69 protein-coding genes and 2 pseudogenes (1 of these 71 only partly in view) are annotated in these 115,343 nt (G+C 68.7%); 31 read left to right on the top strand and 40 right to left on the bottom strand.

All coding sequences use genetic code 11. From position 1 onward, the window contains the following. Window positions 1-1,284: 1,284 nt before the first annotated feature. The 9 genes and pseudogenes from FEK34_RS31400 to FEK34_RS22015 form a co-directional block, all read left to right on the top strand. Window positions 1,285-2,178, top strand: a pseudogene (locus FEK34_RS31400) (toxin glutamine deamidase domain-containing protein); the annotation flags it as partial. A 103-nt stretch (window positions 2,179-2,281) separates the two neighbouring features. Beyond that, window positions 2,282-2,800, top strand: a complete 519-nt coding sequence (locus FEK34_RS30945; protein WP_249359479.1) for a hypothetical protein — start codon at window positions 2,282-2,284, stop codon at window positions 2,798-2,800. After that, window positions 2,737-4,944 carry a toxin glutamine deamidase domain-containing protein gene (locus FEK34_RS30940; protein WP_249359477.1) on the top strand — a complete coding sequence of 736 codons (2,208 nt, stop codon included), beginning with the start codon at window positions 2,737-2,739 and terminating at the stop codon, window positions 4,942-4,944. The genes FEK34_RS30945 and FEK34_RS30940 overlap by 64 nt, the downstream gene beginning before the upstream one ends. Next, window positions 4,941-5,396 (top strand): hypothetical protein, encoded by a 456-nt coding sequence (locus FEK34_RS22035; protein WP_138450506.1) that lies wholly within the window; start codon window positions 4,941-4,943, stop codon window positions 5,394-5,396. Before FEK34_RS30940 ends, FEK34_RS22035 begins: the two co-directional genes overlap by 4 nt. Window positions 5,397-6,056: 660 nt before the next feature. Continuing rightward, the gene (locus tag FEK34_RS30110) at window positions 6,057-6,602 is read left to right on the top strand and encodes a hypothetical protein (RefSeq protein ID WP_171048332.1); all 546 of its coding nucleotides are present in this window, start codon (window positions 6,057-6,059) and stop codon (window positions 6,600-6,602) included. Window positions 6,603-6,703: 101 nt separating this feature from the next. Then, window positions 6,704-7,309, top strand: a complete 606-nt coding sequence (locus FEK34_RS30105; RefSeq protein ID WP_171048331.1) for a pentapeptide repeat-containing protein — start codon at window positions 6,704-6,706, stop codon at window positions 7,307-7,309. 4 nt (window positions 7,310-7,313) lie between these two features. Then, entirely contained in the window at window positions 7,314-7,715 is a 402-nt protein-coding gene (locus tag FEK34_RS22025) for a hypothetical protein (protein WP_138450502.1), read from the top strand. 14 nt (window positions 7,716-7,729) lie between these two features. Then, a complete protein-coding gene (locus FEK34_RS22020; RefSeq protein ID WP_138450500.1) occupies window positions 7,730-8,482 on the top strand; it encodes a TNT domain-containing protein in 753 nt (250 codons plus the stop codon). After that, the gene (locus FEK34_RS22015; protein WP_138450498.1) at window positions 8,479-8,763 is read left to right on the top strand and encodes a hypothetical protein; all 285 of its coding nucleotides are present in this window, start codon (window positions 8,479-8,481) and stop codon (window positions 8,761-8,763) included. Before FEK34_RS22020 ends, FEK34_RS22015 begins: the two co-directional genes overlap by 4 nt. A gap of 257 nt (window positions 8,764-9,020) precedes the next feature. Here the strand turns inward: FEK34_RS22015 and FEK34_RS22010 are convergent, their stop codons facing one another. Then, window positions 9,021-10,325: a helix-turn-helix transcriptional regulator gene (locus FEK34_RS22010; RefSeq protein WP_138450495.1), complete on the bottom strand. Its 1,305-nt coding sequence runs from the start codon at window positions 10,323-10,325 to the stop codon at window positions 9,021-9,023. Between the two features lie 415 nt (window positions 10,326-10,740). Here FEK34_RS22010 and FEK34_RS22005 point away from each other — a divergent pair, with 415 nt between their 5' ends. Further along, complete coding sequence (locus FEK34_RS22005) at window positions 10,741-11,103, top strand: hypothetical protein (protein WP_138450493.1); 363 nt, start codon at window positions 10,741-10,743, stop codon at window positions 11,101-11,103. A gap of 77 nt (window positions 11,104-11,180) precedes the next feature. On the opposite strand, the gene FEK34_RS22000 is transcribed toward FEK34_RS22005, so the two are convergent. From FEK34_RS22000 to FEK34_RS21975, 6 genes are all read right to left on the bottom strand, one after another. Beyond that, complete coding sequence (locus FEK34_RS22000; RefSeq protein WP_138450491.1) at window positions 11,181-11,954, bottom strand: ESX secretion-associated protein EspG; 774 nt, start codon at window positions 11,952-11,954, stop codon at window positions 11,181-11,183. Window positions 11,955-11,978: 24 nt separating this feature from the next. Next, window positions 11,979-13,343, bottom strand: coding sequence for a hypothetical protein (locus FEK34_RS21995; protein ID WP_138450489.1), 1,365 nt, complete (start codon window positions 13,341-13,343; stop codon window positions 11,979-11,981). Then, the gene (locus FEK34_RS21990; protein WP_138450488.1) at window positions 13,343-13,717 is read right to left on the bottom strand and encodes a hypothetical protein; all 375 of its coding nucleotides are present in this window, start codon (window positions 13,715-13,717) and stop codon (window positions 13,343-13,345) included. Before FEK34_RS21990 ends, FEK34_RS21995 begins: the two co-directional genes overlap by 1 nt. Before the next feature lie 17 nt (window positions 13,718-13,734). Beyond that, window positions 13,735-14,277 (bottom strand): DUF3558 domain-containing protein, encoded by a 543-nt coding sequence (locus tag FEK34_RS21985; protein WP_138450486.1) that lies wholly within the window; start codon window positions 14,275-14,277, stop codon window positions 13,735-13,737. 145 nt (window positions 14,278-14,422) lie between these two features. Then, a complete protein-coding gene (cobM, locus tag FEK34_RS21980) occupies window positions 14,423-15,196 on the bottom strand; it encodes a precorrin-4 C(11)-methyltransferase (protein WP_138450484.1) in 774 nt (257 codons plus the stop codon). A gap of 111 nt (window positions 15,197-15,307) precedes the next feature. After that, a complete protein-coding gene (locus FEK34_RS21975) occupies window positions 15,308-15,733 on the bottom strand; it encodes a PPOX class F420-dependent oxidoreductase (RefSeq protein ID WP_138450482.1) in 426 nt (141 codons plus the stop codon). A 255-nt stretch (window positions 15,734-15,988) separates the two neighbouring features. On the opposite strand from FEK34_RS21975, the gene FEK34_RS31195 reads away from it, so the two are divergent. From FEK34_RS31195 to FEK34_RS21970, 3 genes are all read left to right on the top strand, one after another. After that, the gene (locus tag FEK34_RS31195) at window positions 15,989-16,111 is read left to right on the top strand and encodes a hypothetical protein (protein ID WP_283206612.1); all 123 of its coding nucleotides are present in this window, start codon (window positions 15,989-15,991) and stop codon (window positions 16,109-16,111) included. A 198-nt stretch (window positions 16,112-16,309) separates the two neighbouring features. Then, on the top strand, window positions 16,310-16,468 hold the full coding sequence (locus FEK34_RS30100) for a hypothetical protein (RefSeq protein WP_171048330.1): 159 nt from the start codon (window positions 16,310-16,312) through the stop codon (window positions 16,466-16,468). After that, window positions 16,443-17,120, top strand: a complete 678-nt coding sequence (locus FEK34_RS21970; protein WP_171048329.1) for a hypothetical protein — start codon at window positions 16,443-16,445, stop codon at window positions 17,118-17,120. The genes FEK34_RS30100 and FEK34_RS21970 overlap by 26 nt, the downstream gene beginning before the upstream one ends. 7 nt (window positions 17,121-17,127) lie before the next feature. On the opposite strand, the gene FEK34_RS21965 is transcribed toward FEK34_RS21970, so the two are convergent. Then, window positions 17,128-18,048, bottom strand: a complete 921-nt coding sequence (locus FEK34_RS21965; RefSeq protein ID WP_138450478.1) for a LysR family transcriptional regulator — start codon at window positions 18,046-18,048, stop codon at window positions 17,128-17,130. A gap of 139 nt (window positions 18,049-18,187) precedes the next feature. Between FEK34_RS21965 and FEK34_RS21960 the strand changes: the two genes are divergently transcribed. Both FEK34_RS21960 and FEK34_RS21955 read left to right on the top strand, forming a co-directional pair. After that, window positions 18,188-19,600, top strand: coding sequence for an MFS transporter (locus FEK34_RS21960; protein WP_138450477.1), 1,413 nt, complete (start codon window positions 18,188-18,190; stop codon window positions 19,598-19,600). 301 nt (window positions 19,601-19,901) lie between these two features. Next, window positions 19,902-20,648: a 3-hydroxybutyrate dehydrogenase gene (locus FEK34_RS21955; RefSeq protein WP_138450475.1), complete on the top strand. Its 747-nt coding sequence runs from the start codon at window positions 19,902-19,904 to the stop codon at window positions 20,646-20,648. A gap of 292 nt (window positions 20,649-20,940) precedes the next feature. Here FEK34_RS21955 and FEK34_RS21950 read toward each other — a convergent pair whose 3' ends face one another. Further along, window positions 20,941-21,534 carry an SACE_7040 family transcriptional regulator gene (locus tag FEK34_RS21950; RefSeq protein ID WP_138450473.1) on the bottom strand — a complete coding sequence of 198 codons (594 nt, stop codon included), beginning with the start codon at window positions 21,532-21,534 and terminating at the stop codon, window positions 20,941-20,943. A 93-nt stretch (window positions 21,535-21,627) separates the two neighbouring features. Between FEK34_RS21950 and FEK34_RS21945 the strand changes: the two genes are divergently transcribed. The 8 genes from FEK34_RS21945 (at window position 21,628) to FEK34_RS21910 (ending at window position 32,460) form a co-directional block, all read left to right on the top strand. Then, complete coding sequence (locus FEK34_RS21945; RefSeq protein WP_171048328.1) at window positions 21,628-23,244, top strand: carboxyl transferase domain-containing protein; 1,617 nt, start codon at window positions 21,628-21,630, stop codon at window positions 23,242-23,244. A gap of 5 nt (window positions 23,245-23,249) precedes the next feature. Continuing rightward, window positions 23,250-25,289: an acetyl/propionyl/methylcrotonyl-CoA carboxylase subunit alpha gene (locus tag FEK34_RS21940; RefSeq protein WP_138450471.1), complete on the top strand. Its 2,040-nt coding sequence runs from the start codon at window positions 23,250-23,252 to the stop codon at window positions 25,287-25,289. Between the two features lie 9 nt (window positions 25,290-25,298). After that, window positions 25,299-26,459 (top strand): acyl-CoA dehydrogenase family protein, encoded by a 1,161-nt coding sequence (locus tag FEK34_RS21935; protein WP_138450469.1) that lies wholly within the window; start codon window positions 25,299-25,301, stop codon window positions 26,457-26,459. After that, on the top strand, window positions 26,456-26,941 hold the full coding sequence (locus FEK34_RS21930) for a MaoC family dehydratase (protein WP_138450467.1): 486 nt from the start codon (window positions 26,456-26,458) through the stop codon (window positions 26,939-26,941). The genes FEK34_RS21935 and FEK34_RS21930 overlap by 4 nt, the downstream gene beginning before the upstream one ends. Further along, entirely contained in the window at window positions 26,938-27,747 is an 810-nt protein-coding gene (locus FEK34_RS21925) for an HpcH/HpaI aldolase/citrate lyase family protein (RefSeq protein ID WP_138450465.1), read from the top strand. Before FEK34_RS21930 ends, FEK34_RS21925 begins: the two co-directional genes overlap by 4 nt. Window positions 27,748-27,770: 23 nt before the next feature. Further along, window positions 27,771-29,720 (top strand): acetoacetate--CoA ligase, encoded by a 1,950-nt coding sequence (locus tag FEK34_RS21920; RefSeq protein ID WP_138450463.1) that lies wholly within the window; start codon window positions 27,771-27,773, stop codon window positions 29,718-29,720. 61 nt (window positions 29,721-29,781) lie between these two features. Further along, entirely contained in the window at window positions 29,782-31,029 is a 1,248-nt protein-coding gene (locus FEK34_RS21915; protein ID WP_138450461.1) for a TetR/AcrR family transcriptional regulator, read from the top strand. Window positions 31,030-31,218: 189 nt separating this feature from the next. Then, window positions 31,219-32,460 carry a TetR/AcrR family transcriptional regulator gene (locus FEK34_RS21910; protein ID WP_138450460.1) on the top strand — a complete coding sequence of 414 codons (1,242 nt, stop codon included), beginning with the start codon at window positions 31,219-31,221 and terminating at the stop codon, window positions 32,458-32,460. Window positions 32,461-32,462: 2 nt separating this feature from the next. Here the strand turns inward: FEK34_RS21910 and FEK34_RS30460 are convergent, their stop codons facing one another. Genes FEK34_RS30460 through FEK34_RS21855 form a run of 11 tightly spaced genes read right to left on the bottom strand, consistent with a single transcriptional unit; the run spans window position 32,463 to window position 42,919 of the window. Beyond that, window positions 32,463-33,551 (bottom strand): hypothetical protein, encoded by a 1,089-nt coding sequence (locus tag FEK34_RS30460; protein WP_212748798.1) that lies wholly within the window; start codon window positions 33,549-33,551, stop codon window positions 32,463-32,465. A gap of 12 nt (window positions 33,552-33,563) precedes the next feature. After that, window positions 33,564-34,742: an MCE family protein gene (locus tag FEK34_RS21900; RefSeq protein WP_138450458.1), complete on the bottom strand. Its 1,179-nt coding sequence runs from the start codon at window positions 34,740-34,742 to the stop codon at window positions 33,564-33,566. Then, the gene (locus FEK34_RS21895) at window positions 34,739-35,896 is read right to left on the bottom strand and encodes an MlaD family protein (protein WP_249357919.1); all 1,158 of its coding nucleotides are present in this window, start codon (window positions 35,894-35,896) and stop codon (window positions 34,739-34,741) included. The genes FEK34_RS21900 and FEK34_RS21895 overlap by 4 nt, the downstream gene beginning before the upstream one ends. A 5-nt stretch (window positions 35,897-35,901) precedes the next feature. Continuing rightward, window positions 35,902-37,002 carry an MCE family protein gene (locus FEK34_RS21890; protein ID WP_138450456.1) on the bottom strand — a complete coding sequence of 367 codons (1,101 nt, stop codon included), beginning with the start codon at window positions 37,000-37,002 and terminating at the stop codon, window positions 35,902-35,904. After that, window positions 36,999-38,012 carry an MCE family protein gene (locus FEK34_RS21885; protein WP_138450454.1) on the bottom strand — a complete coding sequence of 338 codons (1,014 nt, stop codon included), beginning with the start codon at window positions 38,010-38,012 and terminating at the stop codon, window positions 36,999-37,001. The genes FEK34_RS21890 and FEK34_RS21885 overlap by 4 nt, the downstream gene beginning before the upstream one ends. Beyond that, window positions 38,012-39,034, bottom strand: coding sequence for an MCE family protein (locus FEK34_RS21880; protein WP_138450452.1), 1,023 nt, complete (start codon window positions 39,032-39,034; stop codon window positions 38,012-38,014). The genes FEK34_RS21885 and FEK34_RS21880 overlap by 1 nt, the downstream gene beginning before the upstream one ends. Next, the gene (locus tag FEK34_RS21875) at window positions 39,031-40,761 is read right to left on the bottom strand and encodes an MCE family protein (RefSeq protein ID WP_138450450.1); all 1,731 of its coding nucleotides are present in this window, start codon (window positions 40,759-40,761) and stop codon (window positions 39,031-39,033) included. The genes FEK34_RS21880 and FEK34_RS21875 overlap by 4 nt, the downstream gene beginning before the upstream one ends. A 6-nt stretch (window positions 40,762-40,767) precedes the next feature. Continuing rightward, on the bottom strand, window positions 40,768-41,631 hold the full coding sequence (locus tag FEK34_RS21870) for an ABC transporter permease (protein ID WP_138450448.1): 864 nt from the start codon (window positions 41,629-41,631) through the stop codon (window positions 40,768-40,770). After that, window positions 41,632-42,486, bottom strand: a complete 855-nt coding sequence (locus FEK34_RS21865) for an MlaE family ABC transporter permease (RefSeq protein WP_138450446.1) — start codon at window positions 42,484-42,486, stop codon at window positions 41,632-41,634. Then, a complete protein-coding gene (locus FEK34_RS21860) occupies window positions 42,483-42,695 on the bottom strand; it encodes a hypothetical protein (protein ID WP_138450444.1) in 213 nt (70 codons plus the stop codon). The genes FEK34_RS21865 and FEK34_RS21860 overlap by 4 nt, the downstream gene beginning before the upstream one ends. Beyond that, window positions 42,695-42,919 (bottom strand): hypothetical protein, encoded by a 225-nt coding sequence (locus FEK34_RS21855; RefSeq protein ID WP_138450442.1) that lies wholly within the window; start codon window positions 42,917-42,919, stop codon window positions 42,695-42,697. The genes FEK34_RS21860 and FEK34_RS21855 overlap by 1 nt, the downstream gene beginning before the upstream one ends. Window positions 42,920-43,270: 351 nt before the next feature. Between FEK34_RS21855 and FEK34_RS21850 the strand changes: the two genes are divergently transcribed. Next, entirely contained in the window at window positions 43,271-44,179 is a 909-nt protein-coding gene (locus tag FEK34_RS21850) for an oxygenase MpaB family protein (RefSeq protein WP_138450441.1), read from the top strand. Window positions 44,180-44,272: 93 nt separating this feature from the next. Here FEK34_RS21850 and FEK34_RS21845 read toward each other — a convergent pair whose 3' ends face one another. The 11 genes and pseudogenes from FEK34_RS21845 to mftA form a co-directional block, all read right to left on the bottom strand. After that, the gene (locus FEK34_RS21845; RefSeq protein ID WP_138450439.1) at window positions 44,273-44,932 is read right to left on the bottom strand and encodes a hypothetical protein; all 660 of its coding nucleotides are present in this window, start codon (window positions 44,930-44,932) and stop codon (window positions 44,273-44,275) included. A 278-nt stretch (window positions 44,933-45,210) separates the two neighbouring features. Then, entirely contained in the window at window positions 45,211-47,439 is a 2,229-nt protein-coding gene (locus tag FEK34_RS21840; protein ID WP_138450437.1) for a molybdopterin oxidoreductase family protein, read from the bottom strand. 53 nt (window positions 47,440-47,492) lie between these two features. After that, window positions 47,493-47,711, bottom strand: coding sequence for an MbtH family protein (locus FEK34_RS21835; RefSeq protein WP_138450435.1), 219 nt, complete (start codon window positions 47,709-47,711; stop codon window positions 47,493-47,495). Window positions 47,712-47,739: 28 nt separating this feature from the next. Then, window positions 47,740-74,502 carry a non-ribosomal peptide synthase/polyketide synthase gene (locus tag FEK34_RS30935; RefSeq protein ID WP_249359475.1) on the bottom strand — a complete coding sequence of 8,921 codons (26,763 nt, stop codon included), beginning with the start codon at window positions 74,500-74,502 and terminating at the stop codon, window positions 47,740-47,742. Further along, window positions 74,502-94,244: a non-ribosomal peptide synthase/polyketide synthase gene (locus FEK34_RS30930; protein WP_249359473.1), complete on the bottom strand. Its 19,743-nt coding sequence runs from the start codon at window positions 94,242-94,244 to the stop codon at window positions 74,502-74,504. Before FEK34_RS30930 ends, FEK34_RS30935 begins: the two co-directional genes overlap by 1 nt. A gap of 509 nt (window positions 94,245-94,753) precedes the next feature. Beyond that, a complete protein-coding gene (locus FEK34_RS21785; RefSeq protein ID WP_171048327.1) occupies window positions 94,754-96,115 on the bottom strand; it encodes a GAF domain-containing protein in 1,362 nt (453 codons plus the stop codon). Between the two features lie 132 nt (window positions 96,116-96,247). Continuing rightward, window positions 96,248-97,699 (bottom strand): mycofactocin dehydrogenase MftG, encoded by a 1,452-nt coding sequence (gene mftG / locus FEK34_RS21780; protein WP_138450434.1) that lies wholly within the window; start codon window positions 97,697-97,699, stop codon window positions 96,248-96,250. A 16-nt stretch (window positions 97,700-97,715) separates the two neighbouring features. Beyond that, complete coding sequence (gene mftF / locus FEK34_RS21775; RefSeq protein ID WP_138450432.1) at window positions 97,716-99,116, bottom strand: mycofactocin biosynthesis glycosyltransferase MftF; 1,401 nt, start codon at window positions 99,114-99,116, stop codon at window positions 97,716-97,718. 226 nt (window positions 99,117-99,342) lie between these two features. Beyond that, a complete protein-coding gene (gene mftC / locus FEK34_RS21770) occupies window positions 99,343-100,560 on the bottom strand; it encodes a mycofactocin radical SAM maturase (RefSeq protein ID WP_432760977.1) in 1,218 nt (405 codons plus the stop codon). Window positions 100,561-100,662: 102 nt separating this feature from the next. Continuing rightward, window positions 100,663-100,857: pseudogene (gene mftB / locus FEK34_RS31395) on the bottom strand (mycofactocin biosynthesis chaperone MftB); the annotation flags it as partial. A gap of 19 nt (window positions 100,858-100,876) precedes the next feature. Continuing rightward, window positions 100,877-100,975 carry a mycofactocin precursor MftA gene (gene mftA / locus FEK34_RS21765; RefSeq protein WP_212748804.1) on the bottom strand — a complete coding sequence of 33 codons (99 nt, stop codon included), beginning with the start codon at window positions 100,973-100,975 and terminating at the stop codon, window positions 100,877-100,879. Between the two features lie 250 nt (window positions 100,976-101,225). On the opposite strand from mftA, the gene mftR2 reads away from it, so the two are divergent. Next, window positions 101,226-101,864 (top strand): mycofactocin system transcriptional regulator MftR2, encoded by a 639-nt coding sequence (mftR2, locus tag FEK34_RS21760; RefSeq protein ID WP_138450426.1) that lies wholly within the window; start codon window positions 101,226-101,228, stop codon window positions 101,862-101,864. A 66-nt stretch (window positions 101,865-101,930) separates the two neighbouring features. Next, complete coding sequence (locus FEK34_RS21755; protein ID WP_138450424.1) at window positions 101,931-102,986, top strand: ferredoxin--NADP reductase; 1,056 nt, start codon at window positions 101,931-101,933, stop codon at window positions 102,984-102,986. 8 nt (window positions 102,987-102,994) lie between these two features. Here FEK34_RS21755 and FEK34_RS21750 read toward each other — a convergent pair whose 3' ends face one another. From FEK34_RS21750 to FEK34_RS21740, 3 genes are read right to left on the bottom strand one after another with little or no spacing between them, the layout of a single operon-like run. Next, on the bottom strand, window positions 102,995-103,735 hold the full coding sequence (locus FEK34_RS21750) for a DNA alkylation repair protein (RefSeq protein WP_138450423.1): 741 nt from the start codon (window positions 103,733-103,735) through the stop codon (window positions 102,995-102,997). A gap of 30 nt (window positions 103,736-103,765) precedes the next feature. Then, window positions 103,766-104,527 carry a glutamate racemase gene (locus FEK34_RS21745; protein ID WP_138450421.1) on the bottom strand — a complete coding sequence of 254 codons (762 nt, stop codon included), beginning with the start codon at window positions 104,525-104,527 and terminating at the stop codon, window positions 103,766-103,768. A gap of 13 nt (window positions 104,528-104,540) precedes the next feature. Continuing rightward, window positions 104,541-105,740, bottom strand: coding sequence for an NAD(P)/FAD-dependent oxidoreductase (locus FEK34_RS21740; protein WP_138450419.1), 1,200 nt, complete (start codon window positions 105,738-105,740; stop codon window positions 104,541-104,543). 226 nt (window positions 105,741-105,966) lie between these two features. On the opposite strand from FEK34_RS21740, the gene FEK34_RS21735 reads away from it, so the two are divergent. From FEK34_RS21735 to FEK34_RS21725, 3 genes are all read left to right on the top strand, one after another. Continuing rightward, window positions 105,967-106,323, top strand: a complete 357-nt coding sequence (locus FEK34_RS21735; RefSeq protein WP_138450417.1) for an SPW repeat domain-containing protein — start codon at window positions 105,967-105,969, stop codon at window positions 106,321-106,323. Between the two features lie 7 nt (window positions 106,324-106,330). Continuing rightward, window positions 106,331-106,954, top strand: a complete 624-nt coding sequence (locus tag FEK34_RS21730; protein ID WP_138450415.1) for a TetR/AcrR family transcriptional regulator — start codon at window positions 106,331-106,333, stop codon at window positions 106,952-106,954. 73 nt (window positions 106,955-107,027) lie between these two features. Further along, the gene (locus FEK34_RS21725) at window positions 107,028-108,236 is read left to right on the top strand and encodes a lipase family protein (RefSeq protein ID WP_138450413.1); all 1,209 of its coding nucleotides are present in this window, start codon (window positions 107,028-107,030) and stop codon (window positions 108,234-108,236) included. Window positions 108,237-108,252: 16 nt separating this feature from the next. On the opposite strand, the gene FEK34_RS21720 is transcribed toward FEK34_RS21725, so the two are convergent. Further along, entirely contained in the window at window positions 108,253-108,813 is a 561-nt protein-coding gene (locus FEK34_RS21720) for a TetR/AcrR family transcriptional regulator (protein WP_138450411.1), read from the bottom strand. A 92-nt stretch (window positions 108,814-108,905) separates the two neighbouring features. Here FEK34_RS21720 and FEK34_RS21715 point away from each other — a divergent pair, with 92 nt between their 5' ends. Both FEK34_RS21715 and FEK34_RS21710 read left to right on the top strand, forming a co-directional pair. Further along, the gene (locus FEK34_RS21715; protein WP_171048326.1) at window positions 108,906-109,706 is read left to right on the top strand and encodes an SDR family NAD(P)-dependent oxidoreductase; all 801 of its coding nucleotides are present in this window, start codon (window positions 108,906-108,908) and stop codon (window positions 109,704-109,706) included. A 26-nt stretch (window positions 109,707-109,732) separates the two neighbouring features. Next, window positions 109,733-110,458, top strand: a complete 726-nt coding sequence (locus FEK34_RS21710; RefSeq protein ID WP_138450407.1) for a hypothetical protein — start codon at window positions 109,733-109,735, stop codon at window positions 110,456-110,458. Between the two features lie 97 nt (window positions 110,459-110,555). Here the strand turns inward: FEK34_RS21710 and tuf are convergent, their stop codons facing one another. From tuf to FEK34_RS21685, 5 genes are all read right to left on the bottom strand, one after another. Beyond that, window positions 110,556-111,746 (bottom strand): elongation factor Tu, encoded by a 1,191-nt coding sequence (tuf, locus tag FEK34_RS21705; protein ID WP_014353061.1) that lies wholly within the window; start codon window positions 111,744-111,746, stop codon window positions 110,556-110,558. A gap of 134 nt (window positions 111,747-111,880) precedes the next feature. After that, window positions 111,881-113,983 (bottom strand): elongation factor G, encoded by a 2,103-nt coding sequence (gene fusA, locus FEK34_RS21700; RefSeq protein ID WP_138450406.1) that lies wholly within the window; start codon window positions 113,981-113,983, stop codon window positions 111,881-111,883. A 156-nt stretch (window positions 113,984-114,139) separates the two neighbouring features. After that, window positions 114,140-114,610, bottom strand: a complete 471-nt coding sequence (rpsG, locus tag FEK34_RS21695; protein WP_014353063.1) for a 30S ribosomal protein S7 — start codon at window positions 114,608-114,610, stop codon at window positions 114,140-114,142. A gap of 1 nt (window position 114,611) precedes the next feature. After that, window positions 114,612-114,986 (bottom strand): 30S ribosomal protein S12, encoded by a 375-nt coding sequence (gene rpsL / locus FEK34_RS21690; RefSeq protein WP_014353064.1) that lies wholly within the window; start codon window positions 114,984-114,986, stop codon window positions 114,612-114,614. A gap of 275 nt (window positions 114,987-115,261) precedes the next feature. Beyond that, a protein-coding gene (locus tag FEK34_RS21685) for a DUF3558 domain-containing protein (RefSeq protein WP_249357926.1) crosses the window boundary here: on the bottom strand, window positions 115,262-115,343 show its 3' portion. Its footprint extends 479 nt past the window's final position; the window shows 82 of its 561 coding nt (coding positions 480-561); its start codon lies off the right edge, out of view; the stop codon is at window positions 115,262-115,264.

Raw genomic sequence — 115,343 nt, 5'->3', positions numbered from 1 at the left:
CCCGGCACGCAGCCGAACTCACCCACCTCGACAGGTTCCGACGCACCCACCTCGACACCCCCGCCGTCGCCCCAGGACTCCACTCCCGCAACGTCACCCGCGCCCACTCCACGGCCCGGCGCCGGCGACCCCACGCCGCCCTCGAACGACAGCACCCGGCCGACCGCCCCGAGCCGCGACTCCGTCGCCACCGACCCGCCGTCGCCCCAGCCGACCGAAACCCACCTCACACCCCCACCCAACCGCCCCGGCTACGACCCCACCATCCACAAATACGTAGCCCACTTCAACGACGGCCGCCCCATCCCCCGCGACCCCTTCTTCGCCGGCGAATACAACCCCCACATCGGCCGCTACCAACCCACCGAAGCCGAATTCCAAGCCGAACGAGCCCAACTCGCCGCCAACCCACCTGCGCCCGATACGCCCCACAACACGCCCACCTCGGACCCCGGCAACCACCACCCGGGCGCCCCGAACCAGCAGTCCGTCGACCCCGCGCGCGACGAAACCCACGACTCCTCCCCAGCAACCAGGCCCTCTCCCCACGACACCACCCCCACGAGCACCACTCTCCCAGGCACAACCCCCGCCTCCACCGACCTCCACGATTTCACCAACCTCGAAGCCCACCGGGCGCGAACCCAACTCCCCAGCTGGTGGCCCAACCCTGCCCGCGACCAGGCCAACAACTCCCCGGCGCCGAGCCCCTCCACCACCAACCAGCACTACCCGTACCCGGCATTCCCGGACGCCCGCGCCCCAGAGTCCACCCCGCATGCCGGCCCAAACCGGGCCGAATCTCCGGCGCCCCTGGGAGGCCGCCCCCATTCGGCCACACTGGGCCACCCCGACCGGTCGACCCCACCGACCGCCAGACCGCAATCCACAGCCCCTCTGCGCACCGCCCATATCCCGGATCAGCATCGCGACCCCAGCACACCCACCCCTGCCCGCACCCACAACCCGATCCCGAACACCCCAGGCACTCACCCACACTCACCGGTCCCGAATCCGCGACAGAACACACCGCCGCGCACCCGCCAGCCACAACAGACGCCTACCGCCCAGGCACGTGTGGCCCGCGAGTTCTATCGCAATAGGCCACCGATTGATGGCCGAACAACCCCGGTCTCTACCTCCCGAAACCACAACTCTCGTCAGAGGCCGGGATACGATGTCCGCCGGTACGAACTTCCTTCCGGGCACCGCCTTTCGGTGATATCCATTCGGATCAACCTCGATGTTGCACGAAACGTCCCGCCGCATGATGTTCGGCAGTTCATGGAATCGGTTGAGCGGTCAGTCGACCGCGCATTCAATAACGAGCAACGTCTACTCAGCGGTGACGCCCTCCTGGTCGACGTCGTGTACACCACCGACCCGGCAGACGCCCATGTTCAACTGACTGTGGACAACAACCGCGAAAACCTCAGCGCCCTACCACCCCACAGCAACGCCGATGACGCTACCGGCCAGATTCGTCACCAACTCGGCCTCCCGACGGTGTCGACAACTGGCAACCCGGGGCTCACTCAGGATGATCTGCGGCAACTCAGTGACGACATCGCGGCCAGTAATACTCCGACACGGCTCGGAAATCCATCGGACCTCAGGAGGTTCGGTAGGACTGAACTTCAAGCGGTGGAACAGGTCGAATATCAAACTGCCGTACAAGACTCGCTTCGCGCAGGAAATGGCTTCCAGATAGGCGCGGACCCTCGTACGCACCCCTACGGTCGGCTCATCAACGATGGTGGCCCGACCGTAGCCGGCCGCGGCAACAATTGCCTCGACTGCTCGTTGTCGGCGCTGTCGTCGTTCTTCGGTAATCCTCAGGTGTCCGCACCGCGGTGGCCAGATCGGTCGGCGAACGGAACTCTTGACGAATCCACCGGTGAGTTCAGCGGACTGAGCCGAGCAGAGCGCTGGCTCGGGGGCGGGCTTCTGAGCTTTGATAACGGCGAAAGATCTGTACCTGAGCAGTTCGCATCTATGCATTCGTGGATTACTCAGCTGGGTCCTGGATCGGCAGCGCTGATAGTCAATGAGTGGCATGCGTGGAACCCCGAAACGCAGCAATTCGAATACAACGCGAACGGGACTCCTCGCTCCGGAGGCACACACGCAACAGTCATCGTCTACCCCCTCGGCGCCGATGGCCCGGTGTGGTGGGATCCTCAGTCCGGGGAAATGTCCGACCACCCACCTATCTATATGGCGAACGCATCGCTCGATGTGTGGTTCACGCCAATCCCTGCTGATCAAGGAGTTAACTACGATGCCGGCGCCGTACAGAACCAAGGAACAGGTCCAGCAGTACCTGGAGCAGATCTTCGGTCCCAGCCGGAGCTATCGGATCGGGGAGATCGAGCACGGCTGGCTATGCAGCCCGCAACCCGGGCCGGACACGACGTTCAGCCAGAGGGTCGGGATGACGAGTCTGGTAGTGAACGCGGAGACCGGAGTGGTGCACCGATACCCGAGCTGGCCGGGCCCGAAAATCGCGGAGGATTACACACGAGCGATGCGGACCGGACAACAACCGACCGCACGTCAGGTCTACCCACCGCAGAACCGCATCAGCCTTCGCCGCACCAACGAGACGATCGACCAGATCGAGTACCAGGTGACGGAACTCGCCGAGCGGAAACCTCCGAACACCTTCCACCTCGTGATCAACAAACGAACGCTGGAATACCAACCAACCGGGACCACATCAGCAGTGGTGACGTCATGGCTGGACTGGCGCAAGACCCAGGACGGGACGTGGCCGGAAGCGGGGACTACCGCGTACTAGCGGCGAATGACGATCGGTCTGGCGATAGTCGCGAGATTCATCCTCGGTCGACGTCAGACAATCACCAACAGAACCCCGGGCCCCTAGGCCACGGCCAGGAGCCAGATTCACGAACAACAGCACAGAACGCACATCCACCCAGCGCTTCGCAGGACGAGGTCAGAGGCGGAAGACCCCGCGCGTCTGATCACATTGCCGGCCAAGACCGCCCCCAGACGGCTGCCCCGGCCGGCCTCGCAGGTCCCACCCCCGCAGGGAGGCCCGGATCACCCGCGCCCGACCACTCATCAGCCGGTTCATCTCAACCGTCGGACACTCCCGCTCACCCAGATGAAGTGCCCCGTCGGACGCTCGATGAAGTTCGCCCGTTTGAACAGCCCGGTGGTCTGCGTCCCGTCGAACCCGAGTTTCAGCAAGCTGTCGAGAACGCGGTACCTCGGGACTCCAACGGTGAACCGTTGGTACACCCGCCCGTCAACCACTCGTGGGTAGACGAAGTCAATGACGGCGGACCGTGGGCTGACTCCGGCCGGGGCATCAACTGTGTCGACGCCACACGAGCGGGCTTGTCGACCTACTACGGGGACCCCCAAGCGGCGGCTGCAAGGATGCTCGAGACCGACGAATTCGGGCGACCGGATTGGGCGGGCGAAATAGACGGCATCTCGAACATGGAGGAATGGGCGGGCGCACGGTACTCGTACACCGGAACCGGTGACGATGGGCTCGATGAGGTCATGCAACGGGTGGCCGACGCAGGCCCTGGCGCAAGTGCTGCAGTTCTTGTCGAGTGGGCACCCACAGATCCACCAGAGATCGACCCTGGTACCGGGCTACCTTGCGATCCAGGCTCTCACCAACTCGCGTTGATCAACGACAACGGCAGAGTTCTGTGGGTCGACTTCCAAACGCGAACTATCACCGATTACTTCCCGTTTACGGAGGGCGTCGGTGACGTCTGGGCAATCACAATGGACTCCGACCGGAATCCCGTGCTCGACCCGGATCAGGGTTACCCCAATGCCTCAACCGAACCTCCAGAAGGGCCGCCGAACCGCCCCGCCGGCGAAACTGGCGATAGCGGAGAGGGAACCGATCCGTCGGCGATCGGCCAACATGTGTCACCGCTGCTCGACGCAGAGGAGTATCTGGCCCAGCCGCATGTAGCGCAAGCGTTGAGCCGTGCCGACGAACAAGGCACTACCGTGGTAGTAGACGGCGCTGAGGTGCCGATCGGTCAGGCAATTCGCCGGCTTCTCCCACAGCATCCCGAGCTGGCGGCTCTGCTTCAGGAGACCGACTACCTGGAGAAATCTCTACTCGCTCGCCCGAAGACGCTCGGATCGCTGATGAATCACCCCGAGGCGATTCCCGTACTGATCGATGCCGCACACGAAGTGCGCGACCGCGGGCCCGACGAAATACTTGCCGAGCACGAATCTGCACCAGGACCCGAGCCGACTCCGCTGACACCGGAACAACACACAATCTCGGAGGCATTACGTGCCTGCGCCGAGGAGTACTTGGATACGGACCGGCGCCAACCCGATTTCGATGTGAGCAGAAAGGACGACCCCCAGTACAGGAGCCAATATCTCGATCGGCAGTACCAGCAATGGGAAGCTACACAGGATGCGTTGAACGCTGTTGTCCGCGAAGTTGCTCTGGAAACAGACGGCCAGGCCGGTTGGCGGAACGAGCCGAAGGACCGGGTGCGCGCCGAGGACAAGGTTGCCGGTTACGAGGGAAACGTTTCCCGACTGACCGATCTCGTCGGGGCGAAGATCGTGTTCGACAGCGTTTCGGACATCTATCGCGCCGCCGGTTTGCTTGCAAGCGATGAGCGTATCGAGATTGTCGATTTCGATGACCGATTCAACGAACCAGTCGGGTCAGGCTACCGCGACCTGCAAATGAAGGTACGGATGCCGAACGGTCATATCGCCGAGCTTCGGCTGCATCTCAGCCACATCGACGAGGTTGCGAATTACGAGCACGCTCTCTATGAAGGCAGGCGTGATCTCAAAGCGCTGGCCGAGTCCGAAGGCAGGGAGCTGACACCGAACGAATCTGCACTGAAGGCCGCACTCGAACGACGTTCTGTCGAGATGTTTCAGATGGCCTTAGAAAGGGGACTGACATGACCTCGGCACGCCCACGCTACTACCAATACTTCGCCCGTCCGATCAAGGTGGAATCGACCCCGGACGGCCGTGATGTCGGCAGCATATTGAATAACGACACGGGTAGGTTCGAAACCGCGCCGTTCGAGATCGTGGAGGAGGTGCTCAGCGCGCGTACCGAAAGCCACATAAGAACGTTCAGGTCCGAGCGGGATTTCATCCGGGCGGTCGAGGAGGCGCGGATGGAACATCTTCGCGGATCCGGCCCGGTCTTCGCACTGTACGAAACGATTTCAGCGATATTCGAACAGCGTAGAGCTGAGAGACGCCATATGACACCGGAGGAACGAGCGCTGGTTGCGTCGTTGTTCCAGCGGACGTACACGATGTGGGAGGACGAGTTCGCCAGGCAGGATGCCGGTCAACAACCGTCGTTCGACTACGAGCCCAGATATCCATCGACGAAGGAGTAGTAGTACGTGCCCGAACAAGTCTCGTACTTCACCCGGCGCAATGCCTCGGGCCGGACCGATATCATCCGTCACCTCCCAAGTGGCCAGACCGAATCCTTCAGCGCCACGGGCACTTGGGAACCAGTCGAACTATCCGACCCTGCCAACGATCCGGCAACAACACCAATCACAGCCGAGGCCGCTGCGCTCGAGATCTACCGGCAACGCGAAAGTGGTGCGGTCCCGAAGGTCGAGGGAGTCGCCATCCCGCTCCTCCCTCGAAGCACCGAACCGGCACCGAGGCCCGGCGCCGGACCGGTTGACATCTTTCAAGCCCAGGCCATCGCCGACGAGTGGATGGGCCGCGCTCATTCCGGCAAGCGGGGCCGCGGCGGCGTGTACGAATTCGACGCCGGTTTCGTCGTCTATCCGCTGATCCCCGCCGCGATGGACGAACCGGCGAGCGAATCGGCACCACGCCGACCCAGATCGAGGCGAGCCGGATCCGGTGTCGGAGTCATCGACAGACAGACCGGCCAGCTCTCACTCTGGCCCAATCTCCCGCACAAACAAGTCGCCGAAATGTACCGGCGCTCCCGATCCACGGATTAGGCGCCAGAGCGACTCGTGCAGAATGGCTTTCACAAACATAGGTCCGACAAGAGGGGGGTTCACTGAGCCATGGTGGAGCCATTGGAAACTCGGGAGCAGGTCCGCGGATTCTTGGCGGATACTCTTGGGGCAACTCGCGATTTCTGGGTACTACAGTGCGAATATGGCTGGGTTTGCCAAACGGTCCTGACCGAGGAGGAGCTGGCCAGCGGCGAAGGGCTCGGCCTGGGCAACTACGTCGTCAACAAGCAGACGGGTGTGATCACGGCCCATTCGAGCCTCGAGCCGGAGACGATCGGCGAGGAATACGACGAAGCGATCAGGACGGGTCGGCCGGTGCGGGGATACCGGGTGTATCCACCGATATGGCGGGTCGACATCGAACGGATATGGGAAACAACGGAGGAGATCGAGTACCGGGTGTCAGCCCGATCCGAGACTCAGACGCCGGCGCAGCCACCGATCGAACATCAACTGGTGATCAACAAACAAACCCTGAAATTCACATCGACCACACGCGCGATCCACGAATCGGTCCGACATGCGAAAGCATGGGCGGAAGCGCGCAGCCGCCAGCACGGGTTATGGCCCCAGAACGGCACTTTCGAGTTCTAGATGGTGTTCGCAGACAAGGACCCGACACCACCTGGCGAAGCGTCCGACCGAGGCATGGGGTCCCCGATGTTTCCAACAGCCATGGACGGCGCGGCAGGCGCTTGCGCACGGGCGAGGGATTCGCCGCATACGGCCACAAGTTCGATACAGCGGATCTCACCGGCGGCGACTTCTCCAACTGCCAGATGAACGGTTCGTCTTTCCGCGGAACCATCATCCGCGATGCAGTCATCTACCGCTCAGACCTGTCCGAAACAGATTTCACCGGTGCCGATTTGGCCCGCTCGAGAATCGCCCGGGTCGAGTGGGATTACGCCGATCTGGCACATGCTGATCTCAGGTCGTGCTCGATCACCAAGACGTCGTTCTGCCGGACGAAGATGCGTTCTTCGAATCTCAGCGAGGCGGTATTCACCGACTGCAACCTGATCAACGCCGACCTCCGCGGAGCGAACCTGCGCGGAGCACGATTCGAGGCGTGTGCGATCGAGGTCTTGCTGGACGAGACAACACTCATCGAAGGAATGACGGGCATCGCATATGGTCCTGCGCAGATCCTCGATGGATCCGACTCGCGGGCACTGGACGGCCAAGAGCTCGCGGACTGGCTCAGCAGCCACGGCGCGAATGTACGGATCCTTGTACCCGGAAATCAGAACCCGAACGGCGATGCTGAGCACCGGCAAGAACTGATGGGAAGAACCTGAAACCATGAACGTACTGCCCGATCTCACCGAAGTAGTCGCCCAGCTCGATGACGCGGACGACGAGTCCGCGTTCGGGCAGGTCTCCGCGCGGGAAAGGCTCGGCAAGCTGGACGAGGACGTTCGTTCGTCCCTGGCCACGTACCTGGATGAGTCCAGCGCGCTCTGGGTGACCGCGTCGATCGACGATCCTCTGGACCCGGCCGCGAAGCGGGTGGTGTCGATCGGATACTCGACCGACGGGACGTGGGCGTGGCCCTCGTACTGGGGGTACTTCGTGCGGCAGTACGGGGTGGAGGTGCCGGCCGAGTTCGTTGCTCACGCGCGGGAACGGAAGTTTGTGCCTGCGGTTCTGGACCGGGATGCCCTAAGGGCCGCGGAGCGCGAGTTCGAGAATCTGCTGGGCTGAGGAGAGGGCAGGACGTGGATTACAACGAGCTCGGGATGATCCTGCGCGGGCTGAAGGTGCCGGACTCGATTTATTCGATCGGCCGGCTGGCCGACGATCATTATTGCCTTGTGCCCGGGGAGGACGAGGGCACGTTCGAGGTGTTCTGGTACGAACGCGGTGGCAGGCACGACCGCTGCGTGTACACGCGGCAGGATGCCGCGTGCTGGGGCATGCTCGGCATGATCGGTGGCGGGCTCAGCGGGTCGCAGCCGCTGGCTCCTGGGCGCGGGACCGCGGGCGCGCTCGGCGGGGCGCCTATTTCGCATCCGGCTGTGCAGGCGTTGCTGGATGACGATGCGGGCGGTGTTTTCGGCGAATTCACCGAAGACGATTGGGTTCAACGGTTCGTGGTGCCCGAGGATCGCACGCTGCCGATGGGTGAACGGCGGTTGATCTGGCCGGATCCGAAGCAACATCCGGACGGTTTCGCCGATCCCACGGGCCGCGCGCCGATCCGTCTCGCACCGGGCCGGATTCTGGACTCGTTCGGTTCGACCTATACGCGCCTGATGTACGACATGGGCACACCTTTCGTCGAACGTTCGCTCCCGATCGACTACGCGCATTCGGGTTACCGCCGCTGGCGGGTGATCAGCGAAACGCCGGTGTGGGCGGGCCCGGTCGCACCCTGGTTCGGGCAGCCGGGCGGCGGCACCCAGTACTTCACCGTCATGCCCGTCGTCGACCTGGTGGGCGCCAAATTCATCGAGGAGATCGCGTCGTGACCGGAAGTGGGCTCTTTCCCCAGGACCCGACCAGCCAGCTGGCACGATTCTCCAAAGTCGCCACCCCGAATTCGCTGGTGTCCGAGGGCAGATTGCGCGAACAAGCCTGGTGCATGATCGAAGCCGAGGACGGCTGGTGGGACGTCTTCTACTACGAGCGCGGCTGCCGAACCCAGAACCTCGGCCGCGCCAACTCCCGCCTCGCCGCCCTCCGCCTGCTCGGCGGACGCATGCTGGTCACCGACATCCTGAACCGGAGCCGGCCCGGCACCCCCAGCTGATCGACCTGCACCGCAACCAACCGAGGACGATGCACCCCCGATGCCGCCGGGTCGAGCATCGATGCGCGGTGGGTGGATCTCCGCGCCCGGAGACCGAGACGGCAGCTCCTTATTAAAGGTTATGCGACAACCTTTAATAAGGGCTTGCGCTGTTGAAGGTTACGGCGCCGCCGCCTGGACCGAGATTGCCGAGCTTTGCCCATTTCAGGGGCGGTTTCGGCGCAGATTGGCTGCGTACCGCTCGAGCAAGCCGCGCGTCAGAGTCGCGCACTGACCAACCGGTCGTATCGACGGCGGAATGACGCGGCCGAGTCGGTGCGGGAATGCTGGATCGCGGTCCGGAGCGGCTGGAGCTCGGCCAGCAGGCGTGGGGATTCGACGGGGCCGGCGAGGAGGTCGAGGGCGGAGTGGGCGGCGGCGAGGGCTTCGGTGGTGTCGCCCAGGCCGGTGAGGGAGGCGGCGTAGTAGGTGCGGTAGGAGGCTTCGTCTCGGGGGAGGTTGCCGGGGCGGGTGAGGCTTTGGTGGAAGAGGGTGGCGGCGCGGTGGTGTTGGCCGAGGAGTCGGCGGCCGCGAGCTTCGTGAACGGTCAGTTCGGCTTCGGTTACGTGGTCGAGCCAGGCGGGGTCGTCGTTTCCGTCGAGTCCTCGGTCGACTTCCCGCCACATCCGCACGATGGCGCGTTCGAACTCATCGCTGTCGCCCACGGCGGCGTACGCGGTCGATTCCTCGGCGGCGCGTAGCGCGTTGAGTCGACGGGACGGGGAGGATCGGGCGAGCTCACTGGCGCGGCAGGCCAGCCGAACCGGCTCGCGGCTTCGGGTCGGGGCAGCGATGGCGACGTTCGCCAGATCACCGAGGGCGGCGGCGAGTAGTGAAGCGTCGCCGTGCTGTTCGGCCAGCAGCACCGATTCGCCGAGACACTGGCGCGCGAGATCCGGCCGACCGGTATCGCGGGCGAGCCAAGCCGCCGTGTTCGACAGCCATCCCGTTGCCGTTGCCAATTCCGCACCGATACGCGGCCCGTACTCCCCGTAATCGAGCAACCTCCGCGCCAACCGGTACTGCTCCAGCGCGTATCGCGCGATCCCTCCCCCACCGAATCGGTTGTCGTGCTCCCAGAGTCGGCGGTTGAGGTCGTGCAGGTAGGTGATGTGCGGGGTGCCGACCTTGACCGGGCCTGGGGCGTCGGCGGCGGTTGCGGTGAGTGCGACCGTCGTTGCCAGGCCGAACTGTCTGCGGTTCACGTCCTCGGCTCCTTCGTCCCCGCTTCCGATGGTCCCCGGATCGGCGGTTCCGAGCAAGAGTGGGGTGAGGGCGGTGCGCGGGATGCCGAGTGCGTCGGCGGCGCGGCAGAGTTCGCGCAGGTCGAAGATGGTGCCGACCTCGCCGCGCTCCACTCGGCCGGTATGCGTGCGGTCCCAATGCAGTAGCTGCCCGAAATCGGCTTGGGTCAGGCCCATCCGCTGACGCACCAGTGCCAGCGCCCGGCCCGGCTCACCGGCGGCCAGCAGCCTGCGAAACGCTGGTATTTCCCATGCGGCCGTGAGCTTTTCGTCGTCCATCGATGCCCCCTGCGATGTGTAGTGAGCGAACTCTAGACCCGAAACCGCACGTCAGGGATGTCAACGGCAGATTCTGCACATCACGGCTGCGCACTTTCTGGCGTCGCCTAACCCCGACCGTCCAGCGAGTCTGGTCCCGCACCCGGCGCCGGGCCGATGCCGACCCTTTCGGCACACCGACCCGCAATGCCGCCGGTCGGTGGCGAAAGCCCCCGGCGCCGAGTGCCCGACCAGAGAGGACACCCATGAACACACCGTTTCCACGAGGGGGACATGAGGCAGGCGACACGCCGCAGAGTCCGGTCTCTTGTCCCCCTCGTCAGCGTTCGGACGAGGACTTGGCGAGGGAGGTTGCGATCTTGCGGGCTGTTCGAGATGGGCTCGTGCGGCAGCTGGGTGGGCGGGGGTGAATGCGGTGGATTCGTGGCATGTGCTGACCGGCGTCGTGTCGGCGCTCGCGGGGTGCGGGGTGGCGGTGCTCATCGTGGGATGCGTGTGGCCGGTCGATCGGCCGGATCCGCCGACGCACCGGCGGGCACGGCCAGCGCGGTCGGCTCCGGTGTTCGATCCGACGGCGTGGACCTGCGGTTTGCCGCTGGCACCGCTGTCGCTCGACGATGCGCACCGCGCCATGCAGCATCACCGTGAGCACGACTGCGCCCGCAAACACGCCGCATTCGCGACACTTGTCGCGGCCGGGCGTATCACGCCGGACTCACGGCGCCGGCGCACGGTGGTGATGGGATATCCGGGTCGGCCGCGCGAGGCGAGCCGATGAGTGTGCGGTCGTTGCCGCTCCGGCCGCGGTGCTGTTATCCGGAGGTAGGGAACCGGCTGACGCGCACCGCGGGGAAATCAGCGTGCCGAATAGATTCCGTCACGCACCGCAGTCACGGTCCGGGACAGCATGTCCTGCAAGGTGGTGGCGATCCGGTCGCTCGTCGTGGGTTTGGTGACAATGACGTTGTCGCCGACAGTGACGTAGCGGCCGTCGTCTTCGAAATCGGTGATCTGAAAATCCTTGCGACCCACTGTGTGCCGGTTGTCGGGGCTTCCGAAAGCGTAGACGCCGATATGCGCGATACACGCGGTGGGGCGGGCGAAGAAACGCTCGAATTCTTGACGCGGCGTCGTCCGCCAGGAATCGCGAACGACGGGGGCGGGCTTCTCCAAATCCTCGGCTGCGATACGCAATTGCTCGGCGTGGCCTGGACCGCATTCGGGCAGAACGCTGACGACTTCGCGTGCGACGGCGGTGTCGGGGAGGAATGCGAGGGTGACGTCACCGCCGTGCTCGTTGTCCGGCCCGGGAGCCTGCACCGCGATCGCGCCGTGCTCGTGGTGGACGCCGGCATGCGCGCGCAGTTTCCGGTCGCGGGCGGTTCCGGTATAGCCCGCGAGTTCCACGCGGGCCTCGGGGGCGAGCAGGACGTGCACCGCGCGCAACAGGTCGTCGTCGAGTTGCGGTTGCAGTGCTTTCGCCGCGGCTTGCCGCAAACGCATTGTTTCCGAACGGAACTCGGTAGTGAATTGATGCTGCAACGGATAGGGCAGCACGTCGCGGCCGGTGGCGTCCCACAGCGTCCGGAATTCGAGCGCGGTGAAACGCCACCGCCGCACAGTACTCACGCGGATATCCTCGAGAATCTCGTCTTACTCGCCGATGACCGGGGGCACCGTTTTCGCCAGGGAATCGAGTCCGGTGAGTTCATTGCCGTTCTCCTGATTGATCAGGTAATCCGGCACGCCCTTCGACGACTCTTCCTCGGAAGAATTGCCGCCACGCGCACCCGGCGACATCATGCCCGGCATACCTGTCCTGCCGAGCCCACCGGCACCCGCACCGCCACGGGCCGCAGCGGCATTCGCGGCGGCACCTCCCGCGCCCTGACCGCCGGGCAGCGACCGGCCGAGCCCCGGCGCGGAGCCACCCGAACCACCCGAACCCGAACCGCGTCCTCCGGAACCGCCTCCGCGACCGGGGAATCCGGTCGTCGCCGCACCAACGGGCACGGCGGAGGTCGACGTCGACGCGGGCGCGGTGGAGGTGCCTGCCGGTGTCGTGGACTGCGGGGTCGTGGTGCCGGATTCGGTGCTCGCGGCGGTGGTCGACGGGTCTTGCGACTCGGTGCCGGTTTCCTCGCCGCCCGTTTCGGTGGGCTGCTTCGGCTCTACAGATGTCCCGCCGCCGGTCCCGGTACCGCCGCCGGTGCCGTTCCCGGATCCATTTCCGTTGCCGTTCCCATTGCCGTTACCGTTCCCATTGCCGTTGTCGTTCGAGAGCGGGTTGTGCGGGCGCGGAATGTACGGGACGCGGGTGTCGGATTCCCGGATCACCGGGGCATACACCGTGGTGAGGACGCGGACGGCCTCGACTTTCGCATTGTGGTTCGCGACATCGTCATTGCGCCAACCCCGGCCCGCGATCGCGGAACGCAGGTTATCCACGCCGCTACGGTGCTCGGGCGCATGCGGAACAAGAGCCAGTGTCGGTTCGAGACCGGTCTGGAGTTCGGCCAGCTTGCTGGACGTCAGCTTGGCCGAGTTCACGAGCTGCGCGGACTTGGTGACGTAATCGCGCACACCCGCCAACGCGGCATCACGCGAAGCACCTTTCCAGATGCTCTCATCGGTGGCGCGCTGCATGGCGGTATTGAACGTGTCGAGAGTTGTTTTGGCGCGATCGCCGATGGTGTTCCACGTCGAGACGAGATCGCTGACCGCCTTGATATTGATCTGGTCGACCTTCTGCCGCAACGTGGCGACATCGAAGGCCTCGAATTCATCCTCGTCCAACACCTGCGGCGGACGGAACTCACCCTGGAACCCGATCTCGCCGGCCTTGCTCCGCACCCCATCGCGCTGCGTGTTGTACTTGTTTTGCACATCCGCAGCGTTGACATCCGGCTTCAGGTCCTCGCCGGCAATAAAGTTGGTGATCCCGATACCAATATTCGACGCGATATCGCCGAAGTCCCAACCGAGGATGCCGAGTTTCGAGGAAGGAATGAACACCATCAGGGCACCTGCCCGGCAGCGGTGATGGTGGCGGTGTTCTCGATGTCTTGGCCGGTGATGCGTTTGAAGGAAAGGGCGAAGACTTCGCGCATGTCCTTGACGACTTCGATGTGTTCGCGGATTACGGCATCGATCGAGCGGTCCTCGCCGGTGGCCTGGGCGAGGAACTTCTTCACGAGGTCACCGGCCATTTTGAAATCGCCGAATCCGGAGACGTTCTGGGCATCCTGAGCAAGGATGCCAAGACTGTCCAGCTCTGCGAGGTGTTGATCGCACGCTTTGGCGCATTCGTAAGCTGCTTGCTGGTCGTCCAGGTACAGCTCCCCCGAACGAGCCTGCTCGGCTAAGCGACCCCATAGCTCCGTGTCAGCCATTGGCGTATACCCCCCGATTACTGTGGAAATACGGGAACAATCGAAGCACCCACGCGATCCAGAATCGCACATGGGTCTTCGGGATTATCTACGCTCATCAGTTTGGAAACACGAAGCTGAACGACCCCTTGCTTCGCCGGGAATAGCACATCACACAGGAGATCTTTGGAAGCGCCTTCGACCTTGAACTGGCGGCCGGCACGTCCAGCGACGGTGACGTCCTGGAATTCGACATTCCCTGGCTTGCTCTCGAACTCGGCGACAGGCCGATCAGTCGAGAACACCGTCATCGAGTAGACCCGATTGCGCCATCGGCATATCTCCCAGCCCGTCTGATCAACGCCGCCGATCCCACTCTCCTTGGTCTCAGGCACGAGCTCGACGGCGGCAATAACGTCTTCCGGGATTCCTGTGCACGGATCCCACAGCTCGACGGGAGCGGCACTCGCACTGGTCGCACTCCCCTCCGCCGTCGGCGACCCCTCGGTACTCCCCCCGCACGCAACCACCCCGGGCACAACAGCACCCGCGAGCAACATCATCATGATTCTGCGCGCCATCCCCACCCTTTCGACCTGTGACGGCTCAGGACCCACCGACCTTAGCAGACGACCAGTTGGCGAGCCGGGCCGATACTGGGCTCGATATCAGGGGCAGTGCAGCTCAAGCACACCGTCTACCTGCGGTGATAGCAAGGGACGCGCACTACTTCCGGGGTGATCCGAGCTCACCGGCACCCCGATCCCGCCCCGGGTCATACAAATGAGACCCCGCGCAGGAGATTCCGGATTGCAGGGCCCGGCCGACGAGAATCACGGCAGCCTGGCGTAGGCCTGCTGCTTCGACCTGGTCGGCGATATCGGCGAGGGTGCCGCGCAGGACCAGTTCTTCGGGTTGACTGGCGCGGTACACGACCGCGACGGGGCAGTCGCGGCCGTGGAACCCGGCGAGTTCCTCGGCCAGACCCCGGATGCGGGTGATGGCCAGGTGGAGAACGAGAGTGGCTCCGGTGCGGGCGAATTCGGCCAGGGCCTCGGATTCGGGCATGGCGGTGGAGCGGGCCTGGGTGCGGGTGAGGACCACCGATTGCACCACTTCGGGGACGGTGAGTTCGGTGCCGAGGATGGCGGCCGCGGCGGCGTAGGCGGGGACGCCGGGGGTGACGTCCCAGGGGATGCCGTGGGCGTCGAGGCGGCGGGTTTGTTCGGTGAGGGCCGAGTAGATCGACGGGTCGCCGGAGCAGAGGCGGGCGACGTCGAGGCCGGACTCGTGCGCGCGCACCAGGTGGGCGATGATCTGGTCGAGGTCCAGGTGCTGGGTGTCGATCAGCTCGGTGCCGGGGGCGCAGTGGGCGAGCACGTCGGGGTCGAGGTAGGTGCCGGCGTACAGGCAGACCGGGGAGCTGCGCAACAGGTTGACCGCGCGCACGGTCAGCAGGTCGGCGGCGCCGGGACCGGCGCCGATGAAATGCACCGTCATGAACCGGCCCCTTCCGCGCGGCGGAGACGACCGGGCGCGGGCACGCGGGTCCGTAGCTCGGTCATGGGACGTCCTCTTCCTCGGTTCGGGTGTGGCGTCCGACGAGTCTATTCAGCCGGCCATATCGAAGGCCGCGATGACCTTGTGCGGCCGCACCCGCACCACCAGCTCGCCGGGCACTCCGTTGCGTTTGCCGAACTCCTCGGCCCGGTCGGCGCCCATGTACCGACCACCGATCGCGGTGGCGGTGCGCACCAGCTCATCCAGGTCCTCCGACAGCGTCGCGGTGCCCTGGACCTGCACGAACGCATACGGCCGTTGCTCGAGATCCACGCACAGCGCGATCCGGTTGTCGCGAGCCAACGCCTTACCCTTGGCCGAGGTCTTGCCGGTGTTGAACACCAACTCCTCACCCTCGACGATGAACCACACCGGGACGACCACCGGCCGCCCGTCCCCGGCCGTGAACGCCACCTTGGCCGTCCGCGTGCCTTCGGTCAGAAAATCGCGCACCTTCGGATCCGACAATGTCGCCATCCGCCCACCATAAGCCGCTCCCGCCACTCAGCCGTCCAATCACGCGCGCCGAGTGCTACATGAGCGAGGCAAACTTCGAGTAGGCCCCTCGCTCATGTAGCGCTCGGCGGGTGCGCGGTTGGCGTGAGTGCTCGTGGGCGGGGAGGAGGAGCTTGCGGAGTGGGCAGGTTGTGCGGCGAGGTCCCGGCGGGCTGGCTTTTATTTTTTCCTGACGTATGGTCGGAGTCAGTTGGAACTTCGAAAGCAGGAGCGACAATGGCTGACAAATCCCGCGGTAAGGCGCTGAAGAAATCCGAAACCACGATCAAGGAGCGCCGGGCCGCGAAGCGCGAACGCGAGGCAGGGACGTCGGTGATCACGCGGAAGCGTAAGGGCTGAGCCACTTTTCACCAGTACGGCGCACATCTGCCGCCGACCGATTTTTGCGGATCGTCCCGATCCGCCACCACCCCGACAAAATCTCGCATTTTCCTCGGACAGTCGGGTTCTGTTTTCCGAATTCACGGCCTGATTTTTGCTGCGCGAAAAATCCGAGCACGCAGCGAACGACAGGGCCGAACAATGTCAGGAGTTTCCATGACCACCTCCGGAATCACGGACCGGGCGACCGACAGCGGGTCGGGTTTCAGCACCGCCGAGATCAAGGCCCGCATCAAGGAGATGTTCGACGCCCGAGCGCCGCACATCCCAGCAGAGGAGGACGGCGGTCGTGATCGCGACGAAGATGAACCGTAGCGGCGCGCCGTCGTCGTCGGTGCGGCGGTGCTCACCGGCGGCGGTATCGAGGGCGGCGCGGTCACCGGTCGTCATCGGACGGCCGGGCCGCCTGCTCGATTCGGTCGTCGCGGAGTTCCGCCGGCAAGGCATGACATCCAGTTACGGTGGGGCGCCGCATGTTTCGCGGCGGATGTCCCGGATACCGAGCGCGGCAATCGGATCCGGCGCGACGACCACGACCGGTTCAACGAACCCGCGCACCACCGAACTCGCAGCGACCACCCCCGCCACCATCGTGATCCTGGATCGGTCCATGATCGAGTTCCTCTTCCGCGACCGCACGAGCAGCGCGGGCGTCGTCCGCATATTCGACCGCATCCGACGGGAGGGCCCGGTCGAACGCCAACTATGCGGAATGGCAACCACATCCGCGCTCTCGATCGCCGCGCGACGGCTGCTCATCGTGTGCGACATCGGGCAGACCTCGCGCGACGAGCGGACCCGGGCGCTGCGCTGGGTGCGCGGACTGGCGCACCGGATCGGGTACGAATGTTCGGTCAACGGGCTGCACGGCCTCGCCACCTGGTACACGGTGGTCGTGGCCGGAACCGATCGGGCACACGCGGCGCGGTCGGTCGTCGAGTGGTATCGGAGTGGGCAGCTGCCGTGAGCGAATCTCAGTATTTGCCGAGTAGCACCGGCTGCTGTTCGCGGACCAGCTGCACCAGGGCGTCGACGACCGCGGACACTTCCGGGCGGCGCAGGGTTTCCGGACGCGCCACCAGCCAGTAGGACAGGCGGATGGTGACGGCCTCGGGTAGGACGCGGATCAGGTCCGCGTGGCGGTCGGCCATGAAGCAGGGCAGTAGGCCGAGGCCCGCGGCGGCTCGGGTGGCTTCGACATGGACGAAGACGTTGGTGGAGGTCACCGAGTCGGGCTTGGTCGGCACGAAGCTGGAAGCCAGATCGAGATCGTCGACCTGGAGCATCGAGTCGATGAAGTACACCAGCGGATGGGCGCTCAGGTCGGCGATGGACGCGGGCGTGCCGTGCTCGGCCAGATAGTCGCGGGAGCCGTAGAGGCCGAGGCAGTAGTCGCCGAGCCGGATCGCCTTGGCGCGCTGCACCTGCGGTTTTCCGACGACCACTTCGATATCCAGGCCGGAACGCTGCTGGGACGCGCGGCGCGTGGTCGCCACGATCTCGACGGCGACCCGCGGATGGTCGCGCCGCACGCGCGCGGCGGCGGGAGCGGCGAGGTAGGCGCTGAAGCCGTCGGTGGCCGACATCCGCACCACGCCCTCCAGCTCGCGTTTGTGCCGCGGGCCCGCCATGAACTTGACGGCCGTCTCGATGGTCTCCGCCGCGACCAGCGCCATGCGGCCGAGTTCGGTGAGCTCCCAACCGCCGGCCGAGCGGGTGAGCACGCGCCCGCCGAGGTCCTGCTCCAGCGCGGCGATGCGGCGGGCGATGGTGGTGTGGTTGATGCCGAGCTCATTCGCCGCGGTGACGTAGCGGCCCGAGCGGCCGACAGCCAGCAGGACCAGCAGATCATCGGCGCTGGGACGACGAGCCGGACCCGAAGCGGAGGCTTTCATTTCTGCATTTTTGCAGATACGCCCTGCGCATCTGGTCATTGCCGCCGACATCGGTGTGCACTGATACTCATCGTCATGGCCTGTGGCGGCCATCACATTCGATCAGTGATGTGGTCGCGATGATGAGGGAGTTTCGACGATGAGCGTGCACGACGCGGCGAAGACCGACGACAAAGGAGTACCGACCGGCCTGCGAAGAGTGGTCGCCGCGTCGATGGCGGGCACGGTGGTCGAGTGGTACGAGTTCTTCCTGTACGGCACCGCCGCGACGCTGGTGTTCAGCAAGGTGTTCTTCGCCGAGACCACCAGCGATCTGGACGCGATCCTGGCGGCATTCGTCACCTATGCGGTCGGCTTCGCGGCCCGCCCGCTCGGCGGCGTCGTCTTCGGTCACTTCGGTGACAAGTACGGGCGCAAGAAGCTGCTCCAGTTCAGCCTGCTGCTGGTGGGCGCGGCGACGTTCCTGATGGGCTGTCTGCCCACCTTCGGCCAGGTCGGGTATCTGGCGCCGACGCTGCTGGTGATCCTGCGGTTCATCCAAGGCTTCGCCGTCGGCGGTGAATGGGGCGGCGCGGTGCTGCTGGTGGCCGAGCACAGCCCGAACCGCAGCCGCGGATTCTGGGCGAGCTGGCCGCAGGCGGGTGTGCCCGCGGGCAATCTGCTGGCGACCGTGGTGCTGCTGGCGCTGACCTCCACCCTGTCGGAGGCGGCGTTCCTGAGCTGGGGTTGGCGAGTCGCGTTCTGGCTGTCGGCGGTGGTGGTGCTGATCGGCTACTACGTGCGCACCAAGGTCACCGACGCGCCGATCTTCGTCGCCGCGCAGCAGGAGGCCGAGAAGGCCCGCGCCACCTCGTTCAGCGTGGTCGAGGTGCTGAAGCGTTATCCGCGTGGCGTTTTCACCGCGATGGGCCTGCGCTTCGGCGAGAACATCATGTACTACCTGGTCGTCACGTTCACCATCACCTATCTGAAGGTGCAGGTCGATCTGGATACCGACACCATCCTGTGGTGGCTGCTGATCGCGCACGCGATCCACTTCTTCGCGATCCCGATGGTCGGCAGGCTCAGCGACCGGTTCGGGCGGCGTCCGGTGTATCTGGTCGGCGCGATCACCGCGGGCACCTGGGGATTCTTCGCCTTCCCGATGATGGACAGCGGGCACAACGCGGTCATCCTGGCCGCGATCATCATCGGCCTGCTGTTCCACGCGCTGATGTACGCGGCGCAGCCGGCGATCATGGCGGAGATGTTCCCGACCCGGATGCGGTACTCCGGTGTTTCCCTCGGCTACCAGGTGACCTCGATCGTCGCGGGTTCGCTGGCCCCGATCATCGCGGTGCGGCTACTGGACATCTTCGACTCCTCGGTGCCGATCGCCTGGTACCTGGCCGGGGCGTGTGCGCTGACCGCCGTCGCGGTGATCGTCGCCAGGGAGACCAGCGGACTGGATCTGGCCGAGATCGACTCGGCCGATGCGAAGTACCTGGCGACCGAGGCCGAGCGAGCGGCGACCACCGCCGCCCCCGCCCCTGCCACCGTGACGGCGAAATGAGCACATTCGAACGCGGCGCCGGGCGCGTGCGGGCCGGGCGCGTGCGGGCTGGGCGCGTGCGGGCTAAGCGAGCCGAGGACGCTATGGCTCTGGGCCACGACCACCCCGACAGCACAAAAGGCGCCCAGCAGCCGTGGCCCGCCGGCCACCATGGGAGCGCCGCCCGGAAGCTGCCCGATCGGTGTGCGTCTGGGTGCGTTAGCTCGATGAGGGTCCGCACGACGGCCGCAGCGCAGCCAATGGCGATAGCGATGCGGTCAACCCGAACCGGCAACACGGCCCACACCGAGGGGGCGCAGCGATGAGCACCCTCGACGGGCGGCGTGCCCTGGTGACGGGTGGCGCGAGCGGGATCGGTGCGGCATGCGCGCGGGCGCTCGCCGGCCGCGGTGCCCACGTCACGGTCGCCGATATCGACGAAGTCGGTGCGAAAGCGCTGGCGGAGGAGATCGGCGGCAGCGTGTGGGGCGTGGATCTGCTGGATGTCGGCGAACTCGAAGAGCTGACGCTCGAGGTCGAGATCCTGGTGAACAATGCCGGTATCCAGAGCATCGACCCGATCACCGAGTTCGCGCCGCAACGGTTCCGCACCCTGATGACGCTGATGGCCGAGGCGCCGTTCCTGCTGATCCGGGCCGCGCTCCCGCACATGTACGCGCAGGGGTTCGGCCGGATCGTCAATATCTCCTCGGTGCACGGGCTGCGGGCCTCGGAGTACAAGGTCGCCTACGTCGCCGCCAAGCACGCCTTGGAGGGCATCTCCAAGGTGACGGCGCTGGAAGGCGGCAGGCACGGTGTGACGAGCAACTGCATCAACCCCGGCTATGTGCGCACTCCCCTGGTCGACAAGCAGATCGCCGACCAGGCGCGCACCCATGGCATCGCGGAAAGCGAAGTGCTGGAACGGATTCTGCTCACCGAGAGCGCGATCAAGCGGTTGGTCGAACCGGAAGAGGTGGGTGCGCTCACCGCCTGGCTGGCCGGACCGGAGGCGGGCATGGTCACGGGTGCGTCCTACACCATGGACGGAGGTTGGAGCGCCCGGTGATCGGTCGATCGGGGCGCTGGTGTGCGGAGGCGCGGCATGTCCGCCTGGGTGATGCCAGTGGCCGCGCCACACGCCCGAGCACCCGACGTGCCGGGTCGGCGCTATGAGGGGGTCGATCCAGCACACCGGCCACGGCCGTATCCAGCCCGGCGACCACTACCGGACCGGGTCGACCCGCGATGCCGACACGAGGCGGGGCAACCACAACCGGATCGAACGCGGCGAGCACAGCCGCGTCCGGCCCACCGGCCACGGCGGCAATCAGACCGCCACCCATCGGCCGGCACTCCGGTCAGCTCAGCGAGGCGATCGCCATCTCTCGCAGGATCGCGCGTGCTCGGGCGGCGGTGGCCGGGGTCGCGCTGTGCGGGGTGGAGTTCATCAGGCCGAACGCGGCGTGGGCCTTCACCCGCGCCGCGTCCTCGGCCAGGCCGGGATGCAGTTCGCGTTGGACGCCCACCCAGATCTCGACGTAGCGGCGCTGGAACCGGCGCACTTCGCGGCGGGCCGGTTCGGGGACGTTGTCGAGGTCGCGGTCCTGGATGCGGATCAGCTCGGGCTCGCCGAGCGCGAAATCGAGATGGAAATCGACCAGCCTGGCGAGTGCCTCGCCGGGCGAAGGAGCATCCGCGACCACCGCCTCTCCGCCTTCGAAGAGCCTGCGGCTGACCCCGACCAGCAGTTCGACCAGCAGCGCTTCCTTGTTCGGGAAATGCCGGTACACCGCGGGCCCGCTGATGCCGACGGCCGCGCCGAGATCGTCCAGGCGCATGCCGAGGAACCCGCGGTCGGCGATCAGGCGCGCGCCCGCATCGAGCAACTGCCGCCTGCGCTCGGCTTTCTGCTGTTCACGGCGCGTGAGCGTGCCGGTTTCCGTGCCGGTCATCGGCGCTCCTCCCAGCCGGTCTGGACAACTCGGTTAGTCAAGATTAACCTGTATTCCAGTTATCAGCGATTAACTGACCGGCAGGATGGCGTGATGACGATTACTCAGGACCCGCGTGCGAGCGCTGCGGTCTCCGACAACTACGCGGCGCATCAGGCGCTGGTCGCCGATCTGCGTGCCCGGCTCGCGACAACCGCGCTCGGCGGTCCGGAGAAGGCCAGGCAGCGTCATATCGCGCGGGGCAAGCTGCTGCCACGCCAGCGAGTGGATCAGCTGCTCGATCCGGGCAGCCCGTTCCTCGAACTGTCGCCGCTGGCGGCGAACGGGATGTACGACGACGAATGCCCGGGCGCGGGCGTCATCACCGGGATCGGGCGGGTGTCGGGACGCGAATGCGTGATCGTCGCCAATGACGCGACGGTCAAGGGCGGCACCTACTACCCGATCTCGGTGAAGAAGCATCTGCGCGCCCAGGAAGTCGCGTTGCAGAACCATCTGCCGTGCGTCTACCTGGTCGATTCCGGCGGCGCGTACCTGCCGCATCAGGACGAGGTGTTCCCCGACCGGGAGCATTTCGGTCGAATCTTCTACAACCAGGCGAATCTGAGCGCCAAGGGCATCGCGCAGATCGCGGCGGTGATGGGTTCGTGCACCGCGGGCGGTGCGTATGTGCCGGCGATGAGCGATGAAGCGGTGATCGTGCGCGATCAGGGCACCATCTTCCTGGGTGGGCCGCCGCTGGTGAAGGCGGCCACCGGTGAGGTGGTCACGGCCGAGGAACTCGGTGGCGGGGCGCTGCATTCGCGCACCTCCGGGGTCACCGATCATCTCGCCGACGACGATCAGGACGCGCTGCGCATCGTGCGGCGCATCGTTGGCACGCTCGGCCCGCGGCCCGAAAGCCCGTGGGAAGTGCGCACTCCGGTGGAGCCCGCCGCACCGGTCGAGGAGCTCTATGATGTGGTGCCCGTCGACCTGCGTACTCCCTATGACGTGCGCGAAGTGATCACCCGCATCGTCGACGGCGACCCCGAGGGCGGCAGCGGCTTCCACGAATTCAAGGCCGAATACGGCAAGACCCTGGTCACCGGGTTCGCCCATATCCACGGCCATCCGGTCGGCATCGTCGCCAACAACGGCGTGCTGTTCAGCGAATCCGCCATGAAGGGCGCCCATTTCATCGAACTGTGCGACAAGCGCAAGATCCCGCTGCTGTTCTTGCAGAACATCACCGGGTTCATGGTCGGACGCGATTACGAGGCCGGCGGCATCGCCAAGCACGGCGCGAAGATGGTGACGGCGGTGGCGTGCGCGCGGGTGCCGAAGCTGACGGTCGTCATCGGCGGTTCCTACGGTGCGGGCAACTACTCCATGTGCGGGCGCGCGTATTCGCCGCGGTTCCTGTGGATGTGGCCCAATGCCCGGATCTCGGTAATGGGCGGCGAGCAGGCGGCGTCGGTGTTGTCGACGGTGCGCGGCGATCAGCTCGACAGCAGCGGTAAGCCCTGGACCGAGCAGGATCAGGAGGAGTTCAAGGCCCCGATCCGCGAGCAGTACGAGCGGCAGGGCAACCCCTACTACTCCACCGCGCGGATCTGGGACGACGGCGTGATCGACCCCGCCGACACCAGAACGGTGCTCGGCCTCGCCCTGTCGGTGTGTGCGCAGGCTCCGCTGGAACCTGTCTCCTACGGCGTCTTCCGGATGTGATGAGAATGCTGAATACGAATCATCCCGTCGGTTTCGACACCGTCCTGGTCGCCAATCGCGGCGAGATCGCGGTGCGCGTCATCCGCACCTTGCGCGCCATGGGTATCCGCTCGGTCGCCGTCTACAGCGACGCCGACGCCGGCGCCAGGCACGTCCGGGAGGCCGACGTCGCGGTGCGGCTCGGTCCGGCGCCCGCCCGCGAGAGCTATCTCGATATCGCCAAGGTGGTCGACGCCGCCGTCCGCACCGGGGCCCAGGCGGTGCATCCCGGCTACGGATTCCTGTCCGAGAACGCCGCTTTCGCCTCCGCGCTGGCCGAGAAGGATATCGTGTTCCTCGGCCCGCCGGCCAAGGCGATCGAGGTGATGGGCGACAAGATCACCGCCAAGAACACCGTCTCCGCGTTCGACGTCCCGGTGGTGCCCGGTATCGCCGAGCCCGGTCTCGACGACGACGCGCTGATCGCCGCCGCCGCCGACATCGGCTATCCGGTGCTGGTCAAACCGTCCGCGGGTGGCGGCGGCAAGGGCATGCGGCTGGTGCATGAGCCCGGCGAGCTGCCCGCCGCGCTGGTCAGCGCCCGGCGCGAGGCCGCCGCGGCGTTCGGCGACGACACCCTGTTCATCGAACGCTTCGTCACCCGGCCGCGTCATATCGAGGTGCAGATCCTCGCCGACCAGCACGGCAATGTCGTGCATCTGGGCGAACGCGAATGCAGCTTGCAGCGCAGGCATCAGAAGGTGATCGAGGAAGCGCCCTCGCCGCTGCTCGATGCGGCCACCAGGGCCAGGATCGGGGCGGCGGCCTGCAATACCGCGCGCAGCGTCGACTACGTCGGTGCGGGCACGGTGGAATTCATCGTCTCGGCCGACCGCCCGGACGAGTTCTTCTTCATGGAGATGAACACCCGCCTCCAGGTGGAGCATCCGGTGACCGAGATGGTGACCGGCGTCGACCTGGTCGAATGCCAGGTGCGGGTGGCGGCCGGACAGCGAATCACGCTGGCGCAGGAGGACATCCGGCTCGTCGGTCATGCCGTCGAGGCGCGCGTCTACGCCGAGGATCCGGGTCGCGGCTTCCTGCCCACCGGCGGCACGGTGGTCGATCTCGCCGAACCGAGCGGCAAGGGTGTGCGGGTGGATTCGGGGCTGCGGGTCGGCACCGTCGTCGGCAGCGATTACGACCCGATGCTGTCGAAGGTGATCGCGCACGGTCCCGATCGCGCGGCCGCGCTGGCGGCGCTGGACCGGGCGCTGGGCGAGACCGTCGTCCTCGGCGTGACCACCAATATCGAATTCCTGCGCTTCCTGCTCGAAGACCCCGATGTGGTGGCCGGACGTCTGGACACCGCGTTGCTGGACCGCAGGGCCGTCGACTTCACGCCCGCACCGGTGCCCGACGATGCGTTCGCCGCGGCCGCCGTCTACCACTGGCTGCGCCGCTGGCCTGCCGAGCCGGGCGATCCGTGGGATCAGCCGACCGGCTGGCGGGTGGGCACTGCCGCGCCCACGACGATCCGGCTCGAGGGCGGCAATCGCACCGAACACGTCCACCTGACCGGAACACCGGCGGCTGCCCAACTGCAAGTGGGCGACGACGGTGCACCGGTCGCGGTATCCGCCGAGCTCACCGCGCCCGGACTGCTGACGATCACCGTCGACGATCTGCGTCGCGACTACCGGCTGGCCGAACACGACAACCGGCTGTGGGTGGCGGGCACGTTCGGCGTCTGCTCGCTGCGTGAGGTGGCCGAGGTCAACGTCCGAGCCGGCGACGCCGACCTGGGCGACGCCGAAATCCGCAGTCCCATGCCCGGTTCGGTGATCGCGGTGCCGGTCGAACCCGGCGCCGAGGTGACCGCGGGCGCGCCCGTCGTCGTGGTGGAAGCGATGAAGATGGAGCATTCGCTGACCGCGCCGATCGCGGGCACCGTCGAAGTGCTGGTGCGGCCCGGCGATCAGGTGAGCCTGGACCAGGTGCTCGCCAAGATCCACGCCCCGGCGCCGACCGCCGACTCCCCCACCGCCGCAGCTGCTGACCGATAGGACCACACGATGACCGACTTCCTTTCCACCGGAACACTTCCCGACGAATACCGCGACCTCGCGCTCACCGTCCGCGATTTCGCCAACCAGGTGGTGGCCCCCGTCGCCGCCGAACACGACGCCAACCACACCTTCCCGTACAAGGTGGTCCAGGGCATGGCCGAGATGGGCCTGTTCGGGCTGCCGTTCCCCGAGGAGTACGGCGGGATGGGCGGCGACTACTTCGCGCTGTGCCTGGCGCTCGAGGAACTGGGCAAGATCGACCAGAGCGTGGCCATCACCCTCGAAGCCGGGGTGTCGCTCGGTGCGATGCCGATCTACCGCTTCGGCACCGAGGAGCAGAAGCAGCGGTGGCTGCCCCAGCTCACCAGCGGCCGCAACCTGGCCGCTTTCGGGCTCACCGAACCCGGCGCTGGCAGCGATGCGGGCGGCACCCGCACCACCGCGGTCGCCGACGGCGGCGACTGGGTGATCAACGGCAGCAAGCAGTTCATCACCAACTCCGGCACCGACATCACCACGCTGGTGACGGTGACGGCGGTGACCGGCGAATCGGGCGGCAAGAAGGAGATCTCCACCATCCTCGTGCCCACCGACACCCCCGGTTTCGTCGCCGAACCGGCCTACAACAAGGTCGGCTGGAACGCCTCCGACACCCATCCGCTCTCGTTCACCGATGTCCGGGTGCCGCAGGAGAACCTGCTCGGCGAACGCGGCCGCGGCTACGCGAACTTCCTGCGCATCCTCGACGAAGGCCGCATCGCCATCGCCGCGCTCGCCACCGGTGTGGCGCAGGGCTGCGTGGACGAGAGCGTGCGCTATGCCAAGGAACGCGAGGCCTTCGGCCGGGCGATCGGCACCAACCAGGCCATCGCCTTCAAGATCGCCCGGATGGAGGCCCGCGCGCACACCGCCCGCGCCGCCTACTACGACGCGGCCGCGCTGATGCTGGCCGGCAAACCCTTCAAGAAGCAGGCCTCGATCGCCAAGCTCATCTCCAGCGAGGCGGCCATGGACAACGCCCGCGACGCCACTCAGATCTTCGGCGGCTACGGCTTCATGAACGAATACCCTGTGGCCAGGCACTACCGCGACAGCAAGATCCTGGAGATCGGCGAGGGCACGACGGAGGTGCAGTTGATGTTGATCGCACGGGAGCTGGGGCTGTGAGCGAGCTACGCCGCGTCGTCCAGCGGGGACTGTGGTTCGAGGAGTTCGAGACCGACGTGGTCTACGAGCACCGGCCCGGCCGCACCATCACCGAGGCCGACAACGTCCTGTTCACCACGCTGACGATGAACACCCAGGCACTGCACCTGGACGCCGCGTTCAGCGAGACGCAGCCGCCGTTCAACCAGCGGCTGGTGAATTCGATGTTCACGCTGTCGACACTGGTGGGGCTGTCGGTGGCGCAGCTGACGCAGGGCACGCTGGTGGCCAACCTCGGCTTCGGCGATATCGCCTTCCCGAAGCCGCTGTTCCACGGCGACACCCTCTACGCCGAAACCGTCGTCACCGAGAAGCGGGCCTCGAAGTCGCGGCCGGGCGAGGGCATCGTCAGCTTCGCGCACACCGCCCGCAACCAGCACGGCGATGTCGTAGCGACCGCCACCAGGAAGACGCTGGTCCGTATGCGTCCGGAGTCGGCATGATGTGGCAGATGAGCGGTCCGGCCTGGCTGTTCTGCCCGGCCGACCGGCCCGAACGCTTCGCCAAGGCCGCCGCCGCGGCCGACGTGGTGATCCTCGATCTGGAAGACGGCGTGGCCGCGAGCGATAAGGCCGCAGCGCGCAAGGCGCTGGTCGACACCCCGCTGGACCCGGAGACCACCATCGTGCGGGTCAATGCCGCGGGCACCGAGGACCACCGCTACGACCTGGCCGCGCTCATCGAGACCGGCTACCGCCGGATCATGCTGCCCAAATGCGAGTCGACCGCCCAGCTGGCGGCGCTGTCGGCCTATGAGGTGATCGCGCTGATCGAATCGCCGCTCGGCGCGCTGGAGGTGGCGCGCACCGCGGCCGCCGACAACACCATCGGCGTCATGTGGGGTGCGGAGGATCTGGTCGCCGGGCTCGGCGGCGCGTCCAGCAGGCACGCCGACGGCAGCTACCGCGACGTCGCCAAGCACGTGCGCTCGACGGCGCTGCTGGCAGCCAAGGCACACGGGCGGCTGGCCCTGGACTCGGTGTATCTCGATATCGCCGACCTGGACGGTCTGCGGGCCGAGGCCGAGGACGCGGTGGCCGTCGGGTTCGACGTCAAGGTGGCCATCCATCCGAGCCAGGTGGCCGTCATCCGCGACGCCTACGCCCCCACCGACGACGAACTCGCTTGGGCGCGTGCGGTTCTCGAACAGGCGCCGCGGCATCGCGGTGTCTTCGCCTACCAGGGCCGCATGGTCGACGCCCCCGTGCTGCGGCACGCCGAGCAGGTCGTCCGGCGCGCCCGCCACTGATCCACACACCGAGGAGAACCACGATGCAGCCACAGTGGGTGCCCACCGACCGGGATATCGCCGAGGCGAAGATCACCGATTTCGCCCGCTTCGTCACCGCGCGCACCGGCGTCCCCACCCCCGACTACGCCGCGCTGTGGCAGTGGTCGGTGCAGGATCTCGCCGGTTTCTGGCATGCGCTGTGGGATTACTTCGAGCTCGGTGAGATCGCCGGCGAGGTGCTGGCCGAGGAGACCATGCCGGGAGCGCGCTGGTTCCCCGGCACCCGGGTGAACTATGTGGATCAGGTCGTGCGGCAGGCGCGCTCCGACCGTCCGGCGATCGTGGCGCTCACTGACGGCGGCGAGGATGTCACCGAGGTCTCCTGGACCGAATTGATCGACCGCACCGCCGCTTTCGCGCGAACGCTGCGCTCGCTCGGGGTGCGGCCGGGTGACCGGGTGGCCGGCTATCTGCCGAATATCCCCGAGGCCGTGATCGCGTTCCTCGGTACCGCGGCAGTGGGCGCGGTGTGGAGCGCGTGCGGTCAGGATTACACCGCCAAAGCCGCGCTCGACCGGCTCGGCCAGCTGGAACCGACGGTGCTGGTCACCGCCGACGGCTACCGTTTCGGCGGCAAAGCGCACGACAAACGCGCCGATATCGACCAGCTGCGCGCCGGGCTGTCGAGTGTGCGCGAGACCATCGTGGTGTCGCGCCTCGGGCTCGACGTACCGGACACGCTGGCCTGGGCCGACGCCGTCAAGACCACCGACACCGATCCGGTGATCGAGACCGAAGCCGTCGACTTCGACCACTCGCTGTGGATCGTGTTCTCCTCCGGCACCACCGGCCTGCCCAAGGGCATCGTGCACGGCCACGGCGGCGTGCTGGTCGAGCATCTGAAAGCGGTGGCGCTGCAATCGGATATCGGCCCCGACGACACCTTCTTCTGGTACACCAGCCCCAGCTGGATGATGTGGAATTTCCAGGTGGCCGGGCTGCTCGCGGGCGCGACCATCGTCTGCTTCGACGGCAGCCCCACCCATCCCGAGCCGGACGCGCTGTGGCGGATCGCGGCGAAGGTGCGCGCGACGGTGCTCGGCACCAGCCCCGGGTATGTGCTGGCCTGCATCAAGGCCGGCTCGGTGCCCAAGGACGAGCACGACCTGTCGGCGTTACGGATGATCGGCATCACCGGCTCGGCACTGCCGCCGTCGTCGGCACTGTGGTTGCGCGACAACGTCGGTGACCATATTCCGATCTCCTCGATCAGCGGCGGCACCGATGTGGTGTCGGCGTTCATCGGCGGGGTGCGCACGGTGCCGGTGTGGCCGGGCGAGCTGTCGGCGCCGTATCTCGGTGTGGCGCTGGAGGCCTACGACGAGTCGGGAAATCCGGTGCGCGGTGAGGTCGGCGAACTGGTGGTCACCCGGCCGATGCCGTCCATGCCGGTGAGCTTCTGGAACGACCCGGACGGAAAGCGTTACCACGACGCCTATTTCGACACCTACCCCGGTGTGTGGCGGCACGGCGACTGGATCACCATCACCGATCACGGTTCGGTGGTGGTGCACGGGCGGTCCGATTCCACGCTCAACCGGCACGGCATCCGGATGGGCAGCGCCGATATCTATCAGGCGGTGGAACGGCTGCCCGAGGTCGCCGAGGCGCTGGTGATCGGCGCCGAACAACCCGACGGCGGCTACTGGATGCCGCTGTTCGTGGTGACGGCGCCCGGCGTGGAACTGACCGATGAGCTGGCCGAACGGATCAAAGCCGTGATCCGCACCGAGGTGTCGCCGCGGCATGTGCCCGACGAGATCCTGGCCGCGCCCGCCGTCCCGCACACCCGCACCGGCAAGAAGCTCGAGGTGCCGATCAAGAAGCTGTTCCAGGGTGCGGACCCGACCCGGGTCGTCGAGCGCAGCGCGGTCGACGATCCCGATCTGCTCGACTGGTACGCGCGGATTCGCCCGCCCGGCCGCAGGTGATCCACGACTCACGCCGGGGAGCGCCACATTGCCGCTGGTTACCGGGCGATACCATGTCGGAATGAGTGTCGACAATCGCCGTACCGTGCGTGCGAAGAGCAACGGCGACTCGGCGCCACGCGAGATCCGGCGCAGGCCGAAGAACCGGCGAGCCCAGATCGCGGCGGCCGCCGCCTCCGCCTTCGGCTCCCTCGGCTATCACGGTGTCAGCATGGAGGACATCGCCTCGGGTCTCGGCATCAGCTCCGCCGCGCTCTACCGGCATTACCCCAGCAAGTACGCCCTGTTCCGGGAGGAACTACTGCGGGTGGGCCGGGCCATGACCGAATCGGTGCACCTACCCGAGGACGCGGCCGACGCCACCCCCGAGCAGCGGCTACGGCAGGTCCTCGACGCGCTCATCACCGCCACCATCGACAACCGGGCCAGCGTCACCCTGGTGCGCTGGGAGGGCCGCTACCTCGAGCCCGAGGATTCGGATCTGCTCAACGAACAGCAGGCCACCGTCGTCGACGCGCTCGGCGCCGAACTGCACGCGCTGCGCCCCGAGCTCGACGAGGACGATCTGCGGGTACTGCGCGCGGCCATGCTGAGCACCATCACCAGCATCGCCGACCATCACGCCGCGCTGCCCGCGAAATCGCTTACCCGCCTGCTGTCGTCGGCCTGCTGGGATATCGCGCAGGCCGAGCTGCCCGCGGTCGGGGACGCGGTGGAACCCGCTGCGGCGGCGGAGATCCCGGATTCGTTCAAGCATGAGCTGCTGCTGCGCAAGGCGGTCGAGCTGTTCCACGATCGCGGGTATCCGAACGTCAGCGTGGAAGACATCGCGACCGCGGCCGGGCTGTCGGCGGCGTCGGCGGTGTACCGGTTCTATCGCGGCAAGAGCGATCTGCTGGCGGCCGCGTTCCGCCGTGCGGCCGAACGGGTTTCGAGCGCGATCGGACCGGCCGTCGCGGCGGCCGACAGCGCCGAGGCGGCACTGGTGTCGCTGATCGATCAGTATGTGGCGGGCTCGTTCACCGAGCGGGCGCTGACCTTCGTCTACTACACCGAGTTCCAGCACGTTCCGGCCGAGGAACGCACGGTGCTGCGCAATATCCAGCGGCTCAGCGTCGAGGAGTGGGCGCGGCTGGTGCGTGAGGTGCGCCCGGAACTCGCGCCGGCCGAATCCCGGTTCCTGGTGCATGCCGCGTTCGCCTTGGTGGTGGATCTGGGCCGGTCGTTCGGTACCGCGCCGATCGCCTCGCAGGGGCGGGTGGCGGCGCTGATGCAGATCGTGTTGTTCGGGCGTCGCGCGCAGGTCTGATTCCTCGCTCATCGCGTGGTCCCACCGGGCTCGATGCTGCCCGCCGTCGACAGAATATGTTACGGGCCATTCTTACTATCCGTGCCGCAATAGTAGTCGTTACAGACCATTTTGTGATTTCTGATTCACTTCCCCAACGCGGGGAGAAAGTGCGCGTGGAGCAGCGGTTCGCCGGGCTATCATCGCCGCATGGGAGCCCGGAATCGCCGCTCGACGCGGGAGACGACCGCGGACGAGACCACCGGGACTCGGGCGGTGCGACGCCGGCCGCGCGACCGGCGCGCGCAGATCGCGGCGGCCTCGGCCGAAGCGTTCGGTTCGCTCGGCTATCACGGGGTGAGCATGGAGGACATCGCCTCGCGCCTCGATATCTCCTCGACCGCGCTGTACCGCCACTACCCGAGCAAGTACGCGCTGTTCCGCGAGGAAACGATGCGGCTGGGCAGGCTCAGCGTGGAGGCGGTGCGGCTGCCGGAGGAGGCGCGGCGGTGGTCGGCGCGCGAGCGGCTCGAGCACGAACTGGATGCGCTGATCGAGGCCTCCATCGTCAACCGGCGCAGCGCCGCGCTGTTGCGCTGGCAACGCCGCTACCTCGAACCCGACGACGCCACTCTGCTGCACGACCAGCTCACCGTGGTCGACAGCGCGCTGCGCGAGGCGCTCGGTGAATACCGCCCAGACCTGCCGGTACGCGACCGCGCGGTGCTCACGGCGGCGCTGCTGAGCGTGCTGAGCAGCATCGGCGACCACCACGTGGCGATCCCGGTGCGCGCGCTGACCGATCAGCTCGGTGCCGCCTGCCGGGACCTGGCCGATACCCGGCTGCCCGCACCCGGCGACGACACCGAGGCCACCACGGCCCGCGAGATCCCGCTGACCTTCAAGCACGAACTGCTGCTGGTGCGCGCGGTGGAACTGTTCCATGAACGCGGCTACCCGAATGTGAGCGTGGAGGACATCGCCACCGCCGCCGGGTTGCCGGCCTCCTCGGCGGTGTACCGGTTCTACCGCGGTAAGGGCGATATCCTCGCCGCCGCGTTTCGCCGTGCGGCCGACCGGGTTTCGGCTGCCATCGGCCCCGCCGTGGCCGGATCCGATGGTCCCGAGCAGGCCCTGCACACCCTCATCGACCTGTTCGTCGACGGCTCGTTCGCCGAACGCGAGCTGACCTTCGTCTACTACGCCGAGATCAGCAATGTGCCCGCCGAGGAACGCACCGTGCTGCGCAACATCCAGCGGCTCAATGTCGAAGAGTGGGCCAAGCTGTTGACCGCGGTGCGGCCCGAGCTCGCCGCCGCGACCGCTCGGGTGCTGGTGCACGCCGCGCTGGCCATGGTGGTCGATCTCGGGCAGCGGTTCGGTTCGGTGGATCCGGCCTGCTCACGCCGTCGGGTGGCGGCGCTGATGCGGCAGGTGCTGTTCGGACGCTGAGGTCAGGGCTGCGGTGACGGCGCCAGCGGTGCGTTCATGTCGTTGACCAGCCAGCGGTCGCCGGACTTCTCCATCCGCATCACCATCGACAGCTGTCCGGGGGCCGGCTTGCCCTGGGTGCCGAGGCTGGTGATGGTCTGGCCGATCACCACGATGGCCTCCGCCGAGGTCTCGTCACCGGATTTGATCGCGCACTGCACATCGCTGGCCGCCGAGACGACCTGGCCCTGCGCGAGCACCTCACGCAGTTCCTGGCTGGTGGCTTCGAACTGCTGCCGCCAGTCACCGGTGGCGCCGTCGAGCACCGCACGGAAATAGGGGTCGAGGTTCTTCGCGTCGTAGTTGGCCAGCACCGGGGCGTACTCGCAGGCCGCCAGCCGCGCCTGTTCCTGCGCGGCCAGCACGGCTTCCTTGTCGCGATCCTGCATGTAGAAGTACAGCGTCGACGCAGCGCCCGCGACCAGCAGCAACGCCACCGCGCAGCGGGCGGCGAGGACGCGCGCGGTGGGGCGTTGCCCGCCGCGGCGGCCGATCACGGCCGTCAGCCTCCCGAGCGGGCGCTTGCGGGCGGCGGTGGAGTGCGATTCACCGGTGACATCGTCATCGGCCGCCGCGGCGCCACCGCCGACCGTCGAGCCATCGTCGACCGCAGCCGTCGCCGCGCCGTCGGTCACAGCGGCGGTCGATCGGCGTTGTTTCGGCAGTTCGAGATCCGAGGAACCTGTGCCATCGGAGGTCACAATCGCATCCGACACGCCGCCGGAGTGCGGATCGACATCGGAATCCGGCGTGCCGCGCGAGAGGGCGCCCTCGCGCTCAGCGGCAGACACGCCGTCGGCTTCCGGCGAGTCCTGTTCGCCGACAGGCATATCGGCAGCGCCATCGACCGCTTCGCCGTGTGTGCCGATCACAGACGTCACGGCGGGCTCGGATCCTCGTGTGTCCGGTTGATCGTCGACCGAGTCGGCGGCGGCCGGACTCGGCGCGACACCGGTTCCACGCGACTTCGATGGCGTCCGCTCCACCGCGATGCTCAGCTCGTTCAACGCAGCCGGGTCCTTAGCGGCAGGGTCGGTGTCTTTGGTGCTCATGCTGTTTCGGTCCTATCTGCCGGGGATCGGGCGGGAGAGTTCGTTGCCGGTGACGCCGGGCGGCGGGCCCGCGGTGTTGTCGGGGACGTTCGGGCGCGGGGCGTTGGCGGAGCCGCGGATCTGCAAGGCCGGGTTGCTGGTGATGCAGTAGTTGTAGAGGCGCACCCTGGTATCGGCGGTCGGGGTGGTGGGGACGACGGGGATGGTGTCGTATTCGCAGGTCGGGCGCGGCCAGGGGTCGACCAGGGTGTGGTAGGCGCCGTCGTGGGCGGGGATGCCGATCGCGGCCGAACCCTCGCGCAGCGCGGGGAAGAGCGCCGAGATCGCGGGGGCACGCAGTTTGGCGGCCTTGGTGATGGCGACGAAATTGGTGACCAGATTGGTGATCGGATCCTCGGTGGCCTGCACGAAGCCGCCGAGGGTGGCCAGCTGATCGGGCGCCAGATCGAGGAAGCGGCGCACTTCCTGGTCGGCGGCGGTGAGCTGATCGAACAGCGCGCCCGCGCCCGTGGTGAGCGTGGTCAGGTCGGGCTGGGCGTGCGAGGTGGTCTCGGCGATGACGCCGAGATTCTCGATCAGCTGACGAGTCTGCGGCAGCAGATCGTTGAGCCCGGCCATGGCCCGGCTGATCCCGGAGATCATGTTGCGCAACCGGTCCGGGCCGCCGGCCAGCGCCTTGTCCAGTTCGTTCACGATGACGGTGAGCCGCTGCGGGTTCAGGCCGCCGATCAGTCCGCTGACGTTGGTCAGCACCGACTGCACCGAGACCGGTGTCGAGGTCTGCGCCACGTCCACCACCGCACCGTCATCCAGGTACGGCCCGGTATCGGCGTCCGGCCGGAAATCGAGGTACTGCTCGCCCGCCGCCGACAACCGGCCGACGGCGACGGTGCCGCCGACCGGAATCCGCGCCGACGAATCGATTTCGGCCACCGCGGCGATGCCGGTGTCGGTCACCCGCACATCGCTCACCCGGCCGACCCTGGTGCCACGAAAGGTGACGTCGTTGCCGGGCAGCAGCCCACCGGAGCCGCGCAATTCGACGGTCACCGCGTAGGTGTTGGGCAGCGGGTTGATCCGCAGCACCTCGGCACCCAGGTACCAGGACCCGAGCACCAGGATCACCACGAGCCCGAGGTTCGCGACCGCGACGCGACGGCGAACCAGGTAATTCCACAGCGGGATGTTCACCGCTCACCACCTTGCGGAGCGGGCTGCGGTGCGGGCGCCTGCTGTCCCGGCACCGGCTGCGGCGGGCTGGTGACCCGGCCGATGACCTTCTGGATCACCTGCGCGAGGCTGCCGATGAACGCGGGCACATCGCCGACCTCGGGCAGACGGCTGCCGGTCGGGTCGGTCAGCGCGCCGACGCTGAGGTAGGACACGGTGGCGGCGACGGCCAGTGTCGGCCCCTCGAGGGTGGCCTCCAGCGAGGGATAGATCGAATGGAACCGCTCGAGCAGCTCCCCGAGATCGCCGCCCATCTGGGTGAAGCCCGACATCAACTGCTGGATGCTGTCGAACAGGCTCACGAAATCATCACCGGTGGTGTTGGTGAAATCGCCGAGCGCGGCCATGGTGACCGACACCTTGTTGATCAGCGAGGAGATATCGCGATTGTTCTCGGCCACCAGCCCGAGCAGACCGGGGAAGGTATCGGCGGCCTGACCCAATTCCGCCTTGCGGGCAGCGAGTTCACCGGTCAGCACATTGACTCCGGACAGCACGCTGTCGATATCGCCGGTGCGGGCATTGAGGGCGGCGAGCACGCTGGTGAGTTCGGTGATCATGTGCGCCACCTGGGGTGCGCGTCCGCCGAACATCGAATCCATCTGCGCGGTGATCTCCGCGGCCTGATTGAGCCCGCCACCGTTGATCAGCATCGACACCGACACCATCAGCTCTTCCACCGAGGCGCCCGCGCCGGTGTGGTCGGTGGAGATGATGTCGCCGGGTTGCAGCAGTTCGGTCTCGGCGGTGGCCGGTGGCAGCGTCATCGCGACGAAGATGTCGCCGAGCGGGGTGGCCTGGCGCAATTCGGCGGTGGTGCCGCGTGGCAGTTTGATGTCCTCGCGGATCAGCATTTCCACGTCGGCGATGAAATTGGTGGTGGAGATATCGGTGACGACGCCGATATCGGTGCCGCCGATCTTCACGTGCGCGCGGTCGGGCAGGTTCAGCGCGTCACGGAAGGCCGCGCGAATGGTGTAGCCGGGGCCGCCGATACCGGGTTTGGGCATCGGCACGTTCTCCACCGTGATGCCGCACCCGGTGGCGGCGCCCACGGTGAGGATGACGGCGAACGCACCGAGTGTCCTGCGGATCAGCACTGTCCTGCGAATCATCACTCTCATTTCGTGAGTCCGAGCAATGCGGCGGTCAGCCCGAAATCGGGACCGAAATCCTGGATCTTGCCGGTGCGGCAGCCGTCGGAGCGCATCTGCACGCGCTCACAGAACAGCGAGAGCACCTCGTTGTCGAGCACCGCCTTGTCCAGCAGACCGTGCAAGCGCAGCGCACGGTGTTCACGGCTGACGGCGTTGGAGAAGTTCTCGAAGAACAGCGGCGCGACGTCGACCAATTCGGTGAGACCGCGGGCGTTGGCGCGCATCTGGGCGGTGATCGTGGTGAACCGCTGCAACGCACCGGCCAGCTGATCGGAGTTCTGGCCGACCACCGAGGAGGTGTTGTTGACGAAATCGTTGAGCTGGGTCAGTACTGCTTGCAGGCCGGGTGACTGCTCGCCCATCAATTGCACCAGTTCGGTGAGCCTGCCGCTGAAATCGCGGACGGTCTGATCGTTCTGGGCGATGATCTGGGTGATCTCGTTGAGTTTGATGATGGTGTTGGCGATCTGGTCCTTGTTGGCGAAGGACACCTCGAACGCCGACGACAGCGCGTCGAGGGTGGCGCGCAACCGATCGCCATTACCTTCCAGCAGCGGGAACAACACCCGGCTGGCCATCGGGCCCTGCGCGTTATCGCCCTTGAGCGCGGCGCCGAGCTGATCGAAGTTCTCCAGAATCCGATCGAGCTCCACCGGCACCCGCGTGCGCTCCAGCGGAATATGCGCGCCATCGGCCAGCAACGGCCCCTCACCGGAATAGGCGGGCGCCAATTCGACGTGCCGGTTGGTGATGAGCTGCGGCGAAATGAGCGCGGCCATCGCGTTTTCCGGCACCTTGACGCCCTTGTCGATGGTCATGGTGACCTGGACGTAGCTGCCCTTGGCCGTCACCGTGTCCACCCGGCCCACCGGTACGCCGAGAATCGCCACCTCATTGCCCGCGTACAGGCCGGCGACGTTCTCGAAGTCGGCGCTGATACGCATGTGTTCACCGAGATACCGGTTCGGCAGCGCGCTGATGCTCTCGGGCAGCAACGCACATCCCGCCGCCAGCGTCGCCGCGACAGATAGTGCGGCCGTGCGGATGATCGTTCGAATTCTCATGAGCCGCACCCCTGAACGGCCTGGGCGAAACACAGCCAGTTGTCCGGCAGGAACCACGGAGCCCAGACATCGCCATAGGGCCCGTTGCCGAGGGCATTGTTGAACTGACGCAGGGCGATCGGCATGATTTCGTAGAGCCGGTCCAGATTGTCCCGGTTCTTCTCCAGGCCCTGGGTCATGGTGTTCAGATTCTGGATCAGTGGGCCGAGCTGATCGTTGTTCTCGATGCCCATCTCGCGCAGCAACGCCGACAGCGCAGCCACATTGTCGAGCAATTGCCGCAGCAGGGTCTGCCGCAGCGCCACCGCGTTGCCGATCGCCTCACCGCGGGTCAGCAGCAACAGCACACTGTTCTGATTGTCTGCGGCCAGCTGCGAGACCGTGTCCAGGCCTTTCAACAGCACGTCGACCTCGTCGCGGCGATCGTTGATCACCTTGGCCAGTGATCCGATGCTGTCGAGCGCGGTGATCGCCAACTCCGGTGAATCACCCATCTGCCGGTCGAACAGATCCAGCGCGGTGCGCAGTTTCTCCGGGTCGATGCGTTCGATGCGTTCGAACGAGGACTTGTATTTCGGGTCCTGGATCACCTTGCCGAGGTTGTAGGGCACGGAGGTGTTCTCGATCGGAATCCGATTGTCCGGCAGCCCTTTACCGTCGCCGGGCGTCAGCTCGATATGCAGCCGGCCCAGAATGGTGGACATCTTGATCGCCGCGCGCGCATTCGGGCCGAGCCGCATATCGCGGCGAATCCGCAGATCGACCACCACCTTGTCGTCGACCAGGTTCACCGCCTGCACGGCACCGACCTCGATGCCCGAGACGTCCACCGTCGCGCCCGGCCGCAACCCGGCGGCCTGCGCGAACTCCACCTGAATGGTCTTGTCGGTCAACCGCGCCTGCGAAATCACACTGGACCCGACCAGCAACAGCACCACCGCCGCGGCAGCGCCGACCCCCAGCCACAGGAACCGATTCGAGGAATACTTCGGCAGTCGTATTCGTGCCATCACCGGCACACCTCCGATTGGGATTCGCCACCGACCTGCGAGAACAGCCCCGGCGGCAGCAGCACGCCCCACAGCGACACATCCAGGCGGCAGATATAGGCATTGGCGTAGGCGCCGTAACTGGTGAAACGGGCCAGGCCATTGAGGACAGTCGGCAGCTCGATCGCGGCCTGATCCAGTGCGGCGCCATTGAGCAGCAGCAACGCCACACCGCTGGTCGCCATGTTCTGCGCCCGCGCCATATCCGGTTTGACCTGGGTGATCAATCCGACCAGCGCATCGGTGGAGGTCGCCACCTGATCGACCGAACTCTTCAGCGATTCACCCTCGGAATACAGCGCCTCCACCAGCGATCGGGCCTGGGTGATCAGCGTTTCCAATTCCTTGCTGCGATTGGCAAGGCCTGCGATCACGCTGCTCAGATTGGTGATCACCTGGCCGAGGATCTCGTCGCGTTCGCCGAAGGTGGTGGCCAGCTCGGCCGCCTGGGTGATCAGCGCACTCAACGACACACCGTCGCCTTGCAGCGCCTGGATCAACGTTTCCGACAGCGAATTCACCTGATCCGGTTGCAGCACGGAAAACAGCGGCTCGAAACCCGACAGCAGCGCCGAGACGTCGAACGAGGGTTCGGTGCGTTCCAGCGGAATATGGCTGCCCGGCTCCAGCACCGTGCCGTCGCCCTCGCCGGGAATCAGGGCGATATAGCGCTGGCCGATCAGATTCTGGTACCGCACCAGCGCTTTGGTGGTGGTGGTCAGCCGCTGCCGGTCCTGGATGCGGAATTCCAGGCGGGCCTTGTAATCGTCATCGAATTCGATGCTGTCCACCCGGCCCACCCGCACACCGGCCATGCGCACATCGTCACCGACGCGCACGCCGAGCACATCGGAGAACGTCGCCGAATAGCTGTGCGTATCGCCGGACACCGACCGCTGCAAGGTCGACCAGATGGTGTAGGTCAGCACCATCGCCAGCACCGCGAACAAGCTGAACCCGATCAGCGCCTTGCCCGACTTCATGCGTAGACCTCCACGGATCCACCGGCCAGCAGCGGGGTGAGCAGCAGTAGCTGCGCGGCGGTGGGTTTGCCGCCGACGATCTGTGCGACCGCCGCGTGACCACGGACCGTCGCGATCGGCCGGGCACCCGGTGCCGGGGCGCTCGCGCCGGAAACAGGGACTACCCGCTTCGGCCCGGCCGGCCCCGACGCGGTGACCGATGCGCCGGATGCGGAATCGACGCGATTGCCGCCGGTCACGGTGCCGACGGGTACCGGCGCGGAGTCCCGGGATCCGGGCACGGAGGCCGCGGGGGCGGCACCGCTCTGCCCTGGTGCCGCACCCGTAGGCGCGGCACCAGCGATTCCGGGAGCCGACGCAGCACCCGGCCCGGGCACCGCAGCCCCTGGTCCGGTATCGGCAGCTCCGGGCGGCGCGCCCGCGGGCGCGACACCTGGGCCGGGCGATGCTCCCGCGGGCGCGGCAGCCCCGGGAAGCGGCGCGGTGATTCCGGGAATCGCGGGCAACCCGGGAATGAACGGCAGCCCGGGAACAGCCGGTGCGCCGGGTTGCGCGGGCACGGGCGCCACACCCGGCACCGGAATCGGCGCCGGAGCCGGGCCCGCCGAATCGAGTCTGCGCGGCAGCATCTGCGGCGGATACTCCTGCGGCGGCGCCACGGTCGGCACCGTCGGCCCACCGCAGCGCGGGCCGTACATGTCGCCGTAGTGCGGGCAATCCTCGGCGGTGTACTGCTGGAACGGAGTGAACGAGACGTCCATTTTCCACACCATCTGCTTGCGTGGGCCGAAACTGAACACCGACTGCATCTTTTCCAAGGTGGCGTTGAGGTTGGCCGCGGTGTACGGGATGGCATCGGGGTCACGGGCCAGTGAGCCGAACAGTTCGTCCAGGCCGGGCACCAGTTCCTTGGCCGCGTTCGGGTTACGCGCGAACAGGCTGTTCACCGAGTCCACCGCACCGCTGGCATTGGCGAGCAGGGCGATGAGTTTGTCGCGGCGTTCGGTGAGGGTGCGCGCGGTCGTCACCGATTCCGACAGCACCCCGACCAGCTCGGGCGCCGACTGGCTCAGTGCGGTGGTGGCGCGGCCGAGATCGCCGAGCAGCTCCCCCACTCCGTCGATCGAGCGGACCTGGGTGATCCAGTTGTCGAGTCGTTCGATGGTGGAGCCGGGCACGCGGGCGCCGGGATCCAGCGCCGCGGAGAAGGTCGCCAGCACCCGGCCCAGCTTTTCGGGCTGGATATTGTCGAGCACATCGCGCAGCACCGTCAGCGTGGTCTGCAACTGGACGGTGCCCGCGCTGGTGTCTTCGGCGATGGTCGCGCCCTCGTGCAGCACACCCTCGGACGGGCCGTTGTCGACCAGTTCGATCGCGGTGACACCGAACAGGTTGTTGGGAATCACCCGGGCGGTGACGTTGTCCGGGATGGTCTCGGCCACCGCGGGTTTCAGGTCGACGAACACTTCCTGGCTCTGTCCGGCCGCCACCACGTCGACCGCGCTCACCGCGCCGACCACCATGCCGCGGAACTTCACATCCGCGCGGGCCGGCAACCCGTCACCCGTGCTGGTGAGCGTGACGGTGACGGGCACCTTGGCCTCGAAGTAGCCGGTGTAGCGCAGGGCGAGCAGGGTCAGCAGCAACACCATGGTGGCCATTACCGCGAGCCCCGACAGGGTCAGCTGACGGGCGGTCGGTCCGCGCCCACTGGGATCCAGAATCATCGCCGCCTACCCCGAGATCCGGAATCCGGGGTCGATGCCCCAGATCGCGAGGGTCAGGAACAGATTCGCGAACACCATGACGACGATGACCATCTTGATCGCCCGGCCCGCCGCGACGCCGACGCCTTCCGGGCCGCCGGAGGCGAAATAGCCGTAGTAGCACTGGATGAACGTCGACAACATCACGAAAACGATCACCTTGAGCAGGGAGAAGAACACATCGGGGCCGATGAGGAATTGGAAGAAGTAGTGGTCGTAGGTGCCCGCCGAGGTGCCACCGAGAAACAGCACCGACAGCTTCGTCGCCAGATACGCCACCGCCAGGCCGATGCTGTAGAGCGGCACGATGGTCAGCGTCGCCGCGATCATCCTGGTGGTCACCAGGTACGGCAGCGGGCGGATGGCGATGGATTCCAGCGCGTCGATCTCCTCGGAGATCCGCATGGAACCCAGTTGCGCGGTGAACCGGCAACCGGCCTGGATGGCGAAGGCCAGCGTGGCCAGGATGGGCGCCAGCTCGCGTGTGGTCGCGAAACCGGAGATCGCGCCGGTCAGCGGGCCCATGGTGAGCAGGTTCAGCGCGGTGAACGATTCCATGCCGACGGTGATGCCGCCGAAGGCGCACAGAATGATCACCACGCCGACGGTGCCGCCGCCGACGATCAGCGAGCCGTTGCCGAAACCGACGTCGGCGGTCAATCGCAGCACTTCCTTGCGGTAATGCCGCAGCACGAACGGAATCGCCGCCACCGCCTGGAAGAAGGTGATGGCCTGATGGCCGACCCTGCGGTTGGCCTGGATCGGGATCGCGGCCGCCGCGCCGGCCATCCGCACCGGCTTCAGCGCGGGCGGGGTGTACGTGCTGCCCACTCAGATCACCTTCGTCGGAAACAGCGTGTTGTAGAGCTGGGTGAGAATGATGTTGGTGGCGAACAACATCAGCGCCGAACTGACCACCGCCGAGTTCACCGCGTCGGCCACCCCGCCGGGCCCGCCCTTGGCATGCAGGCCGATATCGCAGGCGATGATGGCGGTGAGCGCACCGAAGACCGCGGCCTTCACCAGCGCGACGATCAGATCGTTGGCGACGGCGAAGGAGGCGAACGAACCGATGAACGAACCAGGCGTCCCCGACTGCGCGTACACGTTGAACATGTAGGCGGTCGCGAAACCGACGAAGACGATGAACCCGCACAGCAGCATGCTCACCAGCACCGCAGCCACCAGCCGGGGCGCGACCAGCCTGCGCACCGGGTCGACGCCCATCACCATCATGGCGTCGATCTCCTCCCTGATGGTGCGCGAACCCAGATCGGCGCAGATGGCCGAGCCGACCGCGCCCGCGATCATCAGCGAGGTCACCAGCGGCGCACCCTGCCGGATGATGCCGAGTCCGGCGACCGCACCGATGAAGGTGGTCGCACCGACCTGATTCACCAAGGCGCCCACCTGGATCGACACCACCACCGCGATCGGGATGGCGACGAAAACCGTCGGGGCGGCCGACACATTCGCCATGAAGGCGCATTGCTTGATGAACTCGTGGAACGGGAAGCGCCGCGCGAGCATGGCGCGGAAGGTTTCGATGATCGCATCGCGGCCGAGGGTGACCTGGCGGCCCAGCGTTTCCAGCGAACGCTGCGGATGCCGTTTCCACAGCCCTCTCGCGTCGGCGAGCGCCTTCTCCAGATCGGTGGGCGGGGCCGGTTTTTCGACAATGGTCATCGGATCCGCATTCCCATCGCTTCGGCGTCACCGCTGAGCTGGTGCTCGAGTGCCACCAGGCCGAACCCCACCACCGCCAGACCCGCGGCGACGGTGCTCAGCACCGCGAGCCACAGCCCGAATCGCAGAATCGGGTTCACTTTCATCCGCCCGCCGAGGATCTTGACGCCGATCACCAAGATGTCGATGAGCCACACCAGGATCATCATCAGGTCATGCACACATTCGAGAAGGTGAGCACCGGCCAGCACACGATCGAGCCGAGAAACGAGATGACGACGTCGATTCCGTGCATATCGCGTAGGTGGCTGGTGTGCGTCAGCGTCCAGATGACGCCGATCAGTCCGTATGGAATGCCGAGGATGATGAGCGTCCCGAGGAATTCGGAGACCTTCATCTCGTAGCTGAATATTCGATCCAGCTTCTTGAGCATCGCCCTAGTCCTTTCCTGCCGGCCCCGTCCGGCGCACGATCCCCGCCGCCGCGCGCAGGTGGCGCGCGGTGCATGACCGGCGCGCCTCCCAACCGGTCCGGCTGGATCGGTATGTTACGCACCATTCCGCTCGATACGGAAGTGATTCGACAAGATTCCATCGAGCTCTGGCGGGATTGACCAGACCAGCCAGGCGCGATGCAAGGTTCGCGGAGTCGTAAGTTATCGACTGTTCGCCTGTCTAAGTACCCTTGCGGGCAAGAATCGCGAGTAACATAATGGGCGCAGTGGCACCCGGAGAGCCGGCACTCGGCCCGTCCGGCGCACCGGCAAGAGAACGGAAATATGCCCATGACCGCAGTCGCGCGATCCTTCGAGCAGCATGGCCTGCCGCCGCTGACCACCGAGCAGACCCGTATCCCCATCCGCACCCACCACCGGCCGTTCACCAAGCGTCCCCTCGCGCTGACCGACGCCCTGGATTTCTGGAGCTTCGGCGGCGCCGCCGCCAATGTCGTCATGCAGATGGCGCGGCCCGGCGTCGGCTACGGCGTCGCGGAGAGCCGGGTGGAATCCGGTGCGCTCATGGTGCATCCGTGGAAGCGGGCGCGGACCACCACGCAATATCTGGCCGTATCCATCCTCGGCACCCAGGAGGAGAAGGACGCGTTCCGCGAGGCGGTGAATGTGGCGCATCGCCAGGTGCGCTCGGGGCCCGACAGCAAGGTGAAGTACAACGCCTTCGATCGCCACCTCCAGCTGTGGGTGGCGGCGTGCCTGTTCATCGGATTCGAAGACACCTACCAGCTGCTCAACGGCAAGATGAACGATGAGCAGGCCGAGCAGTTCTATCAGACCGCGTCACCGCTGGCGACGGGTTTGCAGGTGCCACGGGAGATGTGGCCGGCCACCCGCAAGGATTTCGACACCTACTGGAATACGATGGCCCGCGAGGCCGTCCTCGACGATTTCGTGCGCGGGTACCTCGATGATCTGCTGAATCTGCGGATGATCCACTGGTATCTGCGGATTCCGTTCCGCGGGCTGCTGAAGTTCCTGACCATCGGATTCCTCGCGCCCTACTTCCGCGAGCAGCTGCGGGTCGAATGGTCCGAGGCCGATCAGCGGCGCTTCGACAACCTTTTCCTGTTCGTCGGTTTCGTCAACCGGTTCATCCCGCGATTCCTGCGCTTCGGCGGGTCCTACGCACTGATGAAGGACCTGCGCAGGCGGATTCGTAAGCAGAAGAGTTTGATCTGAGATCTACGCCGATCCGGCGGCGCGTGGTGCGGCGCCGCCGGACGCGGATGATCGAGCTGCCCCGGACCGATGTCGTCCGGGGTAGCTGCTTGCTCACCGGCGAACGTAGATCCCGACGAGGTCCTTGAGGGCACGGTTCTCGCCGTGCAGTTCCTCGAGCGCGATGCGCAGGCGGCGGACCTCGTTGGCCAGGTCATCGGCGCTGCGGTGGCCGAATTCCGGGTCGGCGACCGGTGTGACGGTCGACGTCGCGGCCGGGGCGCTCACGGCGACGAGCTCGGCGGCCCGCTGCTGCGGCTCCGGTGCCTGCTCCGGCGCGGGGACCGATTCGGGCGCGGGCGCCTCGGTCACCGAGGACAGCTCCTCGACGACGGGGGCGGGCTCCGGCTCGGCGACCAGCGTCGCGGCGGTCACCGGGACGGCCTTCTTCGCCGCGGCCTTCTTCGGCGCGGACGAGCCGTTGGTCGACGCGGCGCGCTTGCGAGCGGTGGCGGCGCGCGACTTCGGCGCCTTCTTCACCACGCGCTTGCGGGGAGCCGGGGCTTCGGCCTCGGCGGCGGGTTCCTCGACCGCCGCGCCGTTCGCCGATGCGGCCGCCGCCTTCACCCAGTTGGTGAGGGCGCCCACCGACGGCCAGCCCGCCTTCTGCACCACTTCTTCGCACGCCGCGTTCAACGACTTGCCCTCGGCGCGGAGCTTTTCCACCTTCTTGACTGCCCTGGCTTTTTCCGCATCGGTGAATCTCTTGGCCATTGTCGCCGCTCCTGCTATCCAGATCATGGTCATGTCACCCGGGTATCGAACACAGGTGACAGCACAGCCAGTGCCGTGCGAAACATAACGGATATACCCGATTCCATGCCAATCAAGACAATCTCTTGCAGTACGCGTGGAATTCCGCTGGCGCCGGGCGCTACTTCGATCGGTGCGACAGGACGAACGTTAATCGTTGTGCCGGAACGGTTTCGATATCGGCCACCGAAGAAGTGTGATCATCGGGACGTTACCGAAACCGTTCCCGGCACTATCGCCTACTGCTGGGCCGGGCTCACCGACACCGGCACACCGTTGAACACCGCGTTACCGGAGGGAATGTCGATCACCGTGTCATCGGTGAGCACATTGGTGTTCACACCGGCGTGCTCACGCGCCACCCGCTGACCGCCCACGGTGTGGCCCCAACCGTGCGGCAGACTCACCACACCGGGCATGATCGCCTCGGTCGGTTCCAGATCCACGGTGAGCTCACCGGCGGCCGATTTCACCACCGCGTGATCGCCGAGGCCGAGACGGGCGACGTCGTCGGGATGGATATGCAGCGTGCAGCGGTTCGTCCCGCTCACCAGGCGCGGCACATTGTGCATCCAGCTGTTGTTGGAGCGCAGGTGACGGCGGCCGATCAACACCATCTCCGGTGCTGTCGCGGCCAATCCGGCGCGCAGCCGGTCGACGTCGGTGAGCAGCTGCGGCGGGGCGAGTTCGACGCGACGGGATTCGGTGCGCAGCACCTCCGGCAGCCGCGGCCGCAGCGGCCCGAGATCGACGCCGTGCGGATTGTCCAGCAACGTCGTCAGGCTGAGAGTGCCGCCGTTCCAGGCGCCATAGGGGCCGAGGCGCACCATCATGTCGATGCGCTGCTCGGTGGTATTCGCGCCGGACAGCTCGGCCCTGCGGTCGGCGAGACCGGCCTTGTGGAGGGTGCCGGCGATGACGAATTCGTCGAAAGCGGAGACCGCGTCGCGCCCGTCGGCGCCGCGGTGATCGCCGCCGGTCACCGCCGCCGCCAACCGGGCGATAACGGCCGCCTCGGACGGTCGATCACCCAGCGGCACCAGCGGCCGCGAGTACCGGGCGTAATTGCGGACCGCGAATTGCAGCAGCGCGAAATCGTAATGCGGCGATCGCAACGGAGGCGGCGGCGGCAAGATCACATCGGCATGACGGGTGGTCTCGTTCAGATAGCAGTCCACGCTCACCATGAAGTCGAGTCCGGCGAACGCCGAATCCAACCGGGCGCCATTAGGCGCGGACAGCACCGGATTTCCGGCCACCGTGACCAACGCGCGCACCTGCCCGTCACCGGGGATGGTGATCTCGTCGGCCAGGGTGGCGACCGGGAATTCGCCCATGGCCTCGGGCAGTTGCCGGACCCGGCTGGTCCAGCGGCCCAGTCGGAATGGTTTGGTTCGTACGATGCCGAGCGCGGCGGCCGAGGCGAACATGACCCCGCCCGGTGCGTCCAGGTTTCCGGTGAGGGTATTGATCACGTCGACGAGCCATTGGGTCACCGTGCCGAACTCGGCAGTGCAGGTGCCGATCCGGGCATACACCGCGGCGGTCGGCGCCTCGGCGAGTTCCCGGGCCAGCCGGACCACGGTGTCGGCAGGCACACCGGTGCGGCCCGCGACCACCTCGGGTGCGAAATCGGCGGCCGCGGCGCGCACCTCGTCGAGGCCGTGCACGTCGGTCCGGAGATCGACGAGGTTCTCGGCGAACAACGTGTGCACGATGCCGAACAGCAGATACGCGTCGCTGCCCGGCCGGACGAACAGATGCTCGTCGGCCAGCTCGGCGGTGCGGGTGCGGCGCGGATCCACCACGACCAGCCGCCCGCCGCGGGCCCGCAGCGCCTTCAACCGGCCGGGAAAATCCGGTGCGGTGCACAGCGAACCGTTGGATTCCATCGGGTTCGCACCGAGCATCAGCAGATAATCGGTGCGATCGAGATCGGGCACCGGGATGGCGAGCGGATCGCCGAACATCAGACCGCAGGCCACCTGCTTGGGCATCTGATCGGCGGTACTGGCCGAATACAGATTCTTGGTGCCGAGCCCGCGGATCAATGCCGGGACGTAGAGCGCACCTGCCACGCTGTGCGCGTTCGGGTTGCCCAGATACAGCGCGGCGGCCTGCTTGCCGTACTCGGCCGTCACCGCCGGGAACCGCTCGGCGATGAGGTCGAACGCGTCGTCCCAGGAGGTGGCGCGCCAGGTCCCGGTGGCACGGTCACGAACCATCGGCTCGGTCAGCCGGTCGGGATCGCCGTCGAGGGTGCCGAGGCTGGCGCCCTTCGGGCAGACGAAACCCTGGCTGAACGGGTCCTGCCGGTCACCGCGGACCGAGAGCACCCGGTCGTCGCGGTCGAGGGTCAGCTCGAGCCCGCACACGGCCTCACACAGCGGACACGTGCGGAGCCCGGTCCGGGTGCCGTCGCCGGATCGCTTGCTGGAATCGGTGGAGCTGGGCGCGCGTGTAGCCATACCTCATCGTCGCGCGAGTAAGCGGCGAATGAGCTGGATTCCGTGCGATTTTCTCAGTTCGCTTCCGATGCCATGGCCCGGACCAACGACTTCGGGCGCATATCGAGCCAGTGGGCTTCGACGTAGTCGAGGCAGGCCTTGCGGGTGGTGGGGCCGTGGGCGATGGTCCAGCCGCCGGGGACGGTGGCGAAGGTCGGCCACATGGAGTGTTCGCCCTCGGCGTTGATGAGGACGTAGAACTGGGCGTTGTCGTCGTCGAACGGGTTGGTCACAGTGGGGCCTTTCTATCGTGCGGCAGGGTTATGCGCGGTCGTGGTCGGTCCAGCGGCTGGTGAGGACGTGGCCGATGCGGGCCAGGGCGGCATCGGTGGTCATGCGCCAGTGGGTGGTCTGGACGGCGTGGTTGTTGACGGTGCCGTCGACGGCGTCGGACCAGGTGGCGGCGCCGGTGGCGCCGGTCGGGTCGTCGGCGGCGGCGGTGAAATACACCAGCTCGCCCTTGTAGGGGCGGGGGTGGTAGCGGGCGATCAGGCGCAGCGAGTCGGCGCCGGAGTCCAGGACCCGGGCGATCCGGTCGGCGCCGAAGGAGGCGAACGGCTCCGGCAGATCGGCCAGGTACCCGGCCAGTTCGTCGCGGTCCATCTCGCGGTCGGCGTCATCGCCGAGCAGGCCGCCCAGCAGTTCCGTCACCGGGATCGGAGCGTCCGCGTCGACCTCGCCGGTGAGCGCGCTGTCCATCATGGCCAGGGTCGCGACATGCTGGCCCTGGTCTTGCAGCAGCACCGCGATGGCGTGGGCCAGCACACCGCCGAGCGACCAGCCCAGCAGATGATACGGGCCTTCCGGCTGCACGGCGCGGATCTCCCGGACGTAGCGCTGCGCCCATTCCTCGATCGAACCCGCTTGCGGTTCCTCGGAATTCAGCACCGGCGATTGCAGACCGTACAGCGGGCGGTCGGGTTCGATGTGGGCGGCGAGGCCGGCGAACGACCAGGCCACACCTCCCACCGGGTGCACGCAGAACAAGGGTTCGCGCGTACCGCCGGGACGCAGTGGGAGCAGTACGTCGAAGGCAGCGCTGGTGTCGATGCGTCCGCGTCCTGCCCGGCGGTTCTCGATCTGGGCGGCGAGCCCGGCCGGTGTGGGTGCGGAGAACAACCAGACCACCGGGATCTGCTCGCCCAGTGTCTCGCCGAGCTGTGCGGCCAGGCGGGTCGCCAGCAGGGAGTTGCCGCCGTGTGCGAAGAAGTTGTCGTCCAGGCCGATGCCGGGAGCTGTGTGCGAAGGGATCGCACCCGACGCGGTGCCTGAATCCTCGCGGCGGGATGGGTCGGTGAGAGGAGCGTCGAATTGTGTTGCTGGAACCATCTTTCGGATGTCAGGCGACGAAGCCTCTGAAGGCGGCGCGGACAGCGACGTCGACGCTGAATCGCGCACGTCCGCGACGAGGGCCTCCGCCGAGTCGGGTTGCACGCCGAGCACATGGTCGAAGACCGCGCAGACGGTGCGCTCCAGCTCGGTGACCGGCGCGCGGTATTCCCGGCTGCCGACCGTCGGGCGCGGCAGGGCGTTGCGGTCGACCTTGCCGTTGGCGGTCAGCGGCAGCGCGGGCAGCCGCATCAGCACGGACGGAACCATGTAGCTGGGCAGCAGCTCGGTCAGCGCGGTACGCAGGGCGGCTTCGGCGACCGGTTCGGCCGACGTGAAATAGCCGACCAGGGTGGCATTCTCGCTGTCGGTGTGGTGCGCGATGACGATGGCGTCGGCGACCTCGGGCCGTGAACGCAGTGCGTGTTCGATCTCGGCGAGCTCGATGCGGTAGCCGCCGACCTTGACCTGGAAGTCGCGGCGCTCCACGTATTCCAGATCGCCGTCGGCGTTCCAGCGCGCCAGATCGCCGGTGCGGTAGAGACGGCTGCCCGGTGCGCCGAACGGATTCGCGACGAAACGTTCCGCGGTCAGGTCAGGGCGATGCTGATAGCCGCGGGCCAGCTGGGCACCGCCGAGATACAGCTCGCCGCTCACCCCGGCGGGTACCGGGTGCAGCCGGTCGTCCAGGACGTACACCTGGTTGCCGGATTCGGGTGTGCCGATGGGCACGATCGGTTGCCGGGTCCCGCGCTCGGTGCGGAACCTGGTCACCGACACCGCTGCTTCGGTGGGGCCGTACAGGTTGTCGATGCGCGCGTCGGTGCTCGCCGCGACCCGGTCCAGCGTCGCGGCGGGCAGCGCCTCACCGATCACCAGCAGCCTGCGCAACGACGCGGGCAGCGGACGATCACCCAAAGCCTCGGCGAGCATGGCCAGCAGCGACGGCACCAGCGTCAGCGTGGTCACCGCCGCACGGTCGATCACGTCGAGCAGCCGGTGCGGATCGCGCTGCGCGCCTTGCGGAGCCAGCACGATGCGCGCACCCGTGCGGGTGGCCCACCACAGCTCCCAGATCGACAGGTCGAAGGCGGCCGAGGTCGATTGCAGCACCGCGTCGCCGACGCCGAGCCCGTATTCGGCCTGCATCCAGTCGAGCTGATGCGCGACCGCCGCGTGCGGGACCGCGACGCCCTTCGGGGTGCCGGTGGAGCCGGAGGTGAAGATGACGTAGGCGGTGTTCGACGGCAGCAGCGGTGCTCGCCGCTCGTGCGCACGCACCGGTCCGGCAGCGGTCGCGGCGACGTCGACGGACCAGATGTCGAGCACGGTCGCCTGGACCTCCGGCAGCGGCATCGGCGCACGGGCCGAGGTGAGGACCAGCTCCGGTGACGCCGCCGCGAGGACGGCGGCGGTGCGGTCCAGCGGATGCGCCGGATCGAGCGGGACGTACGCGCCGCCCGCCGTCACCACCGCGTACATGGCGATCAGCAGATCGATGCTGCGCGGCATCGCCAGCGCCACCAGGGTTTCCGGCCCGACACCACGGCCGATGAGCACCCGCGCCAGCCGGTTGATCCTGGCGCCGAAATCGGCGTAGGTGAGGGCGGTGTCGGCGGTGAGCAACGCGATCGCACCGGGCGTGCGGGCCGTCTGCGCCTCGAAGGCCGAGGTGAGCAGGGCCGGTGCGAATGCGTGGTCGGCGGCGTTCCAGACGCGCAGCACGCGCTCGGATTCGGCCGGATCCAGCAGCGGCAGGTCGCCCACCGGCGTGTGCGGGGAGGCGCAGATGGCGGTGAGCAGCCGGTGCAGGCGGCCGGCGAATCCGGCGACGGTGGACTCGTCGAACAGCGCCGTGGCGTAGGTGAGCGATGCGGCCATGCCTGCGGGGGTGCCGTCGGCGTGGTAGCGGTCGGTCACCACCAGGTGCAGATCGAATTGGGCGACCTCGGAATCGAAATCGGCTGCGGTGACGGTCAATCCGTCGAGCGCGAAATCGGCTTCGACCTGGTTGTGGAAGGAGAACCCGACCTGGAACAGCGGATGGCGTGCGGTGGAGCGTTCCGGGTTGAGCACCTCCACCAACCGCTCGAACGGCACCTCGGCGTGCGCGAAGGCGGCGACGTCGGCGGCGCGCACCCGGTCGAGCAGCTCGGTGAAACCGGCGGCAGGCTCCACCTGCGCGCGCAGGACGAGAGTGTTGACGAACATGCCGACAACCTCGTCCAGCGCCGCCTCACCGCGTCCGGCGACGGGGGTGCCGACCGCGATATCGGTGGTGCCCGACAGCCGCGCCAGCAGCACCGCGAACGCGGCGTGGGTGACCATGAACAAGGTGGCGCCCGCATCGCGGCCGAGTTCGGCGAGCCGGGCGTGCAGCCCGGCGTCGATGGTGAAATCGAGGTGCCTGCCCTGCGTGGAGACCACAGCGGGCCGCGGCCGGTCGGCAGGCAGCGTGAGCTGGGCGGGCAGCCCGGCCAGCGCCTCGGTCCAGTACGCGAGCTGACGCGCGATCAGCGAGCCGGGATCGTCCTCGCTGCCGAGCAGTTCGCGCTGCCAGCGGCTGTAGTCGGCGTACTGCACCGGCAGCGGCGCCCAGTCCGGTGCGGCACCGCGTTTGCGGGCGGCGTAGGCGAGCATGACGTCGCGGGCCAGCGGGGCCAGCGAGGAGCCGTCGGCGGCGATGTGGTGCACGACCACCACCAGCACATGCTCGTCCGGGCCCAGGGCCAGCAGCCGGGCCCGGATCGGCACGGTATCGGTGACGTCGAAACCGTCGCCGACGAAGTTCGCCACGACGGCGGCGAGGTCGTCGGCCGTGACCGCGATCGGCGCCAGCACCGGTGTGCCCGCCTGCTCGATCGGCAGCACCACCTGCACCGGGCCGTCCTGCCGCTGCGGGTACACGGTGCGCAGCACCTCGTGCCGGGCCACCACATCGGTGATGGCGGCGTTGAGGGCGGCGACGTCGAGGTCACCGGACAACCGCACGGCCAGCGGAATGTTGTAGGCGGTGGACTGGCGGTCGAGCCGGTTGAGGAACCACATGCGCTGCTGGGCCAGCGAGAGTGGGATGGGGCCGTCGCCGGTGCGGCGGGCCAGCACCGGGCGCGCGGGTTCGGTATTGCCACGAGCGTCATCGAGAGCGGCAGCGAGTGCGGCGACCGTCGGGTTCTCGAAGACCGTGCGCACACCGACCGAGACGCCGAGCGCGCTGCCGAGCCGGGCAGCTAATTGGGTTGCCGTGAGGGAGTTTCCGCCGAGAGCGAAGAAGTCGTCATCGAGGCCGACGGGCTCACGGCCTTCGGAACGCGCGTCGTCTTCGATGCTCGGGCCTGGATCGGTGGGCGCGAGTCCGAGTACGCCGGCGACCACAGCCGCAACCGTGCGCTCGATGTCCGTGATCGGCGAGCGGAACTCCGCGGCCCGGAACTCCGGTTCCGGCAAGGCCTTCCGGTCCAACTTGCCGACGGGCGTCAGCGGAAGCTCGTCGAGGACCATGATGGCGCTGGGCACCATGTACGCGGTCAGCGACTTGGCGGCGTGGGCGGTGAGGTCGTCGGTGCGGATGGTCCATCCGGGTGCGGCGACGACATACGACACCAGCGACACCATGCCCGCGCTGTCGGTGTGCCCGACGGTGACGGCGTACTCCACGCTCGGATGCGCGGCGAGCACCGCGTCGATCTCGCCCAGCTCGATGCGCAGGCCGCGCACCTTCACCTGCTGGTCGGAGCGGCCGACGTACTGGATCGCGCCGGAGGCCGTCCAGCGCACCAGATCGCCGGTGCGGTAGAGCCGTCCGCCGGCCGGGCCGTAGGGGTCGGCGATGAACCGTTGCGCGGTGAGCGCCGCCCGCGCGTGGTAGCCGCGGGCCAGGCCGGGACCGCGCAGGTACAGCTCACCGGTGACGCCCACCGGAACCGGCTGCATCCGTGCGTCGAGCACCACCGCGGACATGCCGTGGATCGGGGTGCCCATATCGAACGGGTCGCCCGGCCGCATGGGTGCGCTGATCGTGGTGATGATGGTGGTTTCGGTGGGGCCGTAGGTGTTGTGGAACCGACGCTCACCGCCCGCCCAGCGGCGCACCACGTCCGGGCCGAACGACTCGCCGCCCACGGTCAGCCGCACCAGGCAGTCCAGTTCGGCCGGGTCGAGGGTCTGCAACACCGCGGGGGTCAGGAACGCGTGGCTGACCCGCTGGTCGCGGATGAGCGCGGTCAGCTCGCTGCCGCCGTACACCCCGGCCGGCGCGATCACCAGCGTGGCGCCCGCCGCGAGCGCGAGCAGCAGTTCCAGCATGGAGGCGTCGAAACTGGGTGAGGCGACGTGCAGCACCCGGGCGGCCGGGGTGAGTTCGTACCGATCACGTTGCGCCACCGCCACTCCGGCGATACCCGCATGGGTCGCGACGACGCCCTTCGGCACACCGGTCGATCCGGAGGTGTAGATCATCCAGGCCGGGTTGGTGACGCGCACCCGGCGCACCAGTTCGGTGGCGGCGATGGGCGCGGCGCTGGTCTGCCACATTCGGGTGGCGGTGGCGGGGGCGTCGATCTCGAGCCAGTCGACGTCACCGGGCAGGGCCGCACGCGCGGCCTGCGTGGTGAGACCGAGCGCGGCGCCGGAATCGGCCAGCATGTGCGTGATGCGTTCGGCCGGATAGGTGGGGTCGACCGGCAGGAAGGCCGCGCCGGTCTTGGCCACCGCCCACACCGCGAGCATCGACGCCGACGAGCGCGCGATGGCCACGGCCACCACGTCTTCGGCGCCGATCCCGGAGCCGATGAGCAGCCGGGCCAGCCGCGAGGACTGTTCGTCCATGGCCCGGTAGGTCAGCTCACGATCACCGTCGACCACCGCGACGGCATCCGGATCGGCGACGACGGCGGCCGCGATGAGCTGGGCCAGCGTGCACGGCGGCACCGGCGCCGCACCGCGGCGGGCCAGCAGATGCGCGCGTTCGAGCGGAGCGAGCAGCTCGGCGGCGCCGATGGGCTGTTCCGGGTCGGCGGTGAGCACGCCGAGCAGTCGGGCGTAGCGGCGCAGCAGCCCGGCGGCGGTGCTGCGGTCGAACAGGTCGGTGGCGTAATCGAGTTCGATGCCGAGGTGGCCGTCGTCGTCGGGTTCGGCGGCGACGGTGAACTGGAGATCGAAGCGGGCCACCGGCTCGTCGAACGGCACCGGCGTCAACTCCAGACCGGGCACCGAGAAGGTGCCGGATCCGGTGTTCAGGTAGTTCAGCGCCACCGTGAACAAGGGGTGCCGGGACTGGGTGCGTTCGACGCCGAGCGCGTCGACCACCTGATCGAACGGCACGCTCGCGTGCGCGAAGGCCGCCACATCGGTGTCGCGGGTGTGGTCGAGCAGTTCGGCGAAGGTCAGCGCGAGCTCGGGGCGGGTGCGCAACACCAGCGTGTTGACGAACATGCCGACCAGATCGTCGAGCGCCGCGGCGCCGCGACCGGCCACCGGTGTGCCGATGGCGATATCGGTGCTGCCCGACAACCGCGCCAGCAGGGCCGCCAGCGCGGCGTGCAGCACCATGAACGGGGTGGCCTGGTGCCGGGCCGCGAGTTCCTGCACGCGGGCGCCGACCTCGCCGCCGATGCGGGCGCGGATGCTCGCGCCGCGCTTGGAGGCGACGGCCGGACGCGGCCGGTCCATCGGCAGGGCCAGTTCTTCGGGCAGGTCGCGCAGGGTCTGGGTCCAGTACGTGAGCTGCTCCTCGGCCACCGATGCCACCGTGGCGTGCTGCCACAACGCGTAGTCGGCGTACTGCGCCCGCAGCTGCGGCCACAGGGGTGTGCTGCCGAGCACGCGGGCCAGGTAGGCGGCCAGCAGGTCGCGCAGCAGCGGGTTCATCGAGTAACCGTCGGCGGCGATGTGGTGCACCACCGCGACGAGCACATGGCTGGTGTCGTGTTCGCGCAGCAGCACCGCGCGGACCGGCACTTCGGTGGTGACGTCGAAGCCGGCAGCGATGAATTCGGTGATGCGGTCCTGCACCGCACCGGGCGATGTGTCGACGCGCAACGCGATGCCCGCGGATTCGACCGGCAGCACGACCTGATGGCCGGTGCCCGCGGCGTCGACCGGGTAGACGGTGCGCAGGGCTTCGTGCCGGGCGATGACGTCATCGAAGGCCGCCACCAGGGCCGCGGTGTCCAGCTCGCCGCGGATGCGCACCGCCACCGGAATGTTGTGCGCCGCCGAGGTGGGTTCGAGCCGGTTGAGGAACCACATGCCGCGCTGCACCGGGGCCAGCGGAATCCGCTCCGGGCGCGGGCCCGCGACCAGGTCGATCGCCTGCTCGCCTGCCTCGCCGAGGCGCGCGGCCAGCCCGTGCACGGTGGGCGCTTCGAACAGCAACCGCACCGGCACCCGCCGGCCGAGCCGCTCCCCCAGCCGCGCCAGCACCCTGGTTGCTGACAGCGAGTTGCCGCCGAGGTCGAAGAAGCCGTCGTCGACGCCGACACGCTCGACCCCGAGGACGTCCGCGAACGCCTCGGCCACCAGCCGTTCGGCCGCCGTCTCCGGGGCGCGGTAGGCGACGCGATCGAACACCGGGTCCGGCAGCGCGGCGCGGTCCAGTTTCCCGGAAGCGTTGAGCGGGAAGCTGTCCAGCACCATGACCGTCGAGGGCAGCATGTATGACGGGAGCGCGGCGGCTGCCAGCCGCACCAGCTCGTCGGTATGGACCGTCGCGCCCGGCAGGGTGGTCACATACCCGACCAGATGCTCATCGGTGACGCGGGCCGCGGCCTGCGCGACACCGGGTGCGGCGGCGAGCACGGCTTCGATCTCACCGAGTTCGATGCGCTGGCCGCGGAACTTCACCTGGAAGTCGGTGCGACCCAGATACACCAGTTCGGCGCCGTCGGCGGTGTGCTCCCAGCGCACCAGATCGCCGGTGCGGTACATCCGTTCGCCGGGTGCGCCGAACGGGTTGGCGATGAACCGGTCGGCGGTGATGGCGGGGCGGCCGTGGTAGCCGCGCGCCAGCTGGGTCCCCGCGAGATACAGCTCTCCCGCGACGCCGGGCAGGGTCGGCCGCAGCCGCGAGTCCAGCACATACACCCGGCTGTTCCATTCGGGTTTGCCGATCGGCATGACGGTGCGCTCGACCTCGCCGGTCACCTCGCGATAGGTGATGCTGACCGCGGCCTCGGTGGGCCCGTACAGATTGTGCAGCCCGGCGGTGCTCACCGCGCCGAAGGCCCGCACGGTCTCGGCGGGCAGCGCCTCACCGATGACGAACACCGTGCGCAGCGACCGCAACGCGCCGGTGAGCCCGGCCGATTCCACGTGAGCAGCGAACACACTCAGCATGGACGGCACGAAATCGGTGACGGTGACGCCGTATGCGCCGATCACCTCCGCCAGATAGCCGGGATCACGGTGCCCGTCCGGCGTGGCGAGCACGACGGTCGCGCCCACCCGCAGCGGCAGGAAGTAGCCCCACAGCGAGACGTCGAAGGTGGTCGCGGTCTTTTGCAGGTAGACGTCGTCACCGTCGAGCCGGTACTGCGCCTGCATCCAGTTCAGCTGGTTCACGATCGCCGCGTGGGACACCGTGACGCCCTTCGGTTTTCCGGTTGAACCCGAGGTGAAGATGACGTAGGCCGGATGCTTCGGTAGCAGGGCGCCGGTGCGTTCCGCGGCGGTGATCGGCTCGTCGGAGAGGTCGAGTTCTACGGTATCAACGCACACCGTCGGCCCCTGATAGCCGACGTCGATTCGATCGCGTTCGGTGGTCAGCAGCGCGGCCGGTTGCGCGGTGTCGAGGATGTGGGCGATGCGCTGGGCCGGATGATCGGGGTCGATCGGCACATACGCGCCGCCCGCCTTGATCACCGCGTACATGGCGATCACCAGGTCGACGGAGCGGCGAATCGACAAGGCCACCAATGATTCCGGTCCCACGCCGAGTCCGATGAGGTGGCGGGCCAGGCGGTTGGCGCGGCTGTCGAGCTCACCGTAGGTGAGGGTGATCGCCGGGGAACCGTCATCGGGGACGTAGACCAGCGCCGGATCCTCCGGCGTCGCCACGGCCTGCGCCTCGAATTCGTCAAGCAGCAGTTCCGGAATGTAGGCGGTGTGCGCCGAATCGTTCCACTCGGTGAGCACGCGGTCGCGTTCCCCGGCGCCGAACAGGTCGATATCGCCGACCGGCAGATCCGGATCGGCGGCCGCCGCGTTCAACAGCCGCAACAGCCTGGTGCCGAATCCGATGACGGTGTCGTTATCGAAAAGGTCGGTGGCATAACCGAAGCGCAGCTCATCGCCGGTGACGGTGAGTTGCAGATCGAAGCGGATGGTGTCGTGGCCGGGGTCGTATTCGCTGAGGGTGAGCCCGTCGAGTTCGAGCCGCACCGGTTCCAGGTTCTGGAAGAACAGCGCGACCTGGAACAGCGGGTGCCTGGCCTGCGAGCGCGGCGGGTCCAGCACCTCCACCAGGCGTTCGAAGGGCAGCTCGGCGTGGGCGAAGGCCGCGAGATCGCGCTCGCGGACCAGGCCCAGCAGCTCGGCGAAGCCTGCGGCAGCGTCGACCTCGGTGCGCAGCACCACGGTATTGACGAACATGCCGACCAGGTCGTCCAGTGCGGCGTCACCACGTCCGGCGACGGGCGCGCCGATCGCGATATCGGCGGTGCCCGACAGCCGGGCCAGCAGCACGGCGAACGCGGTGTGCACGACCATGAACGGGGTGCTGCCGGTGCGGGCGGCCAGGGCCGCGATGCGATCGCCGAGTTCGGGGTTCAGGCCGACGGTGACGGTGGCGCCCGCGTGCGAGGCGACCGCGGGACGGGGCCGGTCCGTGGGCAGGTCGAGCTGGGCGGGTAGGCCGCGCAGCGTCTGCTGCCAGAAGGCGAGCTGGGCGGCGGCGGGTGAGGCCGGATCGTCCTCGGCGCCGAGCGTTTCCCGTTGCCACAGCGCGTAATCAGCGTACTGCACCGGCAGCTCGGGCCAACCGGGCGCGTGGCCGGCAGAGCGGGCGGCGTAGGCGGTGGCGATATCGCGGGCCAGCGGCGCCATGGAGAATCCGTCGGCGGCGATGTGGTGCACGACCAGCACCAGGATGTGGTCGTCGGTGTCGAGCCGGGCCAGGCCGATGCGGACCGGCACCTCGGTGGTCACGTCGAACGGGGTGCCGACGAACTCGGCGATGGATTGCGCATCGAGTGTGACGAGGGGCGGCACCTGCGCCGGATCGAGCACCCGCTGGCTGCCGACGCCGCCGATGTCCGGGTAGACGGTGCGCAGGGTTTCGTGCCTGCCCACCACATCGGCGATGGCCGCGGCCAGGGCGGCCGTGTCGAGACTGCCGGTGAGCCGGATGGCCACCGGGATGTTGCCGACGGTCTCCTGCGGATCGAACCGGTTGAGGAACCACATGCGTTGCTGAGCGAGCGACAGCGGCACGGTATCCGGGCGTTCCCGGCGGGTGAGCGCGGCCTTGGCGCCAGTGCCACGCAATCCGGCGACCCGTGTGGCCAGCGCGGATACCGTCGGCGCCTCGAACAGCAACCGGACCGGGACCTCGGCGTCGAGCTCGGCGCCGAGCCTGGCGGCGAGGCGAGTGGCGACGAGGGAGTTGCCGCCGAGGGCGAAGAAGTCGTCATCCGCGCCGACGCGGTCGACGCCGAGCAGCTCGCCGATGAGCGCGGCGATCGTCTGCTCGAGGCCGGCGGCCGGTGCGCGGAACGGTGCGGCGGTGAATTCCGGTGCGGGCAGAGCGCGGCGGTCGAGCTTGCCGGAGGAGTTCAGCGGGAACTCGTCGAGCACGACGAAGGCCGTCGGCACCATATAGGCCGGCAGTTCGGCGGCGAGTTCGGACCGCAGCGCCTCGGTATCCACCTCGTCTGCCGCGACGAGGTAGGCCACGAGCTGATCGCCGAGCCGTGCGTCCGAACGCACCACGACCACCGCGCGCCGCACCGCGTCCAGTGCCGTCAGCGCCGATTCGATCTCACCGAGCTCGATGCGCAGGCCTCGCAGTTTGACCTGGAAATCGGTGCGGCCCAGGTATTCCACCTCGCCGTCGGCGCGCTGACGCACCAGGTCGCCGGTGCGATACATGCGCTCGCCGGGCGCACCGAACGGGTTCGCGACGAACCGCTCCGCGGTCAGATCGGGCCGGGCCACATAGCCGGAGGCCAGCTGCGCACCGCTGAGGTACAGCTCGCCCGAGACGCCGGGCGGAACCCGGCGCAACCGCGAATCCAATACCAGCAGAGCCGTATTGAACACCGGGCGGCCGATCGGCACGGTGGTCTGGTCGTCATCGGTGACCTCGTGGAACGTCACGTCGACGGCGGCCTCGGTCGGGCCGTAGAGGTTGTGCACCGCGGCACCGGTCAGCTCCCGGGCACGTTGCGCGACGGCGGCGGGCAGAGCTTCACCGGAGGCGAACAGCAGACGCAGGGGCTGATCCGTCGGCAGTGCGGGGCGTCCGTTATCCGACGCGTCCGCGATGTCATCAGCGGTGGCACCCGCTGACCGGCGTCGAGACCCCGGGGTTTCCGTGCCGTTCGAGTCGGATCGTGCCGCATGTGATGGAGCGAAGGCCGCCTCCACCGCATTATCGGTGCCGCTGAGGGTGGCCCCCGGCGCGACGCGGTCGTCGAAACGCTCGCGGGTTGCGCCCGACCAAGCCTCCAGGAGCACATCCAGCATGGACGGCACGAAATGGGCGACGGTGACGTGCTCGTCGCGGATCAGGCGATCCAGGTAGACCGGATCGCGGTGCCCGTCGGGCCGGGCGAGGATCAGCCTCGCGCCGACCTGGAGCGGCCAGAAGAACTCCCACACCGAGACGTCGAAGGTCGCGGGCGTCTTCTGCACCACGGTGTCGGCGGCGGTCAAGGCGTACTGCTCCTGCATCCACACCAGCCGGTTGACGATGGCGTGGTGCGGCACCGCGACGCCCTTGGGGCGGCCGGTGGAGCCGGAAGTGAAGATGAGGTAGGCGGTAGTGCCGGAGGTGAGCATGCCGATGCGGTCGGCGGGGGTCAGCGGGTGTGCGGGGTAGCCGGACAGGTCGAGCCGGTCGAGCCGCACCTGACGGGTGACGCCGGCGTCGAGATCGAGACCCGAGGTGAGCACGAGCACCGGGCGCGCGGTGGCGAGCACGTATTCGGTGCGTTCGGCCGGATGGTCCGGGTCCAGCGGCAGATAGGCCGCGCCCGCGGCGACGACGGCGTACATGGCCGTCACCAGATCCAGTGACCGGCGCATACCGAGAGCGACCACCGATTCCGCGCCGACGCCCTGGTCCACCAGCCAGCGCGCCAAGCGGTGGACGCGGCCGGCGAACTCGGCGTACGTGAGGCTCGTGTGCTGCGGCGACAGACCGGAGTCGAAGCCGACCGCGATCGCGTCCGGCGTCCGTGCCACCTGCGCCTCGAACAGCGAGACGAGCGTGGCCGTGGGATCGACGGCATGCGCGGTGGCGTTCCAGTGTTCGAGCGCACGGCGTTCGGCGTCGTCGAGCAGATCGATCTCGCCCACCGGCAGGTCCGGCGCCGCGACGGCGGTCCCGAGCAGCCGGACGAAACGCGCCGCCATCGACTGCGCGGTGCTCCGGTCGAACAGGTCGGTGGCGTAGCGCAGCACACCGCGCAGGACGGTGGCGTCGGCCTCGGCCTGTTCACTCAGTTCGAGCGCGAGGTCGAACTGCGCCACCCGGTTGTCGATGGGATAGGCGGCGACCTCCAGACCGGGCAGTCGCAGCACGGTGGATTCGTAGTGTTCGAAGGTGAGCAGGGTCTGCACGATCGGCGAATGCGCTTGGGAGCGGACCGGATCCAGCTCGTCCACCAGGCGCTCGAACGGCAGATCCGCATGGGCGAAGGCGCGCACATCGGTCTCGCGGACCTCGGCGAGCAGATCGGCGAACGAGCGGTCCGCGTCGACCCTGGTCCGCAGCACCAGGGTGTTGACGAACATGCCGACGAGCTCGTCCAGCGCCTGCTCGGCGCGCCCCGCGACCGGGGTGCCGATGGCGATATCGTCGGCGCCGGCCAACCGCCCGAGCAGGGCGGCATAGGCGGCGTGCAGCACCATGAACGCCGAAACACCCTGGGATGTGGCGAGTTCGGTGATGCGCGCGGCCAGTTCGGCGCCGATGGTGAACTCGACTGCCGCGCCGCGACCCGAGGCCACGGCGGGACGGGGGCGGTCGGCGGGCAGTTCCAAGACCGGTGCCAGACCGTCGAGTTCGGCGCGCCAGTGCGCGATCTGGGCGGCCAGAGCCGAATCCGGGTCGTCGGCCGAGCCGAGCGCGGCGTGCTGCCACAGGGTGAAGTCGGCGTACTGGATCGGCAGCGGCGACCAGCCGGGCTCGGCGCCTGCCGTGCGGGCGGTGTAGGCCGTCATCAGGTCGCGGGCCAGCGGCGCGGTGGAGACGCCGTCGGCGGCGATGTGGTGGACCACGACCGCCAGCACATGGTCGTCGGGTGCCACGCGCAGCAGGGTCGCGCGGACCGGGACGCGGGTGCGCAGGTCGAACCCGCCGGAGACGGCGGCGAGCACCGAATCCGTCAGGTCCGCTTCGGGAACGTCGACGGGACGCAGCGTCAGTTCGTCGTCCGGGACGCTGTCCAGCACCACCTGGGTAGGCCCGTCGGCGTCGGCGGGGAAGATCGTGCGCAGCGATTCGTGCCGACCCACCACATCGCGCAGGGCGTTCTCCAGAGCTGGCACGTTCAGCGCGCCGGTCAACCGGATGGTGATCGGGATGTTGTAGACGGCCGACTCCGGGTCGATGCGATTGAGCAGCCACATGCGGGTCTGCGCCAGCGACAACGGAATTCGGTCCGGTCGCGGTCCCGCCACAAGCCCTGGACGCGGTGCCGCATCCGTGGTGACGCGCGCCGCGAGACCGGCGACGGTCGGCGCCTCGAACACCTCGCGCACCGTCAGCGCCGAGCCCAGCGCGGCATTGGCCCGCGCCACCAGGCGCATGGCCAGCAGCGAATTGCCGCCGCGGGCGAAGAAATCATCATCGGCGCCGATCGGGGTGGTGGCGCCGATCAGGTCGGAGATCAGCGCGGCCAGTACCGCTTCGGCACCTTCGCGCGGGGCGCGGAACGCCGTGCCGACGGCCGTGACCTCGACGGCGGGCAGGGCCTTGCGGTCGAGTTTGCCCGCGGTGGTCAGCGGCATCTGCGCCAGCACCATCAGGTGCGCGGGCACCATGTAGGCGGGCAGCCGGTCGCGGACCTCGGCCAGGACGTCGTCGGCCGCGAGGTCATCGCCGCTGACGTAGCCGACGAGGCAGTCCTGTCCCGACACATCGCGCGCCGCGACCACCGCCGCGTTCCTCACTCCGGCGACGGCGGTGAGCGCCGCCTCGATCTCCCCCAGCTCGATGCGCTGACCGCGCAGTTTCACCTGGAAGTCGTTGCGGCCCAGGTAGACCAGATCGCCGTGCCGGTTCCGGCGCACCAGGTCGCCGGTGCGGTACATCAGCCGCCCCGGCGCGCCGAAGGGGTCGGCGACGAAGCGTTCCGCGGTGAGCGCGGCCCGGCCCTGATACCCGCGCGCCAGCTGGTCCCCTGCCAGATACAGCTCACCGGTGACGCCGATCGGCACCGGCCGCAGCCGTGAGTCCAAAACGTAGGCCCGGGTGTTCCAGCAGGGCCGCCCGATCGCAACATCCCGATCGGATTCGGAGTCCGGATCGGTGAATTCGTGGAACACCGCAGAGATGGCGGCCTCGGTGGGGCCGTAGGAGTTGTGCACCGCGCCCGGGAAACCGGCGCGCAGGGCGGCCAGCAGATCCGGGGTGAGCGCCTCGCCACCGCAGTGCAGGTGCCGCAGCGAGGCGAGCGCGTCGCCCATGCCCTCACCGATCAGCGCCGCCAGCACCGAGGGCACGAATTCGGCGAAGGTGATGCGATGCTCGCGCAGCAGGCCGGACAGGTAGTCCAGGTCGAGATGGCCGCTCGGGCGGGCCACGATCAGCGGCGCGCCGACCGCGATCGGCAGGAAGCATTCCCAGACCGAGACGTCGAAGGTCAGCGGGGCGCGCTGCAACAGCCGGTCACGCTCGGTGATCTCGTAGCGGGATTCCAGCCAGCGCAACTGGTTGGTGATCGCGCGATGAGAGATCGACACGCCTTTGGGGCGTCCGGTGGAGCCGGAGGTGAACAGCACGTACGCGGCATTGTCCGGGCGCAGCGGATGCCTGCGGTCGGCATCGGTGACCGGCGCGTCATCGAATTCGGACAGGTCCAGGGTGGCGTAATCCAGCACGCGCACAGCAAGTTCCGGCAGCTGCGCGCCACCGGCCCGCACCACCAGCAGCGGCGCCGCTCCGGCGATGACCTGCGCGATCCGCTCGGCCGGATGATCGGGATCGATCGGCACATAGGCCGCACCCGACCGGACGATCGCGTACATCGCCACGAGCATGTCGATCGACCGCAGCGCGCCGAGCCCGACGATCGTCTCCGGGCCCGCACCCTCGGCGATGAGCTTGCGGGCCAGGCGGTTCACCCGGGAACCCAGCTCGGCATAGGTCAGCGCCTGCCCCTCGAAACGCACGGCGATGGCGTCCGGGGTCGCGGCCACGCGGGCGGTGAACAGGTCGTCGAGGGTTTCGACGGGGACGGTGTGGTCGGTGGCATCGGCTTCGGCGAACAGGTCGTGCTCGGCGGCCGACAGCAGGTCGACGTCGCCGATCAGGATGTCCGGTGCGTCGATCAGGGCGCGCAGCACCTGTTCGAAGGCCGCGAGGAAGCGGGCGGCGGTGTCGGCGTCGAACAGGTCGAGCGCGTAATGCAGGTGCACGTCGATGCCGTCGGCCGCGCCGTCGGCGGTGTAGCGGTCGGTCAGCGTCCAGTCCAGATCGAGCTGGATCGGCGCGGCACCCACCTCGAGGGCGGTGAGAGCCAGGCGGTCGAGCCGCAAGTCGGGCTTGGTCTGGTTCTGGAGCGTCAACGCCACCTGGTAGAGCGGGGCGTGCGCCTGCGAACGCACCGGGTTCACGGCGTCGACCAACTGCTCGAACGGGACGTCGGCGTGCTCGAACGCTGCCAGATCGACCGCCCTGACCTGCTCGATCAGTTCGGCCGCGGTGGCATCGGGGCGCACTTCGGTCCGCAGGACGAGGGTGTTGACGAACATGCCGACCAGATCATCGAGCGCCTGATCGCCGCGACCGGCGACCGGGGTGCCGATCACGACGTCATCGGTGCCGGCCAGGCGCGACAGCAGGGCGGCGAGGGCGGCATGTAGCACCATGAACGGGGTCGCGCGATGTTCGGACGCGAACTCCTGGACTCGGTTGTGCAGATCCGCATCGAGGCGACCGGTGAGCGCGGCCCCGCGGGTGGAGGCCACGGCCGGGCGCGGGCGGTCCGACGGGAGGGTGATCACGTCGGGCAGGCCGGCGAGGCGGCCGGTCCAGTACGCGAGCTGCCGGGACAGGCGGGAATTGGGGTCGTTCGCCTCGCCGAGAGCGGAACGCTGCCAGAGGGCGAAATCGGCGTACTGGAGCGGGAGCGGAGTGAAATCGGGTGCGGCGCCAGAGCAGCGGGCGAGATAGGCGAGCGCCAAGTCGCGGGTGAGCGGCGCGAAGGACCAGCCGTCGGCGGCGATGTGATGGATGACGAACAGCAGGACGTGGGTCTGCTCGCGGAGGGCATCGGCGGATGCGGTACCGGCGGCATCCTCGGCCACCCGCAGCAGTTCGATGCGGAGTGGTACTTCGGTGGTCACGTCGAAGCCGGACTGCGCGGCCGTCGCCACCACGTGGGGAAGCTCGGCGGCCGTGACCTCGCGAGGCGCGAGCGATACCGGCCGGGCGCCTGCGGGTAGCACCACTTGCGATGCGATGCCGTCGTGTTCGGGGTAGATCGTGCGCAGCGTTTCGTGGCGGGCGATGACGTCCTCGATGGCGGCGTTCAGGGCGGCGACGTCGAGCGGGCCGGTGAGCCGCAGCGCGAACGGGATGTTGTAGCCCGCGCTCTCGGCATCGAAGCGGTTGAGGAACCACATGCGCTGCTGGGCGATGGACAGCGGAATGGGAGCGGTGCGGTCCTGCGCGGTCAGCGGTGGGAGGTCCGGCGCGGTGGTCGGGGCATCCGTCTCGATCAGGCGGGCCAGCTCGCGCACGGTCGGCGCGTCGAAGACCGCGCGCACCGGGACGTGCCTGCCGGTGGCCTTGGTGAGGCGCGAGGCAAGCTGAGTGGCGATGAGCGAGTTTCCGCCCGCGGCGAAGAAATCGTCACCGGCACCCACCCGCTCCACGCCGAGAAGAGCCGCAAAGGTCTCGGCCACAAGGTTTTCCGCAGCCCCGTCGGGCGCGATGAACGCGACCGGCGCCAGAACCGGGGCGGGCAGCTCCTTGCGGTCCAGCTTGCCGGAGGCGTTCACCGGGAACGCGTCGAGCACGACGAAACCGGCCGGGATCATGTAGGCCGGGAGTACGCGGGACAGTTCGGCGCGGATCGATTCGATGTCGATGCCGATGGTGCGCGCGGCACCGATTTCCACCCGGTCCCGGAACACGGCGTCGGTCCGCGCGCGGCCGGTGCGCCGATCGTCGACACTCGCGCCACCTGCCTGCGCGACACCGTCACCGTCTCCCGCGACGTCCAGACCGCCGGCGCGTGCGGCACCGACACCGCCATCATCAGCACCCGCGGCCCCAGCGCCTGCGTGACCGACACCCGCATCGCCGACACCCGCATCGCCGGCACGCGTGGCATCGGCACGCGCGGCGTCGACTCCTGAGGCGGCCTCGGGCACCAGGTAGGCGACCAACTGCGGCCCGGATCCGTGATCGTCGCGCACCAGGACAACCGCCTGCGCGACCGAGGGCAGCGCCAGCAGCGCCGCCTCGACCTCGCCCAGTTCGATGCGCAGACCGCGCACCTTCACCTGGAAGTCGGTGCGGCCGAGGAAGTTCAGTTCGCCATCGGCGGTCCATGACATGAGGTCGCCGGTGCGGTACATGCGGGAGCCGGGGGCGCCGAAGGGGTTGGCGACGAAGCGGTCGCCGGTCAGGTCGGGGCGGCCGAGGTAGCCGTGTGCGAGCTGGGCGCCGGCCAGGTACAGCTCGCCCGGGACGCCGGCGGGGACGGGGCGCAGGCGGGTGTCGAGGACGTAGGCCTGGCTGTTCCACACTGGTCCGCCGACGGGCAGCACGGTGTCGTCGGCATCGGTCACCTCGTGGGCGGTGATCTCCACCGCCGCCTCGGTGGGGCCGTACATGTTGTGCACGCGGGCGCCGGTCAGCGCGCGGGCGCGGTGAGCGATGGCGGCGGGCAGCGTTTCGCCGGAGCAGAAGATGTGCCGCAAGGCCGGGACGTCCTGCTCCTCGGCGACGAACGCGGCGAGCATGGAGGGCACGAAATGCGCGACGGTAATGGATTCGCGGCGCATCAGGTCGGCGAGGTAGGCCGGATCGCGATGGCCGTCGGGCGCGGCCAGCACCATGCGCGCACCGACCTGCAAGGGCCAGAAGAACTCCGGCACCGAGACGTCAAAGGTGGCGGGCGTCTTCTGGAGCAACGCGTCCGAGCTGTCGATGGCCACGTACGCCGACTGCATCCAGCGCAGCCGGTTCACGATGGCGCCGTGGCTCATCGCCACGCCCTTGGGCCGGCCGGTGGAACCGGAGGTGAACAGCACGTAGGCGGTGTTCGATGCGCGCAGCGGGGCGCGGCGGTCGGCATCGGTCACCGGTGCGGGCGAGTAGGCGGTGAGATCGATTGTGTCGATGCGGATCTGATCGGCCGCGACCTCGAGATCCGCACCAGAGGTGAGGACGAACAGCGGCGCGGCGGTCTCGAGGATGTGCGCGGTGCGCTCCACCGGATGATCCGGGTCCAGCGGGACGTAGCCGCCACCGGCCACCGTCACGGCGTACATGCCGACGACGAGGTCGATGGAACGCCGCATCCCCAGCGCCACCAGGGTTTCCGGGCCGACGCCCAGCGCGATCAGATGACGTGCGAGCCGGTTGACCCGTGCCGCGAACTCACCGTAGGACAGGGTCTCGCCTCGTGCCGAAACGCGGCGATCGCTTGGCCCATGATTCGACGACTCGTCAGGCCGGTCGGCGCCGGAACCGGTCCGGCCGCGCTCGACAGACCGGTGGGCGGGCAGCCTTTCGGCCCGCGACCCGAGTGAGCCCGAACGCAGGTGCCGACTATGCGGCCGACCGTCCTGCCGCTCGTCACGACTCGACGAGAGAGGCCCGCCCGTTGGCAGATCGTCGCGACTCGAGAACGGATGCGGACCCGACGACAGATCGTCGCGACCTGACGACAGGTCGGAGCGATTCGACGGCAGAGCTGGGCCGGATGTCAGCTCGGGTCGGTCCAGCGTCGCCCCCGCGGGCACTTCCTCGCCCGATCCCCCGTCGAACGTGATCGCCGGCGCGTGCGGGGTCCGGGCGACCTGCTCAGCGAACAGATCCGCGAGGGTTTCGCCGGGAAGCGTGTGCGTGGTGTCGTTCCACTCCGTGAGCACCCGTGCGCGTTCGGCCGGGTCGAGCAGTTCGATCTCGCCCACCCTGACTTCGGGATCGGCGGCGATCGCGTTGAGCACGCGCAGGAAGCGCGCGGTCAGGGATTCGATGGTCGAGGCATCGAACAGGTCGGTGGCGTAGCGCAGGCTGCCGGTCAGTGCGGCGTCATCGGCGTCGGTGACCACCAGATGCAGGTCGAACTTGACGGTCTCGTCGGGGACATCCACCGGCTGCACCCGCAGGCCGGGCAGCTCGATCGCATCGAGTGCGCCGCGCTGCTCGCCGAAGCTCAGCATCACCTGGAACAGCGGATGCGCGCCGCTGGTGCGGTCGACGTCCATGGTGTCGACGAGCTGCTCGAACGGCAGCTCGGCGTTGGCGAAGGCCGCGAGGTCGGTGGCGCGCACCGCGTCGAGCAGTTCGGTGAAGGTGGCCTCGGGCCGGACGTCGCTGCGCAGTACGACGGTATTGACGAACATGCCGATCAGCGCGTCCAGCTCACGTTCGCCGCGCCCGCCCACCGGCGTGCCGAGCACGATATCGGTGGTGGCGCTCAGCCGCGCGAGCGTGGCCGCGAACGCCGCGTGCACCACCATGAACAGTGACGCGCGGCCGCGGCGTGCGAGGGCACGCAAGCCCTCGGAAACCTCGGGGGCGACGGCGAACTCAACTACCGCCCCGCGCTGGGTCGGCTGCGCCGGACGCGGCCGATCCGTGGGCAGGGCCAGGTCGGCGGGCAGCCCGTCGAGCACCGCATGCCAGAACCGGATCTGCTGATGGGCGAGATCGCCGGGACGGTCGGCGGCACCGAGCAGTTCGCGCTGCCACAGGCTGTAGTCGGCGTACTGCACCGCGAGTTCGGGCAGTTCGGGCGCGGCGCCGGCGACGCGTGCCGCATATGCGCTGATCAGGTCGGTCACCAGCGGTGTCAGCGAGAGCGCGTCGGCGGCGATGTGGTGCACCACGAACACCAGCAGGTGCTCGTCGGTGCCCTCGACGGCCAGCAGCGCGACCCGCGCGGGCAGTTCGCTGGTCACGTCGAATCCGCCGCGCGCGATGGCGGCCACCGTGGCGTCGATTTCGCGCGGCCGCACCACCACCGGACGCACACCGAGGCCGATCGCCTCGGCGGACAGGATCGACTGATAGGGCCCCGACTCGGTCTCGGGGTACAGCGTGCGCAGCGATTCGTGCCGGGTCAGCACATCGAGCACGGCCTGCTCGAGCGCGTGCGTATCAAGCGTTCCGGTCAACCGCAAGACCACGGGGAGGTTGTAGACGCCGGTAGACGCGCCCTCCTCGCTTTCCCACCGGTTGAGGAACCACAGCCGCTGCTGGGCCGGGGCGAGCGGAATGCGCTCGGGACGGTCGCGGCGCACCAGCGCGGGCCGCGGGTTGGATTCGGCGCGCAGTTCGGCGACAGCGGCGGCGAAACCCGCGACGGTCGGCGCGTCGAACAGCGCGCGCACGGGGATCCGCACACCCACCGCCGCACCGGCCCGCGCGGCGACCTGGGTGGCGTCGAGCGAGCTGCCGCCGAGGGCGAAGAAATCGTCGTCGAGCCCGACCCGATCCACCCCCAGAACCTCGGCGAACACCTCGGCGACCAGCCGCTGGTCGGCGTCGACCGGCGCACGGAAACGCACCGTCTGCAACATCGGCACCGGCAGCGCCTTGCGATCGAGCTTGCCGCTGGTATTGAGCGGGAACTCGGCCAGCTCGACCACCGCGGTCGGCACCATGTACGCGGGCAGCCGCTGGAACAGCGACTCTTTCAACTCCGTGACATCCAGCTCGGCGCCCACCGCGCGGATGACATATCCGGCGAGGAAGTCGCCCTCCGCACCGCTGATCAACCGCGCCGCCGCCTGGCTCACCCGCGGATCGGCCAGCAATGCGCTCTCGATCTCGGCGAGTTCGATCCGCTGGCCACGGAACTTCACCTGGAAATCGGCCCGCCCCAGGTACACCAGTTCCCCGTCGGCGGTCCAGCGCACCAGATCGCCGGTGCGATACATGCGCGCGCCGTCGAACTCGAACGGGTTGGCCACAAACCGGTCCGCGGTGAGGTCGACGCGCCCGTAATAGCCGCGCGCCAGCTGCTCACCCGCCAGATACAGCTCCCCCGGCACCCCGATCGGTACCGGATGCAACCGCGAATCCAGCACGTAGACCTGCGAATTCCATTCCGGTTCACCGATCGGCACCAGCGGCGCGTCGGCCTCGGTGACCTCGCGATAGGTGATCGAGACGGCGGCCTCGGTCGGGCCGTAGAGGTTGTGCAGCCCGGCCTCGCTCACCGCATGGAACGCCGCGACGGTTTCCGGCGGCAACGCCTCACCGATGACGAAGACATCGCGCAGCGTGTCCAGCTCCTCGCGCCGGGCGTGGGCGGCGAACACCGTCAGCATGGACGGCACGAAGTCGGTCAGGGTGACGCCATGGCGCGCGATGGTCTCGGCGATGTAGCGGGGGTCGCGGTGCCCGTCGGGGGCGGCGAGCAGCAGGGTCGCGCCCGTGCGCAGCGGCAGGAAGTAGCCCCACAGCGAAACGTCGAAGGTGGTCGCGGTCTTCTGCAGATACACGTCGCCGGTACGCGGCCGGTACTCGTGCTCCATCCAGGCCAGCTGGTTGGCGATGGCGCGATGCGGCACCGCCACGCCCTTGGGTTTGCCGGTGGAACCGGAGGTGAAGATGACGTACGCCGGATGGTCGGGGCGCAGTGGGGACCGGCGCTCGGACTCGGTGATGGCGGTCGCCGGCACCCCGGACAGGTCCAGTGCGTCGAGCAGGTGCACGGGCGCTTCGGTGGCGGCGGCGAATCCCGCCGCCCGCGTGCTCAAGACACAATGCGGCCGCGCCGTGTCGAGGATGTGGCCGATGCGCTCGACCGGGTGCGCCGGATCCACCGGCACATACGCACCGCCCGCCCGCGCCACCGCGTACATGGCGACCACCAGCTCCACCGAGCGCGGCATGGCCAGCACCACCAGCGATTCCGGGCCGACGCCGGTGCCGATCAGGAACCGGGCCAGCCGGTTGACCCGCTCGGACAGCTGCGCGTACGTCAGTTCGACGGGCACCGGGTCCTCGGCCACCACGGCGATCGCGTTCGGGCTGCGACGCACCTGCTTGTCGAAACCCTCGTGCAGGAAACGGTCGGCCACCTTGTGGCCGCTGGCATTCCAGCTCGCGGTGACGTAGTCCAGTTCGCCGGCGTCGAGCAGGTCTATATCGCCGACGGGAGTGGCGGGAGCGGTGACGGCGGCGCCGAGCACGCGCAGGAACTTCGCGGCGAATTCGCGGACCGTCGGCGCATCGAACAGGTCGGTGGCGTAGGTGAATTCGGCGCGGTAGCCGCCGTCGGCGTCCGAGATGGTGAGTTGCAGGTCGAACTTGGCGAACTCGGCGCCGAAGTCCACCGTCTCGGCGGTGAGTCCTGGCAGTTCCAGCGCGAGCGGGCCGAGGTTCTGCATGAACAGCGCCACCTGGAACAGCGGATGCCGCGCCTGCGAGCGGGCCGGGTTCAGCACCTCCACCAGCCGCTCGAACGGGACGTCACCGTGGGCGAAGGCGCGCAGGTCGCGATCGCGGGTATGGGCGAGCAGGTCGGTGAAGGTCGCGGCGGCGGGCACATCGGTGCGCAGGACCAGGGTGTTGACGAACATGCCGACCAGGTCGTCCAGTTCGGCTGCTCCGCGACCCGCCACCGGGGTGCCGATGGCGATATCGGTGGTGCCGGACAGGCGGGCCAGCAGGGCGGCGAGCGCGGCATGCAGCACCATGAACGGCGTCGACCGGGTCTCGGCGGCGAGGCGGTCGATGGCGGCGCGCAGCTCGGCATCGATCGCGAATTCGTGCACCGCGCCCCGGTAGGAGGCCTGCTCCGGGCGCGGGCGATCCGCCGGAAGATCGAGCTGAGCGGGCAGCTCGGCGAGTTCGGCGGTCCAGAACTCGAGCTCGCGGGCAGCCAGGGATGCGGGGTCGGCTTCATCACCGAGCACCTGCTGCTGCCACAGCGCGTAGTCGGCGTACTGCACCGCGAGCGGCGCCCACTGCGGTGCGTGACCCTCGCGGCGGGCCGCATACGCCGTGATCAGATCGCGCATGAGCGGGCCCATGGACACGCCGTCGGCGGCGATATGGTGCACCACCAGCACCAGCGTGTGGTCGTCGGCCGCGGCACGCAGCAGCCGGATGCGCACCGGGACCTGTTCGGCCACATCGAATCCGGTGCCGGCGGTCTCCCGCACAGCCGCCGCGATATCGGCCACCGGGTCCGGGACGAGGTCGACGGCGGCGACCGGGCGCACCTTCTGAACGGGGCCGTCCTCGTACCTGGGGTAGAGCGTGCGCAAGACCTCATGGCGGCCCAGGAGATCGGTGACGGCGGCCGAGAGCGCCGGAATATCCAGCTCACCACGCAGACGCAACGCGACCGGGATGTTGTCGACCGCCGCTGTCGCACCGCCGGATTCGACGGCGAACTGGTTGAGGAACCACATCCGCCGCTGCGCCGGGGACAGCGGAATCCGGTTCGGGCGTGGGCCTGCTACCAGCGCGGCCCGGGACATCCACCCGGTTCGGGTGCTACGCGCCGCAGCTGTGGACCTGCCGTCGACTCCGGCCGCTCCGCCCGCCGGGGCATCCGCCGAGCCGATCGAGCCGTCGGAACCGAGCCACGGTGGCGCGGGCAGGTCCCCGGAAGCCCCGTCGATCCCGTCGCCGGACGCCGACCGGGTGGACGTCGCAGAGCTGCCCTCGGCGTCGGAACGGCCGGGCACGGAGGTGGGCAACGGCGCGAGATCGCCTGCGGCGGACGCGAGGGCGTCGCCTCGCGCGAGTGTCTCGGTGCCTGCTGGACCAGCCGTCGCCCCGACGTCGCCCCGGGCGAGGGCCGCCAGGCCCGCCGGAGTCGGATTGTCGAAGAAATCGCGCACATCGACGGTGATGTCGAGGGCCGCGCCGATGCGGGCGAGGGCGCGGGTGGCGATGAGCGAGTTGCCGCCGAGGGCGAAGAAATCGTCATCGGCGCCGATGCGGTCGCGGCCGAGCAGGTCGGCGAATATGGCGGCGACGGCGCGTTCGGCGTCGGTGGATGGTTCGCGGTATTCGGCTGCGGCCGTGGTGAAATCCGGTTCGGGCAAGGCGCGGCGGTCCAGTTTGCCGTTCGGGTTCAGCGGCATCTCGTCGAGGACGATGAGCCTGGCCGGGACCATGTAGTCCGGTAGCCGCTTGCGGAGCGCGTCGAGCAGCGCGGACGGGTCGAGCGGGGCGGAGAGATCTACCGCCTCGGCGGAATCCAGCCGCTCGACCGATCCCAGCGTACCGGCGGAATCGAGCGACACGGCCTCGCGATCGGGGTCCACGGTGTCGATTGGGACCGAGCGGCGACGACCCTCTACTTCCACCGATTCACCCAGTCGCACTGTGGCGTTCGATCCATCAGTTCCGGCGGCCAGGCTTCGCGCAGCGACCAAGTAGGCGACCAATTGATCGCCTTGCGCCGAGTGGTGGACGACCGCAGCGGCTTGGGCGACCTCGTCCTGGTCCAGCAGCGCCGCCTCGATCTCCCCCAGTTCGATCCGCAGCCCGCGCAGTTTGACCTGGAAGTCGATGCGGCCCAGGTATTCCAATTCATCGGGGCCGCCGTCGCTGCCCGGCGCCCAGCGCACCAGATCGCCGGTGCGGTACATGCGGTCGCCGGGAGCGCCCTCGGGGTTGGCGACGAAACGGTCGGCGGTCAGGCCCGGTCGGGAGAGGTACCCGCGGGCCAGCTGCACGCCCGCCAGGTACAGCTCGCCCACCACACCGGTGGGGACGGGGCGCAGATTGTCGTCGAGGACCAGCAGGTCGGTGTCGTCGGCGGCGGTGCCGATGGGCACACTGTCGCGGTCGGCGCCGGTCACCTCGTGCGCGGTGACGTCGACCGCCGCCTCGGTGGGCCCATACAGGTTGTGCAGGGTGGCGCCGCTGATATCGCGGAACGCCGCCGCGGTCGCCGCGGGCAGGGCCTCACCGGAGGCGAAGACCAGCCGCATACTCTCGACGGACTCGGCGACATTGGGCTCGGCCACGAACACCGCCAGCATCGACGGCACGAAATGCGCCACCGTCACCCCGGATTCGCGGATCAACCGCGCCAGATACGCCGGATCCCGATGCCCCTCCGGCCGGGCGATCACCAGCCGCGCCCCCACCTGCAACGGCCAGAAGAACTCCCACACCGACACGTCGAACGTGAACGGCGTCTTCTGCACCACCACATCGCCGGCGTCGAGCCGATACAGCCGCTGCCGCCAGCGCAGATTCGCCACGATCGCCCGATGAGAAACCGCGACACCCTTCGGGCGGCCGGTGGAGCCGGAGGTGAAGATGACGTACGCGATATTGTCGGGAGAGACTGCGGGCCAAGCAGTTTCGGTGTCTCCGCCGTGGTCGACGGGCAGATCCACGCTGTCGAGGCACAGCGTGCGCATGCCGGGATCGACTATCGACCGGTCCGTCGAGGTGGTCAGCACGACCGCCGGGCGGGCGACATCGAGGACGTAGGCGATGCGGTCGGCGGGATGATCCGGATCGATCGGGACGTATCCACCGCCCGCCTTCAACGTCGCGTACATGCCGACGAGCAGTTCCAGCGAGCGGCGCAGGGCGAGCCCGACCAGCACATCCGGGCCGACACCGAACTCACGCAAGCGGCGGGCCAGACCGTCGACGCGGGCGCTGAACTCGGCGTAGGTGAGCGTGGTGCCCTCGAACTCCAGGGCGATGGCGTCCGGGGTGCGGCGCACCTGATCCTCGAACAGGCTGATCAGGGTCTCGGCGGGCGCGAGCGGCGTCAGCGCGGGTGCGGCGGCGACGACGGCGTCGGTCAGCAGCTGTTCGAAGAGATCGCCGAGTGCACCCTCACCGGATTCCAGCAGCGCCGGGAACCGGCCGGACACCACGATCGGCAACAGTTCGCCCGCACCGAGCGCACCGCCCATGGCCTCGTCCAGCGCCGACAGCTCGGCGGCCAGCTCCGCGTACCCGATCGCGACCCCGTCATGGGCGATGGCCGTGCGTTCGGGTTCGATCTCGGCCACCGTATGAATGAGCCCCGGCAGATCGTCGATGCCGTAGGCGCGCCGCAGGGCGACCAGATCACCCGCGACACCGTCCATGCCGATCGAACCGGCCGCGATCGAATCCGCGTGAGTCATCAGCAGTTTCCTTCCGAATCGACGTTCGAGGTGGTGCATGCCGCGCCGCTCGCCGCGAGCCCGGCGGGCGAGGTGTGCGCCGGGCCAGGGGGTGCCTGGTCAGGCGCTGCGGGGTCGGGAGCCACGGCACCGGACGCTCCGGCGCCAGGCACGACAGCGCCGGGCACTGCGGAACCTGGGAATGCGGCATCGGAAACCTCGGGCGCCGCGGTGTCGGGGGCCGCGACGCTCGGCGCTGCGGCATCGCGCACGACGGCGACCGGCGCTGCGGCACCGGACACTCCGGCACCGGACGCTGCGGCACCAGGCACCACGGCACCGGACACTCCGGCGCCGGGCGTTGCGGCGGCGGGGCAAGTGATGCCTGGGGAAACGGCAGCGGGGGCTACGTCTTCGGGGGCCGCGGCCTGGGACCCTGCGAGGTCGCCCAAGATCACGGCTTCGGCGGCCGCACGCATATCCGCGGTAGCTGCCGACAATCCGGCGGCCCCGAGCGCGGCCAGGACCCCGGGGACGAGTCCGGCGAGGGCGACATTGATGAGCGTGTCCGGTTTCGCGGCGGCGCCCATGGCCTTGCCGACAGCGGCGATCTTCGCGGCGAGCTGCCCGAAGGTGACGGTGTTGTCGCCGCGAGTGAAGGCGATGCCGTCCGGCTGGACGGCGGCAGCGGCGGAGACAAGAGCGGGGAGGTCGGCCGGGGGATGCGCGGCCGGCTCTCCCGCGATACCGCCCACCGCAGGACGCCGCTGGTCGGCGGCGCTGTGCGTCACCGGACCATCCGCACCACCACGCGTCGCGGGACCACGCCGATCGGCCGACCCGTTCGTCGCCGAGACCGGGAACGTCCCGGCCGCAGACATACCCCGTGCGGCGGTTCGCGCCGTCGCGGCACGCCCCCCTCGTTCGGCGTCCGTGCGAATATCGATCGCCCGCACACTCACCCCCGGATCCGCGGCGATGGCATCGACTACCAGCAGTAACCGCTCGGCGAAGCGGCGGACGGTGGCGGCGTCGAAGATGTCGGTGGCGTAGCCGAACCGGAAGTCCAGGCCCGCGCGGCCGGGGCGTTCGATGCCGGTGAGGTGCAGGTCGAACTTGGCTTCCGAGAGGCCGAGGTCGAGCGGGCGCACCTCGAGCCCGGGCAACCTCACCACGCTGTGCGGCATGTTCTGGTAGGTGAACATCACCTGGAACAGCGGGGTGTAGCTGCTCGAGCGGGTGCGGCCGAGAGCGTCGACGACCTGGTCGAACGGGACGTCGGCGTTGGCGAGGGCGCGCAGGTCGCGGCGGCCGGTGTCGCGGAGCAGGTCGGCGAAGCGGGTGCGGGGGTCGACCTCGGTGCGCAGCGCGACGGTGTTGACGAACATGCCGATGAGGTCGTCGAGGGCGCGTTCACCGCGGCCGGCCACCGGCGCGCCGATGACGATGTCGGTGCTGCCGGACAGCTTCGCCAGCAGCACCGCGAGGGCGCTGTGGATCAGCGAGAACACCGTGGTGCCGTTGGCGCGGGCGATGGCGTCGAGTGCGGCCATGCGGTCGGCATCGACAGCGAATTCGATGGTGTCGCCGTGCATTTCGCGGCGGGCGGGCCGAGGCCTGTCGGTGGGCAGCGCGAGCAGCTCTGGTGCGTCGCGCAGTTCGCCGGTCCAGTAGGCGAGCTGACGGGCTGCCAGGCTGTCCGGGTCGTCGCTCGCGCCGAGCAGCTCATGCTGCCATTCGCTGAAATCGCCGTACTGGATGTCCAGCGGCGGCATGCCCGGCGCCTCGCCGGCGGCGCGGGCAACGTACGCGGTGACCAGGTCGCGCGTCATCGGCGCGATGGAATAACCGTCGGCGCTGATGTGGTGCAGCACCACCACAAGGACGTGGTCGTCGGCGGTGAGCCGGAACAGCGCGGCCCGCACCGGCGGCACTGCGGTGATATCGAAGCCGGTGGCGACGAATTCGTCGATGGTGGCGGCGAGCGCGTCCTCGGGCACCGGCCTCGGCGTCAGGTCGAACGCGACCGCGTCGGCGCCGAGCACTGCCTGGATCGGCCCGGCCGTGGTATCCGGGTAGCGGGTGCGCAGCACCTCGTGCCGGTCGAGCACATCGCCGATCGCGGCGGTGAGCGCGCCGAGATCGAGTGCGCCGGTCAGCCGCAATGCGGCGGGCACGTGGTAGGCGGACGAGTCCGGGTTCAGCCGGCTGACCACCCACATGCGCTGCTGCGCGGGCGAAAGCCGAGCCGGACCGGTGCCGGTGCGAGGCAGCAGCGGCGGACGCGCCGCGCCCTCCGACGATGCCAGCGCCGCGGCCAGCCCCGCCACCGTCGGCGCCTCGAATACGGCGGCGACCGGAACCTGCCTGCCGAGCGCGGCGCCGAGCCGTGCGGTCAGCCTGGTCGCCATCAGCGAATTGCCGCCGAGGGCGAAGAAATCATCATCCGCGCCGACGGTGTGCGCGCCGATGATCTCGGCGAACGTCTCCGCCACCAGCCGCTCGAGCTCACCGGTCGGCTCCCGGAATTCGGCCTCGGCGAAGACCGGCTCCGGCAGCCGAGCCCGGTCGACCTTGCCATTGGCGTTCAACGGCAAAGCGTCGAGCACCATGATCACCGACGGCACCATGTACGCCGGCAGCGCGGCGGCCAGGGCGGACCGCAAACGGTCTCCCAGGTCCGAATCGGATTGTGGTACCGCAACATACGCAATCAGCCGGGCGCCCGAATTCACCTCGCGCCGGGCGACCGCAACCGCCGCCCGCACCCGCGGATCCCGGCGCAATGCCGCTTCGATCTCGCCGAGCTCGATCCGGAACCCGCCGATCTGCACCTGGAAATCCGCGCGCTCGAGGTATTCGAGATTCCCGTCGGGCAACCTGCGGACGATATCGCCGGTGCGGTACATCCGCGCGCCGCCGCCGTGCGGGTCGGCGACGAACCGATCCGCGGTCAGGCCGGGGCGTCCGTGGTAGCCGCGAGCGAGTTGCGCACCGGACAGATACAGCTCCCCGGCCACCCCGATCGGCACCGGGCGTAGTCGAGCGTCGAGCACATGGACGCTGCTGTTCCACACCGGACGCCCGATCGGCACCGTGTGCGACAGCTCGCCGGCCACCGGATACGCCGTGATCGAGACCGCCGCCTCGGTCGGCCCGTAGAGGTTGTACAGGCGAGCACCCACCGCCGATGAACCCGCCCGGAGCCACGTCGGTGCAGCGTCCGGCCCGACAACGCGGCCGCCGGCCTCCGGCCCCGCAACACCCGGCCCGGCGGTGCCCAGCCCCGCAGCCGCCGACCCAGCAGCCCCCGGCCACGCAGTCACTGGCCCCGCAGCGTCCGGCTCTACACCAGGCCCAACGGGCTCCGTGCGCACGGCGGTCGGCGGCCGCCCGTCAATCTCAGCGACTCCCGGATGCCCCGCCCGCACCGCGCACGCCGCGAATTCGGCAGCCGTCGCCGCGGGCAGCGCCTCACCGATGGCGAGCACATGGCGCAGCGACGGGGGCAGCGGCTGGCCGCCGGCCACCAGCATGCCAATCAGCGACGGCACCGCGTGCAGCACCGTGACCTGGTGTTCGGCGATGAGGGCGCGCAACCGATCCGGATCGCGTTCGGTGCCGGGCGCGGTGATGACGAGGGTGCCGCCGGTCGTCAGCGGCGACCACAGTTCCCACACCGACAGGTCGAAGGTGGCGGGGGTCTTGAGGAGGGCGCGGTTGTCGCGGCCGAGGCCGAAATACCGGCGCAGCCAGATCAACTGGTTCACCACGGCGGCGTGCGGGACGGTCACGCCCTTCGGCAGACCGGTCGAGCCGGAGGTGAAGATCACGTACGCCGGATGCTCGGGCCGCAGCGGGCGAAGGCGGTCGGCGTCGCGGATGGGTGTGGCATCGGCGCCGAGGTCGAGCCGGTCGACCTCGAGCACCGGGACGCCGGTCTCGATCGGCACACCGTCGGCGGGCGTGGTGAGCACACACACCGGCGCGGCCGTCGTGACGATATGGCGGATGCGGTCGACCGGATGATCGGGGTCGATCGGCACATACGCCCCGCCCGCCCGCACCACCGCGTACATGGCGAGCACCAGCTCGACCGAGCGGCGCATGGCCAGCACGACCGTGGTTTCGGGGCCGACGCCGTGGGCGATCAGCGTGCGCGCAAGACGATTCACCCGCGCGTCGACCTCGCCGTAACGCAGGTGCGTGCCGCTGATCGTGTCGATGAGGGCAGTCCGATCGGTTTCGGCGGGCGCGAACACCGCGAGATCGGCCAGCGTCACGGCCGGCACCGGGTACGCGGTCTCGTTCCAGCGCGCGAGCCTGGCGTGATCGTCCTCGTCGAGCAGATCGATCTCGCCGACCGGCAGTTCCGGCCGAGCGGCGACCGCGGCCAGGATGCGATGCAGCTGGCCGAGAATGCGTTCGGCGGTGCCGGATTCGAACAGGTCGGTGGCGTAACCGAGGGTCAGCTCCATGCCGGCCGCGGCGCCGTCGGTGGTGTACCGATCGATCGCGAACAGATGCAGGTCGAATTGTGCTGTACCGCTGTCGAACTCGATCTCGCTGACGGCGAGCCCGGGCAACCACAGTTCGCCGCGCTCATGGTTCTGGAACGAATAGCCCACCTGGAACAGCGGATGCCGCGCGGTGGAACGGCGCGGATTCAGCACCTCGACCAGCCGCTCGAACGGCACATCGGCCTGCGAGAGGGCGGCCAGATCGGCCTCGCGGGCGCGGGTGAGCAGCGCGTCGAACGGTTCGGCGCCGTCGACGGCGGTGCGCAGCACCAGCGTATTGACGAACATGCCGATGACGTCGTCGAGCTCGGCCGCACCACGACCGGCGACCGGCGTGCCGACCGCGATATCGCCGGTGCCCGACAGCCGAGCCAGCAAGGCGGCGAAGGCCGCGTGCACCACCATGAACAGCGTGGCGCCGTTGCGGCGGCCGAGGGCCGACAGCGCCGCGTGCAGCTCCGGGTCCACGGTGCGGGCGATCTTCGCGCCGCGCAGGCTCTGCTTGGCCGGGCGCGGACGGTCGGTGGGCAGGGTCAGCTGATCGGGCAACCCGGCCAGACTGTCCTTCCAGAAGGCGAGCTGCCTGGCCGCGATCGACTGCGGGTCGTCCTCGGCGCCGAGCAGCCGGTGCTGCCACAGCGCGTAATCGGCGTACTGCACCGCGGGCGGATTCCAGCACGGCGCGCACTCCTGGAGCCGCGCCGCATAGGCCGCCATCAGGTCACGCACGAACGGAGTGATCGAGGAACCATCGGCGGCGATGTGATGCAGCACGGCGGCGAAGACGAACTCCGTGTCGCTCAATCGCAGTAGCCGCATCCGCACCGGGATCTCGGCGGTGATGTCGAAGGTGGTCTCGGCCAGCTCACGGATCCGCGCGGGCAGCTCGGCCGCGGTCACCGGCTCCGGCTCGACCGACGGAATCGCCTCGGCCGCAGGCACGATCAGCTGTTCGGCGGTGCCGTCGACCTCCGGGTACCGGGTGCGCAGCGATTCGTGCCTGCCGATCACATCGCCGACGGCGGCGCGCAGCGCGGCGACGTCGAGGTCGCCGGTCAGCCGCAATGCCAGTGGAATGTTGTAGGCGGTCGAGGCGCGGTCGAAGCGGTTGAGGAACCACATGCGCTGCTGCGCCGGGGACAGTGGCAGCCGCGCCGGACGCGCACCCGCGATGAGCGGCGGGCGACTCGGCTCGGTCTCATCGGCGCCTGCCAGCGCGGCCAGTTCGGTGACCCGCGGATGCTCGAACAGCGCACGCACCCCGACCGTGCGGCCGAACGCCGCCCCGATCCGCGCCGCCGCCTTCGCCGCCAGCAGCGAACTGCCGCCCAGCTCGAAGAAATCGTCGTCGGCGCCGACGCGATGTCCGGCGCCCGTGCCGAGCCCGAGCACCTCGGCGAACACCCCGGCCACGATCTCCTCGGCCGGACTCGACGGCTTGCGATAGGCCGTGCCCTCGAACACCGGCGCGGGCAGGGCCGCCCGATCCAGCTTCCCGTTGACCGTCAACGGAATCCGCTCCACCCGCACGATCGCCGCGGGCACCATGTGCTCCGGCAGCCTGCGAGCCAGCCCCTGCCGCAGCGCGACGAGATCCACCGCCCCCGGCGCCACCAGGTACGCGACGATCCGCGCCTCATCGGCCAGATCGGTGCGCACCACGACCGCCGCCTCCCGGACCACCGCCCGGTCGGCCTGCGCCATGCGCGCGGCGGAACGATCCACGCCATTACCCGGATCGCCCGCCACACGGTCAACCGGCGATTCCCCATCAACCCCGGCGCCACCGGCCTGCTGCGCCGCCTCGTCCAGCCGCGCGTCGTCGACCGGCACCGGCGCCTCGTCCCGCGAGGTCATGCCGTCCGGCACCGCGGCCGTATCCGGCACTGCTCCCCCGTACGGCAGCGTCACCTCGCCCAGCCGCGACACCTGGTCCAAGCGCGCCGCCTCGTCCAGCGGGGCCGCGTAGTCCAGCCGAGCGCCGTCGCCCAGCGCCACTCCATCCAGCCGCGCCGCCTCGTCCAGCAGCGCTGCCTCGATCTCGCCGAGTTCGATCCGGAACCCGCGCAGGTTGACCTGCTGGTCGGCGCGGCCGAGGTATTCCAGTTCACCGTCGGCGGTCCAGCGGGCGAGGTCGCCGGAGCGGTAGGCCAGGGAGCCGTCGTCGGCGTAGGGGTCGGCGACGAAACGGGCGGCGGTGAGGGCCGGCCTGCCGAGGTAGCCGCGCGCCAATTGACCGCCGGAGACATAGATTTCGCCGGGCACGCCCACCGGCACCGGACGCAGCCGGTCGTCGAGCACCCGCACCGCGAGACCCGGCAGCGCACCACCGATGACGCTGGCCGAGCCGGTGCCGGCCTCGATCGGCCGGTAGGACACGTGCACCGTGGTCTCGGTGATGCCGTACATGTTCACCAGTCGCGGGGTGCGGTGATAGCGCGCGAACCAGCCGGTCAGCCGCTGCGGTTCCAGCGCTTCACCACCGAAGATCACATAGCGCAGCGCGAGGTCGTCGCGGGCGGGTTCGGCCAGGTCGGCGGCAGCGAGCTGATAGAACGCCGACGGGGTCTGATTCAGCACCGTCACGCCTTCGGCGGCCAGCAGGTCGCGGAACTGCTGCGGCGAGCGCGAGGTGTAGTAGTCGACGACGACGAGCGTGCCGCCGTGCAGCAGCGCACCCCACAGCTCCCACACCGAGAAGTCGAAGGCATAGGAGTGGAACAGCGTCCACACATCCGAGGGTCCGAACTCGTAGTGGCGCTGGGTGTTGTCGAGCAGGCGCAGCACATTGCGGTGCGGGACGACGACGCCCTTGGGCCGTCCGGTGGAGCCGGAGGTGTAGATGACGTAGGCGGTCGCCGCCGGGTCGAGCGGTGCGCGACGGTCGGCGTCGCTGATCGGCGCGCAATAGCCCTGATCGGCATTGTCCGGATCGGCGGGATCGGTGAGGGCGACGTCGATGACGGGCCCGCCGAACCAGCCGCGCGCGAGTTCGGTCGCCGCGCTGGTGATCGCGCACACCGGCCGGGCGTCGTCGAGGACGTATTCGATGCGGTCGGCCGGATAGGCCGGGTCGATCGGCAGATAACCGCCGCCGGCCTTGACCACGGCCAGCAGCGCCACCACCAGCTCCGCCGAGCGCGGCAGCGCCACCGCGACCAGCGTTTCCGGGCCGACTCCGGCAGCGATGAGCCGCCGCGCCAGCCGGTTCGACCAGTCGTCGAGTTCGGCGTAGGTCAGGGTGCGGTGCTCGGCGCGCACCGCGACGGCCGCCGGGTCGAGGGCCGCGGCGCGGGCGAACCGCTCGGCGAGTGTGCCGTCGGCCGCGCGATCGTCGCCGGTGACCGGCCATTCGTAGAGCGCACGATGCTGTTCCTCGGCGGAGAGCACCTGGATATCGCCGACCACCACGGTCGCGTCGGCGGCGACGGCCGCAAGCACCTGGGTGAAGCGGCGGCCGAGCACCGCGACTGTGTCGGCGTCGAACAGGTCTGTGGCATAGGTGATGTCGATGTCCATGCCGTCGGCACGGCCGTCCGGGTCGGATTCGCGGACGGTGAACTGGAGATCGAATTTCGCTGCCCCGGCGTCGAATTCGAGTGGACGCACCGCCAGCTCGGGCAGTTCCAGTGCGGGCAGCGTGAAGTTCTGGAACGTCAGCGCCACCTGGAACAGCGGGTGGCGGTTGCGCGCGCGGGTCGGCGCGACCACATCGACCAGCTGATCGAAGGGCACCTCGGCATGCGACAGCGCGTCCAGATCGGCGGCCCGCACCTGGTCGAGCAGGGTCTCGAAGCGCTGCCTGGTATCGACGTGGGTGCGCAGGACGAGCGTGTTGACGAACATGCCGACCAGCCCGTCCAGCTCGGCCGCACCCCGTCCGGCGACCGGAGTACCGATGGGGATATCGGCACTGCCGGACAGCCGCGAGAGCAACACCGCCAGCGCCGCGTGCACGGTGCCGAACAGCGTGGTCTCGCGTTTGCGGGCGAGTTCGCGCAGCTCGCTGTGCAGTTCGGCGTCGATGTGCAGCCGGAAGGTCTCGCCACGATGGCTGGTGACGGCGGGACGCGGCCGGTCGGTGGGCAGTTCCAGCTGCTCGGGTAGACCGTCGAGCGTGCGGCGCCAGTGCTCGACCGCGCTGCGATGCCCCGCGGACTCGGCGCGGTCGTGTTGCCAGAGCGCGTAGTCGGCGTACTGCACCGGTAGCTCGTCCCATTCGGGGGCGCGCCCGTCGCGGCGAGCGGTGTAGGCCGTCATCAGGTCGCGGGCCAGCGGGCCGAGCGAGAAACCGTCGGCACTGATGTGGTGCAAAACCAGAGCCAGCACGTGGTCGGTGGGTTCGATGACGAACAAGGCCGCGCGCAGCGGAGTTTCGGTGGTCAGATCGAAGGGTTCGGCGGCCAGGTCGGTGAGGCGCCCGGGTAGTTCGCCTGCGGTGACAGCCTCGGTGCGCAGGACCAAGCCGGTACCTGCGGTGGGGTCGGTGGCGGTTGCAGCGGCGGCCTCGGTGGTGGTGGCGCGGGCAGGCAGGATGCGCTGCTCAGGTCCGTCGGGGCCGTCCGGGTAGATCGTGCGCAGCGTTTCGTGACGCTCGACCAGGTCCGCGAGGGCAGCGGCCAGGGCATCGCGGTCCAGGCTGCCGGTCAGCCGCAACGCCACCGGGATGTTGTCGACCGCGTCTCCGACGCCCGTGTCCTCGCTGAGGAATCGGTTGAGGAACCACATGCGCTGCTGCGCCGGCGACAACGGAATCCGCGCCGGGCGCTCCCGGCGCACCAGCGGGTGCGCGGTCCGGGTGCCGCGCCGGGCCTGGGCGCGGGCGGCGAACGCGGCGACGGTGGGTGCGTCGAACAGCTCCCGCACCCCGAGCTCGGCGTCCAACGCGGCCGCCACCCGGGCGACGACCTGCGTCGCGTTCAGCGAGTTGCCGCCGCGGGCGAAGAAATCGTCATCGAGACCGACCCGCTCGATTCCGAGCACCGCGGCGAAGGTTTCGGCCACGAGCTGTTCGGCGGCGGTGCTCGGCGCCCGGAACACGGCAACCTCGTGGACGGGTGCAGGCAGGGCTTTGCGATCCAACTTGCCGGAGGCATTGACCGGGAACGCATCGAGCACCACGAAGGCAGAAGGACGCATATAGGACGGAAGCCGCTCGGCCAGTGCATCTTTGACTGCGGCGAGGTCGATATCGCATCCCGGTTCCGCGAGCAGGTAGCCGACCAGCTGTTCGCCGGCGGCGGAGTCGTCGCGCAGCAGGACCGCCGAGCGGGCAACACCCCCGAGATCGTCCAGCGCGGCTTCGATCTCACCGAGCTCGATCCGCAGACCACGCAGCTTCACCTGGAAATCGGTGCGCCCCAGGTACTCCAGTTCGCCGTCCGCATTCCATGCCACCAGGTCGCCGGTGCGGTACATCCGCTCACCAGCCCCGAAGGGGTTGGCGACGAAACGATCCGCCGTGAGATCCGGGCGCCCGACGTAGCCGCGCGCCAGCTGCGCACCGGCCAGATACAGCTCACCCGCGACGCCTGCCGGGACCGGATGCAACCGCGCATCCAGCACATACACCTGCGTGTTGAACACCGGCGCGCCGATCGGCACCGACACGGTGTCGGCCTCGGTCACCTCGTGGAAGGTGACGTCGACCGCGGCCTCCGTCGGCCCGTACAGGTTGTGCAGTGCCGCGCCGGTCAGTTCGCGCAGTCGGTGTGCGGGCCCGGCGGGCAGCGCCTCACCGGAGGCGAACACCATCCGCAGCGACGCACCACGGCCGGGCACCGCGAGCGCAGGCGAGCTGACGAACGCGGCCAGCATGGACGGCACGAAATGCGCCACGGTGATGGCCTCGGCGTCGATGACCTCGGCCAGGTACCCCGGATCACGGTGGCCGTCGGGTTCGGCCAGCACCAGCCGGGCACCGATCTGCAAGGGCCAGAACAACTCCCACACCGAGACATCGAAGGTGGCGGGCGTCTTCTGCAAGACCCGGTCGGTGGAATCCAGCCGATAGGCCGACTGCATCCACACCAGCCGGTTGACGATCGCCGCGTGCGTCACGGCCACACCCTTGGGCCTGCCGGTCGAGCCCGAGGTGAAGATCACGTACGCCGTATGCGCGGCGGTGAGCGCGCCGAGGCGGTCGGCGTCGGTCAGCGGCGCGTCGGAGTAGTCGGAGGTGTCGAACTGGTCGACGTCGAGCACCGCCCACAGCCGCGCGTCGTCGCCATCGGAAACCGGCAGGTCAAGGCCGTCGGTGGAGCGGGTCAGCACACACACCGGCCGCGCGGTCCGCAGCACATGCCCGATCCGCTCGGCCGGATGCTCCGGATCCACCGGCACATACGCACCACCCGCGGTGATCACCGCATACATCGCGACCACCTGGTCCAGCGAGCGCGGCATCGCCACCGCCACCCTGCTGTCGGGCCGCACCCCGATCGACACCAGCAGCCGGGCCAGCCGATTCACCCGGCCGGCGAACTCGGAGTAGCTGAGGGTCGCGAAGCTCCGCGGTGAGGGGCCGTGGTCGGTCGCCACCGGACCGCGATCCGGCGAGCGGCGGGCGGAGCGCGGCAAATCAGCTGGCAGCGCAACGCGGTCCAGTGAGCGGTGGCCGTCGTGCGAGCCAGCGGCCGGCTCTGCGTAGCCATCCGACGAGCTCTCGCCATGCGACCGATCTGCCGACGCCGCGGAGCGTTCCCGCGAGCCGAGGTGACCAGGCGACCGATCAGCCGACACCGCCGAGCCCTCCGACGAGCCGAGATGACCAGGCAACCGATCAGCCGACACCGCCGAGCCATCCCGCGAGCCGAGGTGACCGTGCGACGCATCAGCCGACACGACAGCGCGATCCGACGAGCGGTCGGCGACATACGACAGCTCGGCCGACACCGCACTACTCGATGAGCGGAGGTGGTCGCGCGACGACGATCCACCGTGCGAGCCGCCCACGGGATATGCGAGCGCAACCGCGTCCGGGGTGCGCGCGGCCTGCGCCTCGAACAGCGTCACGAGCGTCTCCCCCGCAGGCACCGAAGCCGCGGTGGCGTTCCAGGTATCGAGTACCCGGGCGCGCTCGGCGGGGCTCATCACGTCGAGATCACCCACCGGGCGCTGCGGGTCGGCGAGCGCCGCGCCGAACAGCAACCGCAGCCGGTCGGCGAAGGCGGCGACGGTGCCGGCGTCGAACAGGTCGGTCGCGTATTCGAAGACCGCGTCCAGCCCGGCCGGGTCCGCACCGTCGACGGTTTCGGTGATCGTCAGGTGCAGATCGAATTTGGCTGTCCCGCTGTCGATATCGAGTCGGATGGCCGTTACGCCCGCCAGTTCCAGGCTGGTGGTCGCGGTGTTCTGCACATCGAGCATCACCTGGAACAGCGGATGCCTGGCCGCCGAACGCGGCGGGTTCACCACCTCGACCAGCCGCTCGAACGGCACGTCGGCGTGGGCGAAGGCCCGCAGATCGGCGTCGCGAACGGTCTCGAGCAGTTCGGCGAAGCTGCGATCGGAACGCACCTGCGACCGAAGCACCAGCGTGTTGACGAACATGCCGACCAGCTCGTCCAACGCCTGATCCCCGCGACCGGCGATCGGGGTGCCGAGGGCGATATCGGCGCGGCCGGTCAAGCGCGACAGCAGGGCCGCGAAGGCGGCGTGCACGACCATGAACAGCGAGGCGTTCGAGCGGCGCGCCAGCTCCCGGATGCCGCGGTGCGTGGCGGCGTCGATGGTGAACGCGTGCCGTGCGCCGCGACCGGAGGCGACCGCCGGGCGGGGCCGGTCGGCAGGAAGATCCAGCACATCGGGCAGCTGCGCCAGCTCGGCCGACCAGAACCGGACCTGCTCGGCCAGCAGCGAATCCGGGTCGTCCTCGGCGCCGAGCACCTCACGCTGCCAGAGCGTGTAATCGGCGTACTGCACCGGCAGCGGCGCCCAGTCCGGGTCGCTCGCGCCGCACCGGGCGGCGTAGGCGCGCATGAGGTCGCGGGTGAGCGGGGCGATCGACCAGCCGTCGGCGCTGATGTGATGGATCGACACGACCAGGACGTGGTCGTCGGCGGCCAGGCGCAGCAGGGTGAGGCGCACCGGCGGTTCACGGTCGACCCGGAACGGGGTGGCGGCTTCGGCGCGGATCCGCTCGTCGAGCCGGTCGGGAGTGATCTCGTCGGACCGCAGGTGGGCGACCGACCCGGCGGGCAGTACCCGCTGGCAGGCGACGCCGTTGACCGCTGGGTAGGCGGTGCGCAGCGATTCGTGCCGCTCGACGACGTCCGTCACGGCCGCGCGCAGCGCATCCGCATCGAGCGATCCCGTCAACCGGACGGCGGCGGTGAGGTTGTCGGCCACCGAGTCGGCGTCGAACTGGTTGAGGAACCACATACGCTGCTGCGCGTACGACAGCGGCACCGTCTCGGGCCGCTCCCGCGCGATCAGTGCGGGCCGGGACCGTCCGTCGCCCTCGCCCAGCCGGGCGGCGAGCGCGCCGACCGTCGGGCACTCGAACAGCATCCGCACCGGCACATCGGTATCGAGCAGGGCGGCGATGCGGGCGGAAACCTGGGTGGCGACCAGCGAGTTCCCGCCCAGGGCGAAGAAGTCGTCGTCCAGGCCGACCTGCTCGACGCCGAGCGTCTGCGCGAAGATCTCGGCCACCGTGTGCTCGGCCCGGGTGACGGGCGCGCGGAAGGTCGCGGCGGCCAGTTCCGGATCGGGCAGCGCCTTGCGGTCGAGCTTGCCGGAGCTGGTCAGCGGCATGGCGTCCAGGCGGACGTAGACGCCGGGCACCATGTACGAGGGCAGCACCTCGCGCAGCCGGGAATCGAGCGTTGTCGCCGGGTCCGCGTCGCCGCTGGTCACCACATACGCCACCAGCAGCTCACCGGCGGTGTGCCGGTACACCCGCACGGCAGCCGCGCGCACCTCGGGACACGCGCTCAACGCCGCCTCGATCTCGCCGAGCTCGATGCGCTGGCCACGCAACTTGACCTGGAAGTCGCTGCGGCCCAGGTATTCCAGCTCGCCCGCCCGGTTGCGCCGCACCAGGTCGCCGGTGCGGTACATGCGCGCACCCGCGGGGCCGTACGGATTGGCGACGAAGCGGGCCGCGCTCAGATCGGCACGCCCGTGGTAGCCGCGCGCCACCTGCACACCGGACAGATACAGCTCGCCCACCACGGTGTCGGGCACCGGCCGCAGCCGCGCGTCGAGCACCAGCACTTGACTGCCCGCCACCGGACGCCCGATCGGCACGGCACCGTCAACCTGCGGCGATACCGGTGCGTGGGTGGCGTGGACGGTGAATTCCGTTGGCCCGTAGAGGTTGTGCAGGTCGGCGGAACCCACCGCGGCGAACGCGGCGGCTGCCGCACCGGTCATGGCCTCACCGGCCACCAGCACCGTGCGCAGCGAGACCAGCGCTTCGGCGGGCGCGGTCTCGGCGAAGACCGTCAGCATCGACGGCACGAAGGACGTCATGGTCACCCGATGCGCCGCGATGGTGTCGGCCAGATAGCGGGCGTCGCGGTGCCCGCCGGGTTCGGCGACGACCAGCCGGGCACCCACCGCCGTCGGCGCGAACAGCTCCCACACCGAGACGTCGAAGGTGGCGGGCGTCTTGAACAGGATCACATCGTCGGCGGTGATGTCGTATTCCGCGGTGATCCAATCGATCTGGTTGATCACCGACGTGTGTTGCACGGCCACGCCCTTGGGACGTCCGGTGGAGCCGGAGGTGAAGATGACGTAGGCGGTGTGCGCCGACCGCAGCGGCGCGAGCCGCTCCGCATCGGTGACCGGCGCGGTCGGGTACTCCGTGAGCTCGTCGTCGACGGTCAGCACGGGAACATCTGTGGCGGTCCAGGGGTCGCATGAGCTGACCAGCACGCACACCGGATGTGCCGTCTCCAGCACCTGCCCGATGCGCGCGGCAGGCTGCTCGGGATCGAGCGGCACATACCCGCCGCCGGCGGTGAGCACGGCGTACGCGGCGGTCACGAAGTCGGCCGAGCGTGGCATACCCAGCGCAACAAGTCTTTCCGGGCCGACACCGGCGGCGATGAGGCGGCGCGCCAGCCGGTTGACGCGTGCGGCGAGTTCGGCGTAGGTCAGCTGCCGGTCGCCGTCGATGACGGCGACGGCATCCGGCATGTGCTCGGCATGATGCGCGAACGCGTCGAGCACGGTGGACTCGCCCACCGTGTCAGGAATCTGGTTGTGCGCGGACCAGACCGGCGCGCCGCAGGTATGAGCGGTGATCGCAGTGGCGAGGTCGGCGTCGATATCCGAGATGGCGCAGGCGGTCTCGCCCGGGCCGGCAGCCGCGGCAGCCGCTGCGTCGACCGATGCTGCGTCGGCTGATGCGGCGTCGACCGATGCGGCGTCGACCGATGCTGCCTCGTCGGGTGCGGCGTCGAGCCGTGCGGCGACGGCAGCTGCGCCGATGGAGGCGGCAGCGGGCGCGTCGACAGCCTCTGGCGGGTAGCGGAATTCGGCGCGGTGGCCGCCGACACTGCCGGTCGCGGCTGTGTGGCCCTCGGGAACAGCGGGTTTCGGCGACCGCTCGACCCGCACTCGACCCAGCCCGGCGATCGCGCGCCGCTGCGGAAGGTCTGCCGTCGCGTCGCCCGCAGCGAGCACGCGGCGTTGTTCGGTAGCGTCCAGCAGTGGAATATCCGCTACTGCGCGGCCGGTTTCTGCGACGATTCCCCGCAGCACGCGCAGCAGCAGGCGCGCGTAGTCCGCGATGGTTTCCGCGTCGAAAAGATCGGTAGCGTAGGTGAATTCGGCGGGCACCCCGGTCGGCGCCGGACCTTCCCTGAGTCCGGCCCCGCCGAGGCGATCGGTGACCGTGAGTTGCAGATCGAACTTGGTCACGCCGGTGTCCAGGGTACTTGTCCGCGCCGCGATACCGGGGAGTTCGAAGCTGATGTCGCCCGTGTTGTCGAAGGAGAACAGCACCTGGAACAGTGGGTGGCGGGCTTGCGACCGGGCCGGGTTGATGGCTTCGACGAGCTGCTCGAACGGCAGGTCGGCGTGTGCGAAGGCCGCCAGGTCGGCCGCTTTGACCTGGGCGAACAGGCGTTCGACGGTGCCGGTGGGGTCGATGACGACGCGCAGCGGCAGGGTGTTGACGAACATGCCGATCAGGTCGTCGAGGGCGCGGTCACCACGGCCCGCGACGGGAGTGCCGATCACGATGTCGTCGGCACCGCCGAGCCGCGACAGCAGCGCCGCGAACCCGGCGTGCAGCACCATGAACGTCGATACCTGGTGCGTGCGCGCGATTTCGGTGAGCGCGGTGTACAGCTCGGCGGGGATCTCGAACCGGTGGGTGGCGCCGCGCGCGGAGGCGACGGCCGGGCGCGGCCGATCGGCAGGGAGCTCGATCAGGTCGGGGGCACCGGCCAGCGTGGTGGTCCAGAAGTCCAGCTGACGTCCCAGCGGTGCGGCCGGGTCGGCGGCCGAGCCGAGCAGCTCGCGCTGCCACATGCTGTAGTCGGCGTACTGCACCGTCAAAGGCGGCATTGCCGGTGCGGCGCCTTCGCTGCGGGCGGTGTAGGCGCCCATCACGTCGCGCGCCAGGACCCGCAGCGAGAGCCCGTCCGCGGCGACGTGGTGCACGACGACGGCCAGGGCGACGCTGTCGTCGTCCACCTCGAAAATGCGCGCGCGGAACGGTATCTCGCGCTCGAGATCGAAACCCTCCGACGCGAACGCCGCCAGCTCACGGTCCAGATCGGCCGCCGCGATCGTCTCGACCGCCACCTCGAATTGTGCCGGTTCCAGCACCACCTGGTGGGCGGCCGACCCGGCGGCGTCCACCCCGGGCGGTGTCGCCGGGAAGACCGTGCGCAGCACCTCGTGCCGTTCGACCAGGTCGCCCAGCGCGGCACCGAGCGCGGACAGGTCCACAGCGCCGCGCAGCCGCACCACGAACGGCATGTTGTAGCCCGCGCTCGCGCCCTCGAACCGGTTGAGGAACCAGATCCGCTGCTGCGCGGGCGAGAGCGGCACATACTCCGGCCGCGGCCGCGCGTACAGCGGCGCGAGCGCACCGGACTCGGCACGCTGCTCGATCAGCTCGGCCAGCCCCGCCACCGTGGACGCCGCGAACAGTTCGCGCACCCCGAGCCGGCAGCCGAGGTCGGCGCCGAGCCGGGCCGCCACCTGGGTGGCGATGAGACTGTTGCCGCCGAGGGCGAAGAAGTCGTCGTCGCGGCCGATCCGCTGCTGTCCGAGCAGCTCGGTGAACACCCCGGCCACCGCCTGCTCCACAGGCGTCGCGGGCGCGGAGTACTCCGCGGTGCCGCGTTGCGGTGCGGGTAGTGCGGCCCGGTCCAATTTGCCGGAGGCATTGACCGGCAGCGCGTCCAGCACCACGTACGCGGCGGGCACCATATAGCCGGGCAGCGCCCGCGCGGCGGCGGCCCGCAGCTGCTCCGGGGTCACCGTGTCCGGTTCGGCCTCCACAACGTAGGCCACCAGCTGTTCGCCGACGCCGTGGTCATTGCGCACCACGACCACCGCCCGCACCACCGAGTCCACCGTGGCGAGCACGGCCTCGATCTCGCCCGGCTCGATCCGCAGCCCGCGCAGCTTGACCTGGAAATCGGTGCGACCGAGATATTCCAGTTCACCGTTGGTCGTCCAGCGCACCACATCACCGGTGCGGTACATCCGCTGCCCTGGGTCCGCGGCGAACGGGTCGGCGACGAACCTGCCCGCCGTCAAGCCGGGCGCGCCGGCATATCCCCGGGCGAGCTGTACCCCCGACAGATACAGCTCACCCGGCGCCCCGACCGGTACCGGACGCAACCGCGAATCCAGCGCGTAGACCCGGGTGTTGAACACCGGGGCGCCGATCGGCACCGAAACGGTATCGGCGTCGGTCACCTCGTGGAAGGTGACGTCCACCGCCGCTTCGGTCGGACCGTACAGGTTGTGCAGCCGGGCGCCGGTCAGCACCCGTAGCCGCTGGGCGAGCGAGGCGGGTAGCGCCTCGCCGGAAGCGAACACCGTGCGCAGCGAGGTCACGGCACTCATGTCCTGATGCGCCAGGAAGACCTCGAGCATCGACGGCACGAAATGTGCGGTGGTGACGTGGTATTCGGCGATCACCGCGCGCAGGTAGGCGGGGTCGCGGTGCCCGTCCGGCTGGGCCAGCACCAGCGTCGCGCCGATCTGCAACGGCCAGAAGAATTCCCAGACCGATACATCGAAGGTGGCCGGAGTCTTCTGCAACACCACATCGGCAGGGGCGAGCCGGTAGGCGCTCTGCATCCACACCAGCCGATTCACGATGGCCGCATGCGAGACCACCACGCCCTTGGGTTTACCGGTAGAGCCGGAGGTGAAGATCACGTAAGCCGGATGGTCCGGGCGCAGCGCGGTACGGCGTTCCCGGTCCCAGACGGGGCCCGCGGGGACGTCGGCGTCCAGCCCGTCCAGTTCGAGCACCGGCACCGCTGCGTCGGCCAGATCCGGCCGGTCCCCCGCGGTGAGCACACAGGCCGGACGCGCGGTCGCGACGATATGCGCGGTGCGGTCGGCCGGATGGTCCGGATCCAGCGGCACATAGGCGGCGCCCGCGGCGATCACCGCGTACATGGCGACCACCAGGTCCGGTGAGCGCCGGATATGCAGCCCCACCAGCGACTCCGGCCCCACCCCGCGCGCGATCAGCGCCCTGGCCAGCCGATTCGCCCATTCGGCGAGCTGCGCGTAGGTCAGGTCGGGGGTGCCGGCGAAGCGCAGGGCGACCGCGTCCGGGGTGCGCGCCACCTGCGCCTCGAACATCGACACCAGCGTGGCGCGCGGGTCCACCGGATGGTCGGTGGCGTTCCAGATCTTGGTGCTGACCTCCAGCTCCAGCTCGGTGGCGACCTCCACCGCGGCCAGCGCGACGTCCAGGTCGGTGGCGAGCAGCCGGTCCAGGTAGCCGATGAAGCGGGCGTGGTGGCGGGCGATGTCGTCGGCGTCGTACAGGTTGGGGTTGGCCTCGAAGTCGACGTGCACCCGGTCGCGTTCGCCGTAGTAGACGTTGAGGCTCAGATCCTCCACCGGACCGGTGGACAGCACGCGGTACTGGCCGGCCGCCGTGCCGAGGGTGAGGTCGCTGCGGAACAGCATGATGTTGGCCAGCGGGCCGAACAGGGCGCGCCGGGCCGGGAGCCCGTCGTGCTCGGCGTCGCGGCGGATGTCCTCGGCCCGGTAGCGCTGATGCCGCAGCGCGCCCGCGACCTCCACCCGCGTGGCGTGCAGCAGCTCGCCCCAGCTGCCGCCGGTGGACAGCCGCAAGGGCACGATGTTGGACAGCATGCCGGCCGAACGGCGCATCACCGCGGTGGTGCGGGCGGTCACCGGCAGGCTGAGCACGGCGTCGTCACGGTCGGTGAGCCGGCCGAGATAGGCGGCGAAGGCGGCCAGCAGCACCACCGCCGGCGTCGAATCCTGGCTCGCGGCCAGGGTGTTCAACCGCTCGGTGAGCGCCTCGGGCAACGGCCGTCCGGCGATGAGGTTGGACGCGGCGCGCGGCGCGGTCCGGCCGTCGAGGCTGGTCGGTGCATCCAGTCCGGCCACCCGCTCGGCCCAGTGCGTGCGATCGGTGCCGAAGCGGGAGCTGTCGCGGTAGGCGTGCTCACCCTCGACCAGCGTCGCCAGGGAGGCCGGCGAAACCGGCTCCGGCTCGCGTCCGAGCATCCGCGCGGTGTAGCGCTCGGCCACCCGCATGGTGTTGGTCAGCGCGCCGAACCCGTCGAGGATGATGTGATGCGCGCGTAGATACCAGAAATGGCGGTCGTCCTCGACCCGCAGCAGCGCGCCCGCGAAGAGCTGATCGTGCAGCAGATCCACCGGCGTACTGGATTCGGCCCGCATCCATTCGTTCGCCGCGGCAATGGGATCGGGGTGTGAGCGGAAGTCGATCAGCGGAATATCGACCGAGGCCTCCGAATCGACCCACTGATACGGCACCCCGTCGGATTCGCCGATCCGGACGAGCACCGATTCGTACTCGCGCGCCGCCTCGATCGAAACCTCTTGCAACAGTTCGGCATCCACCGCACCACGCACGTCGACGTACTGCGCCACATTGATCGGCACCTGCGGATCGAGCAGCTGTGCGTACCAGACCCCCAGCTGCGCGGGTGCGAGCGGGAAGCGGGCCGGCGCGGATGTTCGCGCCTCGGTATGCAGCGTTTCCTGCTTCCGCGCGCTGGGTCCACCCAACTCCGTACCGTGCACCAGAGCCTCCTCGAAATGGCGAATTAACGGCTGGCCGAATGCTTTTGGGCAGCACGAATAAGCCTGCGCGGCGGGTCGGAGTCCCGGGCGCTGGCGGCTACCGCATGAGGTGTGGGCGAATTACACGCGTCGCTCGTCTGGGCGGTCGCGCGTATTCGACAGATGTGCGTGAACTGGAATCGGCGACCGTGGGCCGCCGCCGTGCCGTCCGGAGCCTGCGCCTGGAGGGTCGCGGTGCCCGGAACGGGGACGAAGTGCCTAGCTAGTGATCTTTCCTCCAACTTCACTGCCGCCACGGATTCGATAACGGCGGGATGTCAGCTACGTCACATGGATGTCATCCACGTATTGCGAACACTAGGCCAGGTCGAAATAAAAAGGAACTAATTGCTCTAAAAATATCGGACAAGCGTCCAGATGACCCCCGGTGCGACCGGCTCGGGGCAGCTTTCTACCCGCGATCAGCTGCGCCCCGCGCATGTGAGCTATCGCACTTTCAGATGGGCAGACTATGAGCCGAAACGTTGCATCTGCGTTGCATCCGCGCCCAGGCGCCGATCGAGCACCCGGATCTTGGCCTCGATCTGGGCGAACAGCGGCGAATCGCGGTCGACGGTCGAGCGGTAGGCGACCCACGCGGCGGCGTCGTCGCGCCCCTCGGCGGTGGCGGTCCAGCGCCGCAGCGCGGCAGGATCGCGCGAATCCAGCACCGAGGTCCGCAACCGAACCCGCAGCTCATCGCGCAGATCCACGATGCCGGGCGCGTTCGAGCGCGGCAGCACCGGGCCCGCGTACAACCGCAGCGCAGCGTCCACGTCACCGGAGTCGAGGGCGGCGCGCAGGAAGTCGATATCGGTGGCCACCGGCACCTTCAGCCGGTACGGCCGGGAACCGAACACCTCGGGCCCGACCACCGTGCGCAGCCGGGACATGGCGGCGCGGATGGTGCCGTTGTCCAGATCGGTGTCGTCGAGCAGCAGGGCCAGATGATCCGCGCCGAGCCCTTCGGGGTGCTCGGTGAGCAGCAGCAGGATCTCGGCGTGACGTTGCGAGAGCGGCACCCGCTTCCCGGCGATGCTCAGCTGCGGCTGGCCCAGGCCGAGGACATCCAGACCGAGCCTGCCCCGGTCCGGCGGCCGCTCCCGTTCCCGGACGGCGGGAGCGTGTCGATCCGCCCGCATGGCGGTCAGCAGTAGATCCATCTCCGCAGCCGTGGCCGCCGCCTTCACCAGGGCAAGGATCTCGGGCCGGGCCACCCGCACTCCCCCGGCGATCATCAGCACGCCGACCAGCCGGCCATCCGGATCGTGCACGGGGGCGGCGGCACCGGTGAGCTGATGCATGCGGTGCAGGAAGTGTTCCGGGCCGTGGATCCAGGCGGCACGCCCGGTGCGCACCACCATGCCGACGGCGTTGGTGCCGATGCGGCGCTCGCTCAGGTCGTCGCCCGCGCGCAACCCGATCTCGGCGGCGGCGCTGATCCGCTCGGCGTCGCCGTGCACCGACAGCACCCGCCCGAACTGGTCGGCGACCACGACGATCAACCCGGTCCGGGCGGCGTCCTCGACGAGCAGCTTGTCGATCAACGGCATCAGGGCGGCCATCGGATGGGCGTCGCGGTAGCGCTGGAGGTCGGCGCCGCGCAGCCCGCGACCGTCGACGACGTCCATCGGATCGATGCCACCGCGAACACTGCGCAACCACGATTCGAGCACCGCGGGCCGCAACAGACCGGCGAGCCGGGACAGCCGCTCGCCACCGGCACCGAGATAACCATGCGCCTGAGCGGCATAGGCTTCCAGTGCACCGAGCTGCGTGCCAGGTTCTACTCCATGCCGCGAGGGGCGACCACCCGCAAGATTGCTGACCATTTGCCTTTCACCTACGACAAACTGTACCGGCGGGTACCGGCAACCATCGGCGGATGATCAGGTTTGTCCGGCAGGTCACACACGTCACGCCCGCCCCGTGAGTGTGAGCCACGCGGCATCACGGCGGCCGGGTCAGCCGGCGAGCAGTTCGGCGGCTCGCTCCCCGATCAGCACCGCGGTCGCCTGCGGGCCACGGCCCAGCGGCACCGGGACGATGGACAGGTCGGCCACCGCGAGACCGTCCACGCCGTGCACCCGGCAGCGCCCGTCCACCACCGCGCGGGGATCGTCGGGCGAGCCCATGCGGCAGGTGCCGGACAGGTGTTGTGAGGTGGCCAGATGCGCGGTCAGCCATTCATCGGAGACGACCGTGGGTATCGGCTCCTCGGGGACCGCCCCCATCGCGTCCATGATCTCCGCCGACAACCGCACGGCCTCGCGGAGCCGGTCCCGATCCAGGCGCTGTTCCAGGTAGCGCTGGTCGATCCACGGCGGGTCCGCCGGATCGGCCGACCGTAGCCGCAGCTCCCCTGACCCGTGCGGGCGCATCAACGCGAGCGCGAACTGCCTGACCCCCGGTGTGAAAGCCATCGTGTACGGCCGGATTTCGATATCGCCGAGCTCGAGCACATATTCGAGCACCGGGCCACGACGGTGTGGCGCGTCGTGCCGGTAGTCGATTCCGATCTCGGGATGGTCGGTGCACCAGTCGCCCACCGGCAAGGCCTGCACCACCGGAATGCCGAGCGCACGCAGACGGTCCGGGTCACCGATGCCAGAACGCAGCAGCAGCGCGGCCGATTCGATCGCGCCCGCGCACAGCACGATCCGATCCGCCGCGATGAATTCGGCGACCCCCGCGCGCAGGCATTCCACCCCGACCGCCTTGGTCCCCCGGAACCGGATCCGGAGCGCGGTGGTGCCGGCCGACACGGTGAGGTTCGGCCGGGTGAGCGCGGGCAGCAGGTAAGCCTGTGCGCTGCCGACGCGCAACGTCGTCCCGGCGCGCCGGTCGATATTGGCCGGCACCGCGCCGAATCCCTTGTCCGCAGCGTCGGGCGCGTTCAGGTCCGGTATCTCGCTGAACCCGGTCGCCGCAGCCGCCGCCACGAACGCTTCGCTCAGCGGGGTGCCGGTGGCCGGGCGGCGCACCGGGATGGGCCCGGCGTCGCCGTGACCGGGCCGCTCGCCGAAGTCGTGATCGTGTTCGAGGCGGCGCAACGGTTCCAGCAGCTCACCATAAGTCCATCCGCCGGTGCCGATCTCGCGGCTCCACGCGGCGAAATCGGCGGCGGGCGCGCGCACGAAGTAGCAGCCGTTGATCGACCCCGACCCGCCGATCACCCGCCCGCGCACGGTAGTGGCGGTAGTCGTCGCGGTCAACTGGATCGGGTAGCGCCACAGCAGCTCCTCGTCGTCGAGGGGCAGTTCGGTGCCGTCGCGCAGGCCTGACGGGAAGTCGCCGGGCGAGCTCCACATCGGCCCGGCTTCCAGCAGTCGCACTCGATGATCCGGGTCGGCGCTCAGCCGGGCGGCGAGCACACAACCCGCGCTGCCACCGCCGACGATCAGCGTGTCAGCCATCCGGATCCATCGACACTCAGCGCGGCGGTGCGGTGGGCTTGAGCGCTTCGATACTGCGGGCCCGCCACGCGCCCAGCCACAGGCCGGTGCCGTAGGCGATGTCGTCGATGCGGCGGAAGGCGATGTAGCGCAAGGGATCGAGCCCGCCCGCGTCGCGGTGGGTGAACCAGTCGGCCAGGCCGTCGGCCAGCGCCATCGTCACCGCGATGCGCCGGATCCGCCGGGAGGCCACCATGGCCAGCACGGTGACCGGCCAATAGTGCCTGCACATCGCCGAGGCCAGGCGCCACAGTCCGGCGAAGAAGCCGCGGGCCAGATAGATCGAGGCGATCCGGGTGGGATTGTCGAGTTCGCCGAAGACGCGGCGCAATCGGCCCAGCGCGGCCACCAGGGTGAGCACGCCGCCGACGAATCCCCAGCGGGTCAGCGTGCCGAACAGCACCGCCGCCAGCATGGTCCACGACGGCACCGACAGCGGCGACACCATGCCCGCGTGCCTGGCGCCCAGCGGCGCGGCGCCGGTGCCGTAGAACATCTTCCGGTTGAACCAGGCGCGGAAGGACACCCGATGATCGTGGGCGACATGCGCGGCGGGCTCGTAGCGCAACCGCCAGCCCGCCCGCTCCAGCCGCCAGCACAGGTCGACGTCCTCGGCGACGTGCATCGACTCGTCGAACCCGCCCTCGGCCAGCAGCGCCCCGCGCCGCACCAGCAGCGCCGCGCTCGGCACATACGAGACCATCCCGCGCGACTGCACGGCCGATTCACGCCTGCCCAGATCCAGCGAAGACCGGGTGTGCTCGTAGCGCGCCAGCGCGTTGGACTCCGGATCCAGCGCGACGATCCGCGGCGCCACCAGCGCGACCTCCGGATCGCTGAAATGCCCGAGCATGACCTCGAGCCAGCCGCTGCGCGGCACCACATCGGAGTCGAGGAACGCCACGAACTCGGTTGTCGCCGCCCGCAATCCGGCATTGCGCGCGGCCGCCGGGCCGAGCGCGCGCTCATGGCGAAGCACGCTGACCTGGCAGCGGCCATCGGCCACCGGCGGCACCCGGACCGGCCGGTCCGAGCCGTCGTCGACGACGATCACGTTGTGCCCGCGCAGCGCCGCCAACAACCGCACCAGACCCTCGGCGTTGTTGTGCAGCGGCACGATGATGGTGACGTCGTCGGGCGAGGGCAGCAGCCGCGGCCGCGGGTTGGCCACGCCGGAATCGAGCAGCCGCCTGGCAACGACGGCGGACTTCGGGCCGTTGACCTCGAGGTACCCGTCGCCGATCATTTCGGCGGCTTCCGGGGCAAGGCGCAGCAACCTCGCGGGTGTTCCTCCGATCAGGATGCGTCCCCCGGAGTATGCGCGTACCCGTGGATCGATCCGCACCCCGAATCCGTCGGGAAGGCGATCATGGCGCATTCCTGGCATGTTAGACGGAGTTCGCTCGGCTGACATCAACAGTCGCGAAACACGCAACCAGTTCCGGAGTATTTCGCGTGGTAGGCCCGGTAACCGACAGGATCTGCGTTGCTGAAGGATTACTGGGCGAGTCTTCGCTTCGACGGCAACCGAATGGCAATCGCGTACCGCGCGGTCGGTGCGCGAGCCCGAGAGGCCCGCGCACCGGTTCCGGCTAACGCCGCGCCTACCCCAGCGGGCTTTCGTCACAGGCCCGCGACGGCCGCCGCGGCGGCGTGGTCAAGGTGAGCGGCACCGGCCCGGATTCACGTCCACCCGAACGCCGTGGGGCACTGCGCCGGGAATGGTCCACCGACGACCGCGGCACCACCCGGCCGGCGTCGGCGAGGGCCGCCTCGCCGTAGCCCTGCACGCACTCAGGGTCCGGCCCGTCGGCGGGCAGACCGGTGAAGAACTTCGCCGCCATGCAGCCGCCCCGGCACGCGTCGTAGTGCGCGCACGAGGAGCAGGCGCCGCCGCCGGTGGGTTCGCGCAGCTGCCCGAACAACTCGGACTCGTTCCACACGGTCGCGAAACCGCCGTCGGCGACGACGTTTCCGGCGTGGAAGCGATCGTGGATGGCGAACGGGCAGGCGTAGACGTCACCCACCGGATCGACCAGGCACACCACCCGGCCGGCCCCGCACATGTTCAACCCCGGCAGCGCCTCACCGAAGGCCGACAGATGGAAGAACGAGTCGCCGGTGAGCACACCGTCGCCGTTGCGCAGCAGCCACTCGTAGAGTTCGCGCTGCTGTTCGGGCAGCGGATGCAGTTCGTCCCACACATCGGCGCCGCGCCCGGACGGCCGCAGCCGCGTCAGCCGCAAGGTGGCGCCGTAGCGGTCGGCGATCTCCCGGAACTGATCGAGCTGGGCGATATTGTGCCTGGTCGCCACCACCGACAGCTTGGCGTCCTTGAACCCGGCCGCGGCAAGGTTTTCCAGCGCCCGGATGGCCATGTCGTAGGAACCGGGGCCGCGCACCGCGTCGTTGACGGCGGCGTCGGCGCCGTCGAGCGAGATCTGCACGTCCACATAGTCACTGGCGGCCAGCCGCGCCGCGACCTCCGGCGTGATCCGGACACCGTTGGTGGAGAACTTGACTCCCACCTGGTGCGCGGTGGCGTAATCGACCAGTTCCCAGAAGTCCGGGCGCACAGTCGGTTCGCCGCCGCCGATATTGACGTAGAAGATCTGCATGCGCTGGAACTCGTCGATCAACGCCTTGCACTGTTCGGTGCTCAGCTCGCGCGGATCGCGCCGCCCCGACGACGACAGGCAGTGCACGCAGGACAGATTGCACGCGTAGGTGAGTTCCCAGGTCAGGCAGATCGGTGCGGCCAGGCCGGATTCGAAGCGGTCCACCAGCCGCACGGCGCGGTCGTCGGTGGCCGCGAACGTCATCGGCTCCGGCGGCGCGGCCAGCGGCGCCGATTCGGGGGCGCCGACGATCATCTGCGAATCGGCCAGCTGCGCCAGCGCTTTCACATACGGTGCGGCGGCGCCGTCGTCGATGCCCGCGGCTCGCATGGCCGTGCGCACCGACGGCTGCGCGGGCAGTGACCGCACGATCTCGACGATCCTCGGGTTCTTCAGAAACGACAGCTTCCGCGTGCCGAAGTGATACAGCAACGCGCCGAACGGTTCCGGCCGCAGGGCAACCCGCGGATGCAGTTGCCAGCGCGTATCGAGATCGAGCATGGTCACCGCTCCTCTCAGCTCAGTAGACGCCGCACATGCCGTCGATGGAGACCTCTTCGATGAGCGATTCCTCCACCAGCGGCGTGTCCTCGGCCGAGCGCTGCGCGACCGTCGCGATCGGGCCGCGGTTGTCGGTGTCGGCGGGTCCGTTGAGCCCCTTGTCCGGCATGGCTACCTCCACTCTGTTGGCACTGTGGTCGCGGCCACAGGTGTAGCCGCGCTCACACACCATAACGTCATGAACTGACAAAAAGAAGCCGTTTCGGCCGACGAACCGACGCCGCCCGCACCGAGCCCTCTAAACTTTCCGGTGGCAAGCAGCTGAACAGGACGTGACGGGCCGAGACGCCCGCGGTGGTAGAGGTGGCATGGGAGTCGGGCGAACGCAGGCCAGCGGGGGCGGTAATACCCTCTCCGAATCAGAGATCGTCGAGGCCGCACTGAGGGTGGTCCGCGCCGACGGCGTGGACAAGCTATCGATGCGCCGGCTATCGCGCGAACTGGGCGTTTCCCCGATGGCCCCGTACTACTACGTGGCCGATAAACGGGAGCTGCTCGACCTGGTGGCCACCGCCGCCCTGGCCGGGGTGCGCAAACCGCCGCCGGAGTCGGGCCCGTGGCAGCAGCGCCTGCGTGAACTCATCGACCAGATCGATGAGAAACTACGCAAGCACCCCGGCCTCGGCGATGTGCTGATCGAGCAGATGCTCGGCAAGCAGCTCGACATCATCGCCGCGGTGATGGAGATCCTGTTCGACGCGGGATTCAGCGATCGCAACGTGCTGGCCGCCTACGCGACCATCCACACCTTCCTGTTCGGTCGCAGCCGGGTGAACCCGCGTGACCGGTCGGTGCTGACCGATGTCACGTTGCCCGATGCGGTGGCCCGCGCCACCAAATACATGCCCGACCTGCGCGGCAAATATTCGTACGACTTCGGCATGGGCGTGCTGATCGCCGGGCTGGAAGCCCAGCTTGTCCAGCAGCCCGATCCCGACGTACGATAAAACTGAAACACGTTCTAGTTTTGCCGTCCGGTACCGGATCGGCCGCGCCACGTTCGAGAGGACGCCATGACCACCGTCGAAGTTCCACACGGCTCACGATCGGTCGTGCTGCGGGTAGCCGCGGTCATCGCCGAGACCGCCGATACCTGCTCGCTGGTCTTCGACGTGCCCGAAGAGCTGCGCGAACGCTTCCGGTACCAGCCGGGCCAGTTCCTGACCCTGCGCATCCCCAGCGACCTGACCGGTTCGGTCGCACGCTGCTACTCGCTGGCCAGCTCGCCCTACACCGACGACAAGCCCAAGGTCACCGTCAAGCGCACCGAGGGCGGCTACGGCTCCAACTGGCTCTGCGACAACATCACCCCCGGCTCCGAGATCGAGGTGCTGCCGCCGTCGGGTGTGTTCACCCCGAAGGACCTCGACGAGGATCTGCTGCTGTTCGGTGCCGGTAGCGGCATCACCCCGGTCATGTCGATCCTGAAGTCGGCGCTGGCCCGCGGCAACGGCAAGATCGTGCTCGTCTACGCCAACCGCGACCCGGAATCGGTGATCTTCGCCGGCGAACTGCGCGAACTCGCCGACAAGGAGCCGCAGCGGCTCACCGTCATCCATTGGCTGGAACCGCTACAGGGCCTGCCCACCGCCGACGCGCTCGCCGGGTTGGTGCGCCCGTACACCGGCTACCGCGCCTTCATGTGCGGCCCGCGCCCGTTCATGGACCGCGTGCACGATGCGCTGGCCCAGCTCGACGTCCCGCGCAACCGCACCCACGCCGAGATCTTCAACTCACTGGCCGGTGACCCGTTCGCCGATCAGGCGCCGGTCGAGGTCAGCGACGAAGAGGCCGCCGACGCCGCCACCGTCGAGGTCGAACTCGACGGCGAGGTGCACGAACTGCGCTGGCCGCGCAAGCAGACCCTGGTCGACATCATGCTGTCCAAGGGCCTCGACGTCCCCTACTCCTGCCAGGAAGGCGAATGCGGCTCCTGCGCCTGCACCGTCCTCGAAGGCAAGGTCGAAATGGAGAACTCCGAGATCCTCGACCCCGAGGACATCGAGAACGGCTACATCCTCGGCTGCCAGGCCCGGCCGGTCACCGACCACCTGAAGATCCAGTTCTGAGCGCCCCGCTACCGCATCGCGCGGTAGCGGGCCCGGCTCTCCGGGTCCAGATGCTCGGTGGCGTAACTCAGTGCGGTACGCCCCATCCGCGCCGCGTGCCGGTCCAGGAAGTCGGTGAGGAGTTCACGATCGACGCGCTTGCCGACCTCGCGCAGCATCCAGCCGAGCGCCTTCTGGATCAGGTCGTGCCGGTCGGCGAGTAGCCGCTCGCCGACCGCGAACGTGGTGGAGGCGTCACCGGCCTTGATGAAGGCGAAGGTGGACAGCAGGGCCACCCGGCGCTCCCACAGCGATTCCGAGCCGGCCAGCTCGAACAGCAGATCGCGCGGCTTGTCCAGCAGCCACGGACCGACGATGCGCTCGGCCGAGACGTCGACCAGGTCCCAGTTGTTCACCCGCCCGCGTCGCACCGCGTCCAGGTAGAAGCGCACCATCTCCGCGCGGGCGGCCTCGTCGAAGGTGCGCGGCTTCGACGCCTTCGCGAACCGGTTGTTCAAGATGACCAGGGCGGCAAGCCGTTCCTCGTGCACCGGGCTGTCCAGCAGCGCGCCGATCTCGGTGAGTGGCAGTGCGGCAAAGCGTTTGGCGACGGCGCGGGTGGCGGGAACCCGGACGCCGATGAAGACGTCACCTTCGCCGTACTGGCCCGGACCGGTCTTGAAGAACCGTTGCAGATGCACCGCGTCGGCGGGATCGGCGTGTTCGGCGAGCGCGGCCCGCACCTGCTCGGCGGTGGCGGTCTCGGTCATAACTGCCTGCCTTCCGGTCGGGGTGTGCCCTCAGCCCGTCGCGCCGAGCGCCCGTCCCGGCTCGAATGCGGCAGCGGCGGCGGGCAGTTCGCCCGGGCGGCCGCTGTTGAACACCCGCACCGTACCGTTTCCGGTGCTCGGCCTGCCCAAAGCGTCCATGCGCCGGATCGTCTGCGCGGCAACGGCCTGGGCACTGTCGAACAATCGCACCCCGTCCGGCAACGCGGCCACAATGCTGTCCACCACCAGCGGATAGTGCGTGCAGCCCAGCACCACACCCTCCACGTCGGCGGGGGTCTGCTCGGCCGCCGCCGCGATCGCCGCGCGCGCGGCCACCAGATCGCCCGCGTCGATCGCATCGGCCAGGCCGTGGCAGGCCACGCCGGTCACCGTAGCCTCACCGCCGAAGCGGGCAATGAGGTCGGCCTGGTAGCGGCTCGCGGTGGTGGCCGCGGTGGCCCACACCGCCACCGAGCGGCAGGCGGCAGCGGCCGGTTTGATCGCGGGCACGGTGCCGATCACCGGAATGTCCGGGCCGACATCCGCGCGGACGTGATCGAGCGCGGTCACGCTCGCGGTATTGCACGGCAGCACGATCACCTCCGCGCCCATCGTCAGCGACGCACGTGCGGTCGCGACCACCCGCTCGATCACCCAATCCTCGGGTTTCGGCCCCCACGGCGCCCCATCGGGATCCAATTGCAGCACCAGATCCACATCCGGGCGCAGCTTGCGCAGCCATGCCGCTGTCGGCAGCGAGCCGAGACCGGAATCGATGAGCGCGACGATCACACAGATAAAGGTATTAGCCCGCGCCGAGCAGCTCCGCCACCGGGGCACCCGCCGCGATCTTCGCCCTGGTCTTCATCACCTGCGCGGTCATTCCGGCGCCGACCACGCCGGTCAGCGTGCCGTCCTGGGTGTAGTAGACCAGGAACTTGCGGCCGTCATCGGAGACGATGTGGATCTCGTCGGTGGGACGGGGCGTGCCGAGGGCCTGGATCTTCACGTCGTACTGGTCGCTCCAGAAGTAGGGCACCCGCGCCGCGGTGGGCGGTTCGGCGCCGAGCAGCGCGCAGGCCAGCAGTTTCGCCTGCTCGCCCGCATTGGTCCAGTGCTCGACCCGCTTGCGCGCACCGTCGTCGTGCCGCCAGGCCGCGACATCGCCGACGGCCCACACCCCCGGCGCGGAGGTGCGGCCGACCTCGTCGGCGAGCACGCCGCCGCCCGCCGACGGTTCGGCCAGCTCGATTCCGGAATCGGCCAGCCATTCGGTGACCGGCCGCGACCCGACCCCGATCACCACCAGGTCGGTTGCCACCTCGGTCCCGTCGGTCAGTAGCGCACCGTGCACCCGGCCCTCGTCGTCGGCGAGCAGGGAATCGACGCCGACGCCACAGCGCAGGTCGACGCCTTCGTCCCGATGCATGCGCGCCACCAGTGCGCCGACCTGTTCGCCGAGCACCGAGGCCAGCGGCGTCGGCTGCGGTTCGACCAGCACCACCTCGATGCCCCGGGTGCGGAAGCTGGCGGCCACCTCGCAGCCGATGAAACCGGCGCCGATGACCAGGGCGGTCGCGGCGTCGCCGAGTTCGGCGCGCAATGCCGTGGCGTCGGCGTGATCGCGCAGCACGTGCACGCCGTCGAGCTCGGGCAGGCCGGGCAGTTTCCGCGGGCGCAGTCCGGTGGCGATGATCAGTTCGCTGTAGTCCAGGACCGAGCCGTCGGCCAGCCGCAGGCGCCGGGCCTCGGTGTCGACGCCGACCGCCTCCTGGTTCAGCCGCAGATCGATCTTCTTCTCGGTGAAGAATTCCGCGGGCCGCAGCGTGGTGTCGTCGGTCTCGCCGCGCACGAATTGCTTGGACAGCGGCGGGCGATCGTACGGCGGACGGGATTCGTCGCCGAGCAGGATCAGCTCGCCCTCATAGCCCGCGCGGCGCAACTCCTCCGCGGTGCGCAAGCCGGCCAGACCGGCCCCCACGATCACGATCGGCGCAGCAGTCATGCCCGCATCCCTTCCTCCGGGCCGTCCGTTCGGCCACCTCGCTGACGACAGTCCACCCTAACGTCCGCTTGGTCGGTGCTGTAGTGAGGACGGTCACCTTTACCGTGCCATCGATTGCCACGCAATCGATGCCATTCCTATATCGACCGGGCGGTCAATCAGGTCTATACCGAGGTCAGGACGGATTTTCGGGTCTGTCCGCACCAGCAGATGCAAGGAGGCATTTATGTTCACCGAAAGCCGTGCGCAAGATTTCCTGGCCGTAGTGCTAGGCGTCTTCGCCGCACTCTCACCGCTCTGGGTGGAGACGAACGATCGGGCCATGTGGTCGTTGATCGTGCTCGGTGTGCTCATCGCACTGACCGGTCTGGCGCAGATGTACCGAGCTGAGATGGCCTCCGCCGATTACGCGATGGGCCTGTTCGGCGTGCTGATGTTCCTGTCCCCGTGGGTCATGGACTTCAGCGGCTTCAGTGGCGCATCCTGGACCGCATGGATCGTCGGCGTCGTGACGGTGGTTGTCGCGGTGGCGGCGCTGCCCGCGGTCTCGGGCCGGTTGCACGATATGGTTCCGCACCACTGAGTCGGCCATGACCGGACCCCGTCGAGCCGGGCGTCGCCGCAGCGCGAAAACCGACGGCGACGCCCGTCAACTCATCCTGGACGCCGCCGAAAAGCTCTTCGCCGCACAGGGGTTCGACGGCACCCCGACGGCGGCGATCGCCGCGGCCGCCGGAGTGCCCAAGGGCCTGGTCTTCTACTATTTCCCCACCAAGAACGCGATTCTGTCGGCCCTGATGGCCGAACGGGTGCCGCCGCAACCGATCAACGACATCGACACCGTCGTCGAGCCCGGCGATCCGGTGGCGAGTCTGGTCAATCTCGATGCGGCCCTGAATCTTCGCGACCACCATTCCTCGGTGTTGCGCGTCATCATGTGGCGCGAGGCCGACACCCACCCCGACGTCCGCCGCCAGTTGCGCAAGCTGCGCGATCAACTCCTCGACGTCACCGCACGCGTCCTACAGGCCAGCGCCCCCGCCCCGGTCCGCCCAGGCACCCTGCGCGCCTGCGCCGCCGCCTGGGTCTCGGCCATGTTCGCCATCGCCAGCACCGACCGCCTGCACGCCCTCGACGGCGTCCCCCTCCCCACGGCCGACGAAATCCTCAACGTCGCCCAGGTGGTCGCGGCGGGCATGACCCAGCTGGGCTGACCTCGATCGATGGCTCGCCGAGGCGACCGAGGCTGACGGTCATCGGCGGCACTGCGTGGTAGCAATAGCTGCCATGCGGGTTATCCAGCGATTGATAACCGGCGCGCTCGTCGGCGCCTCTGCGGTTCTGCTGGCCGGGACGGCTACCGCCCCGGCGCTACCTCGTTATCCGGTGGCCGATCCGGATCCCTTCTACGCCCAGCCGGCGGATCTCGCGGCCTACCAGCCCGGTGACGTGCTCGCGGTGCGGCGGTTGCCGCCGCTGCTGACGTTTCCCGGCACCACGCTGACGTTGGTGAAGTTCCGCTCCACCAACTCGCGCGGGCTGCCCATCGCGGCAACCACCACCGTGCTCACGCCGCCGGGTCATCGGCCGGACGGCCCGCTGCTGTCCTACCAGCACATCATCAACGGGCTGGGGCCGCGCTGTGCGATCTCGCGGGTGCTCTACACCGCTGACCCGAATCTTCAGGTACGCGAGGCCGTCGCGCTGAATCTGCTGCTGTTGCGCGGCTGGAGCATCGCACTGCCGGATCACCTCGGACCGACCTTCGCTTACGGCGCCGCCCGGCTCGGCGGGCAGATCACCCTCGACGGAATCCGTGCGGCGCAACGCGTTCCGGAGCTCGCGGTGCAGCACAGCCCGGTCGCTATGGCCGGCTATTCCGGCGGCGGCATGGCCACGGCATGGGCGGCAGCGCTCGCACCCAGTTACGCGCCGGAGCTGAAACTGGCCGGCGCCGCGGCCGGTGGGGTGCCGGCGAATCTGGTGCGCATGCTGGAGGCGTTGCAGTTCAACCCGCATCCGGGTTTCGGACTGGTGATGGCGGCCGGTATCGGGCTCGAACGCGAATACCCCGACCGCTTCCCGATCAGCGATCACCTCAACCCGACCGGCCTTGCGGCCCGCGACCATATGGCCAACGGCTGCACCAACGAGATCATCGCCACCGGCGCGGGCCGCAGCGTCCGCGATTACGCCAGCAACACCTCACTCATGTACGACGCCGAAGCGCGCGCGGTGGTCGAGGAGAACAGCCTCGAACTGTTCGACGGAGTCCCGAATATGCCGATCTTCGAATGGCATTCACCCAGCGACCCCCTCATCCCCATCGACTCCATCGTCGCGACCAACCGCCGCTACTGCGCGGCAGGCGTGCCCGTCCAGGCCGAGCTGATCCCGACCCCCGAGCACCTGTCGGCCGCGGTCCTCGGCATGCCGAGCATGGTGGCATGGCTGGATGCGCGGTTCCGCGGGGAGCCCGCGCCGAGCAACTGCTGACGCGGACCCCACCGGCTCACCCCTCCGCGAGCCCGCGTAACGCTAGATCGACCTGGTGTTCGACAACGCTCGGCGCAGCATCGGGCATCAGCTGGACGATGCGGATGAGACCGAGCAGCTGGTAGCCGATGTCTTCGGCGCTCACATCGTCGGCCAGCGAGTGATCGGTCCGCGAGCGCGCCAGGGCCACCCGACCGATCTCGGTGAGGTGAGCGAGGCAGCGTTGCAGTTCGGCGTCCGACGGTGACCCACCCGCCAGCAGGTCGGCCATCGCCTTGTTGGCGGTGACGTTGGTGAGTGCCCCGGTGAAGAACTTCCGCAATGCCTCTAGCGCGGAAAGCTGTTCGGGCAGGGCGGCTTCGGCGAGCTCGGCGAAGCCGCTTCCGGTCACGGCCTGCACGAGGTGTTCGCGCGTTGGGAAGTGCCGGTAGAGGGTGCCGATGCCGACTCCGGCGGCCGCGGCGACGGCACGCATATCCACAGCCATACCGTCGGCGCGGAAGGCTGCGTTCGCGGCGGCCAGGATGCGTTGCTTGTTGGCGGCGGCGTCACGTCTTTGCCTGCGGTCCTCTGCCATGAGCACATGCTAGCGATTCGGAACACAGGTTCCGATTGATGCTAACCTGTTCCGGAACATGCGTTCCGGAAAGGCGAGATATGCGAACGATCGTGATCACAGGGGGCACCGACGGAATGGGCGCCGCACTGGTCCGCCATTTCCTGGCCACCGGCGACCGTGTCGTCGTCATCGGCAGGAGCCGCGACAAATTCGAGAAGTTGATCGGCACCGCCCCGGACCGGGCAGCCGCCGAGTTCGTCGAAGCCGATCTGGCGTCGGTCGCCGACAGCCGCCGGGTCGTCACCCGACTGCGAGCGACCTACGACCACATCGATGTGCTGGTGCTCGCCGCCTCGTACATCCGGCAACGCCGCGCGCTCACCAGCGAAGGCCACGAAGCGTCGTGGGCACTGTTCTTCCTTGCCAAATACGTCTTCGTCACCGGTCTCGCCGCACTGCTGCACGAGTCCGCACGGCCGGTGATCGTCAATACCGCAGTACCGGGCGCACGCGCCGATGCCATCGATTTCGACGATCCCGCGATGGCCGACGGATTCACCTTCCGGCGGTCCAACGCACAGCAGCGGCGGGCGAACGAACTCCTGGGAATCCTTGCCCTCGAGGACAACCCGAATCTGATGTACCTGACCTGGGGGCCCGGCCGGCTGGTGCGAACCAGCTTCGCCGGCGAGGCCGGCCCCGCCATGAAGGTCTCCGCCGCCGTGCTCGGCCGTCTGCTCGGTCAGCGCCCGGATATGGCCGTACGCCCGATCATTCGGCTCGTCGACGATCCGCGGCCAGGGCGCTTCGCCTATCGCGGCGCACGAGAGGTCGCTCTCGTGGCCGGTGATCACGACCAGGCCGACGCCGCCCGTCTGGCGGCGCTGGCCGAGGCCGAGACCGACGGATGACACCCCACTCGGGTAAGAATGACCTCATGGATGCCGATTACAACGGTCTCGGAGATGGACTTCGCGCTCGCCAAGAGGGTTTTCACCGCACCGAGCGTGAGCAGTCCGAACCGGCCGTCGCCATGGCTGCCGGGTTGACGGGAGCGGACACGAACACCAATGGGGCGACCACCAACGGGTCGCTGCCCACCCGCACGACCGCGCAGACTTCCGCATTCGACTGGTCGCCGGCTCAACTGCCGCCCATGCCCGAACCCCGGCGATCGGCCCCAGCACCGGAACCCGAGCCCGCCCAGGGCATCGGGTTGACCGGGGTGGACAACACGGCGCCCCAAGCCGCCCAAGCCACGCCGGCACCGGCGGCCACCGAAACCTCGGCGCCCGCCGCGACACCGGAACCCGAAAAGCCCGCACCCGCCCCGCGCCAGGCGATCCCGTCGCGCCGCGCGGCCCGCGCCGCCGCCGAGGCCGAAGCCGAGGCCCAGGCCCCGGCCGAACCCCCGCTGCCCCTACCGAACGCCGACGGCGGCGTCGACCTGCACCGCATCATGCGGCTGCTCTTGGCCAGCGATGAACTGAACGCCCTCGCCACCAAGGCCGAGGCGGGCACCCTGTCCCCCGACGAGGTCGTGCGAACCGCCCGCCGCACCCGCGCCGCCGCGGTCGAGGTGGTTTCCGCCTGGTACGGCGGCTCCACCCAGATGGTGAAGTTCGCGCAGGCACTGTTACAGGCCGCCGGCGAATCGGACTGACACGTCCCTGGCCGGACCGGCCGGCCGTAAAGAATCCCGAAAAACAAAACGGCGCCGCTCCTTTCGGAGCGGCGCCGTTTCGGCTGGTTACGTCAGATCACTTGATGATCTTGGTGACGCGACCGGCGCCGACGGTGCGGCCACCTTCGCGGATCGCGAAGCGCAGGCCCTCGTCCATGGCGACCGGCTGGATCAGCTTGACGGACATCTCGGTGTTGTCACCGGGCATGACCATCTCGGTGCCCTCGGGCAGGGTCACAACGCCCGTCACGTCAGTGGTACGGAAGTAGAACTGCGGACGGTAGTTGTTGAAGAACGGGGTGTGGCGGCCACCCTCGTCCTTGGACAGGATGTAGGCCTGGCCCTCGAACTCGGTGTGCGGGGTGGTGGTGCCCGGCTTCACGACGACCTGGCCGCGCTCCACGTCCTCGCGCTTGATGCCACGAACCAGCAGACCGACGTTGTCGCCCGCCTGGCCCTGGTCGAGCAGCTTGCGGAACATCTCGATACCGGTGACCGTGGTCTTGGTCTTCTCCGGGCGGATGCCGACGATCTCGACTTCCTCGTTCACGTTGATCACGCCACGCTCGACGCGACCGGTGACGACGGTGCCACGACCGGTGATGGTGAAGACGTCCTCGACGGGCATCAGGAACGGCTTGTCGGTCTCACGCACCGGGTCCGGGATGGACTCGTCGACAGCGTTCATGAGCTCGACGACCGAGTCGACCCACTTCTGGTCGCCCTCGAGCGCCTTCAGGCCGGAGACGCGGACGACGGGGGCGTCCTCGTCGAACTCCTGCGAGGCCAGCAGCTCGCGGACCTCCATCTCGACGAGCTCGAGGATTTCCTCGTCGTCGACCATGTCCGACTTGTTCAGCGCGACCAGGATGTAGGGCACGCCGACCTGACGGGCGAGCAGCACGTGCTCGCGGGTCTGCGGCATCGGGCCGTCGGTGGCGGCGACCACGAGGATGGCGCCGTCCATCTGCGCCGCACCGGTGATCATGTTCTTGATGTAGTCGGCGTGACCCGGGGCGTCGACGTGCGCGTAGTGGCGCTTCTCGGTCTGGTACTCGACGTGGGAGATGTTGATCGTGATACCACGAGCCTTCTCCTCAGGCGCCTTGTCGATCTGGTCGAAAGCGAAGCTCTCGTTCAGATCCGGGTACTTGTCAGCCAGCACCTTGGTGATCGCTGCGGTCAGCGTGGTCTTGCCGTGGTCGACGTGACCGATGGTGCCGATGTTGACGTGCGGCTTCGTCCGCTCGAACTTCGCCTTCGCCACTGTGGTCCTCCTGGACTTGTTGGTGCGTGCAGTTGCAGCAGTGCGGGGGTCATCCCCATACACATGGGGAACTTTCGGTTGAACAAACTCCCGGGAGATCCGGGGCAGGTGAACCACCTGCCCCGGAGGGGTAATTACTCGCCGGTCGCCTTGGCGATGATCTCCTTCGACACGTTGGCCGGAACCTCCGCGTACGAATCGAACACCATGGAGTAGTTCGCCCGGCCCTGGGTCTTCGACCGCAGGTCACCGATGTAGCCGAACATCTCCGAGAGCGGAACCAGCGCCTTGACGACACGGGCACCACTGCGTTCCTCCATGGCCTGGATCTGGCCACGGCGGGAGTTCAGGTCGCCGATCACATCGCCCATGTAGTCCTCGGGCGTGATGACCTCGACCGCCATGAGCGGTTCGAGGATCACCGGACCGGCCTTCTTGGCCGCTTCCTTCAGGGCCTGCGAGCCGGCGATCTTGAACGCCATCTCCGAGGAGTCGACGTCATGGTACGCGCCGTCGAGCAGGGTCACCTTCAGGTTGACCAGCGGGTAACCGGCGAGCACACCGTACTGCATGGCGTCCTGCGCACCGGCGTCGACCGATGGGATGTACTCGCGCGGCACGCGGCCACCGGTGACCTTGTTCTCGAACTCGTAGGTCGCGCCGTCCTCGCCGACGAACGGCTCGACCGCGATGATGACCTTCGCGAACTGACCGGAGCCACCGGTCTGCTTCTTGTGCGTGAATTCGAGCTTCTCGACCGGGCGGGTGATCGTCTCACGGTAGGCCACCTGCGGCTTACCGACGTTCGCCTCGACCTTGAACTCGCGCTTCATCCGGTCGACGAGGATGTCCAGGTGCAGCTCGCCCATGCCGCCGATGACGGTCTGGCCGGTCTCCTGGTCCAGCTTCACCGAGAAGGTCGGGTCTTCTTCCGACAGCTTCTGGATGGCGGTGCCCAGCTTCTCCTGGTCGGACTTGGTCTTGGGCTCGATGGAGACCTCGATGACCGGGTCCGGGAAGGTCATGGACTCGAGCACGATCTGGTTGTTCGGATCGCACAGGGTGTCACCCGTGGTGGTGTCCTTGAGGCCGATGACCGCGTAGATGTGGCCGGCGGAGACCACGGGGACCGGGTTCTCCTTGTTGGAGTGCATCTGGAACAGCTTGCCCAGACGCTCCTTCTTGCCCTTGGTCGCGTTGATGACCTGGGCGCCGGAGTCGACCTTGCCGGAGTACACGCGGATGTAGGTCAGCTTGCCGAAGAAGGGGTGCACCGCGATCTTGAACGCCAGGGCCGCGAACGGCTCGTCGGCGCTCGGCTTGCGGCTGATGATCTCTTCTTCGTTGCCGGGGACGTGACCCTGCACGGACTCGACGTCCAGCGGCGAGGGCAGGTAGTCCACGACGGCGTCGAGCATGGGCTGCACGCCCTTGTTCTTGAACGCCGAACCACACAGCACGGGGTAGAGCTCGGAGTTGACGGTCATCTTGCGGATGGCGCCCTTGATCTCATCGATCGTGAGCTCTTCGCCACCGAAGAACTTCTCCAGCAGCGCCTCGTCCGACTCGGCGACGGTCTCGAGCAGTTCCTGACGGTACTGCTCGGCCTTCTCCTTCAGATCGGCCGGGATTTCCTGGACCTCGTACTTCTCACCGAGCTTGGTCTCGCCGGTCCACACCTTGGCGTTCATCTCGACCAGGTCGACGATGCCCTCGAAGGTGTCCTCCGCGCCGATCGGCAGCTGGATGACCAGCGGCTTCGCGCCGAGGCGGTCCTTGATGGTCTGCACGGTGAAGTAGAAGTCCGCACCGAGCTTGTCCATCTTGTTGACGAAGCAGATGCGCGGCACGTCGTACTTGTCGGCCTGACGCCACACCTGCTCGGACTGCGGCTCGACACCTTCCTTGCCGTCGAAGACGGCGACGGCGCCGTCGAGCACGCGCAGCGAACGCTCCACCTCGACGGTGAAGTCCACGTGGCCCGGGGTGTCGATGATGTTGATCTGGTTCTGGTTCCAGAAACACGTCACCGCCGCGGAGGTGATGGTGATGCCGCGTTCCTGTTCCTGTTCCATCCAGTCGGTGGTCGAGGCACCGTCGTGGGTCTCACCGATCTTGTAGTTCACACCGGTGTAGAACAGGATTCGTTCGGTTGTCGTCGTCTTGCCCGCATCGATGTGGGCCATGATGCCGATGTTGCGGACCTTGTTCAGGTCGGTGAGCACGTCCTGTGCCACGGAAATCTTCCCCGCTCTGCTTCGTTAGCGATCAGCTAGTTGGGATTCTCGGGGACGACCGGGGGAGGTCGTCACTATGTCAACGCCGGAAGCGGCACCGAAGTGCCGCCCGGCCGTGATACCTGCCGACCCCACCAGCGATGGGCCGGGCAGATGTCACCAGCGGTAGTGCGCGAACGCCCGGTTGGACTCGGCCATCTTGTGGGTGTCCTCGCGACGCTTCACCGAGGCGCCGAGGCCGTTGCTGGCGTCGAGCAGCTCGTTGGCCAGACGCTCGACCATGGTCTTCTCGCGACGCGCGCGGGAGAAGTTGACCAGCCAGCGCAGCGCCAGGGTGTTGGCGCGGCCCGGACGGACCTCGACCGGCACCTGGTAGGTGGCGCCACCGACGCGACGCGGCTTGACCTCGAGCGACGGCTTGACGTTGTCGAGAGCGCGCTTGAGGGTGACGACCGGATCGGTGCCGGTCTTCTCGCGCGCCTGCTCGAGCGCACCGTAGACGATGCGCTCGGCGGTCGACTTCTTGCCGTCGAGCAGGATCTTGTTGACCAGCTGGGTGACCAGCGGCGACCCGTAGACCGGGTCGTTGATCAACGGACGCTTGGGAGCGGGGCCCTTGCGCGGCATATCAGCTCTTCTCCTTCTTGGCGCCGTAGCGGCTGCGGGCCTGCTTGCGGTTCTTCACACCCTGGGTGTCGAGCGAACCGCGGATGATCTTGTAGCGCACACCGGGGAGGTCCTTCACACGACCGCCACGGACGAGCACCATCGAGTGCTCCTGCAGGTTGTGGCCTTCGCCCGGGATGTACGCCGTGACCTCGACCGCGCTGGTCAGGCGAACACGCGCGACCTTACGCAGCGCGGAGTTCGGCTTCTTCGGGGTCGTGGTGTACACACGCGTGCACACGCCACGGCGCTGCGGGCTCCCCTTGAGGGCCGCGGTCTTGGTCTTGGCGACCTTGTCACGGCGACCCTTACGGACCAGCTGGTTGATGGTTGGCATAGACCGGCTTTCCTTATTGGTTAATGCGGTGTCGTATACGTGTCATCGAGCATTCACTCGCACGTCCGGCCACGTTTCTCGCGTCCCGAGGTCGGGCGTGTCGCGCGCAGGTCAGGGGCCCTATTTCAGGGCACGCTGGAACTGTCAGCCGCTCTCGCTGGCCTACGTTCTGCGCTCGAACTTGCCCGCATGCTTCCGGGCACAGCGATCCACGATACTCGGAGCCCGGAGCATGGGTCAAAGCGGGGTCGATCACGCGGCCGCCCGCGCGGCGCTCACCTGGCCAGATTCAAGGTCAGCTCCACGAGTTTCTTGGCGGCGCCGCAGGGATCGGGATGCGCGGAGCCCGCCCGGTAG

It is taken from the genome of Nocardia cyriacigeorgica, assembly GCF_005863245.1.
Lineage (GTDB): Bacteria > Actinomycetota > Actinomycetes > Mycobacteriales > Mycobacteriaceae > Nocardia > Nocardia cyriacigeorgica_C.
This window is presented reverse-complemented; position numbering and strand designations above follow the sequence as displayed.

Bases quoted from the DNA above. Each gene is read 5' to 3' on its own strand.
- FEK34_RS22035 (WP_138450506.1), top strand. From the start codon at position 4,941: ATGACCTCGGCACGCCCACGCTACTACCAATACTTCGCCCGTCCGATC.
- FEK34_RS30110 (WP_171048332.1), top strand. From the start codon at position 6,057: ATGGTGGAGCCATTGGAAACTCGGGAGCAGGTCCGCGGATTCTTGGCG.
- FEK34_RS21755 (WP_138450424.1), top strand. From the start codon at position 101,931: ATGACCACCGTCGAAGTTCCACACGGCTCACGATCGGTCGTGCTGCGG.
- FEK34_RS30945 (WP_249359479.1), top strand. From the start codon at position 2,282: ATGCCGGCGCCGTACAGAACCAAGGAACAGGTCCAGCAGTACCTGGAG.
- FEK34_RS21985 (WP_138450486.1), bottom strand. From the start codon at position 14,277: ATGGCGCGCAGAATCATGATGATGTTGCTCGCGGGTGCTGTTGTGCCC.
- FEK34_RS21840 (WP_138450437.1), bottom strand. From the start codon at position 47,439: ATGGCTACACGCGCGCCCAGCTCCACCGATTCCAGCAAGCGATCCGGC.
- FEK34_RS22010 (WP_138450495.1), bottom strand. From the start codon at position 10,325: ATGGACGACGAAAAGCTCACGGCCGCATGGGAAATACCAGCGTTTCGC.
- FEK34_RS21915 (WP_138450461.1), top strand. From the start codon at position 29,782: ATGAGTGTCGACAATCGCCGTACCGTGCGTGCGAAGAGCAACGGCGAC.
- FEK34_RS22025 (WP_138450502.1), top strand. From the start codon at position 7,314: ATGAACGTACTGCCCGATCTCACCGAAGTAGTCGCCCAGCTCGATGAC.
- FEK34_RS21960 (WP_138450477.1), top strand. From the start codon at position 18,188: ATGAGCGTGCACGACGCGGCGAAGACCGACGACAAAGGAGTACCGACC.
- mftG (WP_138450434.1), bottom strand. From the start codon at position 97,699: ATGGCTGACACGCTGATCGTCGGCGGTGGCAGCGCGGGTTGTGTGCTC.
- mftC (WP_432760977.1), bottom strand. From the start codon at position 100,560: ATGACGTTCGCGGCCACCGACGACCGCGCCGTGCGGCTGGTGGACCGC.
- FEK34_RS21965 (WP_138450478.1), bottom strand. From the start codon at position 18,048: ATGAAAGCCTCCGCTTCGGGTCCGGCTCGTCGTCCCAGCGCCGATGAT.
- FEK34_RS21940 (WP_138450471.1), top strand. From the start codon at position 23,250: ATGCTGAATACGAATCATCCCGTCGGTTTCGACACCGTCCTGGTCGCC.
- FEK34_RS21750 (WP_138450423.1), bottom strand. From the start codon at position 103,735: ATGACCGAGACCGCCACCGCCGAGCAGGTGCGGGCCGCGCTCGCCGAA.
- FEK34_RS30935 (WP_249359475.1), bottom strand. From the start codon at position 74,502: ATGACTCACGCGGATTCGATCGCGGCCGGTTCGATCGGCATGGACGGT.
- FEK34_RS21910 (WP_138450460.1), top strand. From the start codon at position 31,219: ATGGGAGCCCGGAATCGCCGCTCGACGCGGGAGACGACCGCGGACGAG.
- FEK34_RS21860 (WP_138450444.1), bottom strand. From the start codon at position 42,695: ATGATGATCCTGGTGTGGCTCATCGACATCTTGGTGATCGGCGTCAAG.
- FEK34_RS30940 (WP_249359477.1), top strand. From the start codon at position 2,737: ATGGCTGGACTGGCGCAAGACCCAGGACGGGACGTGGCCGGAAGCGGG.
- FEK34_RS31195 (WP_283206612.1), top strand. From the start codon at position 15,989: ATGGCTGACAAATCCCGCGGTAAGGCGCTGAAGAAATCCGAAACCACG.
- mftR2 (WP_138450426.1), top strand. From the start codon at position 101,226: ATGGGAGTCGGGCGAACGCAGGCCAGCGGGGGCGGTAATACCCTCTCC.
- FEK34_RS21865 (WP_138450446.1), bottom strand. From the start codon at position 42,486: ATGACCATTGTCGAAAAACCGGCCCCGCCCACCGATCTGGAGAAGGCG.
- FEK34_RS21875 (WP_138450450.1), bottom strand. From the start codon at position 40,761: ATGATTCTGGATCCCAGTGGGCGCGGACCGACCGCCCGTCAGCTGACC.
- FEK34_RS21720 (WP_138450411.1), bottom strand. From the start codon at position 108,813: ATGGCAGAGGACCGCAGGCAAAGACGTGACGCCGCCGCCAACAAGCAA.
- FEK34_RS21950 (WP_138450473.1), bottom strand. From the start codon at position 21,534: ATGACCGGCACGGAAACCGGCACGCTCACGCGCCGTGAACAGCAGAAA.
- FEK34_RS21740 (WP_138450419.1), bottom strand. From the start codon at position 105,740: ATGACTGCTGCGCCGATCGTGATCGTGGGGGCCGGTCTGGCCGGCTTG.
- FEK34_RS21880 (WP_138450452.1), bottom strand. From the start codon at position 39,034: ATGAAGTCGGGCAAGGCGCTGATCGGGTTCAGCTTGTTCGCGGTGCTG.
- FEK34_RS21990 (WP_138450488.1), bottom strand. From the start codon at position 13,717: ATGGCTGACACGGAGCTATGGGGTCGCTTAGCCGAGCAGGCTCGTTCG.
- FEK34_RS21735 (WP_138450417.1), top strand. From the start codon at position 105,967: ATGTTCACCGAAAGCCGTGCGCAAGATTTCCTGGCCGTAGTGCTAGGC.
- FEK34_RS21730 (WP_138450415.1), top strand. From the start codon at position 106,331: ATGACCGGACCCCGTCGAGCCGGGCGTCGCCGCAGCGCGAAAACCGAC.
- FEK34_RS21710 (WP_138450407.1), top strand. From the start codon at position 109,733: ATGGATGCCGATTACAACGGTCTCGGAGATGGACTTCGCGCTCGCCAA.
- FEK34_RS21890 (WP_138450456.1), bottom strand. From the start codon at position 37,002: ATGAGAATTCGAACGATCATCCGCACGGCCGCACTATCTGTCGCGGCG.
- FEK34_RS21895 (WP_249357919.1), bottom strand. From the start codon at position 35,896: ATGATTCGCAGGACAGTGCTGATCCGCAGGACACTCGGTGCGTTCGCC.
- cobM (WP_138450484.1), bottom strand. From the start codon at position 15,196: ATGACGGTGCATTTCATCGGCGCCGGTCCCGGCGCCGCCGACCTGCTG.
- FEK34_RS21850 (WP_138450441.1), top strand. From the start codon at position 43,271: ATGACCGCAGTCGCGCGATCCTTCGAGCAGCATGGCCTGCCGCCGCTG.
- mftF (WP_138450432.1), bottom strand. From the start codon at position 99,116: ATGCGCCATGATCGCCTTCCCGACGGATTCGGGGTGCGGATCGATCCA.
- FEK34_RS21995 (WP_138450489.1), bottom strand. From the start codon at position 13,343: ATGGTGTTCATTCCTTCCTCGAAACTCGGCATCCTCGGTTGGGACTTC.
- FEK34_RS21885 (WP_138450454.1), bottom strand. From the start codon at position 38,012: ATGGCACGAATACGACTGCCGAAGTATTCCTCGAATCGGTTCCTGTGG.
- FEK34_RS21945 (WP_171048328.1), top strand. From the start codon at position 21,628: ATGACGATTACTCAGGACCCGCGTGCGAGCGCTGCGGTCTCCGACAAC.
- FEK34_RS21920 (WP_138450463.1), top strand. From the start codon at position 27,771: ATGCAGCCACAGTGGGTGCCCACCGACCGGGATATCGCCGAGGCGAAG.
- FEK34_RS21855 (WP_138450442.1), bottom strand. From the start codon at position 42,919: ATGCTCAAGAAGCTGGATCGAATATTCAGCTACGAGATGAAGGTCTCC.
- FEK34_RS21785 (WP_171048327.1), bottom strand. From the start codon at position 96,115: ATGGTCAGCAATCTTGCGGGTGGTCGCCCCTCGCGGCATGGAGTAGAA.
- FEK34_RS21845 (WP_138450439.1), bottom strand. From the start codon at position 44,932: ATGGCCAAGAGATTCACCGATGCGGAAAAAGCCAGGGCAGTCAAGAAG.
- FEK34_RS30100 (WP_171048330.1), top strand. From the start codon at position 16,310: ATGACCACCTCCGGAATCACGGACCGGGCGACCGACAGCGGGTCGGGT.
- FEK34_RS21955 (WP_138450475.1), top strand. From the start codon at position 19,902: ATGAGCACCCTCGACGGGCGGCGTGCCCTGGTGACGGGTGGCGCGAGC.
- FEK34_RS21725 (WP_138450413.1), top strand. From the start codon at position 107,028: ATGCGGGTTATCCAGCGATTGATAACCGGCGCGCTCGTCGGCGCCTCT.
- FEK34_RS21975 (WP_138450482.1), bottom strand. From the start codon at position 15,733: ATGGCGACATTGTCGGATCCGAAGGTGCGCGATTTTCTGACCGAAGGC.
- rpsG (WP_014353063.1), bottom strand. From the start codon at position 114,610: ATGCCGCGCAAGGGCCCCGCTCCCAAGCGTCCGTTGATCAACGACCCG.
- FEK34_RS21925 (WP_138450465.1), top strand. From the start codon at position 26,938: ATGATGTGGCAGATGAGCGGTCCGGCCTGGCTGTTCTGCCCGGCCGAC.
- FEK34_RS30460 (WP_212748798.1), bottom strand. From the start codon at position 33,551: ATGAGCACCAAAGACACCGACCCTGCCGCTAAGGACCCGGCTGCGTTG.
- FEK34_RS21935 (WP_138450469.1), top strand. From the start codon at position 25,299: ATGACCGACTTCCTTTCCACCGGAACACTTCCCGACGAATACCGCGAC.
- rpsL (WP_014353064.1), bottom strand. From the start codon at position 114,986: ATGCCAACCATCAACCAGCTGGTCCGTAAGGGTCGCCGTGACAAGGTC.